General features: G+C 59.6%; 107 protein-coding genes, 1 other RNA gene and 3 pseudogenes (1 of these 111 running past the window's edge). 66 read left to right on the top strand and 45 right to left on the bottom strand.

Annotation, left to right across the window (positions count from 1 at the left end; translation table 11 throughout):
* Nucleotides 1–1133, bottom strand: the 5' portion of a protein-coding gene (locus AD669_RS26535; protein WP_053125025.1) for an ABC transporter substrate-binding protein. The gene continues 454 nt to the left of window position 1, outside the view; 1133 of the gene's 1587 nt are visible here — the first part of the coding sequence; the start codon lies at nt 1131–1133; its stop codon lies beyond the left edge, outside the window.
* Between the two features lie 448 nt (nt 1134–1581).
* Between AD669_RS26535 and rpmB the strand changes: the two genes are divergently transcribed.
* Both rpmB and rpmG read left to right on the top strand, forming a co-directional pair.
* The gene (rpmB, locus tag AD669_RS26530; protein ID WP_007920377.1) at nt 1582–1815 is read left to right on the top strand and encodes a 50S ribosomal protein L28; all 234 of its coding nucleotides are present in this window, start codon (nt 1582–1584) and stop codon (nt 1813–1815) included.
* A gap of 11 nt (nt 1816–1826) precedes the next feature.
* Entirely contained in the window at nt 1827–1982 is a 156-nt protein-coding gene (gene rpmG / locus AD669_RS26525) for a 50S ribosomal protein L33 (protein WP_003177274.1), read from the top strand.
* Between the two features lie 182 nt (nt 1983–2164).
* Here rpmG and AD669_RS26520 read toward each other — a convergent pair whose 3' ends face one another.
* Nucleotides 2165–2527, bottom strand: a complete 363-nt coding sequence (locus AD669_RS26520) for a cupin domain-containing protein (protein ID WP_008086800.1) — start codon at nt 2525–2527, stop codon at nt 2165–2167.
* 240 nt (nt 2528–2767) lie between these two features.
* Between AD669_RS26520 and AD669_RS26515 the strand changes: the two genes are divergently transcribed.
* Together AD669_RS26515 and AD669_RS26510 are read left to right on the top strand one after the other, a co-directional pair.
* Nucleotides 2768–4261 carry an aldehyde dehydrogenase gene (locus AD669_RS26515; protein WP_053125023.1) on the top strand — a complete coding sequence of 498 codons (1494 nt, stop codon included), beginning with the start codon at nt 2768–2770 and terminating at the stop codon, nt 4259–4261.
* Nucleotides 4262–4454: 193 nt separating this feature from the next.
* On the top strand, nt 4455–5600 hold the full coding sequence (locus tag AD669_RS26510; RefSeq protein WP_053125021.1) for an MFS transporter: 1146 nt from the start codon (nt 4455–4457) through the stop codon (nt 5598–5600).
* A gap of 185 nt (nt 5601–5785) precedes the next feature.
* On the opposite strand, the gene AD669_RS26505 is transcribed toward AD669_RS26510, so the two are convergent.
* Nucleotides 5786–7348: a phospholipase D family protein gene (locus AD669_RS26505; protein WP_053125019.1), complete on the bottom strand. Its 1563-nt coding sequence runs from the start codon at nt 7346–7348 to the stop codon at nt 5786–5788.
* 356 nt (nt 7349–7704) lie between these two features.
* Between AD669_RS26505 and AD669_RS26500 the strand changes: the two genes are divergently transcribed.
* From AD669_RS26500 to AD669_RS26485, 4 genes are all read left to right on the top strand, one after another.
* Nucleotides 7705–8376 (top strand): DUF1120 domain-containing protein, encoded by a 672-nt coding sequence (locus tag AD669_RS26500; RefSeq protein ID WP_082341504.1) that lies wholly within the window; start codon nt 7705–7707, stop codon nt 8374–8376.
* Between the two features lie 161 nt (nt 8377–8537).
* The gene (locus tag AD669_RS26495; protein ID WP_082341503.1) at nt 8538–9254 is read left to right on the top strand and encodes a fimbria/pilus chaperone family protein; all 717 of its coding nucleotides are present in this window, start codon (nt 8538–8540) and stop codon (nt 9252–9254) included.
* On the top strand, nt 9251–11644 hold the full coding sequence (locus AD669_RS26490; RefSeq protein WP_053125016.1) for a fimbria/pilus outer membrane usher protein: 2394 nt from the start codon (nt 9251–9253) through the stop codon (nt 11642–11644). Before AD669_RS26495 ends, AD669_RS26490 begins: the two co-directional genes overlap by 4 nt.
* Nucleotides 11645–11659: 15 nt before the next feature.
* Nucleotides 11660–12160 carry a hypothetical protein gene (locus AD669_RS26485; RefSeq protein WP_053125014.1) on the top strand — a complete coding sequence of 167 codons (501 nt, stop codon included), beginning with the start codon at nt 11660–11662 and terminating at the stop codon, nt 12158–12160.
* Here AD669_RS26485 and AD669_RS26480 read toward each other — a convergent pair.
* The gene (locus tag AD669_RS26480) at nt 12147–13580 is read right to left on the bottom strand and encodes a PLP-dependent aminotransferase family protein (RefSeq protein WP_053125012.1); all 1434 of its coding nucleotides are present in this window, start codon (nt 13578–13580) and stop codon (nt 12147–12149) included. The two genes, AD669_RS26485 and AD669_RS26480, sit on opposite strands and share 14 nt — an antisense overlap.
* Before the next feature lie 179 nt (nt 13581–13759).
* Here AD669_RS26480 and AD669_RS26475 point away from each other — a divergent pair, with 179 nt between their 5' ends.
* Entirely contained in the window at nt 13760–14005 is a 246-nt protein-coding gene (locus tag AD669_RS26475; RefSeq protein WP_053125010.1) for a DUF1127 domain-containing protein, read from the top strand.
* A gap of 144 nt (nt 14006–14149) precedes the next feature.
* Here AD669_RS26475 and AD669_RS26470 read toward each other — a convergent pair whose 3' ends face one another.
* Nucleotides 14150–15460: an FAD-binding oxidoreductase gene (locus AD669_RS26470; protein ID WP_053125008.1), complete on the bottom strand. Its 1311-nt coding sequence runs from the start codon at nt 15458–15460 to the stop codon at nt 14150–14152.
* 148 nt (nt 15461–15608) lie between these two features.
* Here AD669_RS26470 and AD669_RS26465 point away from each other — a divergent pair, with 148 nt between their 5' ends.
* A complete protein-coding gene (locus AD669_RS26465) occupies nt 15609–15962 on the top strand; it encodes a YkgJ family cysteine cluster protein (RefSeq protein WP_038359217.1) in 354 nt (117 codons plus the stop codon).
* Nucleotides 15963–16045: 83 nt separating this feature from the next.
* On the opposite strand, the gene AD669_RS26460 is transcribed toward AD669_RS26465, so the two are convergent.
* Nucleotides 16046–16534, bottom strand: a complete 489-nt coding sequence (locus AD669_RS26460) for an Lrp/AsnC ligand binding domain-containing protein (protein ID WP_003177284.1) — start codon at nt 16532–16534, stop codon at nt 16046–16048.
* Nucleotides 16535–16690: 156 nt separating this feature from the next.
* On the opposite strand from AD669_RS26460, the gene dadA reads away from it, so the two are divergent.
* The 6 genes from dadA to AD669_RS26430 all read left to right on the top strand — a co-directional run bounded on the left by dadA (nt 16691) and on the right by AD669_RS26430 (nt 22788).
* The gene (gene dadA / locus AD669_RS26455) at nt 16691–17995 is read left to right on the top strand and encodes a D-amino acid dehydrogenase (protein ID WP_053125006.1); all 1305 of its coding nucleotides are present in this window, start codon (nt 16691–16693) and stop codon (nt 17993–17995) included.
* A complete protein-coding gene (locus tag AD669_RS26450; RefSeq protein WP_053125004.1) occupies nt 17967–18320 on the top strand; it encodes a RidA family protein in 354 nt (117 codons plus the stop codon). The genes dadA and AD669_RS26450 overlap by 29 nt, the downstream gene beginning before the upstream one ends.
* A gap of 94 nt (nt 18321–18414) precedes the next feature.
* Nucleotides 18415–19488 (top strand): alanine racemase, encoded by a 1074-nt coding sequence (alr, locus tag AD669_RS26445; RefSeq protein ID WP_053125002.1) that lies wholly within the window; start codon nt 18415–18417, stop codon nt 19486–19488.
* An 88-nt stretch (nt 19489–19576) separates the two neighbouring features.
* Nucleotides 19577–20125: a cupin domain-containing protein gene (locus AD669_RS26440; RefSeq protein ID WP_008086779.1), complete on the top strand. Its 549-nt coding sequence runs from the start codon at nt 19577–19579 to the stop codon at nt 20123–20125.
* Between the two features lie 182 nt (nt 20126–20307).
* Entirely contained in the window at nt 20308–20724 is a 417-nt protein-coding gene (locus AD669_RS26435; RefSeq protein ID WP_053125000.1) for a cytochrome c5 family protein, read from the top strand.
* 135 nt (nt 20725–20859) lie between these two features.
* A complete protein-coding gene (locus tag AD669_RS26430) occupies nt 20860–22788 on the top strand; it encodes an acetyl-CoA hydrolase/transferase C-terminal domain-containing protein (RefSeq protein ID WP_053124998.1) in 1929 nt (642 codons plus the stop codon).
* A 376-nt stretch (nt 22789–23164) separates the two neighbouring features.
* On the opposite strand, the gene AD669_RS26425 is transcribed toward AD669_RS26430, so the two are convergent.
* Complete coding sequence (locus AD669_RS26425) at nt 23165–24109, bottom strand: hypothetical protein (protein ID WP_053124996.1); 945 nt, start codon at nt 24107–24109, stop codon at nt 23165–23167.
* A gap of 459 nt (nt 24110–24568) precedes the next feature.
* Between AD669_RS26425 and AD669_RS26420 the strand changes: the two genes are divergently transcribed.
* Nucleotides 24569–25705 carry a hypothetical protein gene (locus AD669_RS26420; RefSeq protein WP_053124994.1) on the top strand — a complete coding sequence of 379 codons (1137 nt, stop codon included), beginning with the start codon at nt 24569–24571 and terminating at the stop codon, nt 25703–25705.
* Nucleotides 25706–25943: 238 nt separating this feature from the next.
* Here the strand turns inward: AD669_RS26420 and AD669_RS26415 are convergent, their stop codons facing one another.
* Both AD669_RS26415 and rep read right to left on the bottom strand, forming a co-directional pair.
* Nucleotides 25944–26516, bottom strand: a complete 573-nt coding sequence (locus tag AD669_RS26415; RefSeq protein ID WP_016985833.1) for a xanthine phosphoribosyltransferase — start codon at nt 26514–26516, stop codon at nt 25944–25946.
* 59 nt (nt 26517–26575) lie between these two features.
* Entirely contained in the window at nt 26576–28585 is a 2010-nt protein-coding gene (gene rep / locus AD669_RS26410) for a DNA helicase Rep (RefSeq protein WP_053124992.1), read from the bottom strand.
* 264 nt (nt 28586–28849) lie between these two features.
* On the opposite strand from rep, the gene AD669_RS26405 reads away from it, so the two are divergent.
* Nucleotides 28850–30520, top strand: a complete 1671-nt coding sequence (locus tag AD669_RS26405; protein WP_053124991.1) for a bifunctional diguanylate cyclase/phosphodiesterase — start codon at nt 28850–28852, stop codon at nt 30518–30520.
* Nucleotides 30521–30590: 70 nt separating this feature from the next.
* Here the strand turns inward: AD669_RS26405 and AD669_RS26400 are convergent, their stop codons facing one another.
* Complete coding sequence (locus AD669_RS26400; RefSeq protein WP_053124989.1) at nt 30591–31985, bottom strand: NorM family multidrug efflux MATE transporter; 1395 nt, start codon at nt 31983–31985, stop codon at nt 30591–30593.
* 159 nt (nt 31986–32144) lie between these two features.
* On the opposite strand from AD669_RS26400, the gene AD669_RS26395 reads away from it, so the two are divergent.
* The 3 genes from AD669_RS26395 (at nt 32145) to AD669_RS26385 (ending at nt 36665) form a co-directional block, all read left to right on the top strand.
* Nucleotides 32145–33065, top strand: a complete 921-nt coding sequence (locus AD669_RS26395) for a LysR substrate-binding domain-containing protein (RefSeq protein ID WP_053124987.1) — start codon at nt 32145–32147, stop codon at nt 33063–33065.
* A gap of 189 nt (nt 33066–33254) precedes the next feature.
* On the top strand, nt 33255–35231 hold the full coding sequence (locus AD669_RS26390; RefSeq protein WP_053124985.1) for a methyl-accepting chemotaxis protein: 1977 nt from the start codon (nt 33255–33257) through the stop codon (nt 35229–35231).
* A gap of 219 nt (nt 35232–35450) precedes the next feature.
* Nucleotides 35451–36665, top strand: a complete 1215-nt coding sequence (locus AD669_RS26385) for an aldose 1-epimerase family protein (protein ID WP_053124983.1) — start codon at nt 35451–35453, stop codon at nt 36663–36665.
* Here the strand turns inward: AD669_RS26385 and AD669_RS26380 are convergent.
* The 4 genes and pseudogenes from AD669_RS26380 to AD669_RS26370 form a co-directional block, all read right to left on the bottom strand.
* Nucleotides 36662–38155, bottom strand: a complete 1494-nt coding sequence (locus AD669_RS26380) for a YifB family Mg chelatase-like AAA ATPase (RefSeq protein WP_053124981.1) — start codon at nt 38153–38155, stop codon at nt 36662–36664. The two genes, AD669_RS26385 and AD669_RS26380, sit on opposite strands and share 4 nt — an antisense overlap.
* Before the next feature lie 382 nt (nt 38156–38537).
* A complete protein-coding gene (locus AD669_RS28350) occupies nt 38538–39002 on the bottom strand; it encodes a hypothetical protein (protein WP_082341502.1) in 465 nt (154 codons plus the stop codon).
* 184 nt (nt 39003–39186) lie between these two features.
* Nucleotides 39187–39414: pseudogene (locus AD669_RS26375) on the bottom strand (phage antirepressor protein); the annotation flags it as partial.
* A gap of 364 nt (nt 39415–39778) precedes the next feature.
* On the bottom strand, nt 39779–40039 hold the full coding sequence (locus AD669_RS26370; protein WP_008086041.1) for an accessory factor UbiK family protein: 261 nt from the start codon (nt 40037–40039) through the stop codon (nt 39779–39781).
* 414 nt (nt 40040–40453) lie between these two features.
* Here AD669_RS26370 and glnK point away from each other — a divergent pair, with 414 nt between their 5' ends.
* The 4 genes from glnK to sutA all read left to right on the top strand — a co-directional run bounded on the left by glnK (nt 40454) and on the right by sutA (nt 43239).
* Complete coding sequence (gene glnK / locus AD669_RS26365; RefSeq protein WP_002555808.1) at nt 40454–40792, top strand: P-II family nitrogen regulator; 339 nt, start codon at nt 40454–40456, stop codon at nt 40790–40792.
* Nucleotides 40793–40830: 38 nt separating this feature from the next.
* Nucleotides 40831–42168, top strand: coding sequence for an ammonium transporter (locus tag AD669_RS26360; protein WP_016985874.1), 1338 nt, complete (start codon nt 40831–40833; stop codon nt 42166–42168).
* Between the two features lie 216 nt (nt 42169–42384).
* Nucleotides 42385–42810 (top strand): secondary thiamine-phosphate synthase enzyme YjbQ, encoded by a 426-nt coding sequence (locus AD669_RS26355; protein ID WP_007920418.1) that lies wholly within the window; start codon nt 42385–42387, stop codon nt 42808–42810.
* A 102-nt stretch (nt 42811–42912) separates the two neighbouring features.
* On the top strand, nt 42913–43239 hold the full coding sequence (gene sutA, locus AD669_RS26350) for a transcriptional regulator SutA (protein ID WP_007920420.1): 327 nt from the start codon (nt 42913–42915) through the stop codon (nt 43237–43239).
* Between the two features lie 143 nt (nt 43240–43382).
* Here sutA and AD669_RS26345 read toward each other — a convergent pair whose 3' ends face one another.
* Genes AD669_RS26345 through AD669_RS28340 form a run of 6 tightly spaced genes read right to left on the bottom strand, consistent with a single transcriptional unit; the run spans nt 43383 to nt 47983 of the window.
* A complete protein-coding gene (locus AD669_RS26345) occupies nt 43383–44081 on the bottom strand; it encodes an HAD family hydrolase (protein WP_053124979.1) in 699 nt (232 codons plus the stop codon).
* A complete protein-coding gene (gene xerC / locus AD669_RS26340) occupies nt 44078–44977 on the bottom strand; it encodes a tyrosine recombinase XerC (RefSeq protein WP_053124977.1) in 900 nt (299 codons plus the stop codon). Before xerC ends, AD669_RS26345 begins: the two co-directional genes overlap by 4 nt.
* A 2-nt stretch (nt 44978–44979) precedes the next feature.
* Entirely contained in the window at nt 44980–45705 is a 726-nt protein-coding gene (locus tag AD669_RS26335) for a DUF484 family protein (RefSeq protein ID WP_053124974.1), read from the bottom strand.
* Nucleotides 45706–45718: 13 nt separating this feature from the next.
* The gene (gene dapF, locus AD669_RS26330; RefSeq protein ID WP_053124973.1) at nt 45719–46549 is read right to left on the bottom strand and encodes a diaminopimelate epimerase; all 831 of its coding nucleotides are present in this window, start codon (nt 46547–46549) and stop codon (nt 45719–45721) included.
* A gap of 3 nt (nt 46550–46552) precedes the next feature.
* The gene (lysA, locus tag AD669_RS26325) at nt 46553–47800 is read right to left on the bottom strand and encodes a diaminopimelate decarboxylase (RefSeq protein WP_053124971.1); all 1248 of its coding nucleotides are present in this window, start codon (nt 47798–47800) and stop codon (nt 46553–46555) included.
* A gap of 9 nt (nt 47801–47809) precedes the next feature.
* The gene (locus tag AD669_RS28340) at nt 47810–47983 is read right to left on the bottom strand and encodes a lipoprotein (RefSeq protein ID WP_082341500.1); all 174 of its coding nucleotides are present in this window, start codon (nt 47981–47983) and stop codon (nt 47810–47812) included.
* Between the two features lie 318 nt (nt 47984–48301).
* Between AD669_RS28340 and cyaY the strand changes: the two genes are divergently transcribed.
* The 3 genes from cyaY (at nt 48302) to rnk (ending at nt 49545) form a co-directional block, all read left to right on the top strand.
* Entirely contained in the window at nt 48302–48634 is a 333-nt protein-coding gene (gene cyaY, locus AD669_RS26320) for an iron donor protein CyaY (protein ID WP_008084571.1), read from the top strand.
* 4 nt (nt 48635–48638) lie between these two features.
* The gene (locus AD669_RS28335; protein WP_082341499.1) at nt 48639–48857 is read left to right on the top strand and encodes a DUF1289 domain-containing protein; all 219 of its coding nucleotides are present in this window, start codon (nt 48639–48641) and stop codon (nt 48855–48857) included.
* Between the two features lie 268 nt (nt 48858–49125).
* Complete coding sequence (gene rnk / locus AD669_RS26315) at nt 49126–49545, top strand: nucleoside diphosphate kinase regulator (protein WP_053124969.1); 420 nt, start codon at nt 49126–49128, stop codon at nt 49543–49545.
* Nucleotides 49546–49552: 7 nt separating this feature from the next.
* Here rnk and AD669_RS26310 read toward each other — a convergent pair whose 3' ends face one another.
* The 3 genes from AD669_RS26310 to AD669_RS26300 form a co-directional block, all read right to left on the bottom strand.
* Entirely contained in the window at nt 49553–52396 is a 2844-nt protein-coding gene (locus AD669_RS26310) for a class I adenylate cyclase (protein WP_053124967.1), read from the bottom strand.
* A gap of 181 nt (nt 52397–52577) precedes the next feature.
* Nucleotides 52578–52823 carry a TIGR02647 family protein gene (locus AD669_RS26305; protein WP_008084565.1) on the bottom strand — a complete coding sequence of 82 codons (246 nt, stop codon included), beginning with the start codon at nt 52821–52823 and terminating at the stop codon, nt 52578–52580.
* A gap of 196 nt (nt 52824–53019) precedes the next feature.
* Entirely contained in the window at nt 53020–53310 is a 291-nt protein-coding gene (locus AD669_RS26300; protein ID WP_053124965.1) for a hypothetical protein, read from the bottom strand.
* 123 nt (nt 53311–53433) lie between these two features.
* Between AD669_RS26300 and AD669_RS26295 the strand changes: the two genes are divergently transcribed.
* Nucleotides 53434–54093 (top strand): glutathione S-transferase family protein, encoded by a 660-nt coding sequence (locus AD669_RS26295; protein WP_053124963.1) that lies wholly within the window; start codon nt 53434–53436, stop codon nt 54091–54093.
* Nucleotides 54094–54192: 99 nt separating this feature from the next.
* Here the strand turns inward: AD669_RS26295 and argH are convergent, their stop codons facing one another.
* Nucleotides 54193–55587 (bottom strand): argininosuccinate lyase, encoded by a 1395-nt coding sequence (gene argH, locus AD669_RS26290; protein ID WP_053124961.1) that lies wholly within the window; start codon nt 55585–55587, stop codon nt 54193–54195.
* 272 nt (nt 55588–55859) lie between these two features.
* Here argH and AD669_RS29110 point away from each other — a divergent pair.
* The 8 genes and pseudogenes from AD669_RS29110 to AD669_RS26255 form a co-directional block, all read left to right on the top strand.
* A pseudogene (locus AD669_RS29110) lies at nt 55860–56063 on the top strand (sensor histidine kinase); the annotation flags it as partial.
* Nucleotides 56060–56806, top strand: coding sequence for a LytTR family DNA-binding domain-containing protein (locus AD669_RS26285; RefSeq protein WP_007911111.1), 747 nt, complete (start codon nt 56060–56062; stop codon nt 56804–56806). The pseudogene AD669_RS29110 and the gene AD669_RS26285, both read left to right, overlap by 4 nt.
* A gap of 138 nt (nt 56807–56944) precedes the next feature.
* On the top strand, nt 56945–57886 hold the full coding sequence (gene hemC / locus AD669_RS26280) for a hydroxymethylbilane synthase (protein ID WP_053124960.1): 942 nt from the start codon (nt 56945–56947) through the stop codon (nt 57884–57886).
* Entirely contained in the window at nt 57883–58644 is a 762-nt protein-coding gene (locus tag AD669_RS26275; RefSeq protein WP_053124958.1) for a uroporphyrinogen-III synthase, read from the top strand. Before hemC ends, AD669_RS26275 begins: the two co-directional genes overlap by 4 nt.
* Before the next feature lie 16 nt (nt 58645–58660).
* Nucleotides 58661–59803 (top strand): uroporphyrinogen-III C-methyltransferase, encoded by a 1143-nt coding sequence (locus tag AD669_RS26270; RefSeq protein ID WP_053124956.1) that lies wholly within the window; start codon nt 58661–58663, stop codon nt 59801–59803.
* Nucleotides 59800–61038: a heme biosynthesis protein HemY gene (locus AD669_RS26265; RefSeq protein WP_053124954.1), complete on the top strand. Its 1239-nt coding sequence runs from the start codon at nt 59800–59802 to the stop codon at nt 61036–61038. The genes AD669_RS26270 and AD669_RS26265 overlap by 4 nt, the downstream gene beginning before the upstream one ends.
* A gap of 219 nt (nt 61039–61257) precedes the next feature.
* Nucleotides 61258–61809 (top strand): disulfide bond formation protein B, encoded by a 552-nt coding sequence (locus tag AD669_RS26260; protein ID WP_053124951.1) that lies wholly within the window; start codon nt 61258–61260, stop codon nt 61807–61809.
* 184 nt (nt 61810–61993) lie between these two features.
* Nucleotides 61994–62452 (top strand): Rsd/AlgQ family anti-sigma factor, encoded by a 459-nt coding sequence (locus AD669_RS26255; RefSeq protein ID WP_053124949.1) that lies wholly within the window; start codon nt 61994–61996, stop codon nt 62450–62452.
* Between the two features lie 58 nt (nt 62453–62510).
* Here AD669_RS26255 and AD669_RS26250 read toward each other — a convergent pair whose 3' ends face one another.
* Nucleotides 62511–63176 carry an FKBP-type peptidyl-prolyl cis-trans isomerase gene (locus AD669_RS26250; RefSeq protein WP_053124947.1) on the bottom strand — a complete coding sequence of 222 codons (666 nt, stop codon included), beginning with the start codon at nt 63174–63176 and terminating at the stop codon, nt 62511–62513.
* Between the two features lie 193 nt (nt 63177–63369).
* On the opposite strand from AD669_RS26250, the gene AD669_RS26245 reads away from it, so the two are divergent.
* Nucleotides 63370–64590 (top strand): AlgP family protein, encoded by a 1221-nt coding sequence (locus AD669_RS26245; protein ID WP_053124945.1) that lies wholly within the window; start codon nt 63370–63372, stop codon nt 64588–64590.
* Here AD669_RS26245 and AD669_RS26240 read toward each other — a convergent pair.
* Nucleotides 64587–65048 carry a TIGR02444 family protein gene (locus AD669_RS26240; RefSeq protein ID WP_053124943.1) on the bottom strand — a complete coding sequence of 154 codons (462 nt, stop codon included), beginning with the start codon at nt 65046–65048 and terminating at the stop codon, nt 64587–64589. The genes AD669_RS26245 and AD669_RS26240 overlap by 4 nt on opposite strands.
* 50 nt (nt 65049–65098) lie before the next feature.
* Here AD669_RS26240 and AD669_RS26235 point away from each other — a divergent pair, with 50 nt between their 5' ends.
* From AD669_RS26235 to rhtB, 3 genes are all read left to right on the top strand, one after another.
* On the top strand, nt 65099–67009 hold the full coding sequence (locus AD669_RS26235) for an ATP-binding cassette domain-containing protein (RefSeq protein WP_053124941.1): 1911 nt from the start codon (nt 65099–65101) through the stop codon (nt 67007–67009).
* Nucleotides 67009–67590 carry a mechanosensitive ion channel family protein gene (locus AD669_RS26230; RefSeq protein ID WP_053124939.1) on the top strand — a complete coding sequence of 194 codons (582 nt, stop codon included), beginning with the start codon at nt 67009–67011 and terminating at the stop codon, nt 67588–67590. The genes AD669_RS26235 and AD669_RS26230 overlap by 1 nt, the downstream gene beginning before the upstream one ends.
* 193 nt (nt 67591–67783) lie before the next feature.
* On the top strand, nt 67784–68416 hold the full coding sequence (rhtB, locus tag AD669_RS26225; protein ID WP_053124937.1) for a homoserine/homoserine lactone efflux protein: 633 nt from the start codon (nt 67784–67786) through the stop codon (nt 68414–68416).
* 198 nt (nt 68417–68614) lie between these two features.
* Here the strand turns inward: rhtB and AD669_RS26220 are convergent, their stop codons facing one another.
* The 5 genes and pseudogenes from AD669_RS26220 to AD669_RS26200 all read right to left on the bottom strand — a co-directional run bounded on the left by AD669_RS26220 (nt 68615) and on the right by AD669_RS26200 (nt 73372).
* Entirely contained in the window at nt 68615–69361 is a 747-nt protein-coding gene (locus AD669_RS26220) for a hypothetical protein (protein WP_053124935.1), read from the bottom strand.
* A 3-nt stretch (nt 69362–69364) separates the two neighbouring features.
* A complete protein-coding gene (gene lpoB / locus AD669_RS26215) occupies nt 69365–69952 on the bottom strand; it encodes a penicillin-binding protein activator LpoB (protein WP_016772610.1) in 588 nt (195 codons plus the stop codon).
* A gap of 36 nt (nt 69953–69988) precedes the next feature.
* On the bottom strand, nt 69989–70363 hold the full coding sequence (locus tag AD669_RS26210) for a YcfL family protein (RefSeq protein ID WP_007911131.1): 375 nt from the start codon (nt 70361–70363) through the stop codon (nt 69989–69991).
* 15 nt (nt 70364–70378) lie between these two features.
* A pseudogene (locus AD669_RS26205) lies at nt 70379–71773 on the bottom strand (COG3014 family protein).
* A gap of 195 nt (nt 71774–71968) precedes the next feature.
* Complete coding sequence (locus AD669_RS26200; protein ID WP_053124933.1) at nt 71969–73372, bottom strand: COG3014 family protein; 1404 nt, start codon at nt 73370–73372, stop codon at nt 71969–71971.
* 178 nt (nt 73373–73550) lie between these two features.
* On the opposite strand from AD669_RS26200, the gene AD669_RS26195 reads away from it, so the two are divergent.
* Together AD669_RS26195 and AD669_RS26190 are read left to right on the top strand one after the other, a co-directional pair.
* The gene (locus AD669_RS26195; RefSeq protein ID WP_053124931.1) at nt 73551–75449 is read left to right on the top strand and encodes an FTR1 family protein; all 1899 of its coding nucleotides are present in this window, start codon (nt 73551–73553) and stop codon (nt 75447–75449) included.
* Nucleotides 75450–75583: 134 nt separating this feature from the next.
* Entirely contained in the window at nt 75584–76039 is a 456-nt protein-coding gene (locus AD669_RS26190; RefSeq protein WP_053124929.1) for a YaiI/YqxD family protein, read from the top strand.
* Between the two features lie 125 nt (nt 76040–76164).
* On the opposite strand, the gene elbB is transcribed toward AD669_RS26190, so the two are convergent.
* The gene (elbB, locus tag AD669_RS26185; RefSeq protein WP_008084520.1) at nt 76165–76833 is read right to left on the bottom strand and encodes an isoprenoid biosynthesis glyoxalase ElbB; all 669 of its coding nucleotides are present in this window, start codon (nt 76831–76833) and stop codon (nt 76165–76167) included.
* 115 nt (nt 76834–76948) lie between these two features.
* Here elbB and AD669_RS26180 point away from each other — a divergent pair, with 115 nt between their 5' ends.
* Nucleotides 76949–78184, top strand: a complete 1236-nt coding sequence (locus tag AD669_RS26180; protein WP_053124928.1) for a sterol desaturase family protein — start codon at nt 76949–76951, stop codon at nt 78182–78184.
* On the opposite strand, the gene AD669_RS26175 is transcribed toward AD669_RS26180, so the two are convergent.
* Nucleotides 78165–78833 (bottom strand): DedA family protein, encoded by a 669-nt coding sequence (locus AD669_RS26175; RefSeq protein WP_053124926.1) that lies wholly within the window; start codon nt 78831–78833, stop codon nt 78165–78167. The two genes, AD669_RS26180 and AD669_RS26175, sit on opposite strands and share 20 nt — an antisense overlap.
* A 207-nt stretch (nt 78834–79040) precedes the next feature.
* Between AD669_RS26175 and hemB the strand changes: the two genes are divergently transcribed.
* Both hemB and ppk1 read left to right on the top strand, forming a co-directional pair.
* The gene (gene hemB / locus AD669_RS26170; protein WP_053124924.1) at nt 79041–80054 is read left to right on the top strand and encodes a porphobilinogen synthase; all 1014 of its coding nucleotides are present in this window, start codon (nt 79041–79043) and stop codon (nt 80052–80054) included.
* A gap of 18 nt (nt 80055–80072) precedes the next feature.
* The gene (gene ppk1, locus AD669_RS26165) at nt 80073–82298 is read left to right on the top strand and encodes a polyphosphate kinase 1 (protein ID WP_053124923.1); all 2226 of its coding nucleotides are present in this window, start codon (nt 80073–80075) and stop codon (nt 82296–82298) included.
* Nucleotides 82299–82552: 254 nt separating this feature from the next.
* Here ppk1 and ppx read toward each other — a convergent pair whose 3' ends face one another.
* Nucleotides 82553–84055, bottom strand: a complete 1503-nt coding sequence (ppx, locus tag AD669_RS26160) for an exopolyphosphatase (RefSeq protein ID WP_053124921.1) — start codon at nt 84053–84055, stop codon at nt 82553–82555.
* Between the two features lie 416 nt (nt 84056–84471).
* Here ppx and AD669_RS26155 point away from each other — a divergent pair, with 416 nt between their 5' ends.
* The 4 genes from AD669_RS26155 (at nt 84472) to AD669_RS26140 (ending at nt 88871) form a co-directional block, all read left to right on the top strand.
* A complete protein-coding gene (locus AD669_RS26155; protein ID WP_172680171.1) occupies nt 84472–85140 on the top strand; it encodes a DUF1120 domain-containing protein in 669 nt (222 codons plus the stop codon).
* A gap of 133 nt (nt 85141–85273) precedes the next feature.
* On the top strand, nt 85274–85981 hold the full coding sequence (locus AD669_RS26150; RefSeq protein WP_082341496.1) for a fimbria/pilus chaperone family protein: 708 nt from the start codon (nt 85274–85276) through the stop codon (nt 85979–85981).
* Between the two features lie 3 nt (nt 85982–85984).
* A complete protein-coding gene (locus tag AD669_RS26145) occupies nt 85985–88366 on the top strand; it encodes a fimbria/pilus outer membrane usher protein (RefSeq protein WP_053124917.1) in 2382 nt (793 codons plus the stop codon).
* A complete protein-coding gene (locus tag AD669_RS26140; RefSeq protein WP_053124915.1) occupies nt 88356–88871 on the top strand; it encodes a hypothetical protein in 516 nt (171 codons plus the stop codon). Before AD669_RS26145 ends, AD669_RS26140 begins: the two co-directional genes overlap by 11 nt.
* 4 nt (nt 88872–88875) lie before the next feature.
* Here AD669_RS26140 and AD669_RS26135 read toward each other — a convergent pair whose 3' ends face one another.
* The 4 genes from AD669_RS26135 to AD669_RS26120 are packed head-to-tail and all read right to left on the bottom strand — an operon-like array spanning nt 88876 to nt 91728.
* Complete coding sequence (locus AD669_RS26135; protein ID WP_053124913.1) at nt 88876–89613, bottom strand: amino acid ABC transporter ATP-binding protein; 738 nt, start codon at nt 89611–89613, stop codon at nt 88876–88878.
* On the bottom strand, nt 89600–90250 hold the full coding sequence (locus tag AD669_RS26130) for an amino acid ABC transporter permease (protein ID WP_053124911.1): 651 nt from the start codon (nt 90248–90250) through the stop codon (nt 89600–89602). Before AD669_RS26130 ends, AD669_RS26135 begins: the two co-directional genes overlap by 14 nt.
* On the bottom strand, nt 90247–90921 hold the full coding sequence (locus AD669_RS26125; RefSeq protein ID WP_053124909.1) for an amino acid ABC transporter permease: 675 nt from the start codon (nt 90919–90921) through the stop codon (nt 90247–90249). Before AD669_RS26125 ends, AD669_RS26130 begins: the two co-directional genes overlap by 4 nt.
* Nucleotides 90922–90942: 21 nt before the next feature.
* Nucleotides 90943–91728 carry a transporter substrate-binding domain-containing protein gene (locus AD669_RS26120; RefSeq protein ID WP_053124906.1) on the bottom strand — a complete coding sequence of 262 codons (786 nt, stop codon included), beginning with the start codon at nt 91726–91728 and terminating at the stop codon, nt 90943–90945.
* A 256-nt stretch (nt 91729–91984) separates the two neighbouring features.
* Here AD669_RS26120 and AD669_RS26115 point away from each other — a divergent pair, with 256 nt between their 5' ends.
* From AD669_RS26115 to AD669_RS26085, 7 genes are all read left to right on the top strand, one after another.
* Entirely contained in the window at nt 91985–92692 is a 708-nt protein-coding gene (locus tag AD669_RS26115) for a FadR/GntR family transcriptional regulator (protein WP_053124904.1), read from the top strand.
* 120 nt (nt 92693–92812) lie between these two features.
* Nucleotides 92813–93142 carry a thioredoxin TrxA gene (gene trxA / locus AD669_RS26110; protein WP_003206727.1) on the top strand — a complete coding sequence of 110 codons (330 nt, stop codon included), beginning with the start codon at nt 92813–92815 and terminating at the stop codon, nt 93140–93142.
* Nucleotides 93143–93391: 249 nt separating this feature from the next.
* Nucleotides 93392–94651 (top strand): transcription termination factor Rho, encoded by a 1260-nt coding sequence (gene rho, locus AD669_RS26105; RefSeq protein WP_003229334.1) that lies wholly within the window; start codon nt 93392–93394, stop codon nt 94649–94651.
* Nucleotides 94652–94847: 196 nt separating this feature from the next.
* On the top strand, nt 94848–96845 hold the full coding sequence (locus AD669_RS26100) for an acyltransferase family protein (RefSeq protein WP_053124903.1): 1998 nt from the start codon (nt 94848–94850) through the stop codon (nt 96843–96845).
* A 69-nt stretch (nt 96846–96914) separates the two neighbouring features.
* Nucleotides 96915–98381: a 4-hydroxy-3-polyprenylbenzoate decarboxylase gene (ubiD, locus tag AD669_RS26095; protein WP_034151998.1), complete on the top strand. Its 1467-nt coding sequence runs from the start codon at nt 96915–96917 to the stop codon at nt 98379–98381.
* Nucleotides 98381–99349: a CDP-6-deoxy-delta-3,4-glucoseen reductase gene (locus AD669_RS26090; RefSeq protein WP_053124901.1), complete on the top strand. Its 969-nt coding sequence runs from the start codon at nt 98381–98383 to the stop codon at nt 99347–99349. Before ubiD ends, AD669_RS26090 begins: the two co-directional genes overlap by 1 nt.
* Nucleotides 99350–99571: 222 nt before the next feature.
* On the top strand, nt 99572–100240 hold the full coding sequence (locus tag AD669_RS26085) for a gamma-glutamylcyclotransferase (RefSeq protein ID WP_053124899.1): 669 nt from the start codon (nt 99572–99574) through the stop codon (nt 100238–100240).
* Here the strand turns inward: AD669_RS26085 and glpT are convergent.
* Nucleotides 100216–101565, bottom strand: a complete 1350-nt coding sequence (glpT, locus tag AD669_RS26080) for a glycerol-3-phosphate transporter (RefSeq protein WP_053124897.1) — start codon at nt 101563–101565, stop codon at nt 100216–100218. The genes AD669_RS26085 and glpT overlap by 25 nt on opposite strands.
* A gap of 222 nt (nt 101566–101787) precedes the next feature.
* On the opposite strand from glpT, the gene AD669_RS26075 reads away from it, so the two are divergent.
* Entirely contained in the window at nt 101788–102408 is a 621-nt protein-coding gene (locus AD669_RS26075) for a flagellar basal body-associated protein FliL (RefSeq protein ID WP_053124896.1), read from the top strand.
* 187 nt (nt 102409–102595) lie between these two features.
* On the top strand, nt 102596–103207 hold the full coding sequence (locus tag AD669_RS26070; protein ID WP_053124894.1) for an energy transducer TonB: 612 nt from the start codon (nt 102596–102598) through the stop codon (nt 103205–103207).
* 150 nt (nt 103208–103357) lie between these two features.
* On the opposite strand, the gene AD669_RS26065 is transcribed toward AD669_RS26070, so the two are convergent.
* Entirely contained in the window at nt 103358–104335 is a 978-nt protein-coding gene (locus AD669_RS26065) for an NADPH:quinone oxidoreductase family protein (protein WP_053124892.1), read from the bottom strand.
* 150 nt (nt 104336–104485) lie between these two features.
* On the opposite strand from AD669_RS26065, the gene AD669_RS26060 reads away from it, so the two are divergent.
* Nucleotides 104486–104893 (top strand): flagellar basal body-associated protein FliL, encoded by a 408-nt coding sequence (locus AD669_RS26060; RefSeq protein WP_053124890.1) that lies wholly within the window; start codon nt 104486–104488, stop codon nt 104891–104893.
* A 93-nt stretch (nt 104894–104986) separates the two neighbouring features.
* On the opposite strand, the gene AD669_RS26055 is transcribed toward AD669_RS26060, so the two are convergent.
* On the bottom strand, nt 104987–105436 hold the full coding sequence (locus AD669_RS26055; protein ID WP_053124888.1) for an EVE domain-containing protein: 450 nt from the start codon (nt 105434–105436) through the stop codon (nt 104987–104989).
* A 197-nt stretch (nt 105437–105633) separates the two neighbouring features.
* Between AD669_RS26055 and AD669_RS28515 the strand changes: the two genes are divergently transcribed.
* Nucleotides 105634–105789: a hypothetical protein gene (locus tag AD669_RS28515; protein WP_008081430.1), complete on the top strand. Its 156-nt coding sequence runs from the start codon at nt 105634–105636 to the stop codon at nt 105787–105789.
* Between the two features lie 34 nt (nt 105790–105823).
* On the opposite strand, the gene AD669_RS26050 is transcribed toward AD669_RS28515, so the two are convergent.
* From AD669_RS26050 to AD669_RS26040, 4 genes are all read right to left on the bottom strand, one after another.
* Nucleotides 105824–106429, bottom strand: coding sequence for a 5-formyltetrahydrofolate cyclo-ligase (locus AD669_RS26050; RefSeq protein ID WP_053124886.1), 606 nt, complete (start codon nt 106427–106429; stop codon nt 105824–105826).
* Between the two features lie 79 nt (nt 106430–106508).
* Nucleotides 106509–106687, bottom strand: a non-coding RNA gene (gene ssrS / locus AD669_RS28325) — 6S RNA.
* A gap of 30 nt (nt 106688–106717) precedes the next feature.
* Complete coding sequence (locus tag AD669_RS26045; RefSeq protein ID WP_008081434.1) at nt 106718–107035, bottom strand: cell division protein ZapA; 318 nt, start codon at nt 107033–107035, stop codon at nt 106718–106720.
* The gene (locus tag AD669_RS26040; RefSeq protein WP_007911197.1) at nt 107032–107241 is read right to left on the bottom strand and encodes a TIGR02449 family protein; all 210 of its coding nucleotides are present in this window, start codon (nt 107239–107241) and stop codon (nt 107032–107034) included. The genes AD669_RS26045 and AD669_RS26040 overlap by 4 nt, the downstream gene beginning before the upstream one ends.
* Nucleotides 107242–107371: 130 nt before the next feature.
* Between AD669_RS26040 and AD669_RS26035 the strand changes: the two genes are divergently transcribed.
* From AD669_RS26035 to AD669_RS26015, 5 genes are read left to right on the top strand one after another with little or no spacing between them, the layout of a single operon-like run.
* The gene (locus AD669_RS26035; RefSeq protein WP_053124884.1) at nt 107372–107932 is read left to right on the top strand and encodes a YecA family protein; all 561 of its coding nucleotides are present in this window, start codon (nt 107372–107374) and stop codon (nt 107930–107932) included.
* A gap of 27 nt (nt 107933–107959) precedes the next feature.
* Nucleotides 107960–109294 (top strand): Xaa-Pro aminopeptidase, encoded by a 1335-nt coding sequence (gene pepP, locus AD669_RS26030; protein WP_053124882.1) that lies wholly within the window; start codon nt 107960–107962, stop codon nt 109292–109294.
* Nucleotides 109291–110478: a 2-octaprenyl-6-methoxyphenyl hydroxylase gene (gene ubiH, locus AD669_RS26025; RefSeq protein WP_053124880.1), complete on the top strand. Its 1188-nt coding sequence runs from the start codon at nt 109291–109293 to the stop codon at nt 110476–110478. The genes pepP and ubiH overlap by 4 nt, the downstream gene beginning before the upstream one ends.
* Nucleotides 110471–110956, top strand: a complete 486-nt coding sequence (locus tag AD669_RS26020) for a DUF4442 domain-containing protein (RefSeq protein ID WP_053124878.1) — start codon at nt 110471–110473, stop codon at nt 110954–110956. Before ubiH ends, AD669_RS26020 begins: the two co-directional genes overlap by 8 nt.
* 9 nt (nt 110957–110965) lie before the next feature.
* On the top strand, nt 110966–112183 hold the full coding sequence (locus tag AD669_RS26015) for a 2-octaprenyl-3-methyl-6-methoxy-1,4-benzoquinol hydroxylase (protein WP_172680174.1): 1218 nt from the start codon (nt 110966–110968) through the stop codon (nt 112181–112183).
* Nucleotides 112184–112310 lie beyond the last annotated feature (127 nt).

Genomic DNA, 112310 nt, shown 5'->3' with positions numbered 1-112310 from the left:
AGCAGGCTGCCGGACGGACGCGTCCAGATGGTGGTCTGGAACCCATCCTTCAAACCGGCCTTGGCCATCAGCGCCTTGGCTTTGGCGATGTCGTGCGGATAGCCCGGCAGGTTCTTGGCGTAGCTCCAAGTGTTCGGCGGGTACGGGCCGTTGGCCGCTTCGGCGGTGTCTTCAAACACAGCTTTGATGTAGTTGGCCTTGTCGAACGCGAGGTTGATCGCCTGACGCACTTCCGGCTTGTCCAGCGGCGGGTGCTGGCTGTTGATGCCGACGAAAGCGGTCATGAACGCGTCAGTCTTTTCGACTTTTAATGTCGGTTCTTTCAGCGCGGCTTGTACGTCGAGTGGTTTCGGCGACAGAGCGATCTGGCATTCATTGCGTCGCAGCTTTTGCAGGCGCACGTTGGCGTCCGGGGTGATGGCGAAGATCAGCGGATCGACCGCAGGCTTGCCACCGAAGTAGTCCGGGTTGGCCTTGTAGCGGATCGCCGCGTCTTTCTGGAAACGATTGAACACGAACGGGCCGGTGCCGATCGGCTGGCTGTTGAGCTTGTCCGTCGCGCCGGCCTTCATCAGTTTGTCGGCGTATTCGGCGGAGTAGATAGAGGCGAAGCCCATGCTCAGGGTCGCCAGGAACGTCGAGTCCGGGTGATCAAGGGTGAAGCGCACAGTCAGCGGATCGAGGGCGTCGATCTTCTTGATCAGTGCTGGCAACTGCATCGACTGCGCGTGCGGGAAACCGCTCTGGGCGACTTTGTGCCACGGGTTCGCCGGGTCAAGCATGCGATCGAAGCTGAATTTGACATCTTCAGCGGTCAGCTCGCGGCTCGGCTTGAAGTAATCCGTCGTGTGAAATTTCACCTGCGGATGCAGTTTGAACACATACGTCAGGCCATCGGTGCTGACCTCCCAACTGTCGGCCAGGCTCGGCACGACTTTGCCGCTGGCGGTGTCGAAATCCACCAGGCGGTTCATCAGCACGTCGGCCGAGGCGTTGGTGGTGGTCAGCGAGTTATATTGCACCACGTCGAACCCTTCCGGGCTGGCCTCGGTGCAGACGCTCAGCGCGGCGGCCTGGGCCAGAGGGCTCAGCAGGAGCGGGGCGAGCAACAGGGGTAGGGCAGCGAGGCGCATGGTCGGTTTCCTTTTACAGATCGAAGGCCCATCTGCAAGTGCAGTCTGGAAAAGGCCTACCCTAGAGGGCTGGATTACAAATGACTATCCCCTTTTTGCATTTTAAGGGCACAGTGATGGCGGTTTTTCAGACCACGGCGCTGCGCAAAAAGTCTGAAAGCCGTGTGCAGACGATTTTCTTCGACGAGTGGTAAAAACCGGTGCCGGCCTTTATCCAAAGCGTTCGCAGGTCGAAAAAGCGCCTTTTTGTGGATTGATTGCACACGGAAAGTTGTTGCACCCCGGTCTTTCTGGTATAAAGCAGCGCTCTTTTCTAGGGGCCCGGTTCCTTCACTGTAGGTGTAGCCGGTAAGACCTCTAAAGAAACGCGGCGCCTGGCGCCAAATGACTGAGAGATTAAGCGGCCAACCCATGCCGGGTTGGGCATGTGGTTTTAGAGGGCTGAGGCATGTCGAGAGTATGTCAAGTTACCGGTAAGGGTCCGGTGACTGGGAATAACATTTCCCACGCAAACAACAAAACCCGTCGTCGTTTCCTGCCGAACCTGCAGCATCACCGCTTCTGGGTTGAAGAAGAGAAACGTTTTGTGCGTCTGCGCGTATCTGCCAAAGGCATGCGTATCATCGACAAGCGTGGCATCACTGTCGTGCTCGCCGAACTTCGCCGCGATGGCAAGATTTAAGGGAGCTAATCATGCGTGAATTGATTCGTTTGATCTCGAGCGCCGGTACTGGTCACTTCTACACTACCGACAAGAACAAGCGTACTACCCCGGACAAAATCGAGATCAAGAAATATGATCCGGTTGTTCGCAAGCACGTGATCTACAAGGAAGGCAAAATCAAGTAATTGATTTTTCCCGACTTACAAAAAAGGCCCGTATCTCACGATGCGGGCCTTTTTTGTTGCCTCCGGTTTCTGCGGTTGTCTGTGCGGGCCTCATCGCGAGCAGGCTCACTCCTACATTGGAATGCGGTCATCTGTAGGAGTGAGCCTGCTCGCGATAGGGCCGGATCAGCCAGCAAAAATCCTCAAGCCTTCTGTTCGAAGATCACATAGACCTTGCGGCAAGCCTCCAGCACTTCCCAGGTGCCACGAAACCCCGCCGGAATCACAAATCGGTCGCCAACCCGCAACGTCTTGGCATTGCCATCGCTGTCACGCAGCACCGACACGCCCTGCAAAATCTCGCAGTATTCGTGCTCGGTGTAATTCACTGTCCATTGCCCAACCGCACCTTCCCACACGCCAACGCCCATCTGCCCACACGGACTGTCGTACTGATGGAACACCGCTTGTTCAGGATCACCCTTGAGCACTTTCGCCGGATCCGGGCGATAGCGTTCGGCTTCGCTGCTGGTCAGGCTGATGTCGACGACGTTCTGGATGTTCATTGTTGTTATCCCCTGTGAATACGGCGCGATTGGCTGGAAAGGGCCAAAGTCTATGTTGATTAAAATCAACACCGCAAGGCCGTATGGCCACCTTATGTCAAATATATTGAAACAACCCCGGCCGCTGGTTTAGGGTGGCGGGTGCCTCTGGCCGAAATAACCGGCTGGCCGGGCAGAATTCTTGAGGACGCTGGCGAAGATCGCGCGGCGCTCGTATTCAACAAGCGGAGGACACTCGAAATGACCACCCTGACTCGTGCCGACTGGGAACAACGCGCCCGCGACCTGAAAATCGAAGGCCGCGCCTATCTCAACGGCGAATACACCGACGCCGTCTCCGGCGAGACCTTCGAGTGCATCAGCCCGGTCGATGGCCGTCTGCTCGGCAAGATTGCCAGCTGTGACGCCGCCGACGCGCAGCGCGCTGTGGAAAACGCCCGCGCTACTTTCAATTCCGGCGTGTGGTCGCGTCTGGCACCGACCAAACGCAAAGCCACCATGATCCGTTTCGCCAGCCTGCTCAAGCAGCACGCCGAAGAACTGGCCCTGCTCGAAACCCTCGACATGGGCAAGCCGATCAGCGATTCGCTGTACATCGACGTTCCGGGCGCGGCGCAAGCGCTGAGCTGGAGCGGTGAAGCGATCGACAAGATTTACGACGAAGTGGCAGCGACGCCGCACGATCAGCTCGGTCTGGTAACCCGCGAGCCCGTCGGTGTGGTCGGTGCGATCGTGCCGTGGAACTTTCCGCTGATGATGGCCTGCTGGAAGCTCGGCCCGGCGCTGTCGACCGGTAACTCGGTGATCCTCAAGCCGTCGGAAAAATCCCCGCTGACCGCCATCCGCATCGCCGCGCTGGCCGTTGAAGCCGGCATTCCGAAAGGCGTGCTCAACGTGCTGCCGGGCTACGGTCACACCGTTGGCAAGGCGCTGGCCCTGCACAACGATGTCGACACGCTGGTGTTCACCGGTTCGACCAAGATCGCCAAGCAACTGATGATCTACTCTGGCGAATCGAACATGAAACGCGTCTGGCTCGAAGCCGGCGGCAAGAGCCCGAACATCGTCTTTGCCGATGCGCCGGATCTGCAAGCTGCAGCTGAGTCCGCTGCCAGCGCCATCGCCTTCAACCAGGGCGAAGTCTGCACCGCCGGTTCGCGTCTGCTGGTCGAGCGTTCGATCAAGGACAAATTCCTGCCAATGGTGATCGAGGCACTGAAAACCTGGAAGCCGGGCAATCCGCTGGATCCGGCCACCAACGTTGGTGCGCTGGTCGACACGCAGCAGATGAACACCGTGCTGTCGTACATCGAATCCGGTCACACCGATGGCGCCAAACTGGTCGCCGGCGGCAAGCGCATTCTTCAGGAAACCGGCGGTACTTACGTTGAGCCGACGATTTTCGACGGCGTGAGCAACGCGATGAAGATTGCTCAGGAAGAAATCTTCGGACCAGTGCTGTCGGTTATCGCTTTCGATACCGCTGAAGAAGCCATCCAGATCGCCAACGACACGCCGTATGGCCTGGCCGCTGCGGTGTGGACGCAAGACATCTCCAAGGCGCACCTGACCGCCAAAGCGCTGCGCGCCGGTAGCGTGTGGGTCAACCAATACGACGGCGGCGACATGACTGCACCGTTTGGTGGCTTCAAGCAGTCGGGCAATGGCCGTGATAAATCGCTGCATGCGTTCGACAAATACACCGAGCTGAAAGCGACGTGGATCAAGCTGTAAGCCGTTAGCGAGGATCTGGTCGCGAGAACAGATCCTCCAGACGAAGCAGATCCCCTGTGGGAGCGAGCCTGCTCGCGAAAGCGGTGTAACAGTCAGCCTATGTGCTGAATGTGAAACCGTTTTCGCGAGCAGGCTCGCTCCCACATTTGTTTGATGTGACCTCAAAAAATAATTATCCACAGGAGCGTGGAACATGCGTTGGGCGACGTATTTCGCCGTGTTGGCGTCTGTCTTGAGTGTCGGCCTGGCCCTGGGGGTCAGCATGCCGTTGGTGTCGTTGCGTCTGGAGGGCTGGGGTTACGGCGCCTTCGCCATCGGTGTGATGGCGGCGATGCCGGCGATTGGCGTGTTGCTCGGCGCGAAGATTTCCAGTCATCTGGCGGCGCGCTTCGGCACGGCGAATCTGATGCGCCTGTGCCTGTGGGCCGGGGCGTTGTCGATCGGCTTGCTGGCGCTGCTGCCGAGCTATCCGATCTGGTTGGTGCTGCGCCTGATGATCGGCGTGATCCTGACCATCGTGTTCATCCTCGGCGAAAGCTGGATCAATCAACTGGTGGTCGAGAACTGGCGTGGTCGCTTGGTGGCGCTGTATGGCAGCAGTTATGCGTTGAGCCAGTTGTCTGGCCCGTTACTGCTGGGCGCGCTCGGCACTGAAGATGATTACGGTTTCTGGGTTGGCGTCGGCCTGCTGCTGGTTTCGCCATTGCTGTTGTTGGGTCGCAGCGGTGCGCCAAGCAGTGAAGCGAGCAGCGTGACCTTCCGCGACCTATGGGGATTTGCGCGCGATCTGCCGGCGATTGCCTGGGCGGTGTCATTGTTTGCCGCGTTTGAGGCGATGATCCTGACGCTGCTGCCGGTGTATTGCCTGCAACAAGGCTTCACCGCCGAGATCGCTTTGGCGATGGTCAGCACCGTGGTGGTCGGTGATGCGTTGCTGCAACTGCCGATTGGCGCATTGGCCGATTACCTGTCGCGGCGCACGCTGTTTGCAGGTTGTGCGGTGGTGTTGATGCTGTCGAGTCTGGCGATTCCGCTGTTGCTCGATACGCTGCTGATCTGGCCGCTGTGGGTGCTGTTTGGCGCCAGTGCTGGCGGCTTGTTTACGCTGTCGCTGATCTTGATTGGCGAACGTTACCGCGACGATGCGCTGGTGCGGGCGAATGCGCATATCGCACAACTGTGGGGCGTGGGTTGTTTGATCGGGCCTTTGGCGGCGGGGGCGGGGAGTCAGTGGATCAGCGGGCATGCGTTGCCGCTGTTGATGGCGATCGGGGCGTTTGGGTTGGTGATATTGCTGTTGCGCCAAGGTGCATTCGGCCCGGTGACAGAACCTGCTTGACCCCGACTCTGAATCGAGTGATTACCTTGTGGCGAGGGGATTTATCCCCGATGGGCTGCGAAGCGGCCCCAAAATATTCGGTGGTTCAGATATATCGAGTTCACCGGTTTTGCGACTGCTGCGCAGCCGATCGGGGATAAATCCCCTCGCCACAAAAGCCCTCTAGAGCAGAGTTCTCTGTTTGATTACAACATGCGTTCCAGGCCGACGCTGGTGCTGAACCACGCATTAAACCGTCGCCACCAACTCCCCGGCTCTTTGCTCAGCGTATGCATCTGGCCATTGTCTTCAGTGACCCAGACGATGTTCCCATCCTGCAATTTCGCCTGATAGCTCAACGCCGGCGCCATACCCTGCAACGCCAACTCACGCACATGCTCAGCCAGCTCTGGACTGTCCACCAACACCCCGACCTCGGTATTCCACAACACCGAGCGCGGATCAAAGTTGAACGAGCCGATAAACGATTTCTGTCGATCAAAAATCATCGCCTTGCTGTGCAAACTCGAGTCCGAGCCACGGAACGACTTGCTGTAAAACACATGCGGGCCGCTGCCATCGTTATCCCCAGGCTGGCGCCGCAACTCATATAGCTTCACACCGTGTTCCAGCAGCGCCTTGCGATACGGCGCATAACCGCCATGCACCGCCGGCACGTCGGTGGCTTCCAGTGAGTTGGTCAGCAGGCTCACGGAAACACCTGCATCGGCGCGCCCGGTCAGATAGACCAGCCCCGGTTGCCCCGGCACAAAGTACGCCGAAATCATGATCAGCTCTTTGCTGACGTTCTTCAGTTCCGGCGCCAGTTGTGTGGTCAGCAGCAAGTGCGGATCCGGCTCATCCTTGGCCAGCACCTTGCTCGGCGCGTCCCACAGCGCCTGATTCCACGCCCAGATCAGTTCGTTGCGCCAGATGTCCATGCGCGGCTCGGTGGTGAAGGTCATCAACTGCTGATACAGCGCGTGATTCTGTTGGCGGGTTTCTTCCAGCGATTCTTCCAGGCGCGTGCGGGTGTTCTGCAAGTCCTTGGCCGACGGTTTGCTGGAGAGAAATTCATCGATCGGCTTGCTCAGCGCGCTGTTCCAGTACTGATCGAAACTATGCCCGAGCTGCTCGGCTACCGGCCCCATGCTGAGCATGTCGATGTCGGTGAAATTCAGGTTCGGCTCGGCATCGAAATACTCGTCGCCCAGATTGCGCCCGCCGACGATGGCCGCGCTGTTATCGGCCAGCCACAATTTGTTATGCATGCGCCGGTGCTGCAGCGACAGGTTGAACAGGCGCCCGGCCGCGCGGGTGACGCCGGTGCTGCGGCCCAGATGCAGCGGGTTGAACAGGCGTATCTGGATCTGCGGATGCGCCGCCAGCGTGGCGATGATCTGGTCGAGACCGTCGCTGGTGGTGTCGTCGAGCAGAATGCGTACGCGCACGCCACGGTCGGCAGCCTTGAGCAGTTCCTCGACGAGCATTCGCGTGCTGACGCCGTCGTGGACGATGTAGTACTGCAAATCGAGGCTGACCTGCGCGTGGCGGATCAGCTCGGCGCGGGCAGTGAAAGATTCGGTGCTGTTGGACAGCAGGCGGAAGCCGGAGCGGCCTTCATACGGCGCGGCCTGAGCCTGAATCGAACGGCCAAACGCCGAGCTGCTGGCCGGCAAGGCCTGGCTGGGTTCGCGTTGCACATCGACACTGGCGCAGCCGGCGAGCGACAACACGAAGATCAGAAGCAGGAGAGGGCTGGATCGCAAGTCGGATCATTCCGCGTGTGAGTAGGGATCGGAGTATGGCACGGGTTATGACCGTCATCGGCGGCGTTTGATTCAGGAAAAATCTGCCGTGGGGAACCGCCCGGTTTGAGCGCTGTGTAGGCAATGGCCGACGGGCAGGAAAAGAGAAATTTTGAAGTAGGGCATTTCTCCTACTCCTGTCAGCTACGGCCTCAGGCGAATTTTCTCTGGGTGCTTTGTAACTTCGTCTTACATCGGAAGCGGGGGCAAATCGCAATAATGGCCGGGCGTTGTCAGGCAAGAAATTTCGCTATTTCTCGCCAGACAGAACGCTACTTGCTGTCGTCCTTTTAATTCTTACGGAACGAGAATTTCTCATGAAAAAGCTTTTCATCAGCGCCACGGTGGTGGCTACATTGTTGCCTGCTCTTGCCCTCGCAGAAAGTGCCAGCCTCACGGTTAGCGGCACGATTATTCCGACGGCGTGTACGCCAAGTTTTGACGGAGGCAGCGTTGTCGATATGGGCAAGATTTCGGCGGCGGATCTGAACGCCAATACGCAAACCGAGCTAGAGCTGAAAGACATTACCCTGACAATGAACTGCAACGGTCGCGTGCCGGTGGCGGTGAAGGTGCATGACAATCAGGCGTCGACACAGCTGCAAGGCATCACCATCGACGGTCGTGCCGAAGACATGTACATCTACGGCATGGGCGCCGCCAGCGGTGTGAAGATTGGTGGTTATGGGCTTCGTCATGGCACGCCGAACGTGGATGGTACCGCTATGAGCCTCATGTACCAACAGGGTGGCGGGATTGGCGGTCCGACGTGGAATCAGCCGAGTGCGACACTTGTGGGTAAGAATGCCTCCAGCGGTGGTTATCTGCATTATTCCTGGGGCCGCAGCGTTGCAGAGGGCCCTAGCAGTGGTGTCACGCACTCACTTCCAATGACACTGGTTCCAGTCGTCGGCCCGGCGAATGCGCTGCCTACAGGCTCGGACATCACTCTGGACGGCTCCGCGACGTTCGAGCTGGTTTACCTCTGAGTCCAGGGATGTCGTGAGCACACTCTCGACCTGATCAAACACGCGCCGCAGTCCTTGCGGTGCGTCGTTTTTCTGCGCCACAGGCGCACCTTTTTACGTTTGTGTTTCAACGATGGGCCCTTGCGCCGACGGTGCGAAAAATGGGGCGCCAGGGAATCGTCATGCCTCAAATTCAACGTTTTTCAACCACCGCCCTGATGGCGGTGCTGCTTCTATCGAGCGCAACATCCGTGGCCGACGCCGCGGGCATGGTGCCGCAAACGCCGATCCTGATTCTCGAAGAGTCCACCGGCGAAGCGAGTATCAACATCACCAACACTGAACCGCTCCCGGCTCTCTTGCACACGAGCATTGAAAATGTCCCGGAAGACACCGAGCTGCTGTTGCTGCTGACCCCGCCAGTAGCTCGGGTGGAAAGCGGTGGCACGCAACTGGTGCGATTCATTCTGCGCAGCGCTGAGCCGCTGCAAACCGAGCGCCTGAAACGGGTGATTTTCGAAGGCATTCAGCCGCTGGAAAAGGGCAGCAACGCGCGGGTCAGCCTTACCGTAAAACAGAACATTCCCGCGATTCTGCGCCCGAAGAATCTGCCCATCGAACGCCAGCCATGGACGCTGCTGAAGTGGTCAGTGCAGGACACCCAACTGCAGGTCAGCAATCCCAGCCCCTACGTGGTGCGGCTGGCTAATACCGTCAATCTGTTGCCCGGCGAGGCCCCGGTGGATCTGGGCCGCAGCTACATTTTGCCCGGCGAAAAACTGCGTCTGACGTCCGCATCGCCGCTGCCCGCGACGGCGACTCAAGTGCGTCTGTACCCGGCGACGATGTACGGTTTCGCTGCCGGCAATTTCGATGCGCCACTGGTGACCGGTGAATGAGTTACCGTCACAGCCTTGCGCTGCTCAGCCTGTTGGCGTCGGCGAACAGCTTGGCCGACTCGGTCACTTTCGACCCGAACGTCTTGCGCGCCCGTGGGCTCGATCTGCAACTGGCGGAATACTTTCAGGACGCGCCGCGCTTTCAGCAGGGGACGCATTCGCTGCTGCTCAGCGTCAACGGTGTGCCGAAAGGACGAGTGCTGGCGACGTTCGACGAGCAGGGCGAGTTGTGCACCACCGAAACGTTGCTCGAACAGGCAAATATGCGCGTCGAGGCGTTGCCGAACCTGGAGTGCAAGCGCTTCGTCGACAGCTTCGACGGCGTGATCGCGCGGCTTGATCCGGGTAAGGAACAGATCGAACTGCTGCTGCCCACCGGGCTCGTGGCGCCCACGGCTGCGGCGCGTCGCAACTACGCGCACGGTGGTAGCGCTGCGCTGTTCAACTACGACGCGCTGGTGCTGGGTAACGAATACGTTGGCCAGACCACACACTACCGCAGCCTCAACACCGAGCTGGGTTTGAACATCAACGACTGGGCGCTGCGCAGCCGTCAGTCTTACGCGGCGTTCGAGGGCAGCAGCCAGACCGAGCATCTGTATGCCTACGCTTCGCGCACCTTCGAGTCGCTGCAAACCAACCTGCAACTCGGTCAGCTCAACATGGCCTCGCCATTGTTTGCCGGCGAGGCTTTCACCGGTGTGCAATTGCAGCCTGAAGCCGCATTGGGGGAGCTGGAAGCAGACAGTGAAGGCGCCCACGTCGAAGGCATCGCCTATTCCGCCGCTCGGGTCGAGGTTCGGCAGAACGGCGCGTTGATCTACACCACGCTGGTGCCGCCGGGGCCGTTTTCGCTGGTGGGTTTGCCGCTGCTCAGCCAGAGCCTGGATCTGGAAGTCACCGTGTACGAAGAGGATGGCCAGCAACGCAGTTTTATCGTTCCCGGCGACAGCCTTGGTGGTTTGGCGCCGGGCCGCCAGCCGGGTTTCGCGGTGACGGCGGGACGTGTTCGTCGCTATGCCCGCGATGATCGCGACGCGCCTGATTTCGTCGCCGCGAGCAAGGATTGGCGTTTGGCCGCCGGCGAGCAACTGACGGCGGGCGCGATGCTCGGCAGCGACTATCAATCGGCCGGGATGGCGCTGCAGATTCCGTTATTGCCGCGCACAGCGCTGGGACTGCGTCAGGTGGTGTCCCGCGCCCGTCGTGAAGATAAGTTGGGCGCGCAGTTCCAGCTCAGCCTGAGCACGGCGCTGACCGAGCGCGTTTCGGCGAACCTGTCGGTCACCCAACAGGTGCAGGGTTTTCGCACGTTGTCCGATACCACGTGGAATCGCGACACCGATCAACCGGATCAACGCATTCGCAACCAGATGACCCTTGGACTCAGCGGCGCGAGCCTATTGCTGGGATCATTTTCCGGTGGATTTTCACGCTTCACCGATTTTGAAGACGACACCAGTTCGCGCCTCAGCGCCTCGTGGTCACGAATGTTTCAGCGCACCAGCGTGTCGTTGAGTCTTGAGCGTGACATGGGCGGTTCGGCGCATGACAGCCGTGGTTTTGCGACCTATCTGACGGTTAGCGTGCCGATGGGTCGCAGCGGCGCGCTGCGCAGTTTTGTCCGCAAGGACGACCTCAGCGGCACCCGCAGCGGCTTGCGTCTGAATCAGCAGATCAACGACGCCGTGGCCTACAGCGCCACGGTTGAGCGCCCGGAAAACGGCGAGGCGGATGTCAGTGGCCGGCTCAACTTGCTGCCGCGTTACACCCAGATTGATCTGGGTTATTCGCAGCGCGGCTCCGGTTCGACCGGTTACGACTTCGGCGCGCGCGGCGGCGTCGCGTTGCACAGCGAAGGCCTGACCTTATCGCCCTACACCGTGCGCGAGACCTTTGCCCTGCTCAAGGCCGGGGATGCCGCCGGGGTCAAGTTGCGCACGCCTTACGGGCCGGTGTGGACGGACGCCGCCGGGCGCGCGGTGGTGGCCAGCGTGCCGGCCTATCGCAACACGCGGGTGGAGATCGACACCGCGAGCCTGGCGCGCAATGTCGACGTGCTCAACGGCTACCGCGAGATCGCAGCGGCGCGCGGTTCGGTGCAGCGGCTGGAGTTTCAGATGGCCACGTCCCGGCGCGTTTTACTGCACGCACACACGGCCGATGATCAAGTCGTCGGCAAGGGTTTCGGGGTGTTTGATGAGCAGGGCCGCTACGTCACCAGCGTGCTCGATGACGGACGGATTTTTCTTTCCGACATTCAGGCGGACGCTGCGCTGCATGTGCAAAAGGCCGATGGCTCTCGCTGTCATCTGACCTTCGAACTGGCTGAGGAAGCCGATCCCGATGAGCTTTACGAATCTGCGTCCGCGCGTTGCAGCGAGGCATGATTGAGGAATTATCCGATGACTGTTTTCAACGTTTCGACCGTGGCAATGCTGTGGCTGTGCTGCACGGCGGCGTGGGCGCAGGACCAAGCTTGCGAGGTGCGAGTCAGTCCGCCAGCGTTTGATTTTGGCCTGACCGACCGGGGCGCGTTGTTGCAGCAAAGTGCCGGTGCCAATGAACTGAGTTTTGGCAGTCGCCGGGTGCAAGTGCAGGTTATCTGCGAGCAGGCGTCACCGCTGACATTGCGCTTCGATGCGCCGGGGGCTGACGCCGAGCGTTATCGCTTCGGCATTGGCACGTTGCGGCTGAAAGTGATGGCGGTGCGCGTCGACGGTGTTGTCACGCAAAGGGCAGGGGAGCACGACGTGTTGCGGCCCAGCGAGCGTCTTCTGCCGCTGCTGGCGAGCGGCAGACGCCTGGAGGTTGAGTTCGAGGTTGAGGGGCAAATCAGCAGCGAGGCCAGTCGGGTCGCGGATCTGACCCGACTGGACGGCGAAGGCGTGTTCAGACTGGACTGAGCTCGGACTCGGCAAGCAGTTTGATCGCCGCCGCACCGACCTTGCGCACCGCCTCTTCAATCAGCGCTGTCGGTTTAGCCGCGTAGTTCATGCGCAGGCAATTGCGGTACTTGCCCGAGGCGGAAAAGATGCTGCCAACAGCAATCTGTACGCCTTGATCAAGCAGCGCACGATTCAGTTTCAGTGTGTCGAAACCTTCCGGCAATTCCACCCACAACATGAAGCTGCCCTGTGGACGGCTGGCGCGAGTGCCGGCGGGGAAATAGCGCGTCACCCAATCGATCATCACGTCGCGATTGCGCTGGTATTGCGAGCGCATCCGCCGCAAATGCGGTTCGAAATGGCCGGATTTGAGAAATTCGGCGATGGCGATCTGCGGCTGCGGCGCGGTCGATCCGGTGCTGATGTATTTCATGTGCAGCACGCGCTCGAGGTATCGCCCCGGCGCGACCCAACCAATCCGCAGCCCCGGCGCGAGAGTCTTGGAAAACGAACTGCAGAGCAGCACGCGGCCGTCTTCGTCGAAGGATTTGATCGTGCGCGGGCGCGGGTAGGTGTAGGCCAGTTCGCCATAGACGTCGTCTTCGATGATCGCCACGTCGAAGCGTTGGGCGAGGGTGAGCAGCGCGCGTTTGCGCGACTCCGGCATGATGTAGCCGAGCGGGTTGTTGCAGTTCGGGGTGAGCTGGATGGCTTTGATCGGCCATTGTTCGAGCGCCAGTTCCAGCGCTTCAAGGCTGATGCCGGTGAGCGGGTCAGTGGGGATTTCCAGGGCTTTCATGCCCAGACCTTTGAGGGTCTGCATGGCGCCGTGGAAGCTCGGCGAATCCACCGCGACGATGTCGCCCGGCTCGCAGATCGCGTGGATGCTGGTGGACAAAGCTTCGTGGCAACCGGTAGTCACGACCAGATCGCTGGCGCTCAACTGGCAGCCGGAATCGAGCATCAACCGAGCAATTTGTTCACGCAGTTCGAGGGTGCCGTGGATGTTGTCGTAATACAGACCGGGCATGTCTTGGCGACGGCTGATGCGGGCGAGGCCGCGCAACAACGGTTTCATCGTTGGCGTGCTGATGTCGGGCATGCCGCGACCGAGTTGCACGACGTCCTTGCGCGGTACCGCGCGAATCAATTCCAGCACCTGATCCCATTGCGAAATTTCCACTGGCCGCTGCGCCGGACGGCCGACGGCGGGCAACTCCGGCAACTCACGGCCGACCGGCACAAAGTAGCCGGACTTGGGTTTCGGCGTGGCCAGTCCGCTGTCTTCGAGCATGCGATAAGCCTGCTGCACCGTGCTCAGGCTGACCCCGTGTTCGACGCTCAAGGCGCGCACCGACGGCAAGCGGTCGCCGGGGCGATAGAAGCCTTGTTCGATGCGCGTGCCGAGCAATTCGGCGAGGTTTACGTAGAGGGTCATGGCGCTGCCTCGGTGCAGGTGATTCGGAAGACCAGTACAGATGCGAGAAAAATCGTCAATTCAGTCTGCAAAGCGGTAAATCTGTATGGAATTAATACAGTCGCTTTGAATCTGTAATGGTTTTGCTCGCCCGCGCATCATGGAATCTCTGGCTACCCAAGTAAACAGGAGCGACAAAAATGAACGGCTTGAGCGATGTGCGGCTGACGTTACACAGTCAGGAACTGGCGGCAGGGCAGAAGGAACGTGCGCGCAATGAGATCATGCGTAACGCACCGTCCGGCCTGAGCCGCTGGGGTCTGATGTGGCATCGCCTGCACACGCGCAGGGCGTTGCTGAACCTGACGGCGGATCAGCTCAAGGACATCGGGTTGACGCGTGAGCAGGCGCAGGAGGAGGGGTTGAAGCCGTTCTGGCAGATCTGAGATCTGTATTGTTCTTGCCGGCCCTTTCGCGAGCAAGCTCGCTCCCACAGGGGATCTATGGTGGATGGGAAACTTGTGTCCACTGAAGATTAATGTGGGAGCGAGCTTGCTCGCGAAGGCGTTCGTAGGGTCGCTGAAAAGTTGTCAGACCAACTCTTTGAGGCGATGCCACAACATCCCCAACGCCAACAACGGCGAGCGCAAATACTTGCCACCCGGGAAAGTGATGTGCGGCACCTTGGCAAACAGATCAAAGCCACCGCCGTGCTGCCCGCTGATCGCCTCAGCCAGCAACTTGCCCGCCAGGTGCGTGGCATTCACCCCGTGTCCGGAATAGGCCTGGGCGTAATACACGTTCGGCTGGTCATTGAGCCGGCCAATCTGCGGCAAACGGTTGGCGCCGATGCCGATCATCCCGCCCCACTGATAATCAATCTTCACGCCCCCCAGTTGCGGGAACACTTCCAGCATCTTCGGCTGCATATACGCCGCGATGTCTTTCGGATCGCGCCCCGAGTAATGGCAGGCACCGCCGAACAGCAAGCGACGATCCGCCGAGAGTCGGTAGTAATCCAGCGCCACTCGCTGATCACAGACCGCCATGTTTTGCGGCAGCAGGTTGTGTGCCTGCTCTTCGCTCAACGGTTCGGTGGCAATGATGTAGCTGCCGGCGGGCAAAACCTTGCCGCTGAGTTGCGGATTCAGGTCATTCAGATAAGCGTTGCAACCGAGCACCAGCGTCTTCGCCCGCACCGAACCTTGGGCGGTGTGGACTTTGACTTCCGGGCCGTAATCGATACGGGTCACTGCCGAGTGTTCAAACAGCTTCACACCCAATTGCTGCGCCGCCGCTGCTTCGCCCAGAGCGAGATTGAGTGGATGCAGATGCCCTGAACCCATGTCGATCAAACCACCGACATAGCGCTTGGAGCCGACCACCGTGTGCATCTCGTTGGCTTGCAGCAAACGGGTTTCGTAGCGATAGCCGAGGCTGCGCAACTCTTCGGCGTCTTCGGCAAAACTTTCGAGGTCGGATGGTTTGTTGGCGAGGTCGCAGTAGCCCCAAGTCAGGTCGCAGGCGATCTGAAAACGCTCGACGCGCTGGCGGACGATTTCCACCGCTTCCAGGCCCATCAGTTTCATCTCGCGTACGCCGTCGCTGCCGACGACGTTGGCGAACTGATCGAGACCGTGGCCAACGCCGCGAATCAACTGCCCGCCGTTACGACCGCTGGCGCCCCAGCCGATCTTGTGCGCTTCCAGCAACACCACGCTGAGTCCGCGTTCAGCCAGTTCCAGCGCCGTGTTCAACCCGGAAAAACCGCCGCCGACCACGCAGACGTCGGCCACCACGTCGCCTTGCAGCAGCGGATGATCCGGCTGCGGCAAGCTGCTGGCGGCGTAGTAAGAGGCAACGTGAGGTTGGCTCGCGGAGGTGTGGGCGCGGGCGGTCATGGGCGTCATCCTGAGACGGGGGTGTCGAGAAAATTTGACGGAGCATAAGCCGCACGCCCGAACGGGGGCAACACTGGTCGGCCTGCGGTGTCTGGATCACGGCTTTTGCGGCACAATTGCCGCCTATTTCACCTTGGTTACCGTTTCGATGAGCTGCAACAGCCAGACAGTCCGCACCTTGCGCCAGCAAATCCCCTCGTTCGAGTGCGTGCCCGGCTGCCACGATTGCTGTGGGCCGGTGACCACCTCGCCGGAAGAAATGGCCCGTCTGCCGCGCAAGACCCGCGCCGAGCAGGATGCCGCGATGGAAGAGTTGAACTGCGTGCACCTGGGGCCGAATGGCTGCACGGTGTATGAAGAGCGGCCGTTGATCTGCCGGTTATTCGGCACGACCAAGACTTTGCCTTGCCCGAACGAGCGGCGGCCGGTGGAGCTGATTCATCCACGGGTGGAGAAGCAGATTTTCGAGTACATGGCGGCGAATCGGCAGGTGCTGGTCTAAAAGATCGCAGCCTTCGGCAGCTCCTACAGAGAAATGCATCATGATCGTTCCCACGCTCTGCGTGGGAACGATCGTCGCGGTGCTCAATCTGGAATCGGCAGGCTCAAGCTCTCCTTAACCTCTTCCATCACGATATAACTCTTCGACTCCCGCACATGCGGCAGCTTCAGCAGAATGTCGCCCAGCAACTTGCGGTACGAGGCCATCTCGGAAATCCGCGCCTTCACCAGATAGTCGAAATCCCCTGACACCAAATGGCATTCCAGCACGTGCGGCAACTTCAGCACCGCGCGGCGGAACTCTTCGAAAGTGTCGCCGGATTTGTAGTCGAGGCTGATCTCGACGAACACCAGCAAGCTACCCTTCAAGTGCTGCGGATTGAGCCGGGCGTTGTAGCCCATGATGATCCCTTCGCGCTCCAGACGCCGCACGCGCTCGGTGCACGGCGTGGTCGAGAGCCCGACCTTTTCGCCCAGTTCGGTAAAGGAAATCCGCCCGTCCGCCTGCAGGATCCGCAAGATGTTGCGGTCGATCTTGTCCAGCTCACGTTTGGTCTGAGTGTTGGTACGCATAGGGGATGCGCCTCCGTGAAAAGGGTTTTTGCCGAGAATTGTCGCCAAATATAGGCGCTTATATAGTGAAAAGCACTGGCATTTCTTTTTTACACTGCGCGCATCATTGCTCTAACAACAGACGTACGCGGCCCCGCCGCGATGAGGGATACAAAAATGCGCGTAATGGTCTTGGGTAGCGGCGTCATCGGTACCGCCAGTGCTTACTATCTGGCCCGTGCCGGGTTCGAAGTAGTGGTGGTCGACCGGCAGCCGGCTGCGGCCATGGAGACCAGTTTCGCCAACGCCGGCCAGGTCTCGCCGGGCTACGCCTCGCCATGGGCCGCGCCGGGCGTACCGCTGAAGGCGATCAAGTGGCTGCTGCAACGCCACGCCCCTCTCGCGATCAAAGCCACCGCCGACATCGACCAGTACCTGTGGATGGCGCAGATGCTGCGCAACTGCACCGCCAGCCGTTACGCGGTGAACAAGGAGCGCATGGTGCGTCTGTCCGAGTACAGCCGCGACTGCCTCGACGAATTGCGCGCCGAAACCGGCATCGCCTACGAAGGCCGCAGCCTCGGTACGACTCAACTGTTCCGCACCCAGGCGCAGCTTGATGGCGCCGCCAAAGACATCGCCGTGCTGAAAGAATCCGGCGTGCCGTTTGAAGTCCTCGACCGCGCCGGCATTGCCCGCGTCGAGCCGGCGCTGGCGGGTGTCACTGACATCCTCGCCGGTGCCCTGCGCCTGCCGAACGACCAGACTGGCGACTGCCAGATGTTCACCACGCGCCTCGCCGAAATGGCGGTGAAACTCGGTGTCGAATTCCGCTTCGGCCAGGACATCCAGAAACTCGACTACGCCGGTGATCGCATCAACGGTGTGTGGATCGACGGCAAGCTGGAAACCGCCGACCGCTACGTGCTGGCGCTCGGCAGCTACTCGCCGCAACTGCTCAAGCCGCTGGGCATCAAAGCCCCGGTGTATCCGCTCAAGGGTTACTCGCTGACCGTGCCGATCACCAACCCGGCGATGGCGCCGACGTCGACTATTCTCGACGAGACCTACAAGGTCGCGATCACCCGTTTCGACAACCGCATCCGCGTCGGCGGCATGGCCGAGATCGCCGGTTTTGACCTGTCGCTGAACCCGCGTCGCCGCGAAACCCTGGAGATGATCGTCAACGACCTTTATCCTCAGGGCGGTAATCTGGACGAAGCGAGTTTCTGGACCGGTCTGCGTCCGACCACGCCGGATGGCACGCCGATCGTTGGCGCCACGCCGTTCAAGAATCTGTTCCTCAACACCGGTCACGGCACGCTCGGTTGGACCATGGCATGCGGTTCCGGTCGTTTGCTGGCCGACCTGATGGCGAAGAAAAAGCCACAGATCAGCGCCGAAGGCCTCGATATTTCCCGTTACGGCAACAAAATTCAGGAGTCCGCAAAACATGTCAATCCAGCGCCAGCTCACCAATGAGCGCATGAGTCAGATCGTCAGCCACAACGGCACTGTGTACTTGGCCGGGCAGGTCGGCGACGACTTCAACGCCGGGATTGAACAGCAGACCCGCGACGTTCTGGCCAATATCGAGCGTTTGCTTGATCTGGCCGGGACCGACAAACAGCATCTGTTGTCGGCAACGATTTACCTGAACGGCATCGATGAGCACTTCGCCGGGATGAACTCGGTGTGGGATCAGTGGCTGCCAAAAGGCGCCGCCCCGGCCCGCGCGACCGTTGAGGCGAAAATGGCTAAGCCGAGCATTCTGGTAGAGATCTCTATCGTCGCCGCGCTGCCGTAACTGTTGTAAAGATCCCTCTCCCGGCGCTGTTGGCGGTTCACGTCGTCAGTCGGCGCCGGTTTTTATTCCCATGACCGCCTAGAAGTCTGCCGCCATGCGTCCTGCCCGTGCCCTGATCGACCTTCAAGCCCTGCGCCACAACTACCGAATTGCCCGCGAAGTCACCGGCGCCAAGGCGCTGGCGGTGATCAAGGCCGATGCGTACGGACATGGCGCGGTACGCTGCGCCCAGGCGCTGGAAGCCGATGCCGACGGTTTTGCCGTGGCTTGCATCGAAGAGGCTTTGGAGCTGCGCGCCGCTGGTATTCGTGCGCCGGTGTTGTTGCTGGAAGGCTTTTTTGAAGCTGATGAGCTGGCGCTGATCGTCGAGCATGATTTCTGGACGGTGGTGCACTCGCTTTGGCAGCTCGAAGCGATCGAGCAGGCAGCGCTGAGCAAGCCGATCACCGTGTGGCTGAAGCTCGATTCGGGCATGCACCGCGTCGGGTTGCATCCAAAGGATTATCCGGCGACTTATCAGCGTCTGCTGGCCAGCGGCAAAGTGGCGAAAATTGTGTTGATGAGCCACTTCGCCCGCGCCGATGAACTGCACGCGCAGAGCAGCACCGAGCAAGTCGCGGTATTTGAAGCGGCGCGTCAGGGCTTGGCGGCTGAAGTCAGCCTGCGCAACTCGCCCGCTGTGCTTGGCTGGCCGCAGATTCATAGTGATTGGGTGCGTCCGGGCATCATGCTCTACGGCGCGACCCCGTTCGAAGAAGCCAATGCTGTTGCCGATCGTTTGCAACCGGTGATGACCCTCGAATCGAAAGTCATCAGCGTGCGCGAACTGCCGGCCGGTGAGCCGGTGGGCTATGGCGCCAAATTCATCACCGACAAACCGATGCGCATTGGTGTGGTTGCCATGGGTTACGCCGACGGCTATCCGCGTCAGGCGCCGACCGGCACCCCGGTTCTGGTGGCGGGCAAACGCAGTCGCATTATCGGTCGCGTGTCGATGGACATGCTTTGCATCGATCTTACCGATGTGCCGGAAGCCGGTCTCGGTTCGACCGTTGAGCTCTGGGGGAAAAATATCCTCGCCAGTGAAGTGGCGAAGTGGGCCGACACCATCCCGTACCAGATCTTCTGCAACCTGCGCCGGGTGCCAAGGCTCTATTCCGAGGGTTGACGCCGCTGCGGGGGCCAAGTGTTGTAAATACTGAACGCTGTCGCCATGATAACGCTCAATATTCTTACAACATCAGGAGGCTCGCGCCTTGGACGTCGGTGAACGACTGCAATCGATCCGCAAGCTCAAAGGGCTTTCCCAGCGTGAACTCGCCAAACGCGCGGGCGTCACCAACAGCACCATTTCGATGATCGAAAAGAACAGCGTCAGCCCTTCGATCAGTTCGCTGAGGAAGGTGCTGGGCGGCATTCCCATGTCCATGGTCGAGTTCTTTTCCGAAGAAATCCTGCAGGAAGTTCCGACCCAGATCGTCTATAAGGCCAACGAGCTGATCGACATTTCCGACGGCGCCGTGACCATGAAACTGGTCGGCCGCGCGCACCCCAGCCGCGCCATCGCGTTCCTCAACGAAATCTACCCGCCGGGCGCCGATACCGGCGAAGAAATGCTCACCCATGAGGGCGAAGAAACCGGGATTCTGGTGGAAGGTCGTCTGGAATTGGTGGTGGGCCTTGAAACTTTTATTCTCGAAGCCGGCGACAGCTACTACTTTGAAAGTACCAAGCCGCATCGTTTCCGTAATCCGTTCGACTTGCCTGCGCGACTAATCAGCGCAGCCACGCCGGCAAACTTTTAAACCAAGAGGCGCCAGGCCACTACGGCAAAGGCACCCAAGCTGTTTTACCGATGCGCAACAAGACCCCTTTAATCATGGGGTTGTTTCAGTGTGGCGGGCTACCCGCTATACTTGCGCCCGCCTGCGAACCGTGGCCGCAGGCGTGAATAGCCACCATTGAGGGTGAACGCGTGAACCTAATTATGAAAATGCTGGCTGCACCAGCAACCGTACTGGCCCTCTGGGCTGTCAGCGCTCAAGCTGCGACGAATGACGACATTGCCAAACGCCTCGAGCCTGTCGGCCAGGTGTGCGTTCAAGGTCAGGAATGCAAAGGGATGGAAGTGGCTGCGACTGCCGGCGGCGGTGGCGGTGCGAAGACTCCGGATGAAGTGATTGCCAAACATTGCAATGCTTGCCACGGTACCGGGTTGTTGGGTGCGCCGAAAATTGGTGACGCGGCAGCCTGGAAAGACCGCGCCGATCATCAGGGCGGCCTCGACGGCCTGCTGGCAAAAGCCATTACAGGCCTGAACGCCATGCCGCCAAAAGGCACCTGCGCTGATTGCTCGGATGACGAGTTGAAAGGCGCGATCCAGAAGATGTCCGGCCTGAAATAAGCTGCGCTTCTGATGAAAAAAACCGTCTTCGGACGGTTTTTTTGTGCCTGCGATTCAGGGTCTGGGCTGTTCATTGCAGCAAAGTAGCGGCAATCTCGGTCTACCCCTATTCACGGAACGGGCAGGAGGCTTCAGATGGTGCAGTTGTGTTCGATCGAACAAGCAGTGGACGACGTGCTGGCGCGCTTGCCGGCGCATATCCACATGGGCATGCCGCTGGGCCTGGGCAAACCCAATCACTTCGTCAACGCGCTGTACCGGCGGATCAAAGGCCTGCCCGAGCGGCAGCTGACGATCTACACCGCGCTGTGCCTCGGCCGCCCGGCGTTGGGCGATGGCTTGCAAAAGCGCTTCATCGAACCCTTCGTCGAGCGCGTCTTCGGTGACTACCCGGAATTCGATTTCCTCGCCGACCTGCACCGCGACAGCCTGCCCGCCAACATCCGCATCGAACAGTTCTTCATGCAGCCCGGCAGCCTGCTCAACAGCGCGCCGGCCCAGCAGGATTACGTCAGCAGCAACTACAGCCATGCCGCCCGCGACATCAACGCCGCCGGGCTGAATCTGGTGGCGCAGTTATTGGCCAGCAGCAGCGAACACCCGGATCGCCTGAGCCTGAGCTGCAACCCCGACATCACCCTCGACCTGTTGCCGATGATCGCCAAGCGCCGCGAAGACGGGGAGACCATTTTGCTGGTCGGCCAAGTGCACACCGATCTGCCGTACATGCCCGGCGACGCCGAAGTCGACATCGACACCTTCGACCTGCTGATCGACGAGAAGGACAGCAGCACGCTGTTTTCCACGCCGAACATGCCGGTGGGGTTTCAGGACCATTTCATTGGTTTGCACGCGAGTACGCTGGTGCGCGACGGCGGCACGTTGCAGATCGGCATCGGTTCGATGGGTGATGCGCTGACTGCCGCGTTGCTCGCACGTCAGGCGGATAACGCCGGTTATCAGGCGTTGCTCGACGACATCAACCTCAGCCAGTGGGCACAGTTGATCAACCGCGAGGGCGGCACCGGGCCGTTCGCCAAAGGCCTGTACGGTTGCAGCGAAATGTTCGTCAACGGCCTGTTGGTGCTGGCGGATGCCGGGATCATCCGGCGCAAGGTCTACCCCGATGTGCCGACGCAGGAGCAGGCCAACGCCGGCACCCTCGACGAAGCGGCGCAAACCGACGGCATTTCCGTGCACGGCGGTTTCTTCCTCGGCCCGCGCAGTTTTTACGAGCGACTGCGCGAGTTGCCGCTGAGCAAACGCCTCGAATTCAACATGACCCGCATCAGCTACATCAACGAGCTCTACGGGCAGGAAGAACTCAAGCGCTTGCAGCGCCTCGACGCGCGATTCATCAACACGGTGTTCACCATGACCTTGCTCGGCGCTGGCGTGGCGGATCAACTGGAGGATGGACGAGTACTCAGCGGAGTAGGCGGGCAGTACAACTTCGTCGCGCAGGGCCATGCGTTGCACGACGCGCGCTCGATCCTGATCCTGCGCAGTTGGCGTGAATCCGGCGGCGACGTCAGCTCCAACATCGTCTGGGAATACGGCCACTGCACGATCCCACGGCATCTGCGCGACATCGTCGTGACCGAATACGGCATCGCTGATCTGCGCGGTAAAACCGATGCCGTAGTGATCGAGTCATTGCTGAATATCAGCGATTCACGTTTCCAGCAGGGCCTGATCGAACAAGCGCAAAAAGTCGGCAAACTGCCAAAGGATTTCCGCCTCGATCCGCGCTTCACCGAGAACACGCCGCAGCGTTTGCAAGCCATCGCCGCACGGCACAAAAACCTGTTTCCGGAGTACCCGCTGGGCTGTGATTTCTCCCCGATCGAACGGGATTTGCTGCGGGCGCTGAACTGGCTAAAAAGCAAATTCAAACTCACCGAAATCCTCGAACTGGGCAAAGCCGCCCTCGACGCCCCCGAGGCATCGCTCTACCCCGAACACCTCGAACGCATGCAACTCACAAACCCGGAAGGCCTGAAAGAAGACCTCTTCCAGCGCCTGCTGCTCACCGGCCTAAAAGCCACCACCCAAACCCCGTAGGAGTTGCGGCACGCTGCGATCTTTTGAACCTGATCTTTAAAAAATCAAAAGATCGCGGCCTCGTTTCACTCGTCAGCTCCTACACGGGGATTGCGGAGTACCCGAACAACTGTGGGAGCGGGCTTGCTCGCGAAAGCGGTGGATCGGTCAAAAAATGTATCGACTGACACGACGCCTTCGCGAGCAAGCCCGCTCCCACAAGGGTAATGCGGCGTGCCTTTATCCAAGAATGTGTCGACGTCATCCGAGGTCAAGGCCACCACGCAATAACTGTCCACCGCAAAACCAACTGTGGGAGCGGGCTTGCTCGCGAAAGCGGTGGATCAGTCAAAAAATGTATCGACTGATACGACGCTTTCGCGAGCAAGCTCGGCTCCTACAGGTCAGGCGCGGCAAGCGAGTGTATTGGATGGACGTTCACGGATGGGCTAAGAAAGTCTATGTGGTAGCCAGAGGAACCATCACCAATTGCTAAATGAATACCACTGATTCCCTCATTCATTTGGGAGTTGATTTTGTAATCAATTTTGTTCGAGATGGATTCGTTGACGCCGATAGCAAATTCCGTAAGTTTCAGTCCACGTTTGCCAGCAGCGAGATCCAGAAGTTTTATATGTTCTTCGTTATTTATTTTTAATGAGGTTATGTCGTTTTCTTTTACTGTGAGCCAGGCTTCTTCGTTTGAAATTCGATCACTTAGCCATTTTAGAGAGGTTTTCAGACCGGCAGGTAATTCGGGGTTCGGTTTTCTGAGTACAGTCAGTATTCCAGAAATTTTCAATGTGCCTGAAAATATAAAGGGGCAGGGCTCTAATGGGTTCATATGTGCGTAATGAACTTCAAAGAATTCCGCGACGGACTGCACGAAGTTATCGGTCACATCTTCGTCAAGTAATGCATAAGGCTGTGCATGGGGAAGGATGGATACTGTTGCATTGGATTCGTTACCAGACAACGCAAATGTTTGGTAGGAGTTAAGCATATTCAATACAACTCGCTGCGAGAAGAGCGATTGCTGAAAATCACTGTTCATCAGAAGCTCTAGGCTGTAAAGCGCCGCGGCTAAAGATGGCTCAAATACTTGGGTCGCGCAGAAGATGATTTTTTTGCGCTCTGTTCTTCCAGCGATCTCAAATGTCAATTTTGCAGCTTCGTTACTGAAAGAAAAAACGATACTGTTTTTTGGAAACTCCTCTAATTGAGCGATATTTGCCGTCATAAATCCCAAGAGCTCGCATTCTTTGAGGAACTCATTCGAGTCGGCGATAATCGAAAATTCCTCATGATTGAAGAGCGTCGGCGCTATATTTGGCGGTGACATAAAAAACCCTCCTTGTTCTGAAGTGCGCGGCAAGGGCGGTTGCCGCGCGGTGCTTCAATTAATCTTCGGTATGCGCCCAAGCCAACGGTGCCCATCCAAAATTATCCGGGCCAGAAGTGATGCGATTAAGATTTTCTTTTGTGGTTTTTTCAGTTTGCATTTGAGTTTTCCTTTTTTTGGTTTTTGTTGTGATCCCCCCATGTGGCATGGGGTGGAGCGGATTAATGCATAAGTTAGCGATCCGATTGAATAATTATTTTCACTTTTTAAGAATCAATTTTTATGTCTTCTTTTTAGATATGAGTGGTTTGGTTATTTACGTGGGTTGCGTCTGTAGGTCTATTCTGAAAGTTGTAAATTTAAGGTTTTTCATTTGTGGTGAGAGGTCTTGTCTGGTTAGGTTTTATTTATGGGCTTTGTTTTCGGGGCTCATGCCAACCACGAACACAGGGGCACACAGTGCACACACCAAAGAAGTACCTGACAGACACATCTGTCCACCAAGCCTTACTCCTCACTGACTTAACCGAAAAGAACCAACCCGACCACGCAGTCCGACTACTGCTCAATGAAGCCCTTCAAGGACTCGCAGCAAGAGGCTGGCCCCGAGCGCAGTTGCAGGTTGGGCCAAGGATTGTGTCCGCCGAAGAGAACTACGGTTTGCTGGGTTACGACCCGGCAGAAATTACCCTTGGCAGCGAGCACACACGTTGGGTCGATGAGCATTCGCTTTTGCGAACGCAGACCACCAGCCAGATTCCTGCGGCGCTTCAGCAGGCCGCCGAGGTTCGTCAGCCGGGACAAACCATTTTGCTGGCAGCGCCAGGCATTACCTTCAGGCGTGATAGCCGAGATCGTTGGCATTGCGCCGAGCCGCACCAAATGGATATCTGGGTATTGGGCGACCCGGAGCTGGCATCCCATGAGCATTTACTGCGTCTTGTCGGCGATATTTTGCAGTCGGCCGTCCCGGAAAAGTCTTGGGTTTATAGCGACAGTCCACATCACTACACCGAGGGCGGGATTGAAGTGAATGTGTTGAATGATGGCGTGCCGGTCGAGGTTCTTGAGTGCGGGCGTATCGCGAAGTCGCTGTTGCAGCGTTTGCAGATTGATCCGCTGCGCCATGGCGGACTCGCTCTTGGGATGGGGCTGGATCGCCTGACGATGTTGCGCAAAGGCATTCCTGATATTCGTTTGTTGCGTGATCAGAATGTGCGCGTGCAGGCGCAGATGCATGATCTGGATCCGTGGACTGCGGTATCCCGTTTGCCGTCGATTGCCCGCGATATCTCGTTGGCAGTAACGCCGGGATTGAGTGAAGAGGTATTGACCGAGAGGATGTTGCAGGCGGCAGGGGATTGCTCTGGATGGATCGAGGAGATGCGAATCAAGGGGCGCTGGCCACGTTCGGATTTACCGGCGCAGGCCATTGAGCGACTCGGGATGTTACCGGGTCAGGAGAACGTGCTTTTGCATGTGGTGCTGCGTGATTGTTCTCGTTCGATTACCACCGGTGAGGCGAATGCCTTGTACGCGGATATTCAAGCTGCGATGCACGAAGGGGTACCGGGGGCGGGTTACAGAATGGATTAAGTGAAATCTGTAGGAGCTGCGGCACGCTGCGATCTTTTGATGTTGATCCTGAAAATCAGATCAAAAGATCGCAGCCTCGTTGTACTCGACAGCTCCTACACGGGGATTGCGGAGTACCCGAACAACTGTAGGAGCAAAGCTTGCTCGCGAAAGCGGTGGATCAGTCAAAGAATATTCGACTGACACGACGCCTTCGCGAGCAAGCTCGGCTCCTACAAGGATATTGCTGTGTTGCGGGTTATTCGATGAAGGTGACAACGCCACCTGTCAGCGATTTAACGCGGGCCAGCGATTCGACGCGGTAGCCTTGCGAGTCCAGTTCGGCGCGGCCGCCCTGGAACGACTTCTCGATGACGATGCCCAGGCCGGCCACGGTGGCGCCGGCCTGTTTGATGATCGAGATCAGCGCTTGCGAGGCCTTACCGTTGGCCAGGAAGTCGTCGATGATCAGCACGCGGTCGCTGCTGGTCAGATGGCGCGGCGAGATGGCCACGGTGCTTTCGGTCTTTTTGGTGAACGAGTAAACGGTCGCCGACAGCAGGTTTTCCGTCAGGGTCAGGGACTGTTGCTTGCGGGCGAAGATCACCGGCACGCCGAGGTTCAGACCGGTCATGATCGCCGGGGCGATGCCCGAGGCTTCGATGGTGACGATCTTGGTGATGCCCGAATCCTTGAACAGCGCGGCGAATTCGTCGCCGATCAGCTTCATCAGGGCCGGGTCGATCTGGTGGTTCAGGAAGGCGTCGACCTTCAGGACCTGGTCGGAAAGCACAATGCCTTGTTCGCGGATTTTCTGGTGCAATGCTTCCATGAAGCTGTCCTCTTTTGGCGCTTTGTGCGCCGAAGGTCTAGTAAAAAAAGTGGTCAATTCTAGCGCTTTAACATCGCGCGTATATCAGCCAATGCGCTGTTGCCGCGCACGACTTTGACTTCGGTCGGTGTGTCGTCGTTGCCTTCCCAGGCCAGATCGTCCGGTGGCAGCTCATCAAGGAAGCGGCTCGGCGCGCAGTCGATGATCTCGCCGTACTGCTTGCGCTTGGCGGCGAAGGTGAAGGCCAGGGTCTGGCGTGCGCGGGTGATGCCCACGTAGGCCAGGCGGCGTTCTTCTTCGATGGTGTCGGCTTCGATGCTGGAGCGGTGCGGGAGGATTTCCTCTTCCATGCCCATGATGAACACGTAAGGGAATTCCAGACCCTTGGACGCATGCAGCGTCATCATCTGCACGCCTTCGGCACCGTCTTCCTCTTCCTGCTGACGTTCGAGCATGTCGCGCAGGACGAGTTTGCCGATCGCATCCTCGACGGTCATTTCGCCTTCTTCGTCCTTCTCGAGGGTGTTTTTCAACGCCTCGATCAGGAACCAGACGTTGCTCATCCGGTAGTCGGCGGCCTTGTCGCTGGAGCTGTTGGTGCGCAGCCAGTTCTCGTAGTCGATGTCCATGACCATGCTGCGCAGGGCGGAGATCGGATCTTCGCCGGCACACTGCTCGCGAACCTTGTCCATGAAACGCTTGAAGCGCGACAGACGATCGGTGAAACGGCTGTCCAGATGCTCGCCCAAACCGATTTCGTCGGTGGCGGCGTACATCGAGATTTTGCGTTCGGTGGCGTAGTTGCCGAGTTTTTCCAAAGTAGTTGAGCCGATTTCGCGGCGCGGCACGTTGATCACGCGCAAGAAGGCGTTGTCGTCATCCGGGTTCACGATCAGGCGGAAGTAGGCCATCAGATCCTTCACTTCCTGACGGCCGAAGAAGCTGTTACCGCCGCTCAGGCGATACGGCACCTGGTGGTGCTGCAGCTTCAGTTCGATCAGCTTGGCCTGATAGTTACCGCGATAGAGGATCGCGAAATCGCTGTACGGGCGGTCGGTGCGCAAGTGCAGGCTGAGGATTTCCATGGCCACGCGCTCGGCTTCGGCGTCCTCGTTACGGCAGCGGATCACTCGGATCTCGTCGCCGTGGCCCATCTCACTCCACAGCTGCTTTTCGAATTCGTGCGGGTTGTTCGAGATCAGCACGTTGGCGCAACGCAAAATGCGACTCGTGGAGCGATAGTTCTGCTCGAGCATCACCACTTTCAGCGATGGATAGTCGTCCTTGAGCAGCATCAGGTTTTCCGGTCGCGCGCCACGCCAGGCGTAGATCGACTGGTCGTCGTCGCCGACCACGGTGAACTGGTTGCGCTTGCCGATGAGCATTTTTACCAGCAGGTATTGGCTGGCGTTGGTGTCCTGGTATTCATCGACGAGCAGGTAACGCACCTTGTTCTGCCACTTTTCGAGAATGTCGGCGTGTTCTTCGAAGAGTTTTACCGGCAGCAGGATCAGGTCGTCGAAGTCCACCGCGTTGAACGCTTTCAGCGTGCGCTGATAGTGGGTGTAGACGATGGCGGCAGTCTGTTCCTTGGGATTACGCGCGTTTTCCAGCGCCTGAGGCGGCAGGATCAGGTCGTTTTTCCAGGCGCCGATCATGTTCTTGATCTCGTCGACGCCGTCTTCGCCCGCGTATTCCTTCTGCATGATGTCGGTCATCAGGGACTTGACGTCGGTCTCGTCGAAAATCGAGAAACCGGGTTTGTAGCCCAGCCGCACGTGCTCCTTGCGGATGATGTTCAGACCGAGATTGTGGAAGGTGCAGACCGTCAGGCCGCGACCTTCGCCGGCGCGCAAGAGGGTACCGACCCGCTCTTTCATCTCGCGCGCGGCCTTGTTGGTAAAGGTCATGGCGACGATGTACTGGGCGCGGATGCCGCAGTTCTGGATCAGGTGCGCGATTTTGCGCGTGATCACGCTGGTCTTGCCGGAGCCAGCACCGGCGAGCACCAATAGAGGGCCGCCGACGTAGTTCACGGCTTCTTGCTGCCGGGGATTGAGTCGGGACATACGAAAATTCGGGAGTCGTTGACGAAATGGGCCGGCATTTTAACAGGCTCAGAGATTTGTGCTGCTCTGTCCGACTTGTGACGTACCACGCGATTCATATTTGCCGGTTTTGTTACTTTCACGCAGGATGCGCGGTGATTTAGCGGCTAATGTTCTCATTCGTGACACAAAATAACGTTTTGATAACCGTTGTCATTTGGTCATTGGTCAGCGCAACGGCATAATGCCCGCCGCCCACATCATTGCAGAGTCTAGGGAGCTAGCTTGTCTACGCCTGTCGAACCCTTGCGTTTGCTGCTACTGGCCGAAGAGCCAGCGTGGACAGCGTTATTGCGTGAGTGTCTGGCTCCGATGGGGAGCGCGGCGGTGCTGATCAGCGCGCCGAGCTGGGAGTCGGTCAGCAGTTTGTTCGAAGACAACCGCCATGCGGTGTTGTTGACCCTTCCTGCGTTGCAACCGGCACCCGGCCGCTGCAGCCTGCCGACGGTATTGTTGCTCGAACACGAACCGGACACCGCGCCGGTTGGCGTCAGTGACTGGCTGGTGTTCGACGCCCTCGACCCCGGCATGCTGCGCCGTTGCCTGCGCCATGTGCGCGAACGCGGCGTTCTCGAAAACACCCTGCAACGCCTCGCCGAACAGGATCCTTTGACCGGCATCGCCAACCGCCAGGGTTTCCAGACCTTGCTGACAGCGCGTCTTGCTGAAGGCGATGGTCGCGGCCTGGCCCTCGGGCATCTCGATCTCGACAACTTCCGTCACGCCAACGACGCCCTTGGCCATCAGGCTGGCGATCGGCTGATCCTGCAAGTGGTCGCGCGGCTGAAAAGTCAGCTGGAGGCCGGCGATCAACTGGCCCGTCTCGGCAGCGATGAATTTGCTTTGCTGATCGACACCCGCCGCGCGCCGCAACGCGCCGAGTGGATGGCCGAACGCATCACCGAAGCACTCGCCGAACCGTATTGGGTCGATGGCGAAAGCCTGCTCATCGGCTCCAGCCTCGGCATCGCCCACGCCCGCGCGCAGGCTGGCGCTGACCCGCTGATGTGGCATGCGCACATCGCCATGCAGCAGGCCAAGAGCACGCAGGGCTGCACCTTTCATATCTTCAACGAACGCATCAACCGCAACGCGCGGAGCATGGCTGACCTCGAAAGTGAGCTGCGCCGGGCATTGCGTCGTGATGAGCTGGAACTGCATTACCAGCCACGCCTGAATCTTGAGGACGGCCAGATTGTCGGCCTCGAAGCCTTGGTGCGCTGGCGCCATGGCGAACGTGGTTTGCTGCCGCCGAGTGAGTTTGTTCCTTTGGCCGAGCAGAGTGGGTTGATCGTGCCGCTGGGTTATTGGGTGATTTCCCGGGCGTTGCGCGATATGCAGGCACTGCGCGAACGCGGATTGCCGGCGCTGCACATGGCGATCAATCTGTCGTTCCGCCAGTTTCAGGACAGTCAGTTGTTGCCGACGCTGAGCCGCTTGATCGCTGAGCGGGGTGTAGAGGCGCAATGGCTGGAATTTGAACTGACGGAAACGGCGGTGATGCGTCGTAGTGATCTGGTCAAGCAGACCATGGATGCTTTGGGCCGCCTCGGTGTACGTTTTTCGCTGGATGACTTTGGCACCGGGTTCTCATCGTTCGTGCACCTCAACAGCTTGCCGATCACTTTGCTGAAGATCGACAAGAGCTTTGTCGGTGGCATGGAACAGCGTGAAGAGAACCGCAAACTGGTGCACGCGATGATCAACCTTGCGCACAACCTGCATCTGGAAGTGGTGGCGGAAGGGGTCGAGACGCCGGAACAACTGGAACTGCTGCGCGGGTTTGGTTGCGATCAGGTGCAGGGTTATCTGATCAGCCGGCCGTTGCCGTTGGCGGAACTGGTTGAGTACCTGACATTTGGCTCAAGCCAACAGGTTTCTGTGGAGGCCGTTTAAAAGATCGCAGCCTGCGGCAGCTCCTACACCGATCCCTGTAGGAGCTGCCGAAGGCTGCGATCTTTTGATCTTAATCTGCGCCAACGACCTCAAAGCGTGATGTAGCAGGCTCCAGCCGAATCATCCGCTTCATCTTCCACTCAAATGCCAACGTCAGACTCACCGCCGCGCACGCCAACCCCAGCGCCAATCCCCACCAGACGCCCGTCGGCCCCCAGTTCAAGTGGAATGCCATCCACCACGCCGCTGGCGCGCCAATCAGCCAATAACAACCGAGCCCGACCAGAAACGTGGTCTTCGCATCCTTGAGCCCGCGAATACAGCCCATGGCAATCGTCTGCGTGCCGTCGAACAGCTCAAACCACGCTGCCACGGCCAGCAGGCTCACCGCCAAACGAATCACTTCGGCAAACGCCGGATCATTGTGATCAAGGAATAACCCGACCAACTGATTTGGCAGCAACCAGAACACCATCGCAAACCCGAGCATCACCACCGCACCAAAGACGATCCCGACGCGGCCCGACATCCGTGCATCGAGCAATTGCCCGGCGCCGTAATGCTGGCCGATGCGCATGGTGATCGCATACGACATCCCCGCCGGCACCATGAACGCCACCGAAACAATTTGCAGAGCAATCTGATGCGCGCCCAATTGCGTGCTGCCCATGGTGCCCATGCACAGCGCCGCGAAGGCAAACAACCCGACCTCCACCGCGTAGGTGCCACCGATCGGCAGACCGAGGCGCCAGAGTTCTTTCAGGTACTGTCGATTCGGCCGCGATAATCCTGCGCGCAGCGGATAAGCGTCATAGGCCGGATGCCGGCGTATATGCCAGGCCAATGCCAGCGCCATGCAGTTGGCGACAATCGCCGTGACCAGGCCGATGCCCATCAGGCCCATTTTCGGCAGGCCGAACATGCCAGTGATCAGCGCGTAATTGAGCAGGAAGTTGGCCACGGTGCCGGCCAGACTGATAACCATCACCGGTGTCGCCCGACCAATTGCACTGGTGAAACCGCGCAGGGCCATAAAGCTCAGGTAGCCGGGCAGGGCGAAGGGCAGGGCAATCAGGAATTGCCCGGCGGCGTTGACGTTGGTTTCGGTCTGGCCGAACAGCAGCAACACCGGTTTCAGGTTCCACAGCAGCAAACCGGCGCCCAGCGCCATCAGCCAAGCCAGCCACAACCCGGCCTGGGTCAGACGTGCCGCGCCAATGATGTCGCCCGCACCTTTGCGAATCGCTACCAAGGTGCCGACTGCGGCAATCACACCGATGCAGAAGATCGACACGAACGAATAAGTTGCCGCGCCCAGACCGCCGCCGGCCAGCGCTTCGGGACTGAGGCGCGCCATCATCAAAGTGTCGGTCAGCACCATCAACATGTGCGCCAACTGTGAAGCGATCAACGGCCCTGCCAGCCGCAGAATGGCCCAGAGTTCAGTACGCACAGGATGCTGCATGGGTATCACCACTCAATTTTCAGAGGGAACAGGAGACCGTCGATTCTCCGGCCTTGGCAGGCATTGCACAAAGGGATAAAAAGGATGGGTGGCATGACTAAAACTCATCCTGAACAAATTCCGCTCATTTCGCTGCATCCCGCCACTGGAGCTTTGTGCATGGCCCGTCGACTTCCTCCGTTGTATGCCCTGCGCGCATTTGAAGCGGCGGCGCGACATAGCTCGTTCACCCGCGCAGCGGAAGAACTGTCGATCACCCAGAGCGCGGTGAGTCGGCATATTCGTACGCTCGAGGATCACTTTGCCTGCAAGCTGTTTCACCGCAGCGGTCGCCATTTGCAGCTCACCGAGTCGGCCCGTTTGCTGTTGCCGGGCATCCGTGAAGGCTTCGCAGCCCTGGAGCGCGCCTGCAACACCTTGCGTGCCGAGGACGACATCCTGCGCATGAAAGCCCCGTCGACCCTGACCATGCGTTGGTTGCTGGCGCGCCTGAGTCGCTTTCGCCACTTGCAGCCGGGCAACGAGGTGCAACTGACCAGTGCATGGATGGACGTCGATTCAGTGGACTTCAACGATGAGCCGTTTGATTGCGCCGTGTTGCTCAGCGACGGCCATTTCCCGCCTGATTGGGAAGCGAGTTTGTTGTTTCCCGAAGAGTTGATCCCGGTCGGCGCGCCGAACTTGCTCAATGATCAACCGTGGGATCTGGATCGGCTGGCGTCTACCGAATTGCTCCACCCGACCCCGGATCGCCGCGACTGGCGCAGTTGGCTGGAGCACATGGGTTTGTCCGATCAGGTTTCGCTAAAGGGCGGGCAAGTATTCGACACGCTCGAACTTGGCATGATCGCGGCGGCGCGCGGCTATGGCGTATCAATGGGCGATTTGTTGATGGTCGCCGAAGATGTCGCGCAAGGACGCCTCAGTCTGCCGTGGCCGACCGCCGTTGCCAGTGGCCTGAATTATTACCTGGTGTGGCCAAAAACCCGTCCGGGAGGTGAACGTTTGCGCCGTCTCAGCGACTTTCTTCAAGGCGAAGTCCGCGCCATGGAACTGCCAGCCGTTGCGCGCTTGAGCTGAAACGTTCGAGCCGCCACAATGCCGGCCCCGTGCCATACCCTCGCACAGCGCTCAAGTATTCGGATTTACCGCCGACTATGAGCAAGTGGAACCGTCGTGCCGGTCTCCATGCTTCACCCCCATTATTAGAATTATTCCGAGCATCAGCTGCGATCAAGGAGGATCCGCTGGCTCGGCCAGGAGCTGTTCATGTCTCAACCTCGCGCTCGGATTGCCTCGCAGCTGGGCCTTGCCCTTGCTGTGATTCTGGCGGTCGTCATCAGTGGCAGTACGCTGTTCGCGTTGCGTTCGCTGGATACCGCCAACCTCGCCACCCGTGAAGAACATCTGGCCAGTGAGGCGCGGCTGCTGGCCGACCAACTGAGTACCTTCCACGGCACGTTGCGCGAAAGCACCCAGCGCCTCAGCGGGTTGTTCGAGAAGCGTTTCAGCAGCGGGTTGAGCCTTCATCCGGACGAGCCAGTGAGTGTTGCCGGCGCCCAGACTCCGGGCCTGCATCTGGGCAGCGAAGTGCTGAACAACAACTTCAAGGAAGTCGACGAGTTCAAGCAGATGACCGCGGGCGTCGCCACGTTGTTCGTGCGCAGTGGCGAAGACTTCATCCGCGTCAGCACCTCGCTGACTAAACAGGACGGCAGCCGCGCCATCGGCACCTTGCTCGATCACGCCCATCCGGCCTACGCGAAGTTGATGGCCGGACAGGGTTATGTCGGCCGCGCCTTGCTGTTTGATCGTTCCTACATGACCCAATACACCCCGGTGCGCGATGGCAGCGGCAAAGTGATTGCGGTGTTGTTCGTCGGTTTCGATTACACCGATGCGCAGAATGCCCAGTTCGATAACCTCAAACGCTTCCGCATCGGTCAGACCGGCTCGCTGGCGTTGCTTGATGAGCAAAGCAAATGGCTGGTTCCACCAGCGGGCGTGCAGGCGCTGGATCAAGCAATTCCGCTGATCAAGGATCTGGCGAAATCGCCGGGCAAAGGCCAGTTCTGGGGCGACACGTCCGAAGATTTCTACAGCGTCGCGGTGCCGTTCGACGGCGGCCCGTGGTCGGTGGTGGCAAGCATGCCGAAAGCCGAGATTCGCGCAGTGACCTGGAGCGTCGGCACGCAACTGGCGATTGGCAGCCTGTTGGCGATGTTGCTGGCGGTCGGTTCGGCGATGTGGCTGCTGCGTTCGAAACTGCAACCGCTGGGTGATCTGGTGCGTCAGGCCGAAGCCTTGGGCGCCGGTGATCTGAGCGTGCGTCTGAATGTAGCGAGTAACGACGAAATCGGTCAGTTGTCGCGCGCGTTCAACCAGATGAGCCAGGCGCTGTCGACCATGGTTGAGCACATTCGCCGTTCCTCCGCGGAGGTCAACAGCCGAGCGCAGGCACTGTCCGGTTTGTCTGGCGGTGCTTACGAAGGCATGGAGCAACAGTCCGGCGAAATCACCAGCATGGCCGGCGCGGTGGAAGAATTCAGCGCGACCTCGTTGAACATTGCCGACAACATGGGCGCGACGCAACGTCTGGCACAGGAAAACGCCCAGCAGACGCAGATTGGCCGCAGCTCGATGGAAGAAGCTTCGTCCTCTCTGGAGCAAATCGCTGGCGCCCTCAACAGCACCGCCACAGTGATCAACACCCTCGGCCAGCGTTCGCAGGAAATCGGCGGCATCGTTGGCGTGATCACCTCGATTGCCGAGCAGACCAATTTGCTGGCGCTCAACGCTGCAATTGAAGCGGCGCGGGCCGGTGAGCAAGGTCGCGGCTTTGCCGTGGTGGCGGATGAAGTGCGCAGCCTGGCTTCGCGTACCCGTCAGGCGACCGATGAAATCTCGGTGATGATCCACAGCATTCAGCAGGAAACCGGCAACGCGATCAGCACCATGGAGCAGGGCAATGTGCTGATGCAGGAAGGCTTGTCGCGTAACGCCAATGTCGCCTCGGCGCTGGCGCGGATCGATGAGCAGAGCCGTTCGGCGGGGCAGCAGTTCGCCGCGATTACCACGGCGACTCAGGAGCAGAGCAGTACCGCGACATTGCTGAGCAGCAATCTGCAGAGCATTGCGTTGGCCAACAGTGAGCAGCGTGAGGTTGTTTCGAATCTGGCTGTGACGGCGAAGGAACTGGAAGGCTTGGCGGCGGACTTGCGTGCCGAGGTTGATCGGTTTCGTTGATGGGTGGCTGAAATCGCTATCGCGAGCAGGCTCACTCCTACAGGTGTATCGGTTGGTCGCAATGTTTGTGATCACCAAAGATCCCTGTAGGAGTGAGACTGCTCGTGATCGCCTCACCGCCAATCCTGGATAAAACACTCGTACTCTTGCTCTTTCATACTTGCTGAAACGTTTCCGCAGCGCTATAAAAATGGCACAACTCCAATAAAGGCTGCTGCCATGACCCCGCTCAAACTCGCCGTCGCCCTCGGCGCTTTCACTGCTGCTTCCCACGCCATGGCCTGGGATTACGTCCTTCTCGATACCAACAAGCCCGCGCAAAACTGGAGCATCACCAGTGAACAGCTCGGTGTGAAAACCGACCAACCCTTCTCCGTAAGCCTGCGTACCTTGCACGGTGGGCGGCAGGAAGGTGTCAGCATCGTTGATATCGATAACGGCACGATGAAACTCTCGGTGGTACCAACCCGAGGCATGAATGTCTTGCAAGCCTCTGTCGGCAATGTGCGCATGGGGTGGGATTCGCCGGTCAAGGACGTGGTCAACCCGGCCTTTATCGAACTCAACGGACGCGGTGGGCTGGGTTGGCTGGAAGGCTTCAATGAGCTGGTCGCCCGCTGCGGTTACGAATGGGTTGGCCATCCCGGCATGGACAACGGTGAACTGCTGACTTTGCATGGCCGCGCCGCCAACATCCCGGCCAGTACCGTCACGCTGCACATCGACGAAAAGCCACCCTACGCCATCAGTCTGCGCGGCGAGCTGAAAGAGCAGGCCTTCAAGAAAGTCGACTTCTCGGTCGTCACTGAACTGGTCACCGAACCTGGCAGCGTGCGCTTTGCACTTAACGATACGCTGACCAACAACGGCGACTATCCAAAGGAATACCAGGCGCTGTATCACAGCAATTTCAGCACGCCGTTCCTCGAGCAGGGCGCCCGTTTTGCTGCACCGGTGAAACAGGTCTCGCCGTTCAACGACAAGGCCCAGGGCGATCTGGCTGACTGGCAGACTTATCGTGCGCCGACCAAGGACTACGACGAAACCGTCTACAACGTCGTGCCCTATGCCGACGCCAAAGGTGAAACGCTGACTGTTCTGCATAACAAGGCGGGCAGCCTTGGTGTTTCTGTTGGCTTCAATACCCAGCAGTTGCCAGTGTTCTCTCTGTGGAAAAACACTGATACCCAAGGGCAGGGCTATGTCACGGGGCTGGAGCCGGGCACCAGTTTTTCTTACAACCGCCGCTATCAGCGTCCGTTGAATCTGGTGCCGACCATCGCACCGAAGGAACGCAAACAGTTCCAGATCAGCTACAGCCTGCTCGCAGACAAAGGTGCTGTGGATAACGCCTTGAAGCGTGTGACCGAGATTCAGGCCGGACGCGACACCGAAGTGCGGCAGACGCCGCTGGTGGATCTGACCGAGCATTAAGGTGTCGCCGGCCGATATTGCAGCGCCTCGGCCAAGTGTTCGCGTTTGATCGCATCGACTTGCTCAAGGTCTGCCAGTGTCCGGGCGACTTTGAGCAGGCGATGGGCCGAGCGCAGCGAAAGCGTTAATCGCTCACAGGCCGACTCGAGCCATTTTTCATCGGCTGTGGATAACGCGCAGTGCCGCTTCAGCCCCGGCAAATCAAGAAATGCATTGGCGCAGCCCTGACGTTTCTGCTGCCGTTCGCGCGCCTCGGCGACCAAAGCAGCGGCGGTGGCACTGTCCTCTCCCGGCTTTACCTGCGGATTCAGAGCCGTCGCCTCCCGCGCGACCGTCAGGTGCAGATCAATTCGATCCAGCAGCGGCCCCGATAGCTTGTTGCGATAGCGCTGCACCATGTCCGGTGTACAGGAACATTTGCCGCTGGGCTCGCCAAGATATCCACAGGGACATGGATTCATTGCCGCCACCAATTGAAAGCGCGCCGGAAAACGCACGCGATCCTTGGCTCGGGAAATCACGATGTGTCCGGACTCCAATGGCTCGCGCAGCACCTCCAGAACCTTGCGATCAAACTCCGGCAATTCATCGAGAAACAGCACGCCGTGGTGGGCGAGGGTGATTTCACCGGGTTGCGGTTTCGAGCTGCCACCGACCAGTGCCGGGCCGGATGCCGAGTGATGCGGCTGGCGAAACGGCCGCTGCGGCCAGTGGGTCAGCGGCACGCAACTGGCGACCGATTGAATGGCCGCCACTTCCAGCGCCTCGCTTTCCGCGAGTGGTGGCAGCAACCCGGGCAGGCGACTGGCCAACAAGGTTTTGCCCGTCCCCGGCGGGCCGCTGAACAACAGGTTATGCGCGCCCGCCGCGGCAATCAGCAGCGCACGTTTGGCAGCTGATTGACCTTGGACTTCGTTGAGATCGGGATAGGGTTTGCTGGCGTACATCAGGCCGTTCGAGACATACGGTTCAACCGGCGTATGGCCATTGAAATGCGCCACCGCCTCCAGCAGATGATCCACCGCAAACACTTTCAACCCCGATGCCAGACAGGCTTCCTCAGCATTCGCTCGCGGCACCACCAGCGCACGACCCGCCTTGCGCGCCGCCAATGCTGCCGGCAACACGCCACGCACCGCTCGTACGGCGCCGGACAGCGCCAACTCACCAAGACATTCCACATCATCCAGCGTCAGACACGGCACCTGCACACTCGCCGACAGAATCCCCAAGGCAATCGCCAGATCAAACCGCCCGCCATCCTTGGGCAGATCCGCCGGCGCCAGATTCAAAGTGATCCGCCGCGCCGGAAACTGCAGCCCGGAATTGATGATCGCGCTGCGCACCCGATCCTTGCTCTCCTTCACAGCCGCCTCGGGCAGGCCGACCATGGTCAGCGACGGCAGACCGTTGGCCAGATGGACTTCGACGGTAACAGCGGGGGCTTCCACGCCAATCTGGGCGCGACTGTGGACGATGGAGAGGGACATGGTCGTTCCTTGAGCTGAATCGGGGAGCCGCTTCCTGCGGGTTTTTTAAGGGTAGTTGAGCCGGGTTTCAGTGCTGAAATAGAGGTTTACAAGACGTATCAAGACCCGATGGGCTGTCACTGCTTGCCTGAATTGGAGCGTTGACTCTCGACCGGCATTGACGGATCATCCTGTTCGAGGACTGCAACTGCGCATTCGTCGGGACTGGGCACCAGCAAAAGCTCCCCCGCATTTTTGGCAGCAGAGAAAGCTGGTTTCTCTGAAGTAGTGACGACGGGCTAGCCTGTCGGATTCTGAACCCAAGGCCGTAAAGCCCGGAGCTAAAGAATCGCTGCGACTACTCCTCAAAAAAAACTTAAAAGGCGTCCATCGGACGCCTTTTTTATTTCTGATTTGATGGTGCTCGTGGTATCTGCCCTACTAACGTGCCATGTGCGCGTTTTTGCGGGTACCAAGTCACCACGAAGTAACCAAATCCTGTGGCGCGCTCGTGTCGCGGTTCAAGAATCAGTGTTCCCATAGATGTCCTCAGTACCGCGATCCTGTTTCCACATCGCTGTTCTTTGAACTCACAATAGATTTGTGCTCCCGGGACAATCATTTTCGCAACAATCGCTGCTATCCCATCGGCAGTCTGGCAACCATGCTTGAGCAAATCGGCACTATGGGCTTCCCAAATGTGCACTACGCCAAAACCACTATTCGCTCGACGGTGGATACCTACACGCAGATAAATCTTCCCGCCTGGCAAGCCGAATTTTGGCATATCGGGGATCGTGCCAAAGGTGTAACCACCATCTGGATGCTGAACCAGCGTGTTTTCTTTGAGCTTAAGCAAATCAGACAAGAGGGATCCAGAACCAGAGTGTCTGGCGATCAATGTGTATTGCCTGGAACTCGACGAATAGGATCGACCAGCGCAGGCGAAAGCCATCAGCCTAATCACAGCGAAGAACTCACGGAATCAGGCGCAGACGCTGATTCTCGTAGGGTTATGCCCTAATAGTTGTAGGACGCCGGCGAAACGGTTTGCCCGATTCGCTGATCAGCAGGGTGTTTTCGATCTGGTTGTGGATCAGGGTTTTGCGGGTTTGGTATTGGTCGGGGTCGAGTTTTCGCAGCATGCGTTCGTTGAGGTAGATGTGCAGCAGGCGACTCAGGTCTCGGGCGCAGAACCAGGGTTGGTTCTGGATGAGGAGGGCGTGGAGGGGGAGTTTGTGGCGGGTGAAGATGTTAGGTGTCAGGTAGTTTTCGTCCATGGTTCAGTTCTCGAATTCAAGTGAAGAAAACTGCTTCTGTTCGTCGCCAAACGAAAAGGGTGGCAGCTATGCGCGGGTTGGCGAACCGGTGAATTCGAAACCGGCAGACCCTGAGGTCTCCCACGCAAAGCCGCCATAACTCGTTGAGAGAAAAAACCTCTCTGTGAGTTTAGTTGCATTGCGTCAAATTCGATCCAGGTCGCCAAACCCGCTGCTGAACATTCAGCATCGGGTGAGCTTAGAAACCTGGGCTTTTCGGCGCAATCGGACGGCGGTGGTGCAGGTTGTAGGACGTTGCCGGGATGGTTGAAGGGCTGGAGATCAAAAGATCGCAGCCTTCGGCAGCTCCTACAGGGGGCGCGGATTATTCAGCGGGCGGTGTCAGCTTGGCTTCCATTTCGGCGACTTTGGCTTCGAGGCTTTCGAGGCGGGCGCGAGTGCGGGCCAGTACGACCATCTGGCTGTCGAATTCTTCACGGCTCACCAGATCGAGTTTGCTGAACGCACTCTGCAGCAGCATCTTGAACTGGCTTTCGATTTCGGCTTTCGGCAGCGGGGTGTCGCCGTTGAACAGGCGGGAGGCGGTGCCGCTCAGGGCGTCGAGGAAGTCTTTGGGCGCGAGCATGGTGGATGTCCTGGAAACAATGGCCGGCAGTGTATCACGCAGTGTCTATAGTCAATCCCGTGGTCAGGGATGCACGCTTTTCGCGCAGGCGGACGGACGGCGACGCACCGTTGTTGTGCGTATCCGCAGGGCGTTTTGTGCGGGATGGCGTGCGGCAGCGGCCAAGGGATTGAAATCAGAGGTTTTTGGCGAGATGGCAAGGTTTCTGCTTAGTCACCTTCGACCCATGCACTGATGCAGTCGCTGTGACGAATGCAGTGCGGCAGACGGAGCGGGGAGTTTCGTCGGCAGCGGTTAGCTGGCGTCAGTCGGGCAGGTACGGCCGACGATGCGTTACAAAGCCAGGCACTGCGCTTAGACTTGAGTCGGGTTTGTTTTCCTGGGGCAAGTCCACCAATTCGGGAGAGAGTTTTCATGAAGCTAGTCACTGCCATCATCAAGCCGTTCAAGTTGGACGACGTGCGCGAGTCGCTGTCCGAAATCGGCGTGCAGGGCATTACCGTTACTGAAGTCAAAGGCTTCGGCCGGCAGAAGGGTCACACCGAGCTGTATCGCGGCGCGGAATATGTGGTCGATTTTCTGCCCAAGGTGAAAATCGACGTGGCCATCGACGACAAGGATCTGGATCGGGTTATCGAGGCGATAACCAAGGCGGCCAACACCGGCAAGATCGGTGACGGCAAGATCTTCGTGGTCAATCTGGAACAGGCGATTCGCATCCGTACCGGCGAAACCGATACCGACGCGATTTAAACGCCGCCACAAACCCCAACGCCCCAGGAGAAAACAATATGACTCTGCGTAAATTCGCAGGGCTAGGAGCCCTGTTGTCCATCGTAATGCCCAGCCTTGCAATGGCGGCAGACGAAGTGGCGGCCCCAGTCCTCAATTCCGGCGACACTGCCTGGATGCTCACCTCGACGGCACTCGTGCTGTTCATGACCATCCCGGGCCTGGCGCTGTTCTACGGCGGCATGGTTCGCTCGAAAAACATTCTTTCCGTGATGATGCAGTGCTTCGCCATTACCGGTCTGATCAGCATCCTGTGGGTCATTTATGGCTACAGCATTGCGTTCGACACCACCGGCATGGAGCAGGGCGTCGTCAACTTCAACTCGTTCTTCGGCGGCATGGGCAAGGCGTTCCTCGCCGGTGTCACGCCTTCGAGCCTGACCGGTCCTGCGGCGCTGTTCCCTGAGGCGGTGTTCATCACCTTCCAGATGACCTTCGCGATCATCACCCCGGCGCTGATCGTCGGTGCGTTCGCCGAGCGGATGAAGTTCTCCGCGATGCTGATCTTCATGGGCATCTGGTTCACCTTGGTTTACGCGCCGATCGCACACATGGTCTGGTCCGGCAACGGCGGCCTGATGTGGGACTGGGGCGTGCTCGACTTCGCGGGCGGCACCGTGGTGCACATCAACGCCGGTGTCGCTGGTCTGATCTGCTGCCTGGTGTTGGGCAAGCGTAAAGGCTTCCCGACCACCCCGATGGCTCCGCACAACCTCGGTTACACCCTGATGGGCGCGGCGATGCTGTGGGTCGGCTGGTTCGGCTTCAACGCCGGTTCCGCTGCGGCGGCCAACGGCACTGCTGGCATGGCGATGCTGGTTACCCAAATCGCTACCGCTGCGGCGGCGCTGGGCTGGATGTTTGCCGAGTGGGTCACTCACGGCAAGCCAAGCGCACTGGGCATTGCTTCGGGTGTGGTTGCCGGTCTGGTCGCGATCACTCCGGCTGCCGGCACCGTGGGCCCGATGGGCGCACTGGTAATCGGTCTGGCCGCAGGCGTGGTGTGCTTCTTCTGCGCCACCACCCTGAAACGCAAACTCGGTTATGACGATTCCCTGGACGCGTTCGGCGTACACGGTATCGGCGGTATTCTCGGCGCGATCCTTACCGGTGTCTTCGCTGCGCCGGCTCTGGGTGGCTTCGGCACCGTCACCGATATCGGCGCGCAAGTCTGGATTCAGGTAAAAGGCGTCGGCTTCACGGTGATCTACACCGCGATCGTCACCTTCATCATCCTCAAGGTACTGGACGCCGTCATGGGTCTGCGTGTGACCGAGGAAGAAGAATCGGTCGGCCTCGATCTGGCACAACACAACGAACGCGGCTACAACCTGTAAGTACGCGCACTGAAAAAAATTGCCCGGTTCGCCGGGCATTTTTTTGTCCGGGATTTGTCATTAAGCGACAGGCTGAAAGGATTTTTCGTACGCCTTTAGTCGTGTTTACGACGACGGTTTTTCACCGGCCAAACGCTTACGTCATTGCACGCGTATTAGGGCCTTTGTTTTTTCCCAGAGCGCGCTAGAATGCGCCCCGAACGTGCGGAGAACTGTATGTGGCAACAGACTCTGATTACCCTGCGGGCACGGCCCCGGGGCTTTCATCTGGTAACGGACGAGTTACTCGCTGGCCTGCCTGAACTCAGGGAGTGCCGGGTCGGTCTGTTGCATTTGTGGCTGCAGCATACCTCGGCGTCGTTGACCATCAACGAGAACGCCGATCCGGCGGTACGTCGCGACTTCGAACGATTTTTCAATCGTCTGATCCCACAAGGAACAGACGGCTATGAGCATAACGACGAAGGCCTGGACGACCTCCCGGCGCACTTCAAGGCCAGCGTGCTTGGTTGTCAGATCAGTCTGCCGGTGTCGGCAGGGCGACTGGCACTGGGTACCTGGCAAGGTGTTTATCTGGGCGAGCACCGTGATCATGGCGGTGCCCGTAAAGTCCTCGCCACCTTGCACGGTGAAGGGGCATAAACCGTTGGTCACCAATGGTTACTGATTTTTTAACGGCGACTTTCGACAGTTGCCAAAGCTGGTCTATAACTAATCTGCTTTTCGCAAGTCATGAGGTAGAACATGAGCGACGATGATCTGGAAAACGACGACCTCGAAGTAGGCGACGAAGACGAGGCCGAGGAAGGCCTGGAAGCAGCAGCGGAAGACGTTGCTGACGACGATGGCGGTGACGATACGCCGGCCCCGGCTGCGAAAGGCAAAGCCAAGGCTGCGGTGTCGGTAGATGAGTTGCCGAGCATTGAAGCCAAGAACAAGGAACGCGACGCCCTGGCCAAGGCCATGGAAGAGTTCCTGTCGCGCGGCGGAAAAGTGCAGGAAGTGGAGGCCAATGTGGTCGCCGATCCTCCGAAGAAGCCGGACAACAAGTACGGCAGCCGCCCTATCTGAGGCGTGCCGCTTGCTTGCTGAAAAAGCCCGCCGTCGCTGCGGGCTTTTTCATGGGTGATGAAAAGATCAAAAGATCGCAGCCTTCGGCAGCTCCTACATTGGAATGCGTTCCCCTGTAGGAGCTGCCGAAGGCTGCGATCTTTTCAGCGGTTCCAGCGTGCAAGCACGGCTGGCAAATCGCTGAGGCTACGGATTTCAGCATCCGGCAGACGATCCGCTTCCCAGGCTTTGCCCGCCGGGTTAAACCAGATTGCCCGTAACCCCGCCTGTTGTGCGCCGGCAATGTCATCACCCGGATGATCGCCGATGTGCACGGCGGTTTCGGCGGTGGCGCCACCGCGTTGCAGAGCCTCATGAAAAAGCCGCGCGTCCGGTTTGGCGATGCCGATATCTTCCGCACAAAGTGCAAACTTGAAGTAATCCGCCAGGCCCAATCGACGCACATCGGCGTTGCCGTTGGTAACCACGCCAAGGGCGTAATGATTGGCGAGGATCTCCAGCACCGGCTCGACTTCAGGGAACACTTCAATCTGATGTCGCGCATGCAGAAACACTTCAAAGCCCTTGTCTGCCAGGTCGGTGGCTTCGCCATGGGCGTAGCCGGCGTCCTCCATCGCATGAAACAACACCCGCCGACGCAACGCGCTGATGCGATGTTTCAGCCCCGGTTCATTGGTCAGCACACGCTCACGAATCGCCCACAAATGCTCGACCGGCACCGCGCCCAGATTCGGCGCATGTTCGCTCAGCCATTCGCGCAATACCGCTTCGGCGCTAACGATCACCGGGGCGGTATCCCACAGGGTGTCGTCGAGGTCGAAGGTGATCAACTGGATGCTCATGAATCGTCGCCTTTCATGCGTTTGGCCCGTGGATGGGCACTGTCGTAGACCGCCGCCAGGTGCTGGAAGTCCAGGTGGGTGTAGATCTGCGTGGTCTTGATGTCGGAGTGGCCGAGCAATTCCTGCACCGCGCGCAGATCCTGTGAGGATTCGAGCAGATGGCTGGCGAAGGAATGCCGCAGCATGTGCGGGTGCAGGTTCTGCCCGAGCTCGCGTTCGCCGGCCAGTTTGACCCGCACCTGAATCGCTCGCGGGCCAAGGCGTCGACCTTGCTGGCTGACGAACACGGCGTCGTCCGCCGGGTTGGTCATCGCGCGCAATGGCAGCCATTGTTCGATGGCTTCGCGGGCCTTTTTTCCTACCGGCAGCAGACGGGTTTTGCTGCCCTTGCCGAGGACTTGCACCATGCCATCGGCCAGATCAAGTTGATCAAGATTAAGCCCGGTCAGCTCGGAGAGGCGCAGACCGGAGGAGTAGAACAACTCCAGAATCGCCTGATCCCGACGCGCGAGAAAATCATCCTCGACCGCACCTTCCAGCAGTTGCAGCGCACGGTCAGTGTCGAGGGTTTTCGGCAGGCGGCGCTCGCCTTTCGGTGGCGCCAGACCGGTCGCCGGATCATGGTCGCAAAGGCCTTCGCGATTCAGATAGTGATAGAGCCCGCGCACCGCTGAGAGCAACCGGGCGAGGCTGCGTGAGGACTGGCCTTGCGCATGCAGGCGGGCGATCAGGCTGCGCAGGCGCTGAATATCCAGCGCCGCCCAACTGCCGATGTTCTGCTTGATGCACCAGCCGAGGACTTTATCGAGGTCGCGGCGGTAGGCCGAGAGCGTGTGCGGCGACACCTGTCGCTCACTGCGCAGGTGTTCGCAGTAAGCGTCCAGTTGTCGTTCCATGCTCAGCGTACCGAGCGCAGGGAGCTGTTGACTCGTGGCAACACGCGACCCATGACTTCGGCGATGTAGCTGAGGAACAGCGTACCGACCGAACTCTTGTAGTGCTGCGGATCACGGCTGGCAATTGCCAGAATGCCGTGGATGCCTTGATGGCTGACCGCGACGACGGCGGTGGAGCCGATCTGCTTGCGCTGTTCTTCGCCGAAGAGGAAGTCCAGTTCATGTTCGCGCAGGCTGCCGCTGACGCTTTTGCCTTCGGTGAGCAAGCCGCCGATGGCGACTTGCGCGTCGGCGTGGGTGACCCAACGGCCAACCGGTGCCGGGTTGTCGCCGAGCAAAATCAGGCTGACAAAAGGCACTTGGAAATCCTGACGCAGACTGTCTTCGACGCTGATCACCACGTCTTCCAGGCTGCTGGCATCCATCAAGGAAAGAATCAGGCGACGGGTTTTGTCGAACAGGCGATCGTTGTCGCGGGCGACGTCCATCAACTGCGAGAGGCGGTGACGCATCTCGATGTTGCGATCACGGAGGATGGTCATCTGCCGCTCGACCAGCGAAACGGTGTCGCCGCGCTGGTGCGGAATGCGCAGGGCGGGCAGCAGTTCTTCGTGCTCGACGAAGAAGTCCGGATGCGCCTCAAGGTACGCAGCAACCGCTGCCGCCTCCAGGCTCTCGGACGCTGATTCGTCGGACTGTCGGGCGGGTACCTGAGGCTTATCGGTCATGGTTTTTGCTCACTCAAAGACGCACTTGTCCTTCGTATACACGCACTGCCGGACCGGTCATCAGCACCGGTTGGCCAGGGCCTGCCCATTCAATGGACAGACGCCCGCCGGGCAAGTCGATCAACAGCGGCGAATCCATCCACCCCTGACTGATGGCCGCGACCGCCGCCGCACATGCGCCGGTACCGCAGGCCTGGGTTTCCCCGGCGCCACGTTCCCACACACGCAGTTGCGCGCGGTTGCGGTCGATGACCTGGAGAAAACCGACGTTCACGCGCGCGGGGAAGCGCGGGTGATGTTCGATTTTCGGCCCCAGTTCATGCACTGGCGCGTTGTTGATGTCCTGCACGCGCAGTACCGCGTGAGGGTTGCCCATCGACACAGCGGCCAGTTCGACCGTGGTGCCATCGACTTCCAGTTGATAGCTGATGGCTTGCGCCGGTGCGTCGAACGGAATGTCCGCAGGCACCAGACGCGGGGCGCCCATGTTCACGCCGATCTGGCCGTCGTTACGCACGTCCAGCTCGATGATGCCGCCCTTGGTTTCGACGCGAATCTGCCGTTTGGCGGTCAGACGCTTGTCGAGCACGAAGCGCGCAAAGCAGCGCGCACCGTTGCCGCACTGCTCAACTTCCGAGCCGTCGGAGTTGAAGATCCGATAACGGAAATCCACGTCCGGATTGCTCGGCGCCTCGACGATCAGCAATTGGTCGAAACCAATGCCAGTGTGGCGGTCGCCCCATTGCTTGGCGTGCTTTGGCTGAATATGCGCGTGCTGGCTGACCAGGTCGAGAACCATGAAGTCATTGCCCAAGCCGTGCATTTTAGTAAAACGCAGCAGCATGGGTTACTCCGGCAGCAGGCTTTCGCCGGCAAACAGCTCGGCCACGGTCTCGCGGCGACGCACTTCAAAAGCCTGATCACCGTCTACCAACACTTCAGCGGCACGGCCACGGGTGTTGTAGTTGGAGCTCATCACAAAACCGTAGGCGCCGGCCGAATGCACGGCCAGCAGATCGCCTTCGGCCAGAGCCAATTCGCGATCTTTGGCGAGGAAGTCGCCGGTTTCGCAGATCGGGCCGACGATGTCGTATTTGCGCGCAGCAGTATCACGCGGTTTGACCGCGGTAACGTCCATCCACGCCTGATACAGCGCCGGGCGGATCAGGTCGTTCATCGCCGCATCGACGATGGCGAAGTCTTTGTGTTCAGTGTGCTTGAGGTACTCGACCTGAGTCAGCAGCACGCCGGCGTTGGCAACGATGTAGCGGCCCGGCTCGAACACCAGCGCCAGATCACGACCGTTAAGACGCTCGCGTACGGCTTTGATGTAGTCGGCAGCCAATGGCGGCTCTTCATCGCGATAACGCACGCCCAAACCACCACCGAGATCGATGTGGCGCAGGTGAATGCCGCAATCGCCGAGACGATCAACCAGATCCAGCAGACGGTCGAGCGCATCGAGGAACGGTGGCAGCGTGGTCAGTTGCGAACCGATGTGGCAGTCGACACCGACCACTTCCAGGTTCGGCAGATGCGCGGCGCGCACGTACACGTCTTCGGCGTCGGCAATGGCGATGCCAAACTTGTTCTCTTTGAGACCGGTGGAAATGTACGGGTGGGTGCCGGCATCGACGTCCGGGTTCACACGCAACGAAACCGGTGCGCGAACGCCCAGCTCGGCAGCCACGACTTGCAGGCGCTCGAGCTCGTCGGTGGATTCGACGTTGAAGCAGTGCACGCCGACTTCGAGGGCGCGACGCATGTCATCACGGGTCTTGCCGACGCCGGAGAACACGATCTTGTCAGCGCTGCCGCCAGCGGCGAGGACGCGTTCCAGCTCGCCCCGGGAAACGATGTCGAAACCGGCGCCGAGACGGGCCAGGACATTCAGAACGCCGAGGTTGGAGTTGGCTTTGACCGCAAAGCAGACCAGGTGCGGCATGCCGGCCAGCGCATCGGCGTAAGCCAGATACTGCGCTTCGATGTGTGCGCGCGAGTAAACGTAGGTAGGGGTGCCGAAGCGGTCGGCGATGGCGGACAGCGCCACACCTTCCGCAAACAGCTCCCCGCCACGGTAGTTAAAAGCGTCCATGGCGATCCCTTAATAAACGTCGTGCTTGTGTGCTTTGGAAGCCGGTTGTTTTTGCGACGATTTGGCTTGCTCGGCCGGATCCTGAGTGTCATCGGGCAGGTACAGCGGGCCTTTTTGACCGCAGGCCGAAACAAGGCAGGCAACCGCGACGAGCGCAGCAAGGGAAGAGATCAGGCGCTTCATGGCGAAATCCTTGAAAATGCGTTAATTGCGCCGGAGTATACCGGCCACCCGGCAGCTTGCCTATGTGATGGCCTTCCCGTCCGGCGGGGCTTGCCCAAAGCAGCCCGGATCGCCGCAATCCCCTGTAGGAGCAGAGCTTGCTCGCGAAAGCGTTGTATCAGTCAGCATCATTGTTGAATGATTGACCGCGTTCGCGAGCAAGCTTTGCTCCTACAAAGGGTGGTGAGGGTGCTTGGTCGTTAATCTTTGCAATCGGCCGGAAGCGTCCGTATCTTTCGGCGCTTGAGCCTGATCAGAACATTTTTTGAGGTTGCCGCAATGAGTTTGTCCGAAGCCCGTTTCCACGATCTGGTCGATGAAACCCAGGAAAAACTGGAAGACATCTTTGATGAAAGTGACCTGGATATCGACATGGAGAACTCTGCCGGTGTGCTCACCGTCAAGTTCGAAAACGGCTCGCAGCTGATCTTCAGCCGTCAGGAGCCGCTGCGTCAGCTATGGCTGGCGGCCGTGTCCGGTGGTTTCCACTTTGATTACGACGAAGAAAGCGAGCGCTGGATGTGCGACAAGAGCGAAGAGCAACTGGGCGAAATGCTCGAGCGCATCGTCAAGCAGCAGGCCGGCGCCGATTTCGATTTCGAAGGTCTGTGATTCCGTGACTGATACCGCTCCTGTTCGTCCGCCGAAGCCGCTTTACAGCAATGTCAGCGCGGCCGTGCCTTCGCCGTGCAGCGGGGTTTGCCGGCTGGATGAGCAGAAGGTTTGCCTAGGCTGCTTTCGGCATGTTGAAGACATTCGCGAATGGCGCTCGGCAGATGATCAGCGCCGGCGGGTCATCTGCGCCCAAGCCACCGAGCGCCGCACTCAAGCCTGACTCGATCCTGTGGTGAGGGGATTTATCCCCGACAGACTGCGCAGCAGTCTCAAAAGCCTGGGGCCGCTGCACGACCCATCGGGGATAAATCCCCTCGCCACAAAGGTTCCCGGATGGATAAGTGGGGGCTGGGGCAGGGTGGCTTGTATAATTTTTGAGCTGTGATAGTGTCCGCAGACGCCTCAAACCACCGAGGCACGGTGAAAACCCCGTCTTTTTTGGCGGGGTTTTGCTTTTTATGTGCAGAAGAAAGGAGACTGCCCGGATCATGACCGCACCTTCCATCACCCTTACCCGTCTGGACGTGCAACGTCTGGAGCGCTTGATCGACAACCTGAACGAGAAAGACCAGGCTGCGCCGGGCGTGATTGCGCTGCAAACCGAACTGGATCGCGCCGACACCGTGGTCGGCCACGATGAAGTGCCCGCCGATGTCGTGACCATGAATTCCCGCGTGCATTGCCGCGAAGAAGGCAGTGGCAAGGATTACCACCTGACGCTGGTCTATCCCAAGGATGCCAACGCCGACGAAGGCAAGATCTCCATTCTGGCGCCGGTCGGCAGTGCGCTGCTGGGCCTGAAAGTCGGTCAGCACATCGACTGGCCGGCACCGGGTGGCAAGACTCTCAAGCTGACCTTGCTCGAAGTCGAATCGCAACCGGCCAACGGTGGCGCGTTCCCCGAGTAATCCTGCCTCAGACCTGTTCGAGCGCCTCGTTCAGTGCGCGCTCCAGGTCAGCCTTGTAGCGCAGATACAAATTGCTTGAACTCTGCCCGTCGCCGAGCAGGCCCGAAAGGTCGAGGTCGGTGATGTAGCAGCGGTAGCGCTCGGTCTCGCGACGCTGCTCGACGATCTCCCGGGCGACCACGCTGAACAGCTGGTCGCCATGTTCCAGCTCGCTGAATTCCCGTTGATTGCAATACAAAGTGACCTGCACTTCACCCGGTGCGGCTTTGCCGACGATCGCCTGCACGTCGTAGAACGGTTTGTTGACTGGCGTCTGCGGCGCGGGCCGTGCTTCGACCCGTCGCGCGCGCCCGGGGCCCGAAGGCAATAACTGGTAATACAAAGTTTCGAGGGCAGCGTCTGGGCCTGCGTCCATCGGCAGCACGGCTTCGCGGCGGAACAGGATCGATTGCAGAAAGCGCTGCAATGGCACCAGCAGACTTTGCTCATCGTGATACGGCAAACGCTGCAGCCACAGCGCATTGAATTCATCCAGCACGTACAACTCGGCCTGTTGCTCAGTGATCCGGTAGAACACCTGAATGCATTCCGGCTGGCCCATCGGCAGGATCAAGGCGAGGTCGTGCTCCTCCAGCGCCATCGGATCCAGATGCAGCGGGCTATAACGCGGCTGTTCTTCGCCGAGGTAATCGAGCAACGCCGGCAGCGTGGCGAGGGCGACATGGTTGACCTGGCCCGGCACCAATTCCAAAACGTGATAGTGCTGCTGCACCTGAATCAGGTAACGATGATTCAGGCCGCTGAGCAGCAGGTTCTGCGCGGTGTCGACGATCTCTTCGACGCGGCGGGCAATAAATTGCGCACGGTTGTGACAGAAGCAGCGCACCTTCAATTTCGGTTGCTGCGGCCCGCGCGGCAGGTTGTTGAGGTATTCGCGCAGGCAGTCGAGCAAGGCATGTGGGCCGTCGAAACGGTTGACCAGCACTTCGTTCCAGCTGTTGAGCGTGACCTGATCCAGGGTCAGCACCAGATTTTCGCGCACGCCGGCGTAGCTCAGCGAGTCGGTGCGTTCGGTGGTCATCAGGATGTTGAGGTCGCGGTGATGCTTGAGCGGGTCGATGCCGACGTTGACCAGCATCAGCACTTCGCTGGGCACTGCGGCGCGCAGCAACGGGATTTCGTCGACCGTGGGCAAGGGCAGGGCGATGCACTGCTGCAGGCTGCCGAGCAGGTTGAACAGTTCGAACTCGCTCATGTCACTGGTGCCGGGGTGCAGCGCCAGGCGCGTGCTGCTGTCGATCACGCCGTTGCGATGACTCCAGGTCAGCAGTTCAAGCAACTCGCGGCTGCGTTTGATCGGTGCGAAATGCTCCCATTCCTGCGCGGTGAGGCTGCCGTTGTACAGGCCCCACTGGGTTTGCCCCGGCTCCTTTTTGTTGCGCGATTGCACCAGCGTCAGGGTGTCTTCGGCCAGATCCGGGGCGATGCCGGGGTTGATGAACTCGACCTTGTCGGCCTTGCGTTCAAACGCCGCGTACAACCGTCGGCCGAGCACATTGAGGTCGCGCTTGTTGATCAGGCTGACGGTTTGCTCGGTGCGGGCGAACTGGGTCAGGAAGCGATAGCTGTAATTCAGCTCGCTGACGAGTGCGCGGCGTTCGGCGCTGACCTGACGGACTTTCCACTGGCTGCGGCTATCGAGCAGCGCCAGCTGCCGCTGATCCCAATGCCATTCGCTGGCCAGGCGTTCGAGCAGCGAGCGCTGCCAGCTCTGCGTGCGGCTGTTGCCGGTGAGCTTGCGATTGACCTTGAGGTACAGCGCGCGCCGCACCAGTTCCAGACGCTCCGGCTCATTGCGCGCCTTGAGGTATTCCTCGATGCGCCGGTACACGACCATGTACGGATCCAGTTCATCCAGATCCAGTTGATTGGCGAACACGGCTTTTTTGAAGCGCAGGCTCAGGCACTGCACTTTCGGATGCTCGCTGGCGTAGACCTCGGTCAGCAGCAGTTTGAGCACCGATTTGTACGGCGACTCGATGCCTTTGAACAACTGCCACAACCCGGCACCAATGAATTCCCCCGGCGGAATCGTCGCCAGATGGCCAAGATCAAGGGTTTCGTCGGCGCGAATAAAGCGCTTCGACAGCAGGGTGTGGGTGTAAACGTCGTAGGCGGTTTCTTCGTAAACCGGCACCAGCCACCAGATCGGCGTGCGCCCGGCCAGCCAGATCGCCGTGCGATAAAACTCGTCCAGCAGCAGGTAGTGCTGGGTAGTGCCACAGTTTTCCGAGCTGAGCTGGTTGTCGCGTTCACCTTTGACGAAGCGCACCGGGTCGATCAGGAAGAAATGCGCCTCGGCGCCCTGGCTCGCGGCCCAGGCTTCGAGCAACTGGCATTTCTTGCTCAGCTCACTGAGTTCGCTTTCGCTCAGATCCGGCGCGTGGCAGACCCACACGTCCATGTCACTTTGATCGGCCTGCGCCAGTGTGCCGAGGCTGCCCATCAGGAACAGGCCGTGAATCGGACGCGGCGGGTTGCTGCCGTGGCGCGGCTTATAAGAAAACGAGCGAGTCAGGCGTTGGGCTTCAGCGAGCACATTGGCGTCCGGCTCGTAATTCGACAGGCCGGCCGGCGCACTGCCCGAGACGTAACCCGGCAGCAGCGGATGATTGACGTGGAAGAACAGCGGCAACAGCGTCAGCACGCTCTGTTGGCGCGGCGACAACCCTTCGAGGGCACGGCCGAGGCGGCCTTCATTGAGTTTGAGAAACCGCGCGCGCAGCTGGCTGAGAACCTTGCGGTCAATTCCCTCGTCCAGGTCGGGGCGGATTTCGTGGGTGCGCGTCATGTCAGCTCAAACCGGCTCGCAGGCTCGGACGTAGAGGGTCTCGGAATGTCAGGCAGTTTAGCCTTAGGGCAGCGGGACTTTTAAGCTGAATTTGTTTTTGACGTCAGATTTCTATCGTTTCGCCCGCACAGGCCCGCGGAAATCCCGTGGCAGGAGTTCCCGTGGGCGAAGTCGGGTGGAATCAGGCGGTTTCTTGCTCTCTCAGAATGGTCAGCACGGTTTGCACATTTTGCGCAGCATCGCGACCGAGGCTGGTCAGATAACCGCCATCGGGCTGATCCGTCAGGTCTTTTTCAAAGAGGCGTTTGGCGGCAGAGATATGTTTCGGGGCAGCGGTCTGATGAATTTTCAAACCTTCCTGGGAACTGTCCAGGGGAAAGAGTGCGAGGACTTCCAGTTCGGCAACCAACTCAGGGGTAAGCGACATAAGGACTCCAGACTTTCTAGGAATTAGACGACAGCGCCCCTAAGGTGAACCCGCTTTTGCGGCATGTCCAGTGCTCAGATCAGGGATTTTGTCGTGAGGCGGATTCCAGTGTAGTCCCCATAAAAAAGATCGCAGCCTTCGGCAGCTCCTACAGGGGATTTGTGTAGGAGCTACCGAAGGCTGCGATCTTTTGATCTTAGGCTTTTTCTGGTGGCAACTCAGGGAGTGCACGCAGGGCCGCTTCGTACCATTCAGTATCAAATGCGCGGTCTTCATCGAGCATCGCGTCAATCTCGTAGGCCAGCACGTGGGCCATCAGATTGAGGATTTCTTCGCGCTCGACGCCGACCAGGGTCAGTTTGTTGAACGTCGCTTTAGCGGCCGGCGGGTTGTCGCTTTCGATCTGGTTTTCGATGGCTTCGATCAACGTCGCTTCGGTGAACTCTTCTTCGTCGTTGTCATTGTCGATGTCTGTCGGCTCGCTCATGGCAGGCTCCTCAAGGAAAGGCGCCAGTTTACCCGCATTCAGCGGCGTGATGCTGCTGGCGGGATTGGCCTGAGCGATCTATAAACAGGCACTGCCCACCCCGCACGGCCTGGAGGCTATGTGATGCTCAAGCTCTACGGATTCTCAGTCAGCAACTACTACAACATGGTCAAACTGGCGCTGCTGGAAAAAGGCCTGCCGTTCGAAGAGGTCACCTTCTACCCGACACCGACCCCGGAATCACTGGCCATCAGCCCGCGCGGCAAAGTCCCGGTGCTGGGCGTGGAAGCCGGTTTCATCAACGAAACCGCGATCATCCTCGAATACCTCGAACAGACCCAAAAAGGCACACCGCTGCTGCCGAGCGATCCGTTCGAACGTGCGCAAGTGCTGGCGATTGCCAAGGAAATCGAGCTGTACATCGAATTGCCGGGCCGCGCCTGTTATGGCGAAGCCTTCTTCGGCATGACCTTGCCGGACGCGATCAAAGAAAAGACCAAGTCTGAATTGCTATTGGGTTTTGCCGCACTGGGCCGTCACGGCAAATTCGCCCCGTACGTGGCGGGCGACAGTCTGAGCATTGCCGATTTGTACTTCCTCTACAGCGTGCCGCTGGCCTGTGCGGTCGGGCATAAACTATTCGGGATCGATTTGCTGGCGGAGATGCCGCAGGCGAAGGCGCTGCTGGAGCGGCTTGAGCAGAATCCGCATGTGCAGAAGATTGCGGCGGACAAAGAAGCGGCGATGCCGGCGTTTTTGGCGATGATCGCTGCCAAGAAGTAGAGGTTTATTGTTCTGAAGTCAGTCTTCGCGGGCAAGCCTTGCTCCTACAAGTTCACACCGAACCCGTAGGAGCAAAGCTTGCTCGCGAAGCTTTTGCTTTTAGCGGCTGGCGATCAGCGCCTGACCGCGAATTACAGCTGCCTTGACCTGCGCCGGCGCAGTCCCGCCGATATGGTCGCGGGCATTCACCGAGCCTTCCAGGGTCAGCACGGCAAACACGTCCTGCTCGATCTGATCGCTGAACTGGCGCAATTCTTCCAGGCTCATCTCGGCCAGATCCTTGCCAGTGTCCACGCCGTATTTCACCGCGTGGCCAACGATCTCGTGGCAATCACGGAACGGCAAACCACGGCGCACCAGGTAATCCGCCAGGTCGGTCGCGGTGGAGAAACCACGCAGCGCCGCTTCACGCATGATCGCGTGCTTCGGTTTGATCGCCGGGATCATGTCGGCAAAGGCGCGCAGCGAGTCGCGCAGGGTGTCGGCGGCGTCGAACAGCGGCTCTTTGTCTTCCTGGTTGTCCTTGTTGTAGGCCAGCGGCTGGCCTTTCATCAAGGTCAGCAGGCCCATCAGCGCGCCGAACACACGGCCGGTCTTGCCACGCACCAGTTCTGGCACGTCAGGGTTTTTCTTTTGCGGCATGATCGAGCTGCCGGTGCAGAAACGATCCGGCAGATCGATGAACTGGAACTGCGCGCTGGTCCAGAGCACCAGCTCTTCGGAGAAACGCGACAAGTGCATCATCGCGATGCTCGCGGCCGAGCAGAATTCGATGGCGAAGTCGCGATCGGAAACGTTGTCCAGCGAGTTGCCGCCGACGGCGTCGAAACCGAGCAGTTGTGCGGTGTATTCGCGGTCGATCGGGTAGGTGGTGCCTGCCAGCGCAGCGCTGCCCAGCGGCATGCGGTTGGTGCGCTTGCGGCAGTCGACCAGACGCTCGTAATCGCGGCTGAGCATTTCGAACCAGGCCAGCATGTGGTGCCCGAAGGTCACTGGCTGCGCGGTCTGGAGGTGAGTGAAGCCCGGCATGATGCTCGCGGCTTCGCGCTCGGCTTGCTCCAGCAGGCCTTTTTGCAGACGGGTGATTTCGGCGAGGATCAGGTCGATCTCGTCACGCAGCCACAGGCGGATGTCGGTGGCGACCTGGTCGTTACGGCTACGCCCGGTGTGCAGTTTTTTACCGGTGACGCCGATGCGATCGGTCAGGCGTGCTTCGATGTTCATGTGCACGTCTTCGAGGTCGATGCGCCAGTCGAACTGGCCGGCTTCGATTTCGCCCTGAATGGTGTTCAGGCCGTCGATGATGCTGTCGCGCTCGGCATCGGTCAGCACGCCGACCTTGGCCAGCATGGTGGCGTGGGCGATCGAGCCCATGATGTCGTGGCGATACAGGCGCTGGTCGAAAGTGACGGAGGCGGTGAAGCGGGCGACGAAGGCGTCGACGGGTTCACTGAAGCGGCCGCCCCAGGACTGATTGGTCTTGTCAGTGCTCATGAATTCGCTCGTATCGGCTTGAAGAAAAAAGGCGTGAAACGCTGGCGCGGATAATAACAGGGTTGCCAATCCTGTCGTTGACACTGGTCGATACGTTTTTTTCTCATCGAACCGGCCATAGTCGGCACTGCTCCCGGGGGATTTGCGTAAGGATATTTTTCGATTGAGCAATATCGGCCCGACGAGCGTCTACAGTAGGACATAAGGGTCGGCGCGACTTTGGATCGCGCAAAGGTCTGGTCGCCGACTATAAGAAGAGGGGGTGGGTGTAATTGTCCTTCGGCAATCCCTGCGAAAAACGCGAGAAACAGCGGGCTTTGAGCGGTACGACGCGGACTCTGGCAAATATTGCTGGCCGACGTACGGCACTTTTTGGCGCTCGGGCTAGTCTTAGCGTGGATCGCGGTGACGGACGTCACTTCACCTGTCTACGCTATCCTTGTGCGAGACTCACGCAGGAATCCAGCGCAATATGAATGTCCTGATCGTTGATGACGAACCACTGGCTCGCGAGCGCCTCAGCCGAATGGTGAGCGAGCTCGAGGGTTATACAGTTCTGGAGCCCAGCGCCACGAATGGCGAGGAGGCGTTGGCACTGATCGACAGCCACAAGCCGGATATCGTCTTGCTCGATATCCGCATGCCAGGCCTCGATGGCCTGCAAGTCGCTGCCCGTCTGTGCGAACGAGAAACGCCGCCCGCCGTGGTGTTTTGCACCAGCCCCGATGAATTTGCCGTGGAAGCCCTGCAGGCCAGCGCCGTGGGCTATGTGGTGAAACCCGTGCGAACTGAACATCTGCATGACGCCCTGAAACGGGCGGAACGTCCCAACCGGGCGCAACTCTCGGCCCTGACCCGTCCCGCTGCCGAAAGTGGCACCGGCCCGCGCAGCCACATCAGCGCCCGTACCCGCAAAGGCATCGAACTGATCCCGCTGGATCAGGTGGTCTATTTTATTGCCGACCACAAATACGTGACCTTGCGCCACGAGGCCGGCGAAGTGCTGCTTGATGAGCCGCTCAAGGCTCTCGAAGACGAATTCGGCGAACGCTTTGTGCGGATCCACCGCAACGCCCTGGTCGCCCGCGACCGCATCGAACGACTGCAACGCACGCCGCTGGGGCATTTTCAGCTGTTCCTCAAAGGCCTCAATGGTGATGCGCTGATCGTCAGTCGTCGGCACGTGGCCGGCGTACGCAAAATGATGCAGGGCCTGTAAGCCGGACTTTTTCGGCGGCTCACTGTTCTTTTCACCGGGCATGGCGGGCCAGGGAGGCCGCGCCGAGGCTGATTCAAGTCAAAGTGGATTTGGCTGAGCTGTTATTATCCGCCGTATCTATTCAGTACGGATTGATCCATGTCCTCTCGCGAAATCCGCATCGCCACCCGTAAAAGTGCGCTGGCCCTCTGGCAGGCCGAATACGTTAAAGCCCGTCTGGAAGCGGCCCATCCGGGCCTGCTGGTGACGCTGGTGCCCATGGTCAGTCGCGGCGACAAGCTGCTCGATTCGCCACTGTCGAAAATCGGCGGCAAGGGTCTGTTCGTCAAAGAACTGGAAACCGCGCTGCTCGAAAACGAAGCCGACATCGCCGTCCACTCGATGAAAGACGTGCCGATGGACTTTCCTGAAGGCCTCGGTCTGTTCTGCATTTGCGAGCGCGAAGACCCGCGCGATGCCTTCGTTTCCAACACCTATGCCAGCCTCGATGCGTTGCCTGCGGGCGCCATTGTCGGCACGTCGAGCCTGCGTCGTCAGGCGCAATTGCTGACGCGTCGCCCGGATCTGGAAATCCGCTTCCTGCGCGGTAACGTCAACACGCGTCTGGCCAAGCTCGATGCCGGTGAGTACGACGCGATCATCCTCGCCGCGGCCGGTTTGATCCGCCTCGGTTTCGAAGAACGCATTACCTCGGCGATCAGTGTCGATGACAGCCTGCCGGCCGGTGGCCAGGGCGCGGTCGGCATCGAATGCCGCAGCGCCGACACTGAAATTCACGCCTTGCTCGCACCGCTGCATCACGCCGACACCTCGTCGCGCGTGACTGCCGAACGTGCCCTCAACAAACATCTGAATGGCGGCTGCCAAGTGCCGATCGCCTGCTACGCCGTGCTGGAAGGCGAGCAGTTGTGGTTGCGCGGTCTGGTCGGCGAACCGAGCGGTGGCTTGCTGCTCAGCGCTGAAGCTCGCGCACCACGGGCTGACGCCGAAGCGTTGGGCGTGCGGGTCGCCGAAGACTTGCTGAGCCAGGGCGCAGCCGAGATTCTCAAGACAGTCTATGGCGAGGCAGGTCACGAGTGACCGCTTGGCGCCTGCTGCTGACGCGCCCTGCGGAAGACTGTGCGGCGCTGGCGGAGACGTTGGCGGCGCAGGGTGTTTTCAGTAGCTGCTTGCCGCTTCTGGACATTGTTGCGCTGCCGGTCTCTGACAATATTCGTCAGGCGATGGCGAGCTTGCAGAGTTGTAACGCGGTGATCGTGGTCAGCAAACCGGCGGCACGCATTGCGCTGGATCTGCTTGGCAATTCATCGTCGCTGACGATGCCTTGGTTCAGTGTCGGCGCGGCGACCGCACAGATTCTGCGCGAGCATGGCCTTGACGTGAGCTTCCCGGACGATGGCGATGACAGCGAAGCCTTGCTGCAATTGCCGCGTCTGCGTGAAGCGGTCAGCCAGCCCGGCGCGCAGGTGATGATCCTGCGCGGCGAGGGCGGGCGCGAGCTGCTCGCCGAGCGTCTGCGCGCGCTAGGTGCTAGTGTCGAATATCTGGAATTGTATCGACGCGACCTGCCAGCGTACGCGCCGAAAGAGCTGCCACGGCGGTTGCAAGCGGAACGCTTGAACGGGCTGGTGGTCAGCAGTGGACAGGGTTTTGAGCACCTGCGCGAAATGGCCGGCGATGCCTGGCCGGAAATTGCGCAATTGCCGTTGTTTGTACCAAGCCCGAGAGTCGCCGAGCTGGCACGTGCCGCCGGGGCTCAAACAGTTGTGGATTGCCGCGGCGCGAATGCCGCGGCTTTGCTGACGGCGTTACGGGAAAATCCCGGGCCCGTTCTCTAATGCAAAGGATGGATACGTGAGCGAAACAGCCTTGCCTAAAGATGATGTCCAGCCTGTGATCGATGCTCAGGTTGAAACTCCACCGCCGGCCAAAGAGCCGCGCCGAGGCAATGGACTGGCCATCGTCGCCCTGTTGCTCGGCGCAGCCGGCGTCGCGATCGGTGGCTGGGGTGTCTGGCAGGTGCGTCACCTGCAGACCAACACGCAAGCGCAGTCGGGTGAAGTGCAGGCGCTGAACGATCAGGCACAGACCCTGAAGCTCAACGAGCAGCGCCTGACCGAACGCCTCGCGCAGTTGCCGGGCGCCGATGAACTTGCCGAACGCCAGCGTCTGGTGACGCAGCTTCAGGGCGATCAACAGCGCCTCAATCAACGTCTGGAAACCGTCCTCGGCGCAAGTCGCAAGGACTGGCGACTGGCCGAGGCCGAGCATCTGCTGCGTCTGGCCAGCCTGCGTCTTTCAGCGTTGCAGGACATCAGCAGCGCTCAGGCACTGGTGCAGGGTGCCGACGAAATCCTCCGCGAACAGAACGATCCGGGCGCCTTCGCGGCCCGCGAGCAAGTGGCCAAAACCCTCGTCGCCCTGCGCAGCACCGAGCAGCCGGATCGCACCGGATTGTTCCTGCGCATCGGTGCACTGCGTGATCAGGTGGTCGGGCTCACCGAGCTGGCGCCCGAGTACAAAGATCGCGGCGAATCGCTGCTGGGCCTGACCGCTGACGGTGACGGCGCCAGTCGTTGGGCGCAGTGGTGGGATCAGGTCTCGCGTTACATCCGCATCGATTTCAATGCGGATAAAAACGTGCGGCCGCTGCTGGCCGGGCAGAGTCTGAGCCAAGTGCGCCTGGCCCTGAGCCTGGCCCTGGAACAGGCGCAGTGGGCGGCCCTCAATGGTCAGGCGCCGGTTTACACCCAGGCCATGGCCGAAGCGCGTGATGTGCTCAAAGGCAATTTCAATCCGGACAACCCGCAAAGCAAAGTGATGCTGGAACAGGTCGGCGAGCTGAGCAAAGAACCGGTCACCGTCAACACGCCGGACATGACTGGCACCCTGAGTGCGGTGCAAGGTTATCTCGAACGCCGTAACGTCAACGCTGAAGAATCGGTGAAACCGTTCGCCAAACCTGCCGCGAATCCTGCGCAGGAGGCAACGCCATGAAACGCCTGTATGTGATCGTGTTTCTGGTGATCGCGGCGACGGCAGCGCTTGGGTTTGCGGTGGCGCAGCATTCCGGTTACGTGCTGATCGCCTACAAGAGCTTCCGCTATGAAGCGAGCCTGTGGGCAACGCTCGGGCTGATCGCGGTGTTGTGGCTGCTGATCTGGGGCATCAAGGCCTTGGTTGAATTGGTGATGGCTTCCAGCGGTGTGGTCAATCCTTGGTCGCGACGCAATCGCAGCCGTCGTGTGCAAGTGGCGATCGAGCATGGTCAGCTGGATCTCGCCGAAGGTCGTTGGGCCAGTGCGCAGCGGCATCTTTCTCGCGCCGCCGAGGCCGAGCGCCAGCCACTGCTGTACTACCTCGGAGCCGCCCGTGCGGCCAATGAGCAAGGCAATTACGAAGAATGTGATCGTCTGCTGGAGCGTGCGCTGGAGCGTCAGCCGCAAGCCGAGCTGGCGATTGCCCTGAGTCATGCGCAGTTGCAGACCGATCGCGGCGACACCGATGGTGCGCTGGTCACCCTGCAAGCCATGCACGAACGCCATCCGCACAACGCGCAAACCCTGCGCCAATTGCATCGCCTGCATCAGCAGCGCGGCGATTGGTCGGCGGTGATTCGCCTGCTGCCAGAGCTGCGCAAAGACAAAGTGCTGCCGCCAGCCGAACTGTCTGAACTGGAGCGTCGTGCCTGGGGTGAAAACCTGTCGCTGGCTGCGCACCGCGAAGAAGACGGCACCGTGGGTTTGCAGTCGCTCCAGCGGGCGTGGCAGCAACTCACTTCGGCTCAGCGTCAAGAAGCGCCGCTGGTGCTGGCCTACGCCGAACAACTGCGTCAGCTGGGCGCTCAGGTCGAGGCGGAAGAAGTGCTGCGCACCGCGCTCAAGCGCCAGTACGACAGTCATCTGGCGCGTCTCTATGGTCTGGTGCGCGGCAGCGATCCGGCGCGTCAGTTGCAGACCGCTGAAGGCTGGCTCAAGGAACATCCAAATGATCCGAGCTTGCTGCTGACCCTCGGCCGTCTGTGTCTGCAGACCAGTCTGTGGGGCAAGGCGCGCGACTATCTGGAAAGCAGCCTGCGCGTGCAGCGCAACCCGGAAACCTGTGCGGAGCTGGCGCGTCTGCTGGCGCAGCTCGGGGATACCGATCGCAGTAATCAGCTGTTCCAGGAAGGCCTAGGCCTGCTCGATGAACGCCTGCTCGCGGCGCCATTGCCGGTGCCGGCACGCGTCTGAATCGACGAGGGAGTTCGCTCCCTCGTGTAGGTTTCCCGACCGAATAATTCCCCGCAAATGGGCGCCAGAGGCAAAGTCCTACGAGCGCCTTCTTCTTTTCCTTCCTGCCCTGTCGGGTTTTCCCTACACCTTTGCCGAAGTGTCGGCAGCCCCTTGCCTTGAAAGGCTTACGCGCTTTCCTCTACCGTAACTACCTGTCTCTACTGTTACGGAAAAGCCATGTCGTTGGCCTGCTCACGCTCCTTGTTTTTCATGGCTTTCACTGCGGGGGCCGTTGCCCTGGGAGCTTCCTATTACCTCGAATACGCGATCGGGCTGGCGCCGTGCAGTCTGTGCCTGGTGCAGCGTTTGTTCCTGACGCTGCTGACGGCCGTCTGCGGCCTGGCGGCGGTGCATGGCCCGCAACGTGTCGGTCTGTCGCTCTATTGGCTGGCGGCGCTGGGTGCCAGTCTGGTGGGCACGACGGCGGCCTGGCGGCAGGTGCTGTTGCAGAGTGATCCGCTGTTGCAACTGGTGGAATGCTCGCCCGATCCCGAGACCCTGTTCAGCCGTTTACCATGGCTGTGCGCAACACTGCGGATGTTTAACGGCAGCGCCGATTGCGCCGAAATTTCCTGGACGCTGTTTGATTTGAGCATCCCGGAATGGAGTTTGCTGTTCTTTGTCGGGGTGTCGATTCTGGCGTTTTATCAACTGCTGCGGCTGGTCTGCAACGCTCTGCAACGACCGCTCAGCGGCGAAGCGTCGCACCAAGGGCTGGTCAGGGATTAAACACTTGTATGAACTTTATCTCCTGCGTACCTTGATGCCATAGGCGCGCGGGCATAATCTGGCCCGCACGTGTCATTGGAATTATGTTGCTCGATGACGCTCTGCCCGGCCGCCCTCCAAGCGATAAACCAGAAGAGAGGCGCGGGTGTAGAGCAGCATGACCCACAAGGGAAGAGAGACCGCCATGCTCGAAAGTTGTCAGAATGCTCAGGAACGTTGGGGTGGAGTTCATCTGCTGATCGACCGCTGGTTGCAAGAGCGTGAAGATCTGATCGGTGCCTACGACAATCTCGGTGCACAGCCTGAGTCGCTGTCCGAGAGCCGCAAGCCTTTGCAGGAATTCTGCGGCGTGCTGGTCGATTACGTGTCGGCCGGGCACTTCGAAATCTACGAACAGCTGACTGGCGAAGCCAAGGCGTTCAACGACAAACGCGGTCTGGAACTCGCCGAGACGATCTACCCGCGCATCGACGTCATCACCGAGAAGCTGCTCGCGTTCAATGACCTTTGCGATGAAGGCAAATGCGTTGCCGAGAAATTCAAAGAACTCGGTGGTTTGCTGCACGAGCGCTTCGAACTCGAAGACTGCCTGATCGAAGTGCTGCACACAGCACACAAGGAAGAAGATCCGGTTCAGGCCTGATTCTTTTCTCTGATCAAAAAAACGGTGCGCCCAAAGCGCACCGTTTTTTATTGCCTGCTCAACTGCTCGCGCCGCGCAACTCCACTTCAAATACCAGCGGTGTAAACGGTGCGATCAAGTCGCCGGCACCATCAGCGCCATAGGCCTGATCCGATGGAATCACCAAACGCCATTTCGCCCCCACCGGCATGTTTTGCAAAGCGCTGCGCCAACCGGCGATCACGCTGTCGAGGTTGAACCATTGCGGCTGAGTGTTCTGATCGAACACGGTGCCGTCCGGCAAGCGACCGACATACAGCACCTGCACTTTTCCATCCGGACCGGCCTTGTTGCCGGTGCCTGGCGAAAGCTCGGTGAGGAGGATGCCATCGGCCAATTCCTTTACGCCCGGTTTGGCTTTTTCAGCGGTGAGAAAACGCTGTTCGTTTTCCATCGCGGCATCGCTCGAAGGCTGTGTCGAGTGCTCGGCATTTTGCGCTTCGTGATCGGCCAGAACCTGTTCGATACGCGCTTCACTCAGCGCCAGCGGCTTGCCTTGATACGCCTGCTGCAAGCCCTCGACCAATGCCTGAATCTGTAGCTGCGGGACTTCCTGACGCAGCCGTTCACCCAGGCTGGCGCCGAGGCTGTAGGCCAGATCGTGAGCATCGTTCGCAGTGGATTTTTCGTCAGCGTGGGCTGCAGAAAAGATCACGCAGAGGGATAAAAAAAAGTAGCGCGACATGGTCACTGCTCCGTCCTGAATTGCGCTGGATTATGCCAGCGCAAACGTCTGCAACGGTGAACTGCTTTTGCCTTTGTGCAGAACATTTTCACTTCGTTGCAACGCAACTGTTTCGATACTGTCAACATGACCTAGCGGCGGTGTCAGCAGAGGTCTAGTATGAGCCGCACTCACGTCAGCCAGGAGGTAAACCATGTCGGCCACCAAGAAGCCTGTAAACACTCCGTTGCACTTACTCCAACAACTCTCGGGCAGCCTGCTCGAGCATTTGGAAAACGCTTGCTCGCAAGCCTTGGCTGATGCTGAAAAACTGCTCGCCAAGCTGGAAAAGCAACGCGGCAAGGCGCAAGAAAAACTGCACAAATCCCGCACCAAATTGCAGGACGCAGCCACTGCCGGTAAAGCCAAGGCACAGACCAAAGCCAAAGGCGCAGTGAAAGAACTGGAAGATCTGCTCGATGCGCTGAAGGATCGTCAGTCCGACACCCGCAGCTACATTCTGCAACTCAAGCGCGATGCCCAGGAAAGCCTGAAACTGGCCCAGGGTGTTGGCCGCGTTCAAGAAGCAGTGGGCAAGGTATTGTCGACTCGCTCGGCCAAACCAGCAGCGGCACCGGCGAAGAAAGCCGCGGCCAAACCCGCTGCAGCCAAAGCTCCAGCGAAAACTGCGGCGGCCAAGCCTGCTGCAAAAGCGGCTGCTAAATCCGCTGCCAAGCCTGCTGCAAGAGCACCGGTGAAAGCCGCTGCAAAACCAGCTACCAAAGCGGCTGCAAAACCTGCTGCGAAAAAACCTGCTGCGGCGAGCGCTGCAAAACCAGCAGCTAAAACCACAGCGGCAAAACCTGCTGCGCGGACTGCCGCTGCCAAGCCGGCTACCCGTGCCGCTGCTGCTAAACCAGCTGCGAAGCCAGCCGCTGCCAAAGCTGCTCCAGCGAAAACCGCCGCTGCTAAACCGGCCGCCAAACCTGCTGCCAAAGCTGCGGCAAAACCTGCTGCTAAAACTGCCGCTGCAAAACCCGCTGCCAAGACTGCCGCTAAACCAGCAGCAGCCAAACCTGCGGCAAAAGCGCCAGCCAAAGCTGCTGCAAAACCGGCTGCCAAACCAGCCGTGAAAGCCGCCGCCAAACCGGCAGCCAAGCCAGCCGCTAAACCGGCCGCTGCTGCCAAACCAGCGACTGCTGCTGCCAAGCCTGCTGCTGCAAAACCAGCCGCAAAACCAGCCGTTAAAAAGCCAGCCGCTGCCAAACCAGCTGCCGCCAAACCGGCTACCGCGCCTGCCGCCAAACCTGCCGCTCCGGCAGCGTCGGCTGCGCCATCGGCACCTGCTCCAGCCGCGACTACCTCGACGCCATCGACTGCGCCATCGCCAGCCGCTGTGTCGAGCACCAGCAACAACCCAACCAGCGCTTCCTAAACGCCGGTCGCCGCGACGCGCAGCACTTGCAGCGCGTCGCGGTTCGGGTTGGCCGCCGTGCCGGCCAAGCCTTCAAGCCAGGTCATCGAACCTGCATCGTTTCGCGTCCATTCCTGCGCCACACCTTCAAGCCGTGACAGCAACGCTCGCTCAGCTTCCAGCTCAAGTGATTTGATCTGCTCGCGCATGCCTTTCAACACCGCGTCATCCACCGCCCGTGCTTTCCATTGCATACGCAGTGTCCGCAGCGGTTGCACCACTTCGATATCCCATGGCGCGGTCAGCGCCTGAAGTTCGCTGATGCGTTGTTCATCGCAGGTCACCCCGCGTTGCTCCAGCCATAAACCGCACAACAGCAGGCACACGTTCGCGCCCGCCGTTTGCAGTTGCAGGCAGGCGTCTTCCACGCCCGGACGGGCGTAGGTGGCAAGGGAAAAGCTCCACAGGTCAGAGGACATCGTGCTACTCGCGCCAGTTGTGAGCGAAGCTGGTAGACTCCGCCGCCATTATGATCCGACTTCAGAACCTGACTTTACAGCGTGGCCCGCAACGTCTGCTAGAAGACGCCGAGCTGACCCTGCACGCCGGCCACAAAGCCGGCCTCATCGGTGCCAACGGCGCCGGCAAATCGAGCCTGTTCGCCTTGATTCGGGGCGAACTGCACCCCGACTCGGGTGATTGCTTCTTGCCGGCTGACTGGCGCATCGCCCACATGCGCCAGGAAATCGAGACGCTCGAGCGCCTTGCCGTCGACTATGTGCTCGATGGCGACCTGCGTCTACGCGAGGTGCAACGTGACCTCGCCGCTGCCGAAGCCGCGCATGACGGTGCCGCTCAGGCCCGTCTGCACTCGGAACTCGACAGCGCCGACGGTTACACCGCCGATGCGCGGGCGCGCAAGTTGCTCGCCGGTCTCGGTTTCACCAACGAGCAGATGGATCGTCAGGTCGGGGATTTCTCCGGCGGCTGGCGGATGCGTCTGAACCTGGCGCAAGCGTTGATGTGTCCGTCGGACTTGTTGCTGCTCGACGAACCGACCAACCACTTGGATCTCGACGCCATCATCTGGCTCGAAGAGTGGCTGAAAAACTACCCGGGCACTTTGCTGCTGATTTCCCACGACCGTGATTTCCTCGACGAAGTCGTCGATCACGTCGCGCATGTCGATCAGCGCAAGATCACCTTGTACCGCGGTGGCTACAGCGCCTTCGAGCGCGCCCGTGCCGAGCGTCTGGCCCAGCAGCAACAGGCCTACGAGAAGCAGCAGGCGCAGCGTGCGCACATGGAAAGCTACATCGCCCGCTTCAAGGCGCAAGCCACCAAGGCCCGTCAGGCGCAGAGCCGGATCAAGGCCCTGGAGCGCATGGAAGAGTTGTCGGCGGCCCACGTCGATTCGCCGTTCGATTTCGTCTTCCGCGAGTCGACGAAGATCTCCAGCCCGCTGATCGACCTGTCCGATGCCAGCCTCGGTTACGGCGACAAAACCATCCTCGAGAAGGTCAAGCTGCAACTGACCCCGGGTGCGCGGATCGGCCTGCTCGGGCCGAACGGCGCGGGTAAATCGACGCTGATCAAGAACCTCGCGGGTGAGCTATCGCCGATCGCCGGGCGTCTGACCCGTGGTGAAAACACCGTGGTCGGCTACTTCGCTCAGCATCAGCTCGACTCGCTGGATTCCAAGGCCAGCCCGTTGCTGCACATGCAGCGTCTGGCGCCGAGCGAACGCGAGCAGACCTTGCGCGACTTCCTCGGCGGTTTCGACTTCCGTGGCGCGCGCATCGATGAGCCGGTGCTGAATTTCTCCGGTGGCGAAAAGGCGCGTCTGGCCTTGGCGTTGATCGCCTGGGAACGCCCGAACCTGCTGCTGCTGGACGAACCGACCAACCACCTCGACCTGGAAATGCGCCTGGCGCTGACCATGGCGCTGCAGGAATTCAGCGGCGCGGTATTGGTGGTATCTCACGATCGGCACTTGCTCAAGAGCACCACCGATAACTTCTACCTGGTCGCGGACGGCAAGGTCGAAGAATTCGATGGCGACCTCGAAGACTACGCGCGCTGGCTGGTGGAATACCGTCAGCGCAACGCGCCGGTCAGCAACACTCCGGTCAACCCGGACAAGACCGACAAGAAAGCTCAGCGGCAGGCTGCCGCTGCTCTGCGTCAGCAACTGGCACCGCACAAGCGTGAAGCTGACAAGCTTGAAGCTGAACTGGGCAAGCTCCACGAGAAGCTCGCCAAGGTTGATGCCAGCCTCGGCGACAGCGACATCTACGAGCCGGCGCGCAAGAACGAATTGCGTGATCTGCTCGCCGAACAGGCCAAGCTGAAAGTTCGCGAAGGCGAGCTGGAAGAGGCGTGGATGGAAGCCCTCGAGGTGCTGGAAAGCATGCAGGCGGAGCTGGAGGCGCTGTCCTGATGGAAGCGTTCAAGCTGCCGCTGCCGGCGGTGTGGGTCGAGCCAATCTGGTTTACCGTGCAGATTCTGCTGATCTTGCTCGCCGGCTATCTCACCCAGCGCTTCGTTGCCAAAGGCCTGACCCGATTGGGCGAGCGCTATCCGTTTCCACCGCAGTTGCTGGTGCCGCTGCGCGGCGTGTTGCGCTGGCTGATCATGGGCAGCGCGCTGATCTTCGTCTTGGAGCGCCTCGGTGTCTCGGCCACGGTGTTGTGGACGGCGCTGTCGGGTTTCGTCGCGGTAGCGGCGGTGGCGTTCTTTGCGATGTGGAGTGTGCTGTCGAATCTGCTTTGCGCGATTCTGATCTTCACGGTCGGGCCGTTTCGGCTGGGCGATATCGTTGAGTTGGTCGACACCACGGACAAGCCAGGGGTGAAGGGCCGGGTGGTGGCGATCAATCTGCTCTACACCACGCTGATCGAGGCGGAAGAGTTGGGGACTGGCAGCGCGATGGTGCAGGTACCGAACAGTTTGTTCTTCCAGCGCTCGGTGCGGCGTTGGCGCGGGACGGATGTGTTTCCGTCTAGCGGTTTCGAGAAGTAGATTCTGCGGCGTCTGTTCTGACGCCTTCGCGAGCAAGCTCGCTCCCACATTTGATCGCGGTCTACTGTGGGAGCGAGCTTGCTCGCGAAGGGGCCCTCAGGAGCACCTGCAACATTCAGCAAAAAATCGGTAGTCATCCATTCAAACCCGCATTAGCTTAGGCATTTGTCACGAGCATGAGTCGAGGTGTGCGATGGAGCTTCAAACATGGCTGGCGTTTTTTGCCGCCTGCTGGGTGATCAGTCTGTCCCCGGGGGCTGGCGCCATTGCGTCGATGTCCAGCGGTCTGCAATACGGTTTCTGGCGTGGTTACTGGAACGCCCTCGGCCTGCAAATCGGTCTGGCCGTGCAGATCGCGATTGTCGGCGCCGGTGTTGGCGCGATCCTGACCGCTTCGGCCACAGCCTTCCACGCGATCAAATGGTTTGGTGTCGCTTACCTCGTGTATCTGGCGATCAAGCAATGGCGCGCGCAGCCCATGGACATGAGCGATGACGCAGCGGTGCGGCCGATCGGCAAGCCGCTGGCATTGGTGTTCCGAGGCTTTCTGGTGAACATCAGCAACCCCAAGGCCCTGGTGTTCATGCTCGCGGTGCTGCCGCAGTTCATCAATCCGCATGCGCCGCTGCTGATTCAGTACGTGGTGATTGGCGTGACGATGGTCTGTGTCGACCTGATCGTGATGGCGGGTTACACCGGTCTGGCGTCGAAGGTGCTGCGCCTGTTGCGCACACCGCAGCAGCAGAAACGCATGAACCGCACCTTTGCCGGGCTGTTCATCGGCGCGGCGGCGTTTATGGCGACGCTGCGCAAAGCAGCCGCCTGAACCTCACAGATACACAAATGTGGTGAGGGGATTTATCCCCGATGGGCTGCGCAGCGGCCCCTTCTTTTAAGATCAAGAGGGGGCCCGCTTCGCGAGCCATCGGGGATAAATCCCCTCACCACAAAGTCCACAGCACAAGAGTCCTCAGCAGAAAAGTCCCCAGCACAAAATTCACTTCAAATTTGTGCAGGCCTGCAATCAGCGCAATATCACCGGCGCAGTATCACGCGGCAAATTGTTGCGCTGCGGTGCTTCACGCGGCTGTTCATAACCGTCGCCACCACCGAGCTGCATGCTCAGCTGCCCGGCCACGTCCTCACCCAACGCTTTCGACACATCACGCACCACCCGTGGGCGGTTCAGCGAGATCTTGATGTCGCGGTGGTTCACCAGTTTGGTGTCCTGCGCTTCGCCCATCGCTGTGAAGGCCGAAGTGATCTCGAAGGTCTTGGTATTGATCAGGCTGAAATCCGCCACCAACGTCAAAGCCAGCACCGCCGAATAGCTGTCGGTGTTCGCCAGTTCGTTGATGTCCTGGGTGAAGTCGATGTCCGACACGGTACCGAACAGCACGTAGTCGGCGCCCTTGAAATTGCCGGCCTTGATCCGCTTGATCACGTCGTAGACGTCACCCTTGGACGACGCGGTGTACGGCGTGCCCTGCACCAGTTGGAACATGCCGGTACGCAGAATTTCACCCTTGATGTCACCGGTGAATTTACGCAGCTCGCCTTGTTCGATGTAGCTGGTGCTCGCTTCGATCTCGTTGTAGCTCGAAGAGCCGCTCGCGCTGTAGTAACCCTCGCGATGGCTGCTCTGCGCCGAAACGATGTGGATGTATTGCTCCACACGCTCCTGATACGCCAGATCCGTTACCGCAACTTTCGGGGCCGCTTGCACGCTGAACGCGCAAGCCAGGGCCATCATGCCAATCCATGCGCGCATCAATTAACGCTCCGTGGTTTTGCGAATCTCTTTTTCGTCCATCCACTCGGCCAGACCGCTTTCAACGTCGATCAATTGCAGGCTGAATTTGTAGAAGACGTCCTTGTAGTCGCTGCTGCGCTTGACGATCGAGCTGATCGAACCTTCGATGCGGTACTTGGCGGCAACCATGTTGCCAGTCTTGGCCACGGTGCTCTTCTTGTACAGACCGCTCTGGTTTTGCAGCTTGAGCTGGTCAACCTGGCTCTGCATCGCATTGTTGTCGCTGGCAAAGCGGGCTACGCCGGTCTTCATCAGCTGAGTCTTGATGCTGGTGGTGATTTCGCGGGTGTCGATGTACTCGCTGGTCTTGTTCTTCACGTCGTAGACCTGAACCACCGGACGGCCCTGCAGGATGCCGGACTGGGCCAGCGAGCGGGTCATCGATTCGGCGATCATTTGCAGGTCGGTCGAACCGAATTCGTTGGTCACGGTTTCAACCGCTTTGGTGTCGCCGTAGCTGATGTTCTTGCTGCCCAGGGTCGGCGAAGTGTTGGCGCAACCGGAGGCCAGCAGGGCGATGACGGCGATGCAGGAAAAGCGTGCAAACATGGGAATGCTCTCTAAATCAGGAATAGGGTGGCGGGCTTACGGCGTCTTGATTTCCAGACGGAAGTCCACGGCTTTCGGGGTCGGGGCGATGCCCTGAATGAAGCTGGTCTGGGCGCCGTACATCATTTGGCTTTTCCAGACTTCTTCTTCGGCGATCGGGAAACCTTCCGCACCGAGCCAGGCGAAGCGGTAGTAGAAAATCTTGTTGCTGTTGAGGGTGTTGCTCAACTGCACATTGACCGTCATGAAACCGTTTTCGCGGGCGACGCGCATGGCGCCGACGACGATGTGTTTCTGCGGGCCCATGGCCACGACTTTGCTCGCGGCGCTGCCCGGCTCAGGCGGTGGCGGGGTGGCGCAGCCGCTGGCCAGCAAGGCGAGGGCGGCGACGGCGATGAGTTTGAAGCGCATGCAAAGACTCCGTTCTTAAGGTTGTTTGAGGCTGGCGACGTTGGTCGCGCTGGCGCTCGGCATCACGTGGGCGGCGATACCGCCGGCGAACACCTGGTTGCCGACGGCGCGCAGGCTGATCACTTGATAACGCTGATCGATGGTGACTTTGACCACCGAGCCGCCGACGGCGCTCGGCAGGGTGACCTGATGCTCACCTTTCTTCAAGCGCAGACGCACCACCTGGGTGTTGTCCGGCAGGGTGCGCCACGTACGGGTATCGGCACCTTCGAGCACAGCTGAAGAAATACCCACGGCGAGACCGGCCAGCGGGCTGGTTTCGTTGAGTTTCTTTTGCGCCACACCTTTGGTGATCGCGCGCACGGTGGTGCGTACGATGATGCCCGGCATGTCATCACGCAGGGCGCGGCGAGACATGGCGGTAGTGCTGTTGAGTGCGGTCAGATTGACTTGCTGACCGTCGACGCCGATCTGCGCAAAAGTCGCAGTGGAGGTATCCGCTTTGATGATCGGGAACGACAGCGGGGTGATTACCACGTTGTTGGCAATCGGCAATGGCAGCGGGATGCGGATTGAATCACGCGCCGGGGCCAGACCGCTTTGCACCACGATCAGGATGTCGCTGTCATCGGACTTCGACGGCTTGTCGAGGTCGATCAGCGCTTGTTCCAGCAGTGGCGTGTTCGGGCGCAGTTCGGCGGCTTTGCGGTAGCCCGGCGCGGCGAGGTCTTTTTCGCCCAGCGCTTCGTATACGTAGCCGGCCAGGTAATGGCTGAACGCACTCTGGTAGCTGTTCTTCAGGCCGACCACTTCCGGCGCGTCGAGGCTGGCGACCGGGTAACCCTGCAGGTCTTTGTACTGCGTCTTGACACCTTCTTTCTCGGCCTCTTCTTCGCTCTTGAGGTATTCCTTGTCGCGCAGGTCGGCGATCACCGCTTCACGTTCGTGAGTCTTTTTGATCGCGGTGCGGGCGCCGTCGAAATCGTTGACCGCCAACAAGTTCAGGGCCATCTGCGTGGTCAGCATGACTTTTTCGTAGTCGTAGCCTTCGTAGCGACGCACCTTGTCGTTGACGATGAAGCTGCCGAACTGGGCCAGCTACTTGCCGGTGTCGAGCTTGACCGAATCTTCCCACTGACCGACCACCACGTCGGCGCTGGTCCAGGCGTTCTGGCTGCCGGACAGGTCGCCCTTGGCGCGCAACAACTCACCTTTCTCGAAGTAATAGAGCAGGTCTTTGTCCGCGCTGGAGTTGTTCTTTTCCAGCAGGGTCAGCGCCGCGTCGACGTTGCCGGAGGCCAGTTGCTGATTGGTCTGGGCCAGTTCCGAATCGTAATTGCGAAAGGCCGAACAGCCGGACAGCAGAGTGACGGCGCTGAGCGCGATCAGAGTGGGGGCGCGGAATGCCATGGGGTGACGTCTTCCCTGAGTGCAGATAAATGCAGCCGCGTGTGCTGGTCGGGCTGTTGTGACCGATCGACAGTGGCGCTGGCCTCCTGCCAATTCCTCATAACCAGAGGAGCTTTAATGCCGTTTCGCCATAGCGAAGGCGCGGCATTATAAGCGCGGGATGATGGCGATGTAATAGCTTTTTAATTGCACTGGTTAGTTAGGTGCTATTACGGCCGCTGCCGGTGTTTCGGGGAACAGCCACGACGAACCGATGAAAAAGCCTTGATACAAAAACACCCGCAGGCTCAATAGCTGGTGGCTTTGGTCGATGCGCACGGTCAGGCCGCCCTCTGCACCTTCGTAGGGAAAACGCACGCGGTGCAGGCCTTTTTTCAGGCGCAGTCGGGCGACCAGGGTTTTGTCCGGCAGGGTGCGCCAGGTGCGCGTGTCAGCCTCTTCGAAAGGGTCGGGATCGGTGACTACCAGCGAAGCCTTGGAAGGATCGCGCTCGTTCTTTTCCGCCTGGCCGATGGCGGCCATGTTGGCGCGGAACATCGCCCGCGAAATGATCTGCGGCATGTCATCGCGCAAGGTACGCATGGCCATGTCGGTGACGCTGTTGATCATCGTCAGTTTCTGCTGTTTACCGTCGACGACGATGTGCGTCAGCGGCGGTGTGAGGGTGTCGGGGAGCATCACCGGAAATGAGATCGGCGCAACAATCGTCAGGTTTTCGTTGAGCCGCACCGGAATCGGCACTTGCACCGAGCTGCGCGCCGGGGCGAAACCGCTCTGCACCACGATCAGAACTTCGCTTTCATCGTCGTCCGGCCCGGGCTTGTCGAGATTGCGCAACGCGCTTTCGAGAAAGGGCACACCCGGACGCAACTCGATCGCCTGACGATAACCCGGCGCCGCGAGCGTGCGTTCGCCCAAGGCTTCATAGGTGAAACCGGCCAGATAATGGCTGAACGCACTTTGGTAACCGTTCTTCAGCTCGATGACCTGTGGGGCGTCGAGGACGGCGACCGGGTAGCCTTGCAGGTCTTTGTAATGCAGTTTGATCCCTTGCTGCTTGGCTTGCTCTTCAGCCTCTTCGTATTGCCGTTCGCGCTGGCGGGCAATCAGGGTTTCACGTTCGTGGGTTTTCTTGATGTCGGCGCGGGCCCCGTCGAAATCGTTGTCTGCCAATTGATTGAGGGCCATCTCGGTGGTCAGCATGACCTTTTCGTAGTCGTAGCCTTCGTAACGCAGAAGCTTGTCATTGACCAGCATCGTGCCCATCTCATTGCCGAAACGGGTCAACAGTTTCATGGGCGCGGAGGGCACGGCGTCTTCACGCTGGATAACCATCTGCTCAGCGGTGCGCCAGGCTTCCTGACTTTTTGGCAGGGCGGTGCCGGCGCTGAGAATCGCGCCTCGCTCCAGGTAATACAGCAGATCCTTGTCTTCCCAGGGATTGTTGACCTTCAGCACGTACAGCGCTTCGTTGAGGTCGCCCTTGGCCATCTGGTTGATGGTTTGCTGCATTTCCTCATCGTAATTGCGGTAAGCGGCGCACCCGCTCAGTTGCACGATGGCGCTGAACAGCAGGAAGAACGGCAGGCAATGGCGCATGGAGGCGGGTTCTTCCTTGAACGGCAAAGGCTGGGAGGTGACGCATTATAGGGGCGGTTGGCGCCCCGAGGTGGTCATCGAATTCAGCGCTGAAACATATCAAACACCGACAAAGCTTGAGGGAAATGGCGCCGGAGTGAACAATATGTAACTCCGTATTTCCCCTTGAGACTTCTTCATGACTGCCTCGTCCCGATTTCTGGCCTGGCTGCTGTTCCCTTTGTTTGCCCTGAGCAGCCTCAATCTGCTGGCCGATACCGTGGAAGGCGCGCCACAAGCGCTGCACCTGCTCGATTACATCAGCGCGGATTACCCGCCGACGGTCGAGGCGGGCACAGTTGTCGATGACGCCGAATACCGCGAGCAGCTGGAATTCACCCAAGCGCTGCAAGGCTTGATCGCCGACATGCCGGCCAAGCCTGAAAAGGCTGCGTTGGAGCAGGGCGTCACCGCGTTGCGTGCGGCCATCACCGCGAAGCAGGACGGCGCTGAAGTCGCCCGTCAGGCGCGGCAACTGGGCGCGAAACTGGCCGTGGCGTATGAAGTCAGTCAGGCGCCGATCATCACCCCGGATCCGAGCCGTGGCGCGCCGTTGTATGCGCAGAACTGCTCGGTGTGCCACGGCGATACCGGCCTCGGCAATGGCCCGGCGGGTGTCGGCATGTCGCCGGCGCCGGCCAATCTGCGTGCGGCGGCGCGGATGGATCACCTGAGTCTGTACGCGATTTACAGCACCCTCGGCCAAGGCGTCGAAGGCACCGACATGCCAGCGTTCGCCGATCAACTCGACGATCGCCAGCGTTGGGATCTGGCCACTTACATTGCCGGCTTCAGCGCCGATGCAGCGGCCGCTCAATCCGAGAAAACCTACAACATCGCCGATCTGGCGCGCCAGACCCCGGCCGAAGTGCAGGGCGCTGAAGGCCCGCAAGCGGCGGCGACTTTCCGTGCGCAGCGAGCGCAACCGCCGCAGGTTAAACGCGGCCCGGCGCAGTTGCTCGACTATACCGCGGCGACGCTGGACAAGAGTCTGGCGGCGTACCGCGCCGGTGAACACGATCAGGCTTACGACCTGTCGGTGGCGGCGTATCTGGAAGGTTTCGAGCTGGTTGAGAGTTCGCTGGATAACGTCGACGCCAACGTACGCAAGGACACTGAAAAATCGCTGATGGCTTACCGTCAGTCGTTGCAGGACGGTTTGCCGGTCGCACAGGCCGAGCAGCGTCTGGACGCGGCCAAGGCCAAACTGAAGGAGTCCGCCGGGTTGCTCGGCAGCGATGGTTTGAGCTGGTCGCTGAGCTACATCTCCGGTTTGCTGATTCTGCTGCGCGAAGGCCTGGAAGCGATTCTGGTACTGGCGGCGATTCTGGCCTTCCTGCGCAACACCGGCCAGCAGTCGGCGGTGCGCAGCGTCAACGTCGGTTGGGGCTTGGCGCTGTTGGCCGGTCTCGGCACCTGGGCGTTGGCGGCGTACGTGATCGATGTCAGCGGTTCGCAGCGTGAATTGCTCGAGGGCGCGACGGCGCTGTTCGCCAGCGTCATGGTCTTGTGGCTGGGCGTGTGGATGCACGATCGTCGCCACGCCGCAGCCTGGCAGGATTACATCAAGAGCAGTCTGGTCGGCGGTGGCGGCCGGTTTGGTTTTGCGATCCTCGCATTCTTCTCGGTGTATCGCGAGTTGTTCGAAGTGATCCTGTTTTACGAAACCCTGTGGTTGCAGGCAGGTCCTGCCGGGCATGACGCGGTACTCGCCGGTGGTGCGACGGCGCTGGTGCTGCTGGTCGGTCTGGCGTGGGTGATCCTGCGCGGTTCGGCGAAACTGCCGCTGACGTTGTTCTTCAGCATCAACGCGGCGCTGCTCTGCGCGCTGTCGGTGGTGTTTGCCGGGCATGGCGTGAAGGCGTTGCAGGAGGCCGGGATCTTCGGTACGCGGCCGGTGGCGTTCTTTGAGTTTGACTGGCTGGGGATTCATGCCGATGCGTATTCGTTGACGGCGCAAGCGGTGGCGATTCTGGCGATTGTTGTGTTGTATGGGCGTAGTTGGGTGGCTGAGAAGAAGCGGATTTCGGCTGCTTGATTGGGTGATCCCTTAAAAGATCGCAGCCTTCGGCAGCTCCTACAGGGGCCGCGCATGTCGCAATATTGCGGCGCGACGCGCACTCTGTAGGAGCTGCCGCAGGCTGCGATCTTTTGCTTTATGAGGTAAACAAAATGCGTGTATGGATCGATGCCGACGCCTGCCCACGGGCGGCGAAGGATCTGGTGGTGAAGTTTGCGCTCAAGCGCCAGTATGAAGTGGTGCTGGTGGCCGGGCAGCCGCAGATCAAGCCGGGACTGGCCATCGTCAAACTGATCGTGGTGCCGAGCGGGCCGGATGCGGCGGATGATTATCTGGTCGAGCACGCGGTGCCGGGCGAGCTGGTGATTTGCAGCGATATCCCGCTGGCCGACCGGCTGGTGAAGAAGGGCGTGGCGGCGCTGGATCCGCGCGGCAAGGAATTCGATGCGCAGAACATGGGCGAGCGATTGGCGGTGCGCAACCTGTTCACCGATCTGCGCGAACAAGGCCAGATGAGCGGCGGCCCGGCACCGTTCGGTGATCGCGAGAAGCAGGCGTTTGCCAATGCGCTGGACCGGATTCTCACGCGCCTGGCGCGCAACACGTAATCACCCAATACCTGTGGGAGCGAGCTTGCTCGCGAAGGCGTTAGATCAGACAACTCTGTGTTGAATGACCCACCGCTTTCGCGAGCAAGCTCGCTCCCACATTAGGTTTTGTGTGCTGCGGGGGATCAAGCGTCGTTTTCGTGGGTCAGTTCGAGCACGCGGTCGACCAGTTTGTTGATCCCCGAAGCCGCTTCACTGATGTTCTGCGCCAGCATATAAGCCGGGGTCGTCACCAGTTTGCGCGCCTTGTCCTCGATAATCTCGGTCACGGCGCAATCTTCATGCGTCGCGCCCATCTTGTTCATCGCCGTGGCGGTGTCGGCGTCATTGCCGATGGTGCAGGTCACGCCCGGGCCGTAGATCTTCGCGGCCAGAGCCGGCGAAATGCACATCAAACCCACCGGTTTACCCGCTTCGGCAAACGCCTCGGCCAGCGCCAGTACTTCAGGCTGCACGCTGCAGCCGGCGCCTTCGACAGCAAAGTTCGACAGGTTCTTTGCCGCACCAAAACCGCCGGGCACGATCAGCGCATCGAAGTCATCGACGTCGGCTTCGCGGATGTCCTTGATGTTGCCACGGGCAATCCGTGCCGACTCGACCAGCACGTTGCGGGTCTCGGGCATTTCTTCGCCGGTCAGGTGGTTGATTACGTGCAATTGCGCGATGTTCGGGGCGAAGCACTGTACCTGCGCGCCGCGTTGATCAAGGCGCAGCAGGGTGATGACGCTTTCATGGATCTCGGCGCCGTCGTACACGCCACTGCCGGACAGGATCACTGCAACTTTTTTGCTCATGGGTTTCTCTCCAGATTCATGGCGCTAAATGTCCACTAAATTGTCGCGCGTTGCCATAGGGTAAACGGGCGGCTACACCTAGGATCTGTTCATACGATTGCGAGCAGGGCGCGTCATGGACTTGATTCTGTATGCGGTGCCGTTTTTCCTCGTGTTGATTGCGCTCGAACTGATCGCCGACCGCTGGCGCGGGGTGAGCAACTATCACCTCGCCGATGCGGTGAACAGCATCAGCACCGGCGTGTTGTCGACCACCACCGGGCTGCTGACCAAAGGCGTCGGGCTGCTGACCTACGCCTTCGCCCTCGAGCATCTGGCGCTGTTCAAACTGCCAGCGAACAGCGTTTGGGTCTGGGTGCTGGCCTTCGTCCTCTACGATTTCTGTTACTACTGGCTGCACCGCATGGGCCATGAACGCAACATCCTCTGGGCCGCGCATTCGGTGCATCACCAGAGCGAGGAGTACAACCTCTCCACCGCGCTGCGCCAGACCAGCACCGGGTTTCTGCTCGGCTGGATTTTCTACCTGCCGATGGCGGTGCTCGGCGTGCCGTTGCTGGTGTTCGTCAGCGTCGCGGCGCTGAACCTGCTCTATCAATTCTGGGTCCACACCCAACACATTCCCAAGCTCGGCTGGTTCGAGTGGTTCTTCGTCACGCCATCCAATCATCGGGCCCACCATGCACAGAACGCTCTCTACATGGATCGCAACTACGGCGGAGTGTTCATTCTTTGGGATCGTCTGTTCGGCACGTTTCAGGAAGAGGACGACAACGAGCCGGTGATTTTCGGCGTGACCACGCCGCTGGCGAGCTGGAATCCGTTGTGGGCCAACCTGCAGTTTTATGCGCAATTGTGGGATGACGCGCGTCGCGCCGAGCGCAACTGGGACAAGCTGCGCATCTGGTTTATGCGCACCGGCTGGCGCCCGGCGGATGTGGCGGCGAAGTACCCGATAAGCAAGCCGGATCTGGCGCAGTTCCGCAAATTCGAGGTGCCGCTCGGGCGTCGCCAGCAATGCTACGTGGCGCTGCAGTTTTGCGTGTACATCGCGCTGGGCAGTTATCTGATGAATCTGGAGCGCAGTCTGCCGACCGCCGCGCTGTTGCTTGGTTGGGGCGCGGTGACGTTCGGGGTGTTTGCGTTAGGCGTGAGCCTGGAGAATCGCCCGTGGGCATTGAAGGTCGAGCTGTTGCGGCTGGGGTTGAACGTGCCGCTGGTGTGGCTGGCGCCGCTGGTTGGATTGTGGCCGGCCAGCCCGATGATCTGGGCTGGTTTGCTCGGGTACAGCCTGCTCAGCGGCATCGGGCTGTATAGCTGCCGTCAGCGCGTTACTCGACTGGCGGTTTAGGTTCGGCGGACTTGGCTGGCTCGGCGAGTTGCAGTTGCTCAGCCTTGGCAGCTTGTTCAGCTTTTGCAATTTGCTCGTCTTCGTAGATCTTCTTCGCCAGACGCGCATTCTTGAAGCGGCGGCGCAGCCACAGGCCAACACCGAGCACCAGCAAGGCGCCAAGCACCCACAGCTCGTATTTCTTGATGCTGCCGAGCATGCCTTCCAGCACCGCGCCGAAGTGGTAAGCCGCAGCGGCCAGCGCCGTGGCCCAGATCGCCGCGCCAATGCCGTTCAGCAGCAGGTAGCGTCCCGGCGGATAACCCGACAGGCCGATCGCCACCGGCATCACCGTGCGCAAGCCATAAACGAAGCGGAAGCTCAGCACCCAGATGTCCGGGTGCCTGCGAATGTGTTCCAGCGCGCGGTCACCCATCATCTGCCAGCGCGGTTTGCGCGCGAGCAATTTGCGCCCGTGCTTGCGCCCCATGAAGTACCACAGCTGATCGCCGGCATAGCTGCCGAAGAACGCCACGACCACCACCAGGTTGATGTCCATGTATCCACGGAACGCGAGGAAGCCCGCGAGCACCAGGATGGTTTCGCCTTCGAAGAACGTGCCAAGAAACAAGGCAAAGTAGCCGAAGTCATGCAGAAATTGTTGGAGCATTGTCTGGGTGCTGGCGAAATGAACGCGCAGCCTAACCCTTCGGACACATTCATGAAAGTGTCCAAATGTGTCTCGACGTGAACAATTCCTACAATAAGAATGGAATCCGGCTACGTGCCACAGGCCTCACACAACTGTAATCTGTTCGTCATAATGGCCGTCTATAACTGTCACGCTCGCCCGTTTGCGCGGGCTCAGGAGTCCGCCGTGAGCTTTACCCCTGCCAACCGTCTGTTCCCCGCCACTCGCTTGCGTCGCAACCGCCGCGATGATTTTTCGCGTCGGCTGGTACGGGAAAATGTGCTGACGGTTGATGATCTGATCCTGCCGGTGTTCGTGCTCGACGGTGAGAACCGTCGCGAAGCCGTGGCCTCAATGCCCGGCGTAGAGCGCCTGAGCATCGACCTGCTGCTGGAAGAAGCCACCAAGTGGGTCGACCTGGGGATTCCGGCGCTGGCGCTGTTTCCGGTCACGCCTCCTGAATTGAAATCCCTCGACGCTGCTGAAGCGTGGAACCCTGAAGGCATCGCCCAGCGCGCCACTCGCGCCTTGCGTGAGCGCTTTCCGGAACTCGGCGTGATCACCGATGTGGCGCTCGACCCGTTCACCACCCACGGTCAGGACGGCATTCTCGACGAAGAAGGCTACGTGCAGAACGACATCACCGTCGACGCACTGGTGCGTCAGGCGTTGTCCCATGCCGAAGCTGGCGCACAGGTGGTGGCGCCGTCGGACATGATGGACGGTCGCATTCAGGCGATTCGCGAAGCGCTGGAAATTGCTGGCCACGTCAATGTGCGGATCATGGCCTACTCGGCCAAGTACGCCAGCGCCTACTACGGCCCGTTCCGCGATGCCGTGGGTTCAGCGTCGAACCTCGGCAAAGCCAACAAAGCCTCTTATCAGATGGATCCGGCCAACAGCGACGAAGCGCTGCACGAAGTCGGTGCGGACTTGTCTGAAGGCGCGGACATGGTCATGGTCAAACCGGGCATGCCGTATCTGGACATTCTTTTCCGGGTAAAAGATGCCTTCAAAGTGCCGACCTTCGTCTATCAGGTTAGTGGCGAATACGCCATGCACATGGCGGCGATCCAGAATGGCTGGTTGAGTGAGGCGGTGATTCTCGAATCACTGACCGCCTTTAAACGTGCCGGTGCAGATGGCATCCTGACTTACTTTGCTGTCCGTGCCGCTCAATTGTTACGAGAGCAGAAATAGCCCTCCCAGGAACATTCAATGAATACCGAAGGACTCACTGAAGTTGCAGTAAAAGAAGCTCAGCCGGTGGTGGAGCAAATCACCGAGACCCCGCCGGAACTGGAGCCAGCGCCACCCGCGCCGGTGGCCGAAACCGCTGTGGCGGTGCCGGCGATCACCATTCCGGGTCTGGATGACAGCAGCCTGTACATCCACCGCGAGCTCTCGCAACTGCAGTTCAATATCCGCGTGCTGGAACAGGCGCTGGACGAGTCCTATCCGCTGCTGGAGCGTTTGAAGTTCCTGCTGATCTTCTCCAGCAACCTCGACGAATTCTTTGAAATCCGTGTCGCCGGCCTGAAGAAGCAAATCACCTTCGCCCGTGAGCAGGCCGGCGCCGATGGCCTGCAACCGCATCAAGCGCTGGCCCGCATCAGCGAGCTGGTGCACGGTCATGTTGACCGTCAGTACGCGATCCTCAACGACATTCTGTTGCCGGAGCTGGAAAAGCATCAGGTGCGCTTCATCCGTCGCCGCAACTGGACGGTCAAGCTCAAGACCTGGGTGCGCCGCTATTTCCGTGACGAGATCGCGCCGATCATCACCCCGATCGGCCTCGACCCGACGCACCCGTTCCCGTTGCTGGTGAACAAGAGCCTCAACTTCATCGTCGAGCTGGAAGGCATCGACGCCTTTGGTCGCGATTCCGGTCTGGCGATCATCCCGGCACCGCGTTTGCTGCCGCGGATCATCAAGGTGCCGGAAGAAGTCGGCGGCCCGGGCGACAACTATGTGTTCCTGTCGTCGATGATCCACGCCCACGCCGATGACCTGTTCCAGGGCATGAAGGTTAAGGGTTGCTACCAGTTCCGTCTGACCCGAAACGCTGACCTGGCACTCGACTCCGAAGACGTAGAAGACCTGGCCCGCGCGCTGCGTGGCGAGTTGTTCTCGCGTCGTTACGGCGATGCGGTGCGTCTGGAAGTCGCTGACACCTGCCCGAAACACCTCTCGGACTACCTGCTCAAGCAGTTCAACCTGAGCGAGAGCGAGCTGTATCAGGTCAACGGCCCGGTCAACCTGACTCGACTGTTCAGCATCACCGGTCTGGACAGTCATCCAGAGCTGCAATACACGCCGTTCACCCCGCAGATCCCGAAACTGCTGCAGAACAGCGAAAACATTTTCAGCGTGGTCAGCAAGCAGGACATCCTCTTGCTGCACCCGTTCGAGTCGTTCACCCCGGTGGTCGACCTGCTGCGCCAAGCCGCGAAAGACCCGCACGTTCTCGCTGTGCGCCAGACCCTATACCGCTCCGGCGCCAACTCCGAGATCGTCGATGCGCTGGTGGACGCCGCGCGTAACGGCAAGGAAGTCACGGCGGTCATCGAGTTGCGTGCGCGCTTCGACGAAGAGTCCAACCTGCAACTGGCCAGCCGTCTGCAAGCGGCCGGCGCGGTGGTGATCTACGGCGTGGTCGGTTTCAAGACCCACGCCAAGATGATGCTGATCCTGCGTCGCGAGGCCGGCGAAATTGTGCGTTACGCGCACCTCGGCACCGGCAACTACCACGCCGGCAACGCCAAGCTGTACACCGACTACAGCCTGCTGACTTCCGACGACGCCTTGTGCGAAGACGTCGGCAAACTGTTCAGCCAGTTGATCGGCATGGGTAAAACCCTGCGCATGAAGAAGCTGCTGCATGCGCCGTTCACACTGAAGAAGGGCATGCTCGACATGATTGCCCGCGAGACCCAGTTCGCCGTCGAAGGCAAACCGGCGCACATCATCGCCAAGTTCAACTCGCTGACCGATCCGAAGATCATCCGCGCGCTGTACAAGGCCAGCCAGTCCGGTGTGCGCATCGATCTGGTGGTGCGCGGCATGTGCTGCCTGCGTCCGGGCATCGCCGGGGTTTCGCACAACATCCATGTGCGCTCGATCATCGGTCGCTTCCTGGAGCACACGCGGGTGTTCTACTTCCTCAACGGCGGCGACGAGCAAATGTTCCTCTCCAGCGCCGACTGGATGGAGCGCAACCTCGACAAACGCGTCGAGACTTGCTTCCCGGTGGAAGGCAAGAAGCTGCTGACCCGCGTGAAGAAAGAGCTGGAGCTGTATTTGACTGACAACACCCATAGCTGGAGTTTGCAGTCGGATGGCCGTTACATCCGCAACACGCCGACCGGGAACCAGAACCCGAGGAGTGCGCAGGCGACGTTGCTGGAGCGGTTGGGTAGCCCGATTTTGCCGGTGAGCAGCTAGGGCCAAAGGCAAGAGCCCCTCACCCTAGCCCTCTCCCGGAGGGAGAGGGGACTGACCGAGGTGTCTCGCGCTATACACCGACCTGGCATATCGAGTCGAACTCAGATTTTGAAAAGCACGAAGATCGGCCCCCTCTCCCTCGGGAGAGGGCTGGGGTGAGGGGCATCGATCTCACGCACACCACTAAATCCCAGTCGAACACCCAATAAAAAAGGCGATCCAGAAGGATCGCCTTTTTTATGCCCAATCGAGACTCAGTGGACGGTGAGGACGATGCCCACTCGCGTCAGCCAATCGGCTTCGAGGCCAAAATCTGCCTGAGTCAGCTGATTTTCATCCAGCCAGTTCTCCGGGAATTCCACGTCCAGGGTGTCGCCTTTGGCATGCAACACCACCTGCGGCATCGCCTGTGTGCCACGGATGTGGTGGAACAGAATCGCAAAACGCAGCAGCACGCACAGGCGAATCAGCTTGGCGCCGTCGTCACCGAAGTCGGCGAATTTGTCTTTGGGAATGTTACGGCGATGGCCGCGCACCAGCAGGGCGAGCATCTGTTGGTCTTCGCGGGAGAAACCGGCGAGGTCCGAGTGCTCAATCAAATAAGCGCCGTGCTTGTGGTAGTGATAGTGCGCGATGTCGAGACCGACTTCGTGCACTTTCGCCGCCCAGCCCAGCAGTTCGCGCCAAATGCCGTCGTCCAGCTGCCAGTCCACCGCGACCTGATCAAACGCGTGCAGGGCTTTGCGTTCAACCCGTGCCGCTTGTTCGACATCAACGTGATAGCGCTCCATCAGCGAAGTGAGGGTGCGTTCGCGCACGTCTTCGTGATGATGGCGACCGAGCAGGTCATACAGCACGCCTTCACGCAGCGCGCCTTCACAGTGATCCATGCGTTGCAGTTCAAGCGCATCAAAAATTGCTTCGAGAATCGCCAGACCCGCCGGGAAAATCGCCCGACGATCCGGCTTGATGCCTTCAAAATCGATCTTGTCGGCATCGCCGAGTTTGAACAGGCGACGCTTGAGCCAGGCCAGCCCTTCAGCATTCACTTCGCCGGTGCCATGCCCGCCAGCCTTCAACGCGAGGCCGATGGCGCGGATGGTGCCGGAGGAGCCGATGGCTTCATCCCAGGTCAGGCGATGCAGGGCGTGTTCGATGCTCATGATCTCCAGCCGCGCCGCCGTGTATGCCTGGGCGTAACGGGCCGGGGTGATCTTGCCGTCCTTGAAATAGCGTTGGGTGAAGCTGACGCAGCCCATTTGCAGGCTTTCGCGCAGCAGCGGTTCGAAGCGTTGGCCGATGATGAACTCGGTACTGCCGCCGCCGATGTCGGCGACCAGACGTTTGCCCGGGGTGTCGGCGAGGGTGTGCGACACACCGAGGTAAATGAGGCGGGCTTCTTCACGGCCGGAGATGACTTCCACCGGATGACCGAGGATTTCTTCGGCGCGGTGGATGAATTCCAGGCGGTTGCGCGCTTCACGCAAGGCGTTGGTGCCGACGATACGCACGGCGCCGAGCGGCATACCGTTGATCAGTTGGGCAAAACGCTTGAGGCAATCGAGGCCGCGCTGCATCGATTCTTCGTTGAGCATGCGCTCATCGTCGATGCCGGCGGCCAGTTGCACCTTCTCGCCGAGGCGCTCAAGGATGCGGATTTCGCCGTTCTGGGCCTTGGCCACGACCATGTGAAAGCTGTTGGAGCCCAGGTCGATTGCGGCGATCAGGGACAAATTCTTGGCTTTGGATTGCGGCATGGTCAGGGGGTCTCGGTCGATAACCTCGACATCGTGCCACGATCAACGGCTGCCGCCAACGCACAGAGATCAAGGTTGATGCTGTAGATGGCCGATCGGATGCTGATTCGGGAATAGTGATTGCTGGGTTAGTTGATACAAAGAGTGACTTTATAAGCGGAATGTTTTCCTACGGCATATAAAGCTTTTTGCCTAGGCACTGCAGAACTTTTTCGGCAAGTGGTAATAACCTCTTCCTTCGCCATGTAAGTGCAATTTCCTACTGGCTTTGACACCGTGTCTTCTTCTTATTCGTAGGCAATGTCCTCAGACTGTGTAAGTCGGGTATGAGTGCTGGCCATTGCCTGCTCGTACTCTTTTTACAGGGATGAAGGCTTCAAATGTATTGAAGTCAATAAATGTCGGGTAGACAAACTATGAAAACAATAAGTGCTTTAATGGCGGCTGCAGTGATTGCCAGCGTTTCAATCAATGCTCAGGCGGCTATTGATCTACGGGTCAAGGGCACGATCGTGCCGGCCAGTTGTGTGCCGTTTCTGCAGGGCGGCGGCGTTGTCGATTACGGCAATATCGCGGCTGAAGATTTGAACCAGACTTCCTACACCGTGCTAGAGAAGAAGGAGCTCGTCTTCAACATCAACTGCCGGTCGCACACCAAGGTTGGGCTGAAGGCGCAGGACGGCAAAGGATTCAGTCAGGTTGCAGGCATTCTCGCCGCCACCATCGGCGCCGACTACACCGATAACTACAACTACGGTCTGGGTGCCACAGCGGATGGTGAGAATATTGGTGGTTACGCCGTTAACCTCAAGCCGGGCAGTTTCAACGCCTCCGGTACGCCAGTCAAAGTCATTACCTCGCTGGACAAAGGCACCAGCTGGATCGAAACAGCTACCGGTGCGGTCGGGCAAAACGACAATCTGGGGTCGTGGTCGCGCACCATCGGATTGATCGTCCCGGTCTCGTTCGTCACCCTCAGCGGTGTGATGGAAGTACAGGCGGTCATCAACAAAGCGTCAGAACTAACCATCAATAATGTTGTGCCTCTGGATGGTTTGGCCACTTTTGAACTCAGTTATCTCTGATTGCTTTTGATGTGTTTGGCATGTTGCTCCCTCAGAGTGACATGTCGCACATGTTGTTACTTTTTAACTGACTGATTGCAAGTTTCTTGTCGCGAAGTTTATTTGCTCGTGAGGGTTTGGTGTGGCTGAAATAATGTTTTCAATAAGAACAGTGTCCGTTGCCTTCATTATGTTGTTGTTTGTTGCAATTACTTCGGTGCGCGCCGACGGCATGGTGCCGGAAACGACCGTGGTCATTCTTAATGAAGAGGACGGTGAAACCACCATCAATATAAAAAATACCGATGCGACGCCAGCCTTGTTGTACTCATCGATCGAGAACCTCCCGGAAGATCCCGAGTTTCTCGCGCTGGTAACCCCGCCAATCACCCGGGTAGAAGCCTCGGACAAACAATTGGTGCGGGTGATCGGGCAGTTCTCCGAACCGCTGAAAACCCAGCGCCTCAAACGCATCATTTTCGAAGGCGTACCGCCGAGAAAACCCGCAGACACGGCATCCGTCGGCGTGACGATCCGGCAGAACCTGCCGCTGATCATTCATCCGCGGGGCCTGGCGAAAAATCCCACGCCGTGGACGCTGCTTGAGTGGTCGCTAGTGGGCGACGTCCTGCAAGTGCGCAATGAAAGCCCCTACGTCGTACGGCTATCCCAAGAGGTCGTGCTGACCCCGCAGAATCACGTCGCGGATATCGGTCGAACCTACGTGCTGCCGGGCGAAGTCCTGCAGCGCAAGGTTGATAAACAGCCGCAATCGGCCACGGGAGTCACGTTTTACCCGGCAACGGTTTATGGCTTTACCGTCGACAGCTACGACGCTCGCCTCAATGTCCAAGGGCCTTGAAGCATGGCCAGCGGGGTTGCCCGAGCGGTGTGTCTGGCGGCGCTCGGTGTCTGTGAGCACGTACTCGCTGCGCAACCCCGGACGGTGGAGTTCGACACCGATGTACTCGGCAGTCGCGGCATCGATCCGGCCATGGCCGAATACTTTCGGCTGGCTCCGCGTTTTAGCGAGGGCCGGCGCGTGGTGACACTGTTCGTCAATGGCCGTCAGATGGGCTGGGCCGAGGCGCAGTTCGATACCGCCGGTGAGCTGTGTTTCACCCAAAGCCTGTTGGACAAGGCCGGATTGCGCAGCCTCGATAAAAGCATCACCGACAGTCAGGGTTGTCTCGCTTTCCAGGCGCATTACCCACAGACACAAGTGACTTTGCGGCCGAATCAACAAGAAGTGCTTCTGCTGGTGCCAACCCATGCGCTGGCCGATGTGGCGCAAACGACCACAAATTTCACCCGTGGCGGCAGCGCCGGGATGTTCAGCTACGACTTGCTCGGACTGGATAACGCGTCTTCGGCCAGCAGCAGTCGCTACATCTCGGCCTCCACGCTGGCCGGTTTCAACACGGCCGACTGGATCGTACGCAGTCGCCAGCAATGGAATTCCGGGCAGCAGACTGGCGGCGTCGAACACCTCTACAGCTATGCCCAGCGCGATCTGCAACGGCTGGATTCAACGTTGCAATTGGGCCAGATCAACACCAGCAGTCCACTGTTTGCCGGTGTGCCCATCACTGGCGCGCAGCTGTTCCCAGCCCAGAGCGCTGTGCGGCCAAGCGAATCCAGCGCCACTGTCGATGGCATCGCCAGCAGCCCATCGCGCATCGAAGTTCGCCAGTCCGGCGCGCTGATCTACAGCACATGGGTGCCACCAGGGCCATTCAGCCTGAACGGTTTTGCTTTGCTCAATGGCAGCGATGATCTACAGGTGAAGGTCATTGGTGAGGACGGTGCGACAAGGGAGTTTGCGTTACCAATCTCGGCGTTCCATGAAATCACTCAGGCCCGACCCGGCTATCACCTGGCGGTGGGAACCCTGCGTTCGCGAGCGGATGAACAGATCGACAATCAAACCGTCGCCACGCTCAGCGGCAGTTTGAGCTTGGGGCCAACGTCGCTGCTCAGCAGCGGCCTGATGACAACGCCAAATTATCAGGCGAGCGGCTGGGGCATCGATACCCGTCTGTTTCAGCACGCTGACCTGCGTTGGCGCGCAGTTTTAGCCCGGCAGGCCGACACCGATTCGCAGGGAGTGCAGCAGAGCCTTTCCATATCGAGCGCATTTTTCGAACGGGCCAGTTTCGGCCTCAGCGCCACACTGCGCAGCGAGCAGTACCGCGACGTACTCGATAACCAGGCCTACAGCGCCGATCAATTGCAGCAGCGCTTCGCCAATCAATTCAGCGCGACGCTAGGTTGGGCGGATCCGCGGTGGGGCGGGTTCAGCGCTGCAATCAGCCGCAGCGCCTTGCACAACGGCGAGCACCGGCAACGCTTGAGCGGTTCGTGGGGCAAGGGATTCAAGCACGCCAGCGTGTCGTTCAACATCGAAGCCGAATCGAACGCGACGGCAATGCACCTGAGCATCGGCATTCCCCTCGGCGGCTCGCGCCAGTTGCGCACCTATGCCAACCATCGCGATACGCAAACGACGCTGGGCTCAGCGCTGAGCGAGCAGGTCACCGACACGGTGAGTTATCGCTTGGGCATCGACGGCATCGGCGAGGCGCGCGGTTCGCGGCTGAACGCCAGCGTCGGCTTGCTGCCGCGCTATGCCCAAGTCGGGCTTGGCGTGAACCGCGACGCGGCGAGCAACAGTTACATGGGCCAGCTCAAGGGAGGCATCGCTGTGCACGAGGACGGCGTGACGTTTTCCCCTTATGCCATTCAAGACACCTTCGGCATCGCTTCCGTGGGAAATCTTTCGGGGGTGCAGTTAACGACGCCGTCAGGCCCGGTGTGGACGGACGGCGACGGGCGCGCGGTGATTCCCGGGCTGTCGGCGTACAGCCAAAGCCGCGTGCAAGTGATGACTCGAACGTTGCCGCGCCGGGTCGATCTGATCAATGGTTTCAAAGAAGTGCAGGCCGGACGCGGCTCATTCAATACGCTGGATTTCGAAGTGATCAGCGTGCGTCGGGTGCTGTTGCAGATTGTCGATGAGCAAGGACTGCCAGTCAGCCGAGGCGCGTCGGTTTTGACGGAGCAGGGGCAATTACTCGGTTCAGTCGTTGAGGGCGGCAAAGCGTTTTTGAGTGATGTGCAGGGCGCGCAGACATTGCACGTTCAGCTCGCCAACAACCGCCGCTGCGAGCTGCAACTGGAACCGCCGCCCGACACTCACAGCGATCGCTTGTATGAAGCCATGGAGGGCGTTTGCCATGCGCGCTAAATCAGCCGTCGCGCTAGTCATCTACCTGCTGATGACACCGATTTTCGCCGCTGACTGCGAATCACGCTTGAGCCAGTCCGAAGTCGATTATGGCCAATTACATCGCGGCGCATTCCCTGATCAACCTCTCGGCCAACATTGGGTAAATCTGGACACTCACCGACTCACCTTGACGGTGATCTGCCAGACGCCAACGCCAATAAAACTGCGCTTCAACGGCACCAGCGCGGGCCCGAATGTCTTCCGGTTAGGCCAACAGGGCCAGTTCAGCCTGCGCATCAGCGACGCGGTAATAGACGGCAGCGCGGCGATGCTGACCCGCGATACCGACCCCCAGCCACGCGCGGAACAGTTATTCGATGCGGCGCAAACCATTCAATCGCAGCGCGCCCGGCACTTTACTGCGCAGATCGACGTTCAGGCGCAGCTGGACACCCGCCAGTTGCAGATCCACGACGAAACCCTGTTCGAAGCCGCCGGCACATTCGAGTTGCTGCACGACTGAATGCTCAGCCCGCGTGCTCCACCGTGCCGATGAAGTTGGCCAGTTCCGCCGTCTGCGGATTGGCAAACAACAGCTTCGGATCGCCCACTTCATGCACCTTGCCGTGGTGCATGAACACCAGTTTGTCGCCGACTTCGCGGGCAAAGCGCATCTCGTGGGTGACCATAATCAGCGTCATGCCTTCCTTGGCCAATTGCCGCACGACGCTGAGCACTTCGTTGACCAGTTCCGGATCGAGTGCAGAAGTAATCTCATCACAGAGCAAGACCTTCGGCGACATCGCCAATGCCCGGGCAATCGCCACGCGCTGCTGTTGGCCGCCGGACAGTCGATCCGGGAAAGCATCAAATTTTTCCCCGAGGCCCACGCGTTCAAGCATCTCTCTCGCCAGTTCCGCCGCTTTGGCTTTCGGCATTTTCTGCACCACTTGCGGCGCGAGCATCACGTTCTCACCGACGGTAAGGTGCGGGAACAGGTTGAACTGCTGAAAGACCATGCCGACTTTCTGCCGCAAGCTGCGCAAATCAGCGCGGGCGGCGTCGAGGTATTCGCCGTCGACTTCGATCACGCCGTCGTTGATTGATTCCAGACCATTAAGCGTGCGCAGCAGGGTGGATTTGCCCGAGCCGCTGCGGCCGATGATCGCCACCACCTGGCCTTCTTCGACGCTGAGGTCGATGCCTTTGAGCACGTGGTGATCGCCGTAGTATTTATGCAGGGCGGAAATTCTAAGTAGAGGCATGCAGTCTCCTTTCCAGGTAGCGCGCACTGAGGGACAAGGGGTAGCAGAGCAGGAAGTAACCGAGGGCGACGAGGCCGTAGACCATGAACGGTTCAAACGTGGCGTTGGCGAGCATGCCGCCGGTCTTGGTCAATTCGGTGAAACCGATGATCGAAGTCACGGCGGTGCCTTTGACCACTTGCACCGAGAAACCCACGGTCGGCGCCACGGCAATGCGCAGCGCTTGCGGCAGGATCACGTAGCGCAGTTGCTCCAGAGGATTGAGCGCGAGACTCGCCGAGGCTTCCCACTGGCCATGCGCGATCGACTCGACGCAACCGCGCCAGATCTCCGCCAGATAAGCGCTGGTGAACAAAGTCAGGGCAATCGCTGCGGCCATCCACGGCGAGATTTCGATCCCGGCCAAGGCCACGCCGAAGAACACCAGAAACAGCTGCATCAATAGCGGCGTGCCTTGGAACAGCTCGATCCAAGTGCGGGCGATATTGCTCGACAGAGGGTTTTTCGAGATGCGCATGATCAGGATCAGCAGCCCGACGAGGCCGCCGCCGATAAACGCCACCAGCGACAATGCCAGCGTCCATTGCAGGCCGATCAGCAGGTTGCGCAGGATGTCCCAGAAGGTGAAATCGCTCATGCGCGGCCCCCGCTTCGGCTGATGTAACGACGACCGATCCAGTTGAGTAACTGGCGAATCAGCAGCGCCATGCACAGGTAGATCAACGTGGTCAGCGCATAGGTTTCAAAGGCGCGGAAGTTGCGCGATTGAATGAAGTTGGCAGCGAAGCTCAACTCTTCGGTGGCGATCTGCGAACACACCGCCGAACCGAGCATGACAATGATGATCTGGCTGCTTAGCGCCGGCCAGACCTTGCCCAGCGCCGGCAGCAGCACCACATGGCGGAACGCTTCGAAGCGCGTCATCGCCAGTGCCGCTGCGGCTTCCAGTTGCCCGCGCGGAATCGCCTGAATGCCGGCACGGATGATCTCGGTCGAATAGGCACCGAGGTTGATCACCATCGCCAGCACCGCCGCTTGCCACTCGGAAATCTGCACGCCCAGCGACGGCAGGCCGAAGAAGATAAAGAACAACTGCACCAGAAACGGCGTGTTGCGGATCAACTCGACGTAGACGCCAAAGATTGCCGAGAACGGGCGGATGTTCCATGCCCGCACCAACGCCCCGACAATGCCCACGCCGACCCCGAGCAGCGCGCCGATGGCCGTCAGCTCAAGGGTGAACAGCGCGCCGCGCAGCAGCAGGTCGGTGTTTTGCACCACCGGCATGAAATCGAACTGATAAGCCATGAAGATCTCCCGCGCAGTCGATCAGAGATCGGCCGGCAGCGGCTCTTTCAGCCAGGTCTGCGAGTTCTTTTCCAGCGCGCCGTCAGCCTTGGCGCTGGTCAGGATGTCGTTGACCTTGGCCAGCAGCGCCGCTTCGTTCTTGTTCACGCCGACGTAAACCGGCGAATCCTTGAGTTTCACTTTCAGCGCCGGCACGCGTTTCGGGTTCTTTTCGCTGATCGCGACCATCACCACGTTGCCGCTGGCGATCAGGTCGACTTGCCCGGCGAGGTAAGCGGCGATGGTCGAGTTGTTGTCTTCGAAGCGCTTGATGGTCACGCCTTCGGGGGCGACTTTGGTCAATTCGATGTCTTCGATGGCGCCACGGGTGACGCTGATGGTTTTGCCTTTGAGGTCGTCGAGGTTGTTGATCGCCGCGTCTGGCGGGCCGAATACCGCGAGGTAAAAGGGTGCGTAGGCGCGGGAGAAGTCGATGACTTTCTCGCGCTCGGCGTTTTTGCCGAGGCTGGAAATCACCAGATCGACTTTGCCGGTGGTGAGAAACGGGATGCGGTTGGTGCTGTTGACGGGGGTCAGCTCGAGTTTGACCTTGAGCTGGTCGGCCAGCAGTTTTGCCGTGTCGATGTCGAGGCCACGAGGTTTCATGTCCGGGCCGACCGAGCCGAACGGCGGGAAGTCTTGCGGCACGGCAACTTTCAGCGTGCCGCGTTTGACCACGTCATCGAGACCGTCGGCGTGAGCAGGTATCTGGCTGAGCAGCAGGCTGGAAAACAGGGCGGCGAGGAGGGCGCTGTAACGCTTGGTCATGGACAATCTCCGGATCGGCGGGAAGTGATTTCTGCGATCGGACAGAGCATGCGCCGTGCCAATACGTGGCTGTCGTCGCGGCAGGCCGCGGTTTCAGAGACTTTGTTCGGTCTTACTGGTCTGAACAGTCAGGTTGTTTTTCGCACTGCGATAGCGCATCGGTCGCGATCACCGAACCCCGCTGGGGCATGACTTGCCGGACTCGGCGAATAGCTTTACAACTAGCCGCACATTGGCCTGACGCGTCTGAATAACCATGAATTCGATTTCCCGTGCAGTACCCGAAGTGGCGCTGCAAGCGATCCGCAAACTGATCACCGAACAGGGTTTCGGCGCCGGCGATGCCTTGCCGTCGCAACGTGATCTGGCGCTGCAACTGGGGGTGAGCCGGGCGTCGTTGCGCGAGGCGTTATCGTCGCTGAGCGCGTTGGGCGTGGTCAGCATTCAGCCGGGCAAAGGCGTGTTCGTGCAGGCGCCGGTGGAGTTGTCGTCGGACGAGAACGCGCCGGGCTGGTCATTCGCTGCGCAGGCGTCGCCGCTGGATATCTTTCAGTTGCGTTATGCGCTGGAAGGCTTTGCCGCCGGGTTGGCGGCAGTGACGTTGAGCACGTTTGATCTGGATGCGCTGGAAGATAATGTCGCGGCGATGCGCGAGCAATTGAAGGCCGGCGACTTTGAGGCGGCAGCGAAACTCGACTTCGAATTCCACCGGCGCATCCTAATGGCCAGCGGCAATCAGGCGATGCTGAGCATCCTCACCGCCAGCGCCGAGATGTTCCTCGATAGCCAGAAACTACCGTTCATCCGTGCCGAACGCGCCATGGAAACCTGGCAGGAGCACCGCAAAATCCTTCGTGCCCTCGCTCGCCGGGCCTCGGCTGCCGCGCAAAAAGCCATGCAGGAACACGTGCGCAATGCCGCGCTGCGCACCGGAATCGCCTTCATCGCTCCCGCTACCGCGTGACTTGAGCTATACCCAAACTCATCGAGTGCCATAGCAAGACTCAATCATCTGCGGCTTCCTGAACAGGGGAAGGGCGGCTATGATGGGCCACGTTTTTTTGCTTACAACCTGGAGAATTCCATGAGCAGCGATCTTATCAAACACGTTAGCGACGCTAGCTTCGAAGCCGACGTACTCAAGGCCGAAGGCGCTGTCCTGGTCGATTACTGGGCTGAATGGTGCGGTCCTTGCAAAATGATCGCTCCGGTTCTGGACGAGATTGCCGAGACTTACAAAGGCAAGCTGACCGTTGCCAAACTGAACATCGACGAAAACCAGGAAACCCCGGCCAAGCACGGCGTGCGTGGTATCCCGACGCTGATGCTGTTCAAGAACGGCAACGTTGAAGCGACCAAAGTCGGCGCACTGTCGAAGTCGCAGCTGGCAGCTTTCCTCGACGCCAACATCTAAGCGTCGCTGTAAAGTGCATTAAAAAAAGCCTCGCAAATTGCGGGGCTTTTTGCGTATTCAGGGCTAGACGCTCAGAAACTCAGGTGGTACATTCGGCCCCGCAGTGGTTTCTCCACTGCCCCCTGCTAGCCGTCGCCGACGCACTCCTTTTCGAATAAGTACGCGATCCTGTCGCCTTCTCTGCGGCGCGGCCTCATTAAGCCAAAAGCTTAATTTCCCCCCCTCCATAAATGATTACGTCATTCCTATATGAATCTGACTGAACTCAAGCAAAAGCCGATTACCGAACTGCTCGAATTGGCCGAACAGATGGGCATAGAAAATATGGCCCGTTCGCGCAAGCAGGACGTGATTTTCTCCCTGCTGAAAAAGCACGCTAAAAGCGGCGAGGAAATCTCCGGTGATGGCGTGCTGGAGATTCTCCAGGACGGCTTCGGCTTCCTGCGCTCCGCTGACGCTTCCTATCTCGCCGGCCCAGACGACATTTACGTCTCGCCGAGCCAGATCCGCCGTTTCAACTTGCGCACCGGTGACACCATCGTTGGCAAGATTCGCCCTCCGAAGGAAGGCGAGCGGTATTTCGCACTGCTCAAGGTCGACACGATCAACTTCGATCGTCCGGAGAACGCGAAAAACAAGATTCTCTTCGAGAACCTGACCCCGCTGTTCCCGACCGTGCGCATGAAGATGGAAGCCGGTAACGGTTCCACCGAAGACTTGACCGGTCGTGTGATCGACCTGTGCGCCCCGATCGGCAAAGGCCAGCGTGGTCTGATCGTGGCACCGCCGAAAGCCGGTAAAACGATCATGCTGCAAAACATCGCAGCGAACATCGCCCGTAACAACCCTGAAGTTCACCTGATCGTGTTGCTGATCGACGAGCGTCCGGAAGAAGTAACCGAAATGCAGCGCACCGTGCGCGGCGAAGTGGTTGCCTCGACCTTCGACGAGCCGCCGACCCGTCACGTACAAGTGGCTGAAATGGTGATCGAGAAGGCCAAGCGCCTGGTCGAACACAAGAAAGACGTGGTGATCCTGCTCGACTCCATCACCCGTCTGGCCCGTGCCTACAACACCGTGATCCCGAGCTCCGGCAAGGTATTGACCGGTGGTGTCGATGCCCATGCCCTCGAGAAGCCAAAGCGTTTCTTCGGTGCGGCACGTAACATCGAAGAAGGCGGCTCGCTGACCATTATCGCCACCGCGCTGGTTGAAACCGGCTCGAAAATGGACGAAGTGATCTACGAAGAGTTCAAGGGTACCGGCAACATGGAACTGCCTCTGGATCGCAAGATCGCCGAGAAGCGCGTGTTCCCTGCGATCAACATCAACCGCTCCGGCACCCGCCGCGAAGAGTTGCTGACCGCCGACGACGAACTGCAGCGCATGTGGATTCTGCGCAAGCTGCTGCACCCGATGGACGAAGTCGCAGCGATCGAGTTCCTGGTCGACAAGCTGAAAACGACCAAGACCAACGACGAGTTCTTCCTGTCGATGAAGCGCAAGTAACATCGCAGATTGAGCCGATAAAAATGGCGTCCCTACGGGGGCGCCATTTTTTTGCCCGTATTTTGTCCGGGCGAAGGGACGATGGCGATCTGGTAAGGTCTGTGCCTTGCAGAATGAGCAGCAACGTACGAGACCGTTTCCGCGTAAGAGAATCAGGCTGTACAAATAATAACCAACTGATTGGCATTCAAGATTTATGAGCACACTCGCTTATCGAAGGGATATCGACGGCTTGCGGGCCGTTGCGGTCATCGCCGTGGTCCTTTTCCACTTTGGCGTCCCGGGGTTTACCGGCGGTTTTGTCGGCGTAGACGTGTTCTTCGTGATTTCCGGCTACCTCATTACCTCGATCATCTGGAACCAGCGTCAGGCCGGGCGTTTCAGCTTCGTCGAGTTCTGGGCACGCCGTGCGCGGCGGATTCTGCCGGCGCTGTTTGCGATGATCGTCGCCGTGCTGGCGGTGGGCTGGTTCCTGATGGCGCCCAAGGATTACGAAGAGCTGGGGCGCTCGGTGCGTTATCAGGTGCTGTTCGTCTCGAACATTCTGTTTATGCGTCAGGACGGCTATTTCGACGTCGCGTCTGACCTCAAACCGATGTTGCACACCTGGTCGCTGGCGGTTGAAGAGCAGTTCTACATTCTCTTCCCGCTGCTGCTGGCCGTCATGTCGAGTCGTCTAAAACACTGGCGGCTGGCACTGTTCGCGATTCTGCTGGTGTCCTTCGGCCTGAGCGTGTGGGCGGTCAGCCACCACCCGGAAAAAGCCTTCTTCCTGTTGCCGATGCGCGCCTGGGAACTGCTCGCCGGGGCGATGCTGGCAGTGGCGCCGAAGCAGGCCTGGCGCTTGAAGCCAATGGCTGCGCAACTGCTGAGTTTGCTCGGCATGGGCCTGATCCTGCTGGCGGTGTTCGGTTACGACAAGTCCACGCCATTCCCCGGTGCGGCGGCGTTGCTGCCGGTGCTGGGTGTGGTGCTGCTGATTTTTGCCAACGGTCATCGCGAGACGGTGGTTGGTCAATTGTTGAGCAGTAAGGTGATGGTCGGTTTCGGCCTGATCTCCTATTCCTGGTATCTCTGGCATTGGCCGGTGTTCGTGTTTTCCAGCTATGCCAGCGTTGAAGACACCACTGCGCTCGACAGCGCCGGATTGATCCTGCTGACGCTGGTGCTGGGTTATCTGTCGTGGAAATTCATCGAAACGCCGTTCCGCGAGCGCCGTTTGCTCGCCGGTCGTCGGCCGATTCTGATTGCCGGCGCGCTGGGCGTGCTGGTGCTGGCACTGGCCGGGCAAACGCTGCGCTGGACCGATGGCTTGCCGTGGCGCTTGTCCGATCAGGCCCTGCAATATGCCAAGGGCCACGACTGGCGGCCGGAGTTGATGGCGTGTCTGGCGGACGACAAGACACCCGATGACAAACTGTTCTGTCATTACGGCGTGGCCGACGTGCCTGCGCAGGCGCTGGTCTGGGGCGACAGTCACGCCACGGCGCTGATTCCGATATTCGATGACGGCGCGAAAGCCCACGACGTCAGCGTGATTCTCGCCAGTTCACCGGGCTGCATCCCGGTGGAAGGTCTGGAACATGGCCCGGTGTGCGCGCATTTCAATCGCCGGATCGAGCAGGCGTTGAAAGAGAAAACCGTCAGCGATGTGGTGCTGGTCGCGCGCTGGAGTCTGTATGTCTACGGAGCAGCCAATGGCGACCTGGGCCACGTCCTGCGGACTGCGGACGGTCGTTATGATCGCGCCTATGCCGAGCAACGTCTGGCCGACGGTCTGCGTGCGCGGGTTGCGCAGTTGCGTGCCAGCGGCCATCGCGTCTGGCTGGTCAAAGAGGCGCCGTTGCAGCCCTACAGCCCGCCGTATCGCCTGACGCGATTGGCGATGCTCGATCGTTCGGTTGAAGGTGTTGGTCAGCAAGTCGCCATTCACCACGAGCGTCAGATGTTTATCAGTCAGTTGTTCGCTGAACTGGCCAAAGACCCGGCGGTGCGCATCGTCGACCCGGCGCCGCGTCTGTGTGACGACAAGGGTTTGTGTCACGCCGAGCTCGACGGCTACTCGCTGTACACCGACGACAATCACCTGTCGGAAGTCGGCGCGCGTCTGGTGGCACCGATCATGGAACCGTTGTTCATTAACCTGCAACGCCAGGAAAACCTTGGCAAAGCCCAGACGAATGCAGCCAAGTAAGCAGCGACAGGCTGCCACAGGGCTGCATAGCAGGTAGGATGTACGCCTATTTTGAGGGTGCCATCGTCAATGAAATTCAAGGATCTTCGGGATTTCGTGCAGCAGCTTGAGCAGCGCGGAGAGTTGAAACGCATCCAGATTCCCGTCTCGCCGGTGCTGGAGATGACTGAGGTGTGTGACCGCACGCTGCGGGCCAAGGGCCCGGCGCTGCTGTTCGAAAAGCCCACCGGCTACGACATTCCGGTGCTCGGCAACCTGTTCGGCACGCCCGAGCGGGTGGCCATGGGCATGGGCGCCGAGTCGGTCAGCGAGCTGCGCGAAATCGGCAAGCTGCTGGCGTTCCTCAAGGAGCCGGAGCCGCCGAAGGGCTTGAAAGACGCGTGGTCGAAGCTGCCGATCTTCCGCAAGATCATCTCGATGGCGCCGAAAGTCGTCAAAGACGCGGTGTGCCAGGAAGTGGTCATTGAAGGCGACGACGTCGACTTGGCGATGCTGCCAGTGCAGACCTGCTGGCCCGGCGACGTCGGCCCGCTGATCACCTGGGGCCTGACCGTCACCAAAGGCCCGAACAAGGAACGCCAGAACCTCGGTATCTACCGTCAGCAAGTGATCGGCCGCAACAAGGTGATCATGCGCTGGCTCAGCCACCGTGGCGGCGCACTGGATTATCGCGAATGGTGCGAGAAGCATCCGGGCCAGCCGTTCCCGGTGTCCGTGGCCCTCGGCGCCGATCCGGCAACTATCCTCGGCGCCGTGACGCCGGTACCGGACAGCCTCTCCGAATACGCTTTCGCCGGTCTGCTGCGCGGTAACCGCACCGAACTGGTGAAGTGCCGTGGCAACGACCTGCAAGTGCCGGCCACTGCCGAAATCATCCTCGAAGGCGTGATCCATCCGGGCGAAATGGCCGATGAAGGCCCGTACGGCGACCACACCGGTTACTACAACGAAGTCGACAGCTTCCCGGTGTTCACCGTCGAGCGCATCACCCACCGGATCAAACCGATCTACCACAGCACCTACACCGGCCGTCCGCCAGATGAACCGGCGATCCTCGGTGTGGCGCTGAACGAAGTGTTCGTGCCGATCCTGCAGAAGCAGTTTCCGGAGATCACCGACTTCTACCTGCCGCCGGAAGGCTGTTCGTACCGCATGGCCATCGTGACCATGAAGAAGTCGTATCCGGGGCATGCCAAGCGCGTGATGCTCGGTGTCTGGTCGTTTTTGCGACAGTTCATGTACACCAAGTTCGTTATCGTCACTGACGACGATATCAACGCCCGCGACTGGAACGACGTGATCTGGGCCATCACCACGCGCATGGATCCCAAGCGCGACACGGTGATGATCGATAACACGCCGATCGACTACCTCGACTTCGCCTCGCCGATCTCCGGCCTGGGTTCGAAAATGGGCCTCGATGCCACCCACAAGTGGCCGGGCGAAACCACTCGCGAGTGGGGCCGCGTGATCGTCAAGGACGACGCCGTCACCCAACGGATCGATGCCATCTGGAATCAGTTAGGAATAGATTGATGCGTGTAACCCTGCAGCCCTCCGGAGCAGTGCTCGAGATACAGCCCGGTGAGCGGATTCTCGATGGTGCGCGGCGCCTGGGCTACGAATGCCCGCAAAGCTGCCGCAACGGCAATTGTCACGTGTGTGCGGCGCTGCTGGTTGAAGGCCGCGTCGAACAGGCCGGCAAGGTGCATGACCACGGTGAGTTCTACACTTGCATAGCCGAGCCGCTGGAAGACTGCATCCTGCTGTGGGATGGCGTGCTCGCGCTGGGAGAACTGCCGGTGCGCAGCCTGTCGTGTCAGGTTATTGAATGCCGCGATGTCGGTGGCGACACCTGGCGCGTGCGGCTGCGTGCGCCGGCAGGCAAACCACCGCGCTACCACGCCGGGCAATACTTGATGATCGAACGCGAGAACGGCGAGAAATCGGCGTTCTCCATGGCTTCGGCACCGCATGGCGGGCGTGATCTGGAAATCCATGTGCTGGCGCGCGAAGCCAGTGCACTGAGCCTGATCGAACAGCTGCAACGCAACGCAATGGTGCGCGTCGAGCTGCCATTCGGTGATACGCATCTGGCCGAGCTGCCGGATGGGCCGCTGGTGCTGGTCGCTGCGGGTACCGGCATGGGCCAGATTCACGCGTTGATCGAACACTGCCGCGCCAACGGCTTCAAACACCCGGTGCATCTGTACTGGGGCGTGCGTCGTCCAGAAGATTTCTATGAAATCGAACATTGGGACGAATGGCTGAAGTTACCCAACCTGTTCCTGCACAAAGTCGTCAGCGATCAATGCGGTTGGGAGGGGCGCTGCGGCATGCTGCACGAAGCAGTCTGCGAAGACTTTCCCGATCTGAAACCGCTGCACGTCTACGCCAGCGGCTCACCGGCCATGGTCTACGGCACCCTCGACGCCTTGGTCGAAGCCGGGATGGACGCCCATCAAATGCGTGCCGACGTGTTCGCCTACGCGCCGCGCTCTTGAGCCGCGCTCTTGAGCCACGTTCCTAAGCCGTTATAACTCTCTATATAGCCGATCGGTATTTATGTAATTGCATAAATACCGCTAGGTTATATATCAATCAGGCAATCAATTAAGAACTGTGCCATGGCACTCAAATTGCCTTAAAACATATGTGCCTTATTGTTACAGCGGTGCGTTCTATTAAGTAATTCTTTACCCGCGGGGAGCTGAACGCTATTCGCCATGAGCGCCATTGAAAACGCTTTTCTGAATCTGAATTACCCTCCGCGGCTCGATCTTGGGCCGCAGCTGACGCACGAACAACTTCTCGCTTCCATGCAATCGACCATGGCGCGCCACAAGGGCGGGCCGGTGTGGCTGTTCGCCTACGGTTCGCTGATCTGGCGGCCGGAGTGTTCAGCGGTGGAGCGCGTTCGTGGACGCGTGCACGGCTACCATCGCGGCTTGTACCTGTGGTCGCATGAGCACCGCGGTACGCCGGAAATGCCCGGTCTGGTTTTTGGTCTGGATCGCGGCGGTTCGTGCAGCGGCTTCGCGTATCGCTTGCCGGAAGACAATCTTGATGCAGCGTTGTACGCCTTGTGGAAACGCGAGATGCCGGTGCCGTCCTATCGGCCACACTGGCTCAACTGCCGACTCGCAGATGGCAGTCAGGTGCAGGCTTTGGGATTTGTCTTGGAGCGGCACCTGCCCAGCTATGCCGGCAACTTGCCGGATCACGTGCTGAGTCAGGTGTTCGAAAGCGCCAGCGGGCGATACGGCACCACTCGCGATTATGTCGAGCAGACCGTACACGCCCTGCGCAGCCACGCCATGCCAGACCGAAATCTGGAGGCGCGGCTCAAGCGCTGTCAGTCACAGTGCGATCAGGCGACCGCTTCGCGACTCTGACTGGCGACTTGCTTGTGCCATAGCGTCGGGGCCAGAAAGGCCATCGCCAGCAGGCACGCGCCGATCAGCAGGACAAAACCACCGTCCCAGCCGAAGTGGTCAACGGTGTAGCCCATCGCCGCACTGGCCGCGACCGAGCCACCGAGATAACCGAACAGACCGGTGAAACCCGCCGCTGTGCCGGCGGCTTTCTTCGGTGCCAGTTCCAGCGCCTGCAAACCAATCAACATCACCGGGCCGTAGATCAGGAAGCCGATCGAGACCAGCGCGATCATGTCGACGGTCGGGTTGCCGGCCGGGTTCAGCCAGTAAACCAGCGTCGCCACAGTCACCAATGCCATGAACACCATGCCGGTCAGGCCACGGTTGCCACGGAAGATCTTGTCCGACATCCAGCCGCACAGCAGCGTGCCCGGAATACCCGCCCACTCGTAGAAGAAGTACGCCCACGAGGTTTTATCGACGGTGAAGCCTTTGGCTTCCTTCAGGTACGTCGGCGCCCAGTCCAGCACGCCGTAACGCAGCAGGTAGACGAAGACGTTGGCCATGGCGATGTACCAAAGCATTTTGTTGCGCAGCACGTATTTGACGAAGATCTCTTTCGCGCTGAATTCGTCTTCGTGGCTGGCGTCGTAGCCTTCCGGGTAGTCGTTCTTGTACTTCTCGATCGGCGGCAGGCCGACCGATTGCGGGGTGTCGCGCATGGTGATGAAGGCAAACACCGCCACGCCCAGCGCTACCGCTGCCGGTACGTAGAACGCTGCGTGCCAGTCGTTAAACAGGCCCATGCCGAGCAGGAACAACGGGCCGATCAGGCCACCGCCGACGTTATGCGCCACGTTCCACACGGACACCACGCCGCCGCGTTCTTTCTGCGACCACCAGTGCACCATCGTCCGTCCACTCGGCGGCCAGCCCATGCCCTGGGCCCAGCCGTTGATGAACAGCAGAATGAACATCATGGTCACGCTGGACGTTGCCCAAGGCGCGAAACCGAACACAAACATGACGCCCGCCGAAACCAACAGGCCGAACGGCAGGAAGAAGCGTGGATTGGAACGGTCGGACACCAGGCCCATGAGGAATTTCGACAAGCCATAAGCAATGGCAATCGCCGACATCGCCAGACCCAGATCGCCACGGCTGTAGCCTTCGTCGATCAAGTACGGCATGGCCAGCGAGAAGTTTTTGCGCAGCAGGTAATAACCCGCGTAGCCAATGAAAATACCAGCGAAGATCTGCCAGCGCAGGCGTCGGTAGGTGCTGTCTATTTGTTCTTCAGGCAATGGAGCCTGATGTGCGGCAGGGCGAAAGAAAGCAAACATTCAAGAGCTCCAGATTTCTTGTTTTGACTGCGGATGCGAATGTTACAGTTTCGTTACCGAAAATAGCACCGGTTCGCATCGGCAAAACAGCGGAAAATGTTGGAAGTCGCACGTTCCTTTACGAACCTGTCGCTCAGCTGTAAGAACAGGGCGTTTTTGTAGCGATCAGCGCGTTGTGTCTTAGACTCGCGCTCAATGAATGACTGATTGCAGAGATGAACCATGGCTCCGAATGTGCGCAGGTTATTGCCGAGGTTGTTGATGGTGGCCGTCGTCACCGTTTCGGTGCTGGTGCTGAGTTTCGCCCACGGAGCTGGCGCATCGGGGCTGCGTAACACCACCGTACTGATCGTCCGCCATGCGGAAAAACCGGACGTGGGCCGAGAGCTCGACGGCCAAGGCCAACAACGCGCCGCCGCGTACGCCGACTATTTCACCCCGCTGAAACTGGCTGACGACACACTCACCCCGCAACGCCTGATCGCCACCGCCGACAGCCCACAAAGCATCCGCCCCCGGCAAACACTGATCCCGCTATCACAACGCCTGCAACTGCCGATCGAACAACCCTTCGCCAACAACGACGTCGACAAACTGGTCAGCCAGTTACGCGACAGCAATCAGGCAAAAACCATCCTGATCGCCTGGCACCACGGCCACATCAACAAACTCATCGGCGCATTCGGCGGCAACGGCCCGGCACTGATCGGCCAGCCGAAATGGCCGGTGGGGGTTTATGACTGGCTGATTGTTTTGCGTTTTGACGACAAGGGGCAGTTGGTGGAGTCGCGTAGTGAGAAAGTGCAGGAGCATTTGATGCCGGGGGATGTTGTGGGCCCATAAAGTAGCTAAACATCCGTCGGAAAAATTACCTTCGCTAATTCGCTCTGCGGGTTCTCCCAGTTTCCCGACGGGATTAGAGAAACGTCCTGCACGCATTGGCGAAGCTGCGCCGTTCAGTTAAAAGCCATTGCTCCGTATCCTTTGTGCTGTTGCCGGATAGGACAACTCACTAGGGAAGGGTGCAATCATGCGGTGGTTTTTTGTGGTGTTTTTGTTGGTGATCGGTGGTTCTGCGCTGGCTTCAGAAGTGTTTTTGATACCGGAAAACAATCCCAAGCCGATTTATCCGCGAGAGCTGCAAAGGGCAGGAGTAACGGGCAAGGTGAAGGTTAGCTTCATCGCCAGCGCGGATGGTTCAGTCAGCGAGATCGGTATTCAGGAAAGCACTCACCCTGAATTTGCCGAGGCCGTTCGAGTTGCGATCGCGCAGTGGCGCTTTAAACCTTGGAACGTTGAAGGTGATAAGCCTGAGCAACAGGAAATCATTGCGCCAATGATCTTCCGCATCGAAGACCAGCCGCTGGATATCAATCAGTGGTTAAAAACGGTCAAATGCCGGGCCGTTAACGAAAACCTCGGAAATATGAGCGAGTTCGACTGGGTCGATTCGGCTGTTTTTGAATATACACGTGCCTATCTTTCAAACTCACTCACCAGGCATCAATTGTCGGATGAGCAACGTCTGGCGATGATTGCGAAGATGAATAGACGCGTTCCAACCATCGTCAGAAACTGTCGAGACAATCCGACACGAAAATACGTGACCTATTTGCCGGCGGAGATTCGAGAGTTATTGTGATGTAAATCTAAGCAGCGCCACGGGCAATGTCGCGATACATAGTTACCGCCAAACAACTTTGTAGAGTGTGGTAGGCAGGGGTTTCAAGGTGAGAAATGAAACGGCCAGTAACGCGGCATCAGCGTTACTGGCCTGAATGACAGTGTGGTTTCAGCGAACCTGCACCACAACCTTCCCTACAGCCTTACGCTGCCCAAGGTCATTGATCGCCTGCGCCGCATTGCTCAGCGGATACACCTGCGACACCAGCGGCTTCAATTTGCCCTCGGCGAACCAGCCGAACAATTGTTGAAAGTTCGCCGCGTTGTCCTGTGGCTGGCGTTGAGCGAAGGAGCCCCAGAACACGCCGAGTACCGCCGCGCCTTTGAGCAGGGCGAGGTTGACTGGCAGCTCGGGGATGCGTCCGCTGGCGAAGCCGACCACCAGCAGTCGGCCGTTCCAGGCGATGGCGCGGATGGCTTGATCGAACAGATCGCCGCCGACCGGATCGTAGATCACGTCGGCGCCCTGGCCGTCGGTGAGGCGTTTGATTTCGTCCTTGAGGCTGGCTTCGCTGTAGTTGATCAGTTCGTCAGCGCCGGCAGCCTTGGCCACCGCGAGTTTCTCGGCGCTGCTGGCGGCAGCGATGACGCGGGCGCCCATGGCTTTGCCGATTTCCACGGCAGCCAGGCCGACACCGCCGGATGCACCGAGCACCAGCAGGGTTTCGCCCGGTTGCAGGTTGGCGCGTTGCTTGAGCGCGTGCATCGAGGTGCCGTAAGTCATGCTGAAAGCGGCGGCGATGTTGAAGTCCATCGACGGCGGAATCGGCAGGACGTTATAGCCCGGCACCGCGACCTGTTCGGCGAAGCTGCCCCAGCCGGTCAGGGCCATGACGCGGTCGCCGACCTTGAGATGGCTGACCTTTTCCCCGACTTCGCGCACCACGCCCGCCGCTTCGCCACCCGGCGAAAACGGGAAGGGCGGCTTGAATTGATACTTGCCCTCGATGATCAGCGTGTCGGGGAAGTTGACCCCGGCGGCGTGCACGTCCAGCAGGATTTCGTTCTTCTTCGCGACAGGACTGGCGACGTCTTCCAGCACCAGCGATTCGGCAGGGCCGAAGGCTTTGCACAGCACGGCTTTCATCAGGGCTATTCCTTTGGGAGTGATGGCCGATAAGTGTAGGTGTGTCAGTTAAAGGGTCAACGAGCATGCCCGACCCTGATAGTCAGCCATAAGCTTGTGCTTGCGCGGCGGGTCGTTATGCTAGGCCGCAAACCGGATAAGGAGCGAATTGTGAAAGCGTGGATCATGTTGTTGCTGGCCCTGTCTCTGCCTGTGGCAGCGCTGGCCGAAGAAGCCAAAGAAGGCGAAGCGCCGAAGGTCAGCTACATCAGCCTGAGCCCACCGTTCGTGGGTAACTACGGGTTGGACGGCACGCCGAAACTCAAGGTCTACAAGGCCGATGTGGCGCTGCGCGTGACCGGCGATGACGCAGCCAAACTGGTCAAGGCCAACGAGCCGTTGATCCGTAATCAACTGGTGGCGCTGTTTACTCAGCAGACGACCGAGGCGATGGGCAGCATCGAAGGCAAAGAGAAGCTGCGTCAGGAAGCGTTGAAGCAGACTCAGCAGGTGATGAATGATGAGACTGGGAAGCCGGTGGTTGAGGATTTGTTGTTTAACAACCTGATCATTCAATAAGCATTAAAGACAAAAGATCGCAGCCTTCGGCAGCTCCTACATTGGAATGCGGTTCCCTGTAGGAGCTGCCGAAGGCTGCGATCTTTTTGCGCGTCAGCGCAGGGCAAGCACCGCCGCCCACTGCTCAGGTGTGACCGGCATCACCGACAACCTCGAGCCCTTCTGCACCAACGGCATCTCCGCCAGCGCCGTCTGCTGCTTCAGATAATCCAGCTTCAACACCCGCGCAAACGTCTCAACGTGTTCAACGTCAATCGCACTCCACGCATTCTTCTCCGGCGTCGCCTTCGGATCGAAGTAATGACTCTCCGGCTCCAGCGCCGTCGGATCCGGGTACGCTGCTTCGATTATTTTGCCAATCCCGGCAATCCCCGGCTCCGGGCAGCTGGAATGATAGAAAAAGAACTCATCGCCCACCGCCATCGCCCGCAGGAAGTTGCGCGCCTGGTAGTTGCGAACCCCGTCCCAGCGCGCTTTGCCGAGTTTTTCCAGGCCCTTGATCGAGAGCTCGTCGGGCTCGGATTTCATCAGCCAATAGGCCATGTTTTGTTCTCCTGGCGGGATCAGTGGACAAGTTGTCGGGCAATTTTATGACAAACCGACAGTCGGTTGACGTCAGCGTTTGCGCAGCGGTTCACGTTGCCGCAAAATGCCGGCCTTTAAAGCTTGACGCTGCTGCACGGCCTACAAACGGAAACCGCTGCTGTCATCGTGTTGATGTGCCTTGAGGGGGGCAATCGATGAAACGCAAACCGGATTTACTATGGACTTTGGTAATTTTGTTTGGCCTGGGCGTCGTGACCACCGGTTACGCGCAGAGTCTGTGGACAACCAAAGCTGACGCTCCAATCGAAGTCGCGCAACAGGTTCAACAGTCGACCGCGTTCAAGCGCTGAAACTGCACACCCGACGCCACTGATCTGCGGCGTCCTATCCCGCGAAATACCACGCCTTGTCGCTGACCGTGCCTTGTAACGGTACATCCCAGCTCGCCTGCGCCAAGCGTTCGACTTTCTGACATTCATGGGCCAGCCCCAACAGCGTCGGCTTGCGCCAGCTTTTGCGTCGCGCCAGATACGCCAGGCTGCGATCGTAAAAACCGCCGCCCATCCCCAGTCGCCCGCCGACATCGTCAAACCCCACCAATGGCAACAACACCAGATCCAGCGCCCAGACCTTGCGTTGCCGAGCCAGATTGGCCCGTGGCTCAAGAATGCGGAAGCGATTGGGTTTGAGTTTCTCGCCGGGACGAATGCGCTGGAAAACCATTTTGGTTCGCGGCCAGGCACTGAGCACCGGCAGATAAGTCGACTTGCCTCGACGCTGTGCTTCACGCAGCAGCAGGCGCGGATCGATTTCACCGTCGGTGGGTAAATACAGAGAGATGTGTTTGGCCCGGCGAAAGTGCGGGTCTTGCGCCAGTTGCCGATACAGGCCTTTGGCGGCCTGGCGTTGCTCGCTTTTGCTCAGCGAGCGGCGCGCCTTGCGCAGCAGGCGGCGGAGTTGCGGGCGGGGCAGCAGCGCGGGTTCGGTCATGGTTCGGCTTCGGCAGGTTGGACGAAAACGTACGCATAAAAAATCCGATGGCGGTTTTCACCGACATCGGATTCGAATCAGGCTCCCCGGATGAACCGCTGTCAACTTAGCCCTTGAACCCGAAAGTTCAAGGTGGAAGATGCAGTAGACTTTAAGGCTTTCCGTCTAGCGGACATGCACACCAGCCCAACGTGCAACTTCCAGGGTAGTGCGAATCGGCTCAGGGACATCGTCAACTGGCAAGCACCCCAGGGAGTGCCGCGAGTATACCGCAAGCGGCCAGTCGAATCAGCCCTTGGTGTTGGTCTGATCGTCGGCGAGCACCAGATCGACACGATCGAGCAAGTCGCGCACCTGTTCACGGGTCGAACCGCTGGCCTGGATATCCGGACGCTCTTCTTTGTGCAAGAGGTCGTGGGTGATGTTCAGCGCGGCCATCACAGCGATGCGATCGGCGCCGATGACTTTGCCGCTGCTGCGGATCTCGCGCATTTTGCCATCGAGGTAGCGCGCGGCGCTGACCAGATTGCTGCGTTCTTCCTGCGGGCAGATGATCGAATATTCTTTATCGAGGATCTGCACGGTGACGCTATTGCTTGAACTCATGAGTCTTGCTCCAGGGCCTTGAGGCGCGAAATCATCGATTCGACCTTACGCCGGGCGATTTCGTTTTTTTCAATGAGGTGAGCGCGTTCCTCGCGCCAGGTCTTTTCCTGAGCTAGTAAGAGTGCGTTTTGACTCTTAAGTTGCTCGACTCGACCAATCAACAGTTCGAGTCTGGCCATCAGCGCTTGCAGGTCGGTGTCTTCCATTGTGTCCACTGAGTTGGAGTCTGTCTGATGGGATAGCTGGCGGACAGCCTTTAATAGTCTTGGCGAGTCTGTCGATGTAGGATACAAGGCCTTCATTCTAGACATAGCGCCGTCTGGCGCCTAGCTGCCCATGACCATTCAGAATTCCCCGTACCAAGCCTTCGCCACCCTGCTGACTTCCAGCGGCCACAACGTCTCGCCTGCCGAACTGCATGGCCTGTTGCTCGGACGCAGCTGCGCCGGCGCCGGTTTCACTGCCGAAGAATGGTTGATCGACGCTGCCGAACTGCTCGAAAGCGAGCCGCAGGACAACGTTCGCAACGCCTTGATCGGCCTGCAAGAGATGGTTAAAGGCGAACTCACCGGCGACGACGTTACCGTCGTTCTGCTGCTGCCGACCGATGACGCGCCGCTGGCCGAGCGCGCCGCTGCACTGGGCGAGTGGTGCCAGGGCTTCCTCAGCGGTTTCGGCCTGAACTGCCGCGACAGTAGCATGCTCAGCACCGAAGCCACCGAAGTGCTGCAGGATCTGGCGGCGATCTCCCAGGTGCAAGACGCGCTGGAAGAATCCGAAGACGGCGAGACCGACTACATGGAAGTCATGGAGTACCTGCGCGTCGCGCCGCTGCTGCTGTTCTCGGAAACCAAGAAAGCCGACGTGCCGCCAGCGGCCAAACCGTCGCTGCATTAATCGCGTGCCAGGGAAAGCCATCTGCCCATGACCCATATCCCCAAAGCGGAATACAGCCGTCGCCGCAAGGCCCTGATGGCGCAGATGGAACCCAACAGCATCGCGATCCTGCCTGCCGCCGCGGTCGCTATCCGCAACCGCGACGTCGAGCACGTCTACCGTCAGGACAGCGATTTCCAGTACCTCAGCGGCTTTCCCGAGCCGCAAGCCGTCATCGTTTTGATGCCCGGCCGCGAGCACGGCGAGTACGTGCTGTTCTGCCGTGAACGCAACGCCGAACGCGAATTGTGGGACGGCTTGCGCGCAGGTCAGGAAGGCGCGATCCGCGACTTCGGTGCCGACGACGCCTTCCCGATCACCGACATCGACGACATCCTCCCGGGCCTGATCGAAGGCCGCGACCGGGTGTATTCGGCGATGGGCAGCAACCCCGAATTCGATCGCCACCTGATGGACTGGATCAACGTGATCCGCTCCAAGGCGCACCTTGGCGCCCAGCCGCCGAACGAATTCGTTGCGCTGGATCATCTGCTGCACGACATGCGCCTGTATAAATCGGCGGCAGAAGTGAAGGTGATGCGTGAAGCCGCACGGATCTCGGCGCAAGCGCATATCCGCGCGATGCAGGCCAGTCGGGCCGGCCTCCACGAGTACAGCCTCGAAGCCGAACTCGACTACGAATTCCGCAAGGGCGGGGCGAAAATGCCCGCTTATGGTTCGATCGTCGCCGCCGGGCGCAACAGCTGCATCCTGCATTACCAGCAGAATGACGCGCTGCTCAAGGACGGCGATCTGGTGTTGATCGACGCCGGTTGCGAGATCGACTGCTACGCCAGCGACATCACCCGTACATGGCCGGTTAACGGCAAGTTTTCGCCCGAGCAGAAAGCGATTTACGAATTGGTCTTGGCCTCGCAGGAAGCCGCATTCGCTGAAATCGCGCCGAACAAGCATTGGAATCAGGCGCACGAAGCCACGGTTCGCGTGATCACCACGGGGCTGGTGAAGCTCGGATTGTTGCAAGGCGAAGTCGACGAATTGATCGCCAGCGAAGCCTATAAAGCCTTTTACATGCACCGCGCCGGTCACTGGCTGGGCATGGATGTTCATGACGTCGGCGAGTACAAGGTCGGCGGCGAATGGCGCGTGCTGGAAGTCGGCATGGCGCTGACCGTGGAGCCGGGCATCTACATCGCCCCGGACAATCAGAACGTCGCGAAGAAATGGCGCGGCATTGGCGTGCGCATCGAGGACGACGTGGTCGTGACCAAAACAGGCTGTGAAATCCTCACCACCGGCGTACCGAAAACCGTCGCCGACATCGAAGCGCTGATGGCGCAAGCAAGGACACACGCGGCATGAGTCGAGTCAATCTGGCAATCATCGGTGGCGGTCTGGTCGGCGCCAGTCTGGCGTTGGCCTTGCAGGCCGGGGCCAAGGCGCGCGGCTGGAAGATCGTGCTGATCGAGCCGTTCGCTCCCGGCGACAGTTGGCAGCCGAGCTACGACGCGCGTTCGTCGGCGCTGTCCTTCGGCTCGCGACAGATTTATCAACGCTTGGGCGTGTGGCAGGAAATCTCTCGCCGAGCCGAGCCGATCAAACAGATTCACGTATCTGACCGTGGTCGCTTCTCCACCGCGCGTCTGTCGGCGATGGAAGAGGGCGTACCGGCACTTGGTTATGTGGTGGAAAACGCCTGGCTCGGCCATTGCCTGTGGCAGCACGTCGACAAAGACGTGATCAGTTGGCGCTGCCCGGCAGAAGTCACGCGCATGGAGCCGCTGGCCGACGGCTATCGCCTGACCCTCAACGATGAAACCACGCTGGAATGCGACCTCGCCGTGCTCGCCGATGGCGGTCGCTCCGGGCTGCGCGAGCAGTTGGGCATCAACGTGCGCCAGCGTCCGTACAACCAGAGCGCGCTGATCGCCAACATCACCCCGAGCGAAGCGCACAACGGCATGGCTTTCGAGCGCTTCACCGATGAAGGGCCAATGGCGCTGCTGCCGCTGCCGGAAAACCGCTGCGCCTTGGTCTGGACCCGTTTAGGCATGGACGCGCAACGTCTGGCCGATTTGAGCGAGCGTGATTTCCTCAGCGAATTGCAGGGCGTGTTCGGTTATCGCCTCGGCACGTTGAAACAGGTTGGCGCGCGGCATCTTTATCCGCTGACGCTGGTCGAGGCCGAAGAACAAGTGCGCTCGCATCTGGCCGTGCTCGGCAACGCGGCGCACAGCTTGCACCCGATAGCCGGGCAGGGTTTCAACCTGTCACTGCGCGATGCCGATGCCTTGGCCGCTGCGTTGCTGGCCAGCGACAAACCGCTGGGCGATTTCGCCACGTTGCAGGCGTATCGCGAGCGTCAGCGTCTCGATCAGGATCTCACCGTCGGTTTCTCCGATCAGGTCACGCGCCTGTTCGGCAGCACGCAGCCGCTGGTGTCGCTGGGCCGTAATATCGGCTTGCTTGGCCTCGATTTGTTGCCACCGGCCAAGCGCTGGTTTGCGCGTCAGGCCATGGGGTTGGGGACGCGTCCGGATGCTTAAGTGGTTGACTAAAAAATTCGGCAAGGCGCGGTTGATGCGCTGGGTCATGACCTTCTACCCGCCGTACCTCGGTGCTGGCGTGCGCGTGCGGCACATCAGCGATGACTTCCGCGACGTCCAGGTGTCGATGGGCCTCGGCTGGTACAACCGTAACTACGTCGGCACGCAGTTCGGCGGCAGTCTGTACTCGATGGTCGATCCGTTTTTCATGCTGATGCTTATGGAAAACCTCGGCTCGAAGTACATCGTCTGGGACAAGGCTGCGGACATCGATTTTATCGCGCCGGGCAAAGGCCCGGTGTTCGCCCGGTTCAGCATCGACGAAACCTTGCTCGGCGAGATTCGCCGGCAGACCGCCAGCGGCGAGAAATACCTGCCGCAGTTGCAGGTCGACATTCATGACGGCGCCGGCAACCTTGTCGCGCGGGTCGGTAAAACCCTTTACGTGCGGCTCAAGCCGCAAGCGAGACAGGCTTAAAGCATGGACATGCGCGCAGATCTGCTGATTGTCGGAGCCGGAATGGTCGGCAGCGCCCTGGCGTTGGCGCTGCAGGATAGCGGGCTGGAAGTTCTGCTGCTCGACGGCAGCCCGCTGAGCGTCAAACCGTTCGATGCTGAAGCCGCATTTGAACCGCGAGTGAGCGCGTTATCGGCGGCCAGCCAGCGAATCCTCGAACGCCTCGGCGTCTGGGATGGCATCGCCGCACGGCGCAGCAGCCCGTACACCGACATGCACGTGTGGGACGGCAGCGGCACCGGGCAGATTCATTTCTCGGCGAGCAGCGTGCACGCCGAAGTGCTTGGCCACATCGTCGAAAACCGTGTGGTGCAGGATGCCTTGCTCGACCGTTTGCACGATTGCGATCTGGGCATGCTCGCCAATGCGCGGCTGGAACAGATGCGTCGCTCGGGTGATGACTGGCTGCTGACGCTGGCCGATGGTCGTCAATTGCGCGCGCCGTTGGTGATTGCCGCTGATGGGGCTAACTCGGCAGTGCGCCGTCTCACCGGGATGGCCACGCGCGAGTGGGATTACATGCACCATGCCATCGTCACCAGCGTGCGCAGCAGCCAGCCGCACCAGTCGACTGCATGGCAGCGCTTTACCGATCACGGGCCGTTGGCGTTTTTGCCATTGGAGCGTGACGGGCAGCAGGATTGGTGTTCGATCGTCTGGTCGACCACGCCGAGCGAAGCCGAGCGTTTGATGGCGCTGGATGAGGCGGGTTTCTGCCGTGAGCTGGAGCGCGCTTTTGAGGGACGTCTTGGCGAAGGCATCAGTGCTGATCCGCGCCTGTGCGTGCCGCTGCGTCAGCGTCATGCCAAGCGTTATGTGGCGGAAGGGCTGGCGCTGATAGGTGACGCGGCGCACACCATTCACCCGTTGGCGGGGCAGGGTGTGAACCTTGGTTTCCTCGATGCGGCGGTGCTGGCGGAAGTGCTGTTGCAAGCGGCCGAGCGCGGGGAGCGTCTGGCGGATGTGAAAGTGCTGAGCCGTTACGAGCGTCGGCGCATGCCGCACAACCTCGCGCTGATGGCGGCGATGGAAGGGTTTGAGCGATTGTTTCAGGCGGATCGTTTGCCGGTGCGTTGGCTGAGAAATGCCGGGTTGAAGCTGGTGGAGCAGATGCCGGAGGCGAAGGCGCTTTTTGTGCGTGAAGCCCTTGGGTTGACCGGGGATCTTCCGGCCCTCGCCAAACCTTGATCATTTCGTTGCTGCTGATGGCCTCATCGCGAGCAGGCTCACTCCTACATTTGGAATGCATTCCCCTGTAGGAGCTGCCGCAGGCTGCGATCTTTTGATCTTAAAAACAACATCAAAAGATCGCAGM

Origin of the sequence: Pseudomonas sp. P1.31 (assembly GCF_001269815.1) — a bacterium.
Classification (GTDB): Bacteria; Pseudomonadota; Gammaproteobacteria; order Pseudomonadales; family Pseudomonadaceae; genus Aquipseudomonas; species Aquipseudomonas rustica.
Note: the sequence above shows the minus strand (reverse complement) of the source record. Positions and strands in the feature narration are given on the sequence as shown.

What these genes read in the sequence shown, in the direction of transcription:
- sutA (WP_007920420.1), top strand. Translation starts at nt 42,913, where the DNA reads ATGAGCGACGATGATCTGGAAAACGACGACCTCGAAGTAGGCGACGAA.
- xerC (WP_053124977.1), bottom strand. Translation starts at nt 44,977, where the DNA reads ATGGAACGACAACTGGACGCTTACTGCGAACACCTGCGCAGTGAGCGA.
- AD669_RS26015 (WP_172680174.1), top strand. Translation starts at nt 110,966, where the DNA reads ATGCGCGCAGATCTGCTGATTGTCGGAGCCGGAATGGTCGGCAGCGCC.
- ppx (WP_053124921.1), bottom strand. Translation starts at nt 84,055, where the DNA reads ATGCCGCAATCCAAAGCCAAGAATTTGTCCCTGATCGCCGCAATCGAC.
- AD669_RS26050 (WP_053124886.1), bottom strand. Translation starts at nt 106,429, where the DNA reads ATGACCGAACCCGCGCTGCTGCCCCGCCCGCAACTCCGCCGCCTGCTG.
- rnk (WP_053124969.1), top strand. Translation starts at nt 49,126, where the DNA reads ATGACCGCACCTTCCATCACCCTTACCCGTCTGGACGTGCAACGTCTG.
- AD669_RS26500 (WP_082341504.1), top strand. Translation starts at nt 7,705, where the DNA reads ATGAAAAAGCTTTTCATCAGCGCCACGGTGGTGGCTACATTGTTGCCT.
- hemC (WP_053124960.1), top strand. Translation starts at nt 56,945, where the DNA reads ATGTCCTCTCGCGAAATCCGCATCGCCACCCGTAAAAGTGCGCTGGCC.
- AD669_RS26230 (WP_053124939.1), top strand. Translation starts at nt 67,009, where the DNA reads ATGGAAGCGTTCAAGCTGCCGCTGCCGGCGGTGTGGGTCGAGCCAATC.
- AD669_RS26035 (WP_053124884.1), top strand. Translation starts at nt 107,372, where the DNA reads ATGACCATTCAGAATTCCCCGTACCAAGCCTTCGCCACCCTGCTGACT.
- AD669_RS26220 (WP_053124935.1), bottom strand. Translation starts at nt 69,361, where the DNA reads ATGCGCGCATGGATTGGCATGATGGCCCTGGCTTGCGCGTTCAGCGTG.
- alr (WP_053125002.1), top strand. Translation starts at nt 18,415, where the DNA reads ATGCGTCCTGCCCGTGCCCTGATCGACCTTCAAGCCCTGCGCCACAAC.
- glnK (WP_002555808.1), top strand. Translation starts at nt 40,454, where the DNA reads ATGAAGCTAGTCACTGCCATCATCAAGCCGTTCAAGTTGGACGACGTG.
- AD669_RS26260 (WP_053124951.1), top strand. Translation starts at nt 61,258, where the DNA reads ATGTCGTTGGCCTGCTCACGCTCCTTGTTTTTCATGGCTTTCACTGCG.
- AD669_RS26425 (WP_053124996.1), bottom strand. Translation starts at nt 24,109, where the DNA reads ATGTCACCGCCAAATATAGCGCCGACGCTCTTCAATCATGAGGAATTT.
- AD669_RS26155 (WP_172680171.1), top strand. Translation starts at nt 84,472, where the DNA reads ATGAAAACAATAAGTGCTTTAATGGCGGCTGCAGTGATTGCCAGCGTT.
- AD669_RS26075 (WP_053124896.1), top strand. Translation starts at nt 101,788, where the DNA reads ATGGCTCCGAATGTGCGCAGGTTATTGCCGAGGTTGTTGATGGTGGCC.
- AD669_RS26085 (WP_053124899.1), top strand. Translation starts at nt 99,572, where the DNA reads ATGAGCGCCATTGAAAACGCTTTTCTGAATCTGAATTACCCTCCGCGG.
- AD669_RS26065 (WP_053124892.1), bottom strand. Translation starts at nt 104,335, where the DNA reads ATGAAAGCCGTGCTGTGCAAAGCCTTCGGCCCTGCCGAATCGCTGGTG.
- AD669_RS26250 (WP_053124947.1), bottom strand. Translation starts at nt 63,176, where the DNA reads ATGTCGCGCTACTTTTTTTTATCCCTCTGCGTGATCTTTTCTGCAGCC.
- AD669_RS26345 (WP_053124979.1), bottom strand. Translation starts at nt 44,081, where the DNA reads ATGAGCATCCAGTTGATCACCTTCGACCTCGACGACACCCTGTGGGAT.
- AD669_RS26295 (WP_053124963.1), top strand. Translation starts at nt 53,434, where the DNA reads ATGCTCAAGCTCTACGGATTCTCAGTCAGCAACTACTACAACATGGTC.
- AD669_RS26435 (WP_053125000.1), top strand. Translation starts at nt 20,308, where the DNA reads ATGAAAATGCTGGCTGCACCAGCAACCGTACTGGCCCTCTGGGCTGTC.
- AD669_RS26120 (WP_053124906.1), bottom strand. Translation starts at nt 91,728, where the DNA reads ATGACCAAGCGTTACAGCGCCCTCCTCGCCGCCCTGTTTTCCAGCCTG.
- dadA (WP_053125006.1), top strand. Translation starts at nt 16,691, where the DNA reads ATGCGCGTAATGGTCTTGGGTAGCGGCGTCATCGGTACCGCCAGTGCT.
- AD669_RS26465 (WP_038359217.1), top strand. Translation starts at nt 15,609, where the DNA reads ATGAGCTGCAACAGCCAGACAGTCCGCACCTTGCGCCAGCAAATCCCC.
- AD669_RS26485 (WP_053125014.1), top strand. Translation starts at nt 11,660, where the DNA reads ATGACTGTTTTCAACGTTTCGACCGTGGCAATGCTGTGGCTGTGCTGC.
- AD669_RS28340 (WP_082341500.1), bottom strand. Translation starts at nt 47,983, where the DNA reads ATGAAGCGCCTGATCTCTTCCCTTGCTGCGCTCGTCGCGGTTGCCTGC.
- AD669_RS26495 (WP_082341503.1), top strand. Translation starts at nt 8,538, where the DNA reads ATGCCTCAAATTCAACGTTTTTCAACCACCGCCCTGATGGCGGTGCTG.
- AD669_RS26520 (WP_008086800.1), bottom strand. Translation starts at nt 2,527, where the DNA reads ATGAACATCCAGAACGTCGTCGACATCAGCCTGACCAGCAGCGAAGCC.
- lpoB (WP_016772610.1), bottom strand. Translation starts at nt 69,952, where the DNA reads ATGTTTGCACGCTTTTCCTGCATCGCCGTCATCGCCCTGCTGGCCTCC.
- AD669_RS26390 (WP_053124985.1), top strand. Translation starts at nt 33,255, where the DNA reads ATGTCTCAACCTCGCGCTCGGATTGCCTCGCAGCTGGGCCTTGCCCTT.
- rpmB (WP_007920377.1), top strand. Translation starts at nt 1,582, where the DNA reads ATGTCGAGAGTATGTCAAGTTACCGGTAAGGGTCCGGTGACTGGGAAT.
- AD669_RS26150 (WP_082341496.1), top strand. Translation starts at nt 85,274, where the DNA reads ATGTTTTCAATAAGAACAGTGTCCGTTGCCTTCATTATGTTGTTGTTT.
- AD669_RS26475 (WP_053125010.1), top strand. Translation starts at nt 13,760, where the DNA reads ATGAACGGCTTGAGCGATGTGCGGCTGACGTTACACAGTCAGGAACTG.
- AD669_RS26300 (WP_053124965.1), bottom strand. Translation starts at nt 53,310, where the DNA reads ATGAGCGAGCCGACAGACATCGACAATGACAACGACGAAGAAGAGTTC.
- lysA (WP_053124971.1), bottom strand. Translation starts at nt 47,800, where the DNA reads ATGGACGCTTTTAACTACCGTGGCGGGGAGCTGTTTGCGGAAGGTGTG.
- AD669_RS26245 (WP_053124945.1), top strand. Translation starts at nt 63,370, where the DNA reads ATGTCGGCCACCAAGAAGCCTGTAAACACTCCGTTGCACTTACTCCAA.
- AD669_RS26115 (WP_053124904.1), top strand. Translation starts at nt 91,985, where the DNA reads ATGAATTCGATTTCCCGTGCAGTACCCGAAGTGGCGCTGCAAGCGATC.
- AD669_RS26460 (WP_003177284.1), bottom strand. Translation starts at nt 16,534, where the DNA reads ATGCGTACCAACACTCAGACCAAACGTGAGCTGGACAAGATCGACCGC.
- AD669_RS26265 (WP_053124954.1), top strand. Translation starts at nt 59,800, where the DNA reads ATGAAACGCCTGTATGTGATCGTGTTTCTGGTGATCGCGGCGACGGCA.
- AD669_RS28515 (WP_008081430.1), top strand. Translation starts at nt 105,634, where the DNA reads ATGAAACGCAAACCGGATTTACTATGGACTTTGGTAATTTTGTTTGGC.
- AD669_RS26240 (WP_053124943.1), bottom strand. Translation starts at nt 65,048, where the DNA reads ATGTCCTCTGACCTGTGGAGCTTTTCCCTTGCCACCTACGCCCGTCCG.
- AD669_RS26380 (WP_053124981.1), bottom strand. Translation starts at nt 38,155, where the DNA reads ATGTCCCTCTCCATCGTCCACAGTCGCGCCCAGATTGGCGTGGAAGCC.
- AD669_RS26310 (WP_053124967.1), bottom strand. Translation starts at nt 52,396, where the DNA reads ATGACGCGCACCCACGAAATCCGCCCCGACCTGGACGAGGGAATTGAC.
- AD669_RS26510 (WP_053125021.1), top strand. Translation starts at nt 4,455, where the DNA reads ATGCGTTGGGCGACGTATTTCGCCGTGTTGGCGTCTGTCTTGAGTGTC.
- AD669_RS26285 (WP_007911111.1), top strand. Translation starts at nt 56,060, where the DNA reads ATGAATGTCCTGATCGTTGATGACGAACCACTGGCTCGCGAGCGCCTC.
- AD669_RS26395 (WP_053124987.1), top strand. Translation starts at nt 32,145, where the DNA reads ATGGCCCGTCGACTTCCTCCGTTGTATGCCCTGCGCGCATTTGAAGCG.
- AD669_RS26450 (WP_053125004.1), top strand. Translation starts at nt 17,967, where the DNA reads ATGTCAATCCAGCGCCAGCTCACCAATGAGCGCATGAGTCAGATCGTC.
- AD669_RS26125 (WP_053124909.1), bottom strand. Translation starts at nt 90,921, where the DNA reads ATGGCTTATCAGTTCGATTTCATGCCGGTGGTGCAAAACACCGACCTG.
- AD669_RS26055 (WP_053124888.1), bottom strand. Translation starts at nt 105,436, where the DNA reads ATGGCCTATTGGCTGATGAAATCCGAGCCCGACGAGCTCTCGATCAAG.
- AD669_RS26515 (WP_053125023.1), top strand. Translation starts at nt 2,768, where the DNA reads ATGACCACCCTGACTCGTGCCGACTGGGAACAACGCGCCCGCGACCTG.
- AD669_RS26135 (WP_053124913.1), bottom strand. Translation starts at nt 89,613, where the DNA reads ATGCCTCTACTTAGAATTTCCGCCCTGCATAAATACTACGGCGATCAC.
- dapF (WP_053124973.1), bottom strand. Translation starts at nt 46,549, where the DNA reads ATGCTGCTGCGTTTTACTAAAATGCACGGCTTGGGCAATGACTTCATG.
- AD669_RS26180 (WP_053124928.1), top strand. Translation starts at nt 76,949, where the DNA reads ATGGACTTGATTCTGTATGCGGTGCCGTTTTTCCTCGTGTTGATTGCG.
- rep (WP_053124992.1), bottom strand. Translation starts at nt 28,585, where the DNA reads ATGTCCCGACTCAATCCCCGGCAGCAAGAAGCCGTGAACTACGTCGGC.
- AD669_RS26385 (WP_053124983.1), top strand. Translation starts at nt 35,451, where the DNA reads ATGACCCCGCTCAAACTCGCCGTCGCCCTCGGCGCTTTCACTGCTGCT.
- rhtB (WP_053124937.1), top strand. Translation starts at nt 67,784, where the DNA reads ATGGAGCTTCAAACATGGCTGGCGTTTTTTGCCGCCTGCTGGGTGATC.
- AD669_RS26200 (WP_053124933.1), bottom strand. Translation starts at nt 73,372, where the DNA reads ATGCGCCATTGCCTGCCGTTCTTCCTGCTGTTCAGCGCCATCGTGCAA.
- AD669_RS26040 (WP_007911197.1), bottom strand. Translation starts at nt 107,241, where the DNA reads ATGGAAGACACCGACCTGCAAGCGCTGATGGCCAGACTCGAACTGTTG.
- AD669_RS26195 (WP_053124931.1), top strand. Translation starts at nt 73,551, where the DNA reads ATGACTGCCTCGTCCCGATTTCTGGCCTGGCTGCTGTTCCCTTTGTTT.
- AD669_RS26400 (WP_053124989.1), bottom strand. Translation starts at nt 31,985, where the DNA reads ATGCAGCATCCTGTGCGTACTGAACTCTGGGCCATTCTGCGGCTGGCA.
- AD669_RS26470 (WP_053125008.1), bottom strand. Translation starts at nt 15,460, where the DNA reads ATGACCGCCCGCGCCCACACCTCCGCGAGCCAACCTCACGTTGCCTCT.
- AD669_RS26490 (WP_053125016.1), top strand. Translation starts at nt 9,251, where the DNA reads ATGAGTTACCGTCACAGCCTTGCGCTGCTCAGCCTGTTGGCGTCGGCG.
- AD669_RS26370 (WP_008086041.1), bottom strand. Translation starts at nt 40,039, where the DNA reads ATGCTCGCGCCCAAAGACTTCCTCGACGCCCTGAGCGGCACCGCCTCC.
- elbB (WP_008084520.1), bottom strand. Translation starts at nt 76,833, where the DNA reads ATGAGCAAAAAAGTTGCAGTGATCCTGTCCGGCAGTGGCGTGTACGAC.
- AD669_RS26130 (WP_053124911.1), bottom strand. Translation starts at nt 90,250, where the DNA reads ATGAGCGATTTCACCTTCTGGGACATCCTGCGCAACCTGCTGATCGGC.
- AD669_RS26355 (WP_007920418.1), top strand. Translation starts at nt 42,385, where the DNA reads ATGTGGCAACAGACTCTGATTACCCTGCGGGCACGGCCCCGGGGCTTT.
- glpT (WP_053124897.1), bottom strand. Translation starts at nt 101,565, where the DNA reads ATGTTTGCTTTCTTTCGCCCTGCCGCACATCAGGCTCCATTGCCTGAA.
- ubiH (WP_053124880.1), top strand. Translation starts at nt 109,291, where the DNA reads ATGAGTCGAGTCAATCTGGCAATCATCGGTGGCGGTCTGGTCGGCGCC.
- AD669_RS26480 (WP_053125012.1), bottom strand. Translation starts at nt 13,580, where the DNA reads ATGACCCTCTACGTAAACCTCGCCGAATTGCTCGGCACGCGCATCGAA.
- AD669_RS26190 (WP_053124929.1), top strand. Translation starts at nt 75,584, where the DNA reads ATGCGTGTATGGATCGATGCCGACGCCTGCCCACGGGCGGCGAAGGAT.
- AD669_RS26255 (WP_053124949.1), top strand. Translation starts at nt 61,994, where the DNA reads ATGCTCGAAAGTTGTCAGAATGCTCAGGAACGTTGGGGTGGAGTTCAT.
- argH (WP_053124961.1), bottom strand. Translation starts at nt 55,587, where the DNA reads ATGAGCACTGACAAGACCAATCAGTCCTGGGGCGGCCGCTTCAGTGAA.
- AD669_RS26360 (WP_016985874.1), top strand. Translation starts at nt 40,831, where the DNA reads ATGACTCTGCGTAAATTCGCAGGGCTAGGAGCCCTGTTGTCCATCGTA.
- AD669_RS26175 (WP_053124926.1), bottom strand. Translation starts at nt 78,833, where the DNA reads ATGCTCCAACAATTTCTGCATGACTTCGGCTACTTTGCCTTGTTTCTT.
- AD669_RS26430 (WP_053124998.1), top strand. Translation starts at nt 20,860, where the DNA reads ATGGTGCAGTTGTGTTCGATCGAACAAGCAGTGGACGACGTGCTGGCG.
- AD669_RS26140 (WP_053124915.1), top strand. Translation starts at nt 88,356, where the DNA reads ATGCGCGCTAAATCAGCCGTCGCGCTAGTCATCTACCTGCTGATGACA.
- AD669_RS26045 (WP_008081434.1), bottom strand. Translation starts at nt 107,035, where the DNA reads ATGAGTTCAAGCAATAGCGTCACCGTGCAGATCCTCGATAAAGAATAT.
- AD669_RS26070 (WP_053124894.1), top strand. Translation starts at nt 102,596, where the DNA reads ATGCGGTGGTTTTTTGTGGTGTTTTTGTTGGTGATCGGTGGTTCTGCG.
- AD669_RS26090 (WP_053124901.1), top strand. Translation starts at nt 98,381, where the DNA reads ATGCGTGTAACCCTGCAGCCCTCCGGAGCAGTGCTCGAGATACAGCCC.
- rpmG (WP_003177274.1), top strand. Translation starts at nt 1,827, where the DNA reads ATGCGTGAATTGATTCGTTTGATCTCGAGCGCCGGTACTGGTCACTTC.
- AD669_RS26415 (WP_016985833.1), bottom strand. Translation starts at nt 26,516, where the DNA reads ATGGAAGCATTGCACCAGAAAATCCGCGAACAAGGCATTGTGCTTTCC.
- AD669_RS26145 (WP_053124917.1), top strand. Translation starts at nt 85,985, where the DNA reads ATGGCCAGCGGGGTTGCCCGAGCGGTGTGTCTGGCGGCGCTCGGTGTC.
- AD669_RS26210 (WP_007911131.1), bottom strand. Translation starts at nt 70,363, where the DNA reads ATGCGCTTCAAACTCATCGCCGTCGCCGCCCTCGCCTTGCTGGCCAGC.
- ppk1 (WP_053124923.1), top strand. Translation starts at nt 80,073, where the DNA reads ATGAATACCGAAGGACTCACTGAAGTTGCAGTAAAAGAAGCTCAGCCG.
- AD669_RS26305 (WP_008084565.1), bottom strand. Translation starts at nt 52,823, where the DNA reads ATGTCGCTTACCCCTGAGTTGGTTGCCGAACTGGAAGTCCTCGCACTC.
- AD669_RS26100 (WP_053124903.1), top strand. Translation starts at nt 94,848, where the DNA reads ATGAGCACACTCGCTTATCGAAGGGATATCGACGGCTTGCGGGCCGTT.
- AD669_RS26335 (WP_053124974.1), bottom strand. Translation starts at nt 45,705, where the DNA reads ATGACCGATAAGCCTCAGGTACCCGCCCGACAGTCCGACGAATCAGCG.
- cyaY (WP_008084571.1), top strand. Translation starts at nt 48,302, where the DNA reads ATGAGTTTGTCCGAAGCCCGTTTCCACGATCTGGTCGATGAAACCCAG.
- AD669_RS26235 (WP_053124941.1), top strand. Translation starts at nt 65,099, where the DNA reads ATGATCCGACTTCAGAACCTGACTTTACAGCGTGGCCCGCAACGTCTG.
- AD669_RS26020 (WP_053124878.1), top strand. Translation starts at nt 110,471, where the DNA reads ATGCTTAAGTGGTTGACTAAAAAATTCGGCAAGGCGCGGTTGATGCGC.
- pepP (WP_053124882.1), top strand. Translation starts at nt 107,960, where the DNA reads ATGACCCATATCCCCAAAGCGGAATACAGCCGTCGCCGCAAGGCCCTG.
- ubiD (WP_034151998.1), top strand. Translation starts at nt 96,915, where the DNA reads ATGAAATTCAAGGATCTTCGGGATTTCGTGCAGCAGCTTGAGCAGCGC.
- rho (WP_003229334.1), top strand. Translation starts at nt 93,392, where the DNA reads ATGAATCTGACTGAACTCAAGCAAAAGCCGATTACCGAACTGCTCGAA.
- trxA (WP_003206727.1), top strand. Translation starts at nt 92,813, where the DNA reads ATGAGCAGCGATCTTATCAAACACGTTAGCGACGCTAGCTTCGAAGCC.